This is a genomic window from Micromonospora sp. NPDC023966, from assembly GCF_040639095.1.
In the GTDB taxonomy this organism is placed as follows: Bacteria; Actinomycetota; Actinomycetes; order Mycobacteriales; family Micromonosporaceae; genus Micromonospora.
The window spans coordinates 1-112,649 of sequence record NZ_JBEZZJ010000009.1 but is presented as its reverse complement, the minus strand read 5'-3'; the positions used below and the strand labels follow the sequence as shown (position 1 = coordinate 112,649).

Here is a 112,649-nt window from a genome sequence, read left to right as displayed (position 1 = left end):
CCGCCGGGTCGCCGGCCCCGCCGCCGGTCGCGGCCCTCGGCACGGCACGCGGGGCCGCCGCGCTCGCCGGGGGCGGCGCCGACCGGCCGGTACGCGGCGCGGACGCCGCACCGCCGGAGGGCGACCGGTACACCACGTCGGAGCAGGAGTAGTAGGTGTCCTGGGTGTTGGAGTTCTGCCAGATCGTGTAGATGATGTGCCGCCCGGTGCGCCCGGCCGGTAGCCGCCCCGGCATCTGGTAGGCGCCGTCCCGGATCGGCGGGTCGGTGACCGTGAGGAACGGCTTCTCCTCCAGGTCGGCCCAGGTCAGCGGCCGGGTCGGGGCGTACGAGCCGGTGGTGGCGTAGAACCGGAACGTGCCCTTGTGCGGGATCGTGGTGCGGTAGCGGAAGGTGTACCGGGCGCCGGCCGTGAGCGTGGTGGCCGGCCAGTCGGTCCGGGGCAGGTCCAACCCCCGGTACGCCGACAGCCCGCCGTCGCACAGTTCCCCGTCGGGGATGCGTCCCCGGTCCCGCCCGTCGATGCGGGCCACCCGGATGTTGTCCCACTCCCGCACGGCGGCCCCGGCGGCGATCGCGGCCCGGCAGGCCGGCGTGTCCGCCCGGCCACCCTCCGGACCGCAGGCCGCGGCCCGGCTCAACGGGCTGGTGGGGGCACCGTGCGCGTTCGCCGGCACGCCGGTGAGCAGCAGGGTCGCGGCGACGGCGGCGAGCGCGGCGAGCGTTCGGCGTACGGCCATGTCATCGACCTCCCGGGCACTGGTACGGGCGCGGGGCGGCAAAGGTTCGATCGGCGCGTCGGTGCGCCGCCCTCCACGGCCGGCTCCGCGTGCTGACTGAACGGACGGTCGGGGCGGCGGCGGACCGGGGTCGGGCCCTACAGTGGCGGCACCCCGTATCAAGGAGCGTGCGTGTCCGAGCCGCCAGAGACGCCAGATTCACCCCGACCCGCCCCGGCGGCCGGGGACGGTCCGACCGACTTCCCGCCGCACCTGCTCGTGATGCCCGACGTGGCGGGCGCGCCGCCCGCGGTGCCCTGGCCCGGCCCCGAAGGGCAGCCCGCCTGGGCGATCCCGGTGGTCGTGCCGCCCGGCACCCGCGGCTACGCGCTGTTCGTGCCGCTGGTGCCGGTGGCCGAGGGACAGCCCGCGGCGGTCCCCGCGCAGCCTGCCGCGCCGCGGCTGATGGTCCCCGCGCCGGGCGTGCCCGCCCAGGCCACCCCGCCGGCCGTCGAGAGCCCCGGCGCGACCGATCCGGCCGCCGGCGCGACCGGGCCGACGACCGCAGCCCCCGCAACGGGCGCGGTCGTTGAAGCCACGGTGCCCGGCCGGGCGCGAGCGGGTGAGGAACCGCCGGTGGCGCCCGCGTCCGATGACGGCGAGACCGGCACGGTGACCGACGGCGCCACCACGCCGGCCGGGCCGCCCACCGCCGAGGCCGAGCCGGCACCGGCCGAACCGCAATCCGCTCCCACCCCGGCGCCGCCGGCCGCCGCGACCCGGGCCGCCGAGACGACGGCCACCGGCACGACCGCGCCCCCGCCCGCCGCAGGCCCGGTCCAGCCGCCCGCCGCAGGCCCGGTTCAGCCGCCCGCCGCGCGCCCTGCCCAGCCAGCCGCCACGGGCCCGGTCCAGCCGCCCGCCGCGGGCCCGGCGCCAGCCGTCGCTCCGCCGTATCCCGGTGCGGGGCACGGGATGCAGCCCTGGGGCGGCTACCCGCCCGCGCCCGGCTGGACGCCCCGGCCACGGACGCCCCGGACCTCGTTCCTCGGCGCGCGCTGGCCCGGGCCGAAGCAGGCCACCGGCCGGGCGGTCCCGCTCGCGGTGCTGGCCGGCGCGCTCGGCATCGCGTTCTTCGTGCCGCTGAGCCGGGTCGGCATCGGCTGGTTCCTGGGCTGGCTCACGCTGACCCTCGGCGTGCTGGTCGCCGTGCGCCGGCGTACCGCCGGACTGCCCCGCGCCGAGCGCCTGATCCGCGGCGGGTGGGCGGCGGCGGCACTGGTTCTGCTCGCCGTGCTGGCCTTCCGCAACGCCTGGTGGCTGGTGACGTTCTGCGTGCTCGGCGCGCTGGGCTGCGCCACCCTCGCGATCGTCGGCGGGCGGCTGGTGCGCTCGATCCTGTTCGGCCTGCTCGCCGCACCGTTCGCGGCGTTCCGCGGCCTGCCCTGGGTGCGGCGGCACGTCACCGCCTCCCCCGAGGCCGGGACGGTCCGCAAGGTCACCGGCTCGGTGGTCGCCACCGTGCTGGTGCTGTTGGTCTTCGGCAGCCTGCTCTCCTCGGCCGACGCGGCCTTCTCCGAGGTGCTGAACGCCGTCGTGCCCGAGATCAACGTCGGTACGGTGTTCCGCTGGATCTTCCTGGCCGCGGTCGGCGGGCTGATCGCCGTCGCGGCGGTCTACACCCTGGCCGCTCCGCCCGACCTGTCCACCGTGGACCGGCCGAGCACCCGCCGGCTCGGCGTGCTGGAGTGGGCGCCGGCCATCGGGGCGCTGACGCTGCTGTTCGCCGGCTTCGTGATCGTGCAGTTCACCGTGCTCTTCGGCGGCCAGCGGCACGTGCAGAAGGTCGCAGGGCTGAGCTACTCCGAGTACGCCCGCAGCGGTTTCTGGCAGCTCCTCTTCGTCACCCTGCTGACCCTGGCCGTGCTGGGCGGGGTGAGCCGCTGGGCCAGCCGCGAGCGGCCGGTCGAGCGCATGCTGCTGCGCGTCCTGCTGGGCCTGCTCAGCGCGCTCAGCGTGGTGATCGTGGTGTCCGCGCTGTCCCGGATGTGGACCTACCAGAAGGTCTACAGCTTCACCGGCGAGCGGATCTTCGTGATGGCGTTCGAGCTGCTGCTCGGCGCGGTCTTCCTGATGATCCTGGCCGCCGGCGTGCGGTGGCAGGGCAAGTGGATCCCGGGCACCACGGTGGCGCTGGCCGTGGCGATGCTGCTCGGCCTGGCCGTGCTGAACCCCGAGGACTACGCGGCGAAGCGCAACATCCTCCGGTACGAGCAGACCGGCAAGATCGACGCCTGGTACCTGCGGGCGCTCTCGGCCGACGCCACGCCCGCTCTGACCGAGCTTCCCGACCCGGTACGCCGCTGCACGCTGAGCTGGATCGCCGACGACCTCGAGGAGTCCGACCCCTGGTATGCCTGGAACCTGGGCCGGCACCGGGCCCGCCAGGCCCTCGACCGGGTCGGGCCGGGCGCGATCGGCGGCCCGAAGGACTGCCGTCGGGCCGACCAGTTCGACCTGCCCAAGTCCCGCCGGTGATGCCGCCGGCCGGGCCGCGCAACGCCGTGGCCCGGCCGCCGGCACACCTTGCGCGTCCGCGAACGTTCACGGCCCCCTCACGTCAGGGCCACGACCGACACCGAACCCGCACCTACCCTCATGGCCGAGCGGGGCATGCGCCTGCCGAAGGCGTACCAGCCGCGCTGAGCCCCGGTGGAGGCGTCGGGGGCGGGCGCCTCCCCCGTCCGGCCCTGTCAGGCCGGGCCGCCCCCGAAGCCGATCTCGTTGCCGTCCGGGTCGCGGAAGATCGCCTTGCGGACCCCGTTGTCGTAGGTCTCGCGCTCGGCCGGCGTCAGGCCGCGCTCGGCGATCCGGGCGAGGCGGGCGTCGAGGTCGTCGACGAAGACGGTGTGCATGGCGTGCCCGGCGTGCTCGGGCCGCACCTCGATGAACAGGTACCGGTGCTCGGCGAGCTCCCACACCGCCTCGGTGTCGTTCGGCAGGAACGCCGGCGGGGCGCCGAGGAGTCGCTCGTACCAGGCCACCGCCGCGCGGTAGTCACGGACGGGCAGGCCCGCGAACAGATCTACGGTCATAAGGCCATGCTAGGGATGAGGCAGGGCCTCCACCGCACCCGCGAACTGGTGTAGAGAAGAGCCCGTGCCGCTGACGTTCCCCTCACACGCCGCGCTGCCGCTGCCGCTCAAGCTCTGGCGGCCCGGCTGGTTCGACGGGGTGGCCCTCGTCGTCGGCTCGGGCGCGCCGGACCTCGCGTACGCCCTCGACGGCTCGGGGCTGCCCGTGTTCCCGCTCTCCCACCAGCCAGCCGGGCTGGTGCTGTTCTGCCTGCCCGTGACGCTGCTCTGCGCGGCGCTCGTACGCCGGGCCGCGCCGGCCGTCGCCGCCCACCTGCCGTCCCGGCCCGCCGCGCTGGCCCTGCGCGACTACGGCCTGCTGGGCGTGTCCCGGCCCCGCCTGGCGGTCAGCGCTCTCTCGGCCGTGCTCGCGGCCGCGACCCACCAGGCGTGGGACCGCCTGACCGAGCACGCGCCGCTGTTCGACTGGGCCTCGACCGTGCTCGGCGCGCTGGCCGCGCTGGCCCTCGCCGGGCACATCGGGCGTCGCGGGCTGCTGCGGGCGTGGCACGGCGAGCCGCCGTCCGCTCCGGCGCGGCCCGGGCTGTTCTGGACCGTCGCGGTCGCGGTGACCGCCGCCGGGGCGGTGATCGCCGCGCGGCTACCGGGCGCGTTCCTGCGGCACACCACCGGGGCCCGGCTCATCGGGGCGCTGGCACTCGGCCTAATGGCCGGCGCTGCCGCGACCGGACTGCTCGGACGGCCGCGGCCGTCATCCGCCGTCAGGGCAGCTGCGGATCTGCCAGCAGCACCACCCGATCCGCTGCCACGTCGAACCCCAGCACCGGATGCGGGTAGTCGCCCTCGGGAGACATCAGGACCGGTTTTCCGAGCCGACGGCCGATGACGGCGAGGAACCCACACAGCAGGTCGAGCCGTTCCTGACCTTGCAACTCCCGCAGGTCGACGTCGAAGTCGATCTCGACCGCCGCGTACATGCGGAAGATCGCCAGGACTCCGGGGTCGGGCCACACCCGCAGGCTCGGGCACTCGGCCCCCGGCGGTCGGGCCAGCACGTCGGCTGCCGGCGGAAGCGGCAGGACCGTGTCACCCTCCGCGTATTCCCACGCCCAGCCCTGCGTATGGACAAGGTCGAACACCGCCTGCCAGTCCTCCACCGAAGCGCCTTCGACGCGCAGGTCCGGCAGGGAACCCATCAGGCCCGGGTCGAAGAAGTTCTTGACTTCCTCCCACACGAGGTCGGGCACCCCGTCATACTGCCGCGTTTCGGGCCGGCCGGTTGCCTACAGATGTGCTGAGACGATGGCAATCTAAGCGCAGGACCCTCGCCATCCCGTCTGCCATCGACCCGCCCTTCTGGGGAGCGGGCCGCCGCCCGGCCCGCCACGTCAAGCGGACCTTGACGTGACCCGCCGACGGAGCCCCGGCCATCCTGGAGCCGGAGCGCGCCCGCCGGAGGCGCATTGACCGCAACCCCGCGACTGCCGCTAGCTCGCCGACGCGGCCGGCGTGCGCTCCCCTACGCCGCGCGGGCTCGTGGCCGCGCGGCCCGGCCGGCTGCCGGCCAACACTCCACCAGTCCACGACCTGTCGTTCTGCGGCGGCCCCTTGGGCTCCTCGCTTCCGCGCCAGCCGCCGGGCGTGTTGCGTGGCCGGAGTCGGAGCGCCAGCGGAGCGACGGACGCGCGCCCAGGCGGCGGCGCGTGCGGCCCGTCAAGGGCCGCCTTGAAGACGTACAGAAACGTTGAACAACTTCGCCGGCAGCCGTTGTCCGGTCTCGGAACCTGCGTGACACATCGGTATCAGGACCTGCGTGACACTCCGCCGAGTGTTAGGTGGAGATGGCGTGATGGAACAGCAGTACCAGGCCGTCCGAGACGTGCTGGCCCGCCATCGCCTACCGGGCCTCGCTTCAGCTCGCCGCAATCCTCATTCGTCGGCGAGGCTGACGAAGGGAAGGTGGGTATCAGTCGTAGAAGAACCGCTCGAGATCCTCGATGGACCCCGGTCCGGTCAGGAACCCCTCGGCCTTGGCGATCTCATCCTCGGGTGGCGGCCTACCCCCTCGAAGGAGCTGCTTCATCCACTGCTCTCCCTGCTCGCCGACCGCATAGATGCCGGACAGCAGCTCGGCCATGCCCGCAGGACGCGGCGGCCGCTGCCCGACGACGGGCTGGAGTTCCCACCCACCAGCGCGGGCAGCCAACCGGATCACCCCGGCCCAGTTGGCGATCCGCCCAATACGCACGTGCCACAGGTCCTCGGTGAACGGGGCCAGCCGCCCACCGTGCAGTGCGTTGGTGGCGGCCCTGATGTCCTCAATTACCTGCCGCTCCAAGGCATCGCGGACCCAGCGCCCTTCCTGGGCTTCTTCGATAGCGACGGAAAGCCACTCCCAAGCGCCGTCGAACCGGTCCCCGCATGCATCCACGCCTACAGGCTGCCATCCGCGGCGTTGTCGTCCCTCAAAGGGAGCCGTCTAGAGGAAGCCGAGCTGACGCGCCGCATCCTGGTGAACCGACACGAGTTCAGCAAGCCGGATCGGCTTGCGCGACACCGCCGAGAGATCCTTGCCCTCCCTGGTCCACGGCGGCGGCCAGGCGCTGATCCCCTGATCCAGAGCAACGCTGGCCACCTCGGCTTCCCACCCCGCCCACCGCAAGCCCTCATAGAACTGAGTCATGGCGCCGGCGAGCATCGCCTCCAGCCAGTCGCCATAGCCAAGCTCGAGATCCTGCCAAGCCAGGTCCTCCGGGCCGAAGTAGTGCACAGTCGGCCTTACACCCGGCTCCGCCTGCGACCACACGAACTGGCCGCCCATCACATCGAAAGCGACGACCAGACGACCAGCCCCGGGAACCATCTCGGCCGCCACATCCGGCAGCCCGTCGTGCCCGCCCCCGAGCACCCGAAGCCAACCGTGATCGACCACCAGCCCCCCACTGTTGGCAACCACCGCCCCGAGCCACGACCTGGTCGTGATCTCCAAGGCCGCCAGGCAGGCTGCCGCCTGCTGAGGATCGGCAGGCAGCACCTCCACCGGATACGGGGCCGCCGCCGCCAACGCCGAAATCTCGGACCACGCAGACTGTTCCACCCCCTCAGCCTCGCAGGAGGATCAACCCATGCGACTCTGAGGGCCTGCCGCAAACAACAAGATTGTCTAGCCGGACGTGTCACCCACCTCCCGAGACTGATCTGTCACGCAGGTCCTGAAACCCGACATCGCCGGCAGCCGGTGGCCTGTAGGCGTCCCAGCGGGGCTTTCGAAGGTCCCGTCGTGGTTTAGTGTCGCGCCCGTGGATGGAAAGCGGGCCCGACGGTGGGCGCTGGCGGTGCTCGTCCCTCTGGTCCTGGTGGCGTCCGGCGTCTTCGTGCTGCGGTGGCTGTCGGTGCCCGACGCGCCGAAGCTGCCCGAGCCGTTCCGGGAGCAGCTGGCAGCGCGCGTGGTGGACATAATCGAGCACGACTCGACCTTCGACGGGGGGCACGATCCCGATGCGCGGCCGGTCTGCGCCGCCTCGGTGTTCGGGGTGGCGCCGGACTCGGCTGACACCGTCGACGAGGTCCGCACGATTTACACGCTGGCGTTCTGCCAGTACCTCCCCAAGGCCGACATCGGGAAGGGACCTGGCATCGACCTCGGCTTGCTCAGCGGCGTGTCGATGCCGATCGCCCTGCACCTGGGACCGCCGGTCACCCATCAGGAGCCGGAAGAGGGAGAAGGGGTGTACGCGGACAGCATCCGGCGGATCTTTCCGAAACCCCTACAGGAGGCTGCATTCAACGCCGCACCCGACCCGGCAATGAACAACGCGGTCGACGACCGCATCATGCGCCTGCTGTCCTCGCCGATGCCCTCGCCCTCCCACTCCTGACACCCAACGTCCGGCATCAGTCCGTCACGCATCAAGTGGAGCCCGACATCACCGACGGCCGGCCGGTTCGTACGTGCGTTCGACTAGGCTGGTGCGGGTGGAGGTACGCGGGCGGTGGTGGAACGGCGCTTGGGGTCGCATGGCCCGGCGCGACATCTGGTTTGTCTCTGACGGCCGGCTCTGGCGAGTCCGTGGCCGCCTCGGTGGCGACGGCGGGCAGGAGGTCTCACACGACTTCGAGGATGAGGCATCCGCTCGCTCGATGGTCGATCGGATGATGAAGACCTCGGCCGGCACCTGGCGGGATCTCACGGAGGCGGTCCGGCAGGAGGCAAGCCGCCGGCAGATCCACTAGCTCCGGCGGCGGGCGCGCCGTTAGAGGCCGTGCACGCGCAGGTGCTCCAGGAAGGATCTGGTGAGCTTTCCAACGCTGCCTTGCCCTTCTCACGGGTGCCAAGTGATGGACGCCCAATGACTCCGCTGGTGGTGTAAGCGCCCATGCCTAGCGTCAACAGGTGCGGCCGGTCATCCGCTAGCCAGTCCGCGGTTTCGTTGCCGTCGCGAACGAGGTGCGGTGCGACGTGAAGCAGCAGGGAGGTCTCCAATTCACCACCGTGCATGTCCTCGTGGTTGCCGGTCTCCATGCCTGAGTCTCGGCGGGCCTTGATCCAGTCATGGGGCTGGGGATACAGGCTCATCGTCGGCCCGTTGGCCGCCGCGGACACGTGGCGACACTTGCCGTGCGTCTCGGAGCGCCGCCGTGCTGAGTCCGATCGCGCGGTCGAATCTCCTGCCGAAGGTTCGCCTCCACGACCTGCGGCACACGGCCGCCACGCTGCTGCTCGCCCAGGGTGTACCGGCCCGAGTGCTCATGGAACTCCTTGGTCACTCCCAGATCGGCGTCACCATGAACATCTACAGCCACGTCATGCCCACGCAACTCGTACAGGCGGCGGGAGCGATGGAGGACGCGCTGTGGGGCGAGGGGAACTAGCCTTGCCTACTCGGTTGCCTACTTCCGGCTCTGAATACGACGAAGGGCGTCCGTCATCGCTGACGAACGCCCTGATCGCTAAGGGTGGAGCCGAGGGGACTCGAACCCCTGACCCCCACACTGCCAGTGTGGTGCGCTACCAGCTGCGCCACGGCCCCTTGCGGTCGTCCCCGGTCGCCCGGGCACGGAGAGAACTATACACACGCCGGTCGGCATGGTCATCTCGCGGGTCCCCCCGGCCGGTGCCTCAGTTCAGGGCCACATCCGGCGGGAAGTGGGCGACCGCCGCCATCATGCCGCCCTGCCGGCGCAGCACCATCGGCCAGAGGTCGTCCGGGCGGTCGACGAACGCGTCGCCGGGGAGGGCGTCGAGCACGAACCAGGACCCGTCCTCGATCTCCCGCTCCAGCTGCCCGGCGCCCCAGCCGGAGTAGCCGGCGAAGACCCGGATCCCGCCGACGGCGTCGCGCAGCTTCTCCGGGTCGACCGAGAGGTCGACGGTGCCGACCGCGCCGGAGACCCGGTGGAAGCCCTTCACCGGCTTGATCGGGTGGCGCATCCGGGCCAGGCAGATCGCCGAGTCGGGCTGCACCGGGCCGCCCTCGAAGAGCACCGCGGGGTGTCGGGCCAGGTCGCTCCAGTCGCCCAGGACGTCGGCCACCGGGACCTCGGTGGCCCGGTTCAGCACCACGCCGAGGGCCCCGCCGGCCTCGTGCGCGACCAGCAGCACGACCGTGCGGTCGAAGTTCGGGTCCTTCAGCGCAGGCGTCGCGACCAGCAGCCGCCCGGTCATGGAATCCATGGCTCGGCCACCGATCGCCTGTCCCTCACCCTGCATGTCCGACACCCGTCAGCCGTACGCAGCGACCAGCCGCGCTGTCAACGCCATGCAAGGCACCATAGCCTGCGGTCCGCCCGCTGGCTAAGGTCTGACCGGCGGGTGATCGCGACGGATCGAGGGAGGGCCGAATGGCGGCTACGGCCGAACTGGCGGTGATCGGCGGGTCAGGTCTCTACGCCCTGCTCGACGGGGCCACCGAGCACGTGCTGGAGACGCCGTACGGCGCGCCGTCGGACCCGGTCACCATCGCCGAGGTGGGCGGCCGGCGGGTGGCGTTTCTGCCCCGGCACGGGCGCGACCACCGCTACCCGCCGCACCTGATCCCCTACCGGGCCAACCTCTGGGCGCTGCGCTCCCTGGGCGTACGCCAGGTGCTGGCGCCGTGCGCGGTCGGCGGGCTCCGGCCCGAGCTGGGCCCGGGCACGTTCGTGGTGCCAGACCAGCTCATCGACCGCACCAGCGGGCGGGCCCAGACCTACTACGACCACGGCGCGGTGCACGTGTCGTTCGCCGACCCGTACTGCCCGGCCGGGCGGCGGACGCTGCTCGACGCGGCGGCGGGGCGGGGCGTGCCGGCGGTGGACGGCGGGACGGTCGTGGTGGTCGAGGGGCCACGCTTTTCCACCCGCGCGGAGTCGCGCTGGTTCGCCTCGATCGGCGGCACGGTGGTCAACATGACCGGCCACCCCGAGGCGGTGCTCGCCCGCGAGCTGGCCCTCTGTTACACCTCGATCGCCCTGGTCACCGACCTGGACGCGGGCGTCGAGGCGGGCGGGTCGGTCACCCAGGAGGAGGTCTTCCGGGTCTTCGCGGAGAACACCGACCGGCTGCGCGGCGTGCTCCTGGACGCGGTCGCGGCGCTGCCCACCGAGCGGGATTGCCCGTGCGGGCAGGCGCTGGACGGGATCAAGCTCCCGTTTCCCCTGCCCTGAGCGCCGGGAAGCGCCCGAAAAGTCGACCTCGGCCCGATAGATTCGGCTGGTCGGGGAACTGATCACCGGGCCGTCTCCGGCAGGTGCGGGGGACGGGAGGCAGCCGGCCATGGCAACGGTCCGCGACACGACCTACGACCTGCTCCGCGCGCTGGGCCTGACCACCGTCTTCGGTAATCCCGGCTCCACCGAGGAGCCTTTCCTCCAGGACTTCCCGGCCGACTTCCGCTATGTGCACGCGCTGCAGGAGGCCTCGGCGATGGCCATGGCCGACGGCTACGCGCAGGCCACCGGCCGTCCCGCGCACGTGAACCTGCACACCGCCCCGGGCACCGGCAACGGCATGGGCAACCTGGTCACCGCCTGGCACAACAAGACGCCGCTGATCGTCACCGCCGGCCAGCAGAGCCGGGAGATGCTGCTGATCGAGCCCCGGCTGGCCAGCCCCCGGGCCGTCGAGCTGACCCAGCCGTACGTGAAGTGGGCGCACGAGCCGACCCGCGCGCAGGACATCCCGGCGGCCTTCATGCGGGCGTACGCCTCGGCGGTGCAGCCCCCGGCCGGGCCGGTCTTCCTCTCCCTGCCCATGGACGACTGGGACCGGCCGGCCGACCCACCGCCGCAGGTGCGGACGGTGGCCACCCGAATCGCGCCGGACCCGGACCGGCTGCGCGGCTTCGCCGCCACCCTGGCCGCCGCCCGCGCCCCGGCGCTGGTGCTCGGCGCCGCGGTGGACCGGGCCGACGCCTGGCCGGCCGCCGTGGCGCTGGCCGAACGGCTGGCCGCCCCGGTCTGGGCCGCGCCGGCGCCGGAACGAGCCGTCTTCCCCGAGGACCACCCGCAGTTCCGGGGCGTCCTGCCGTACGCGATCGGCCCGCTGGCCGAGACGTTGGGCGGCCACGACACGGTGCTGGTGGTGGGCGCTCCGGTTTTCCGCTACTACCCGTACGTTCCGGGCGACTACCTGCCCGCCGACGCCCGGCTGCTGCACGTCACCGACGACCCGGACGAGGCGGCCCGGGCCCCGGTCGGCGAGAGCCTGCTCGGTGACCCCGGGCTGGCCATGAACGGGCTGGTGGAGCTGCTGCCGCCGACGGACCGGTCCGCACCGCCGGCCCGGGACGACCCGGCGCCGGCCCAGCCGGCCGACCCGCCGAGCGCGGACGCCGTCTTCGCCGCGCTGGCCGCGTGGTGGCCGGCCGACGGGGTGCTGGTGCAGGAGTCACCGTCGAACCTGGCCGCGCTGCGCCGCCGGCTGCGCGTCAGCCGGCCCCGGTCGTACTTCACGATGGCCAGCGGCGGTCTGGGCTTCGGCCTGCCGGCGGCGGTGGGCATCGCGCTGGCCGAACGGGACACCGGGCGCGGCCGGCCGGTGGTCGCGGTGGTCGGCGACGGCTCGTTCCACTACTCGGTGCAGGCGTTGTGGACCGCCGCGCGGCTCGGCCTACCGCTCCCCGTCGTGGTCCCGGTCAACCAGCAGTACGCGATCCTCAAGGCGTTCGCGGACCTGAAGCACACGCCCGGGGTGCCGGCGCTGGACCTGCCCGGGCTGGACCTCGCCGCGGTGGCGCGCGGCTACGGCTGCGCGGCCGAGGTGGTGGAGTCGCCGGACCGGCTCGGCCCGGCGCTGGACGCGGCGCTCGCCGCCGACCGGCCGACCGTGCTGCCGGTGCCGATCAGCACCGACGTGCCGCGGATCCTGTAGCGGTCAGCGGCGCACGACGAGCGGGGTACCGCTGATCACGTCGAGCACCGTCCGGTTGCCCAGAGGCGCCTTCAGCGTGACGCTCACCGGCTTCATCACCAGCTGCATCGTGCACGGACCGGTCGAGCGGACCACCCCGGCGCCGAGGACCACCACGTCGTCCCGCTCCAGCACCAGCGGGGTCGGTTCCCCGTCGCAGGCACCCGTGCCGACCCGGTAGTCGACCCGGTTGCCGGTCACCGCCCCCAGGTCCAGGGCCGCCACGAAACCGTCGTCCACCGGGCGGCTCGGCGCGGCCCCCTCCGGAGCGGTCCCGATCGCGCTCGGCGCGACGGCGAGGCGGGCCACCGGCACCCGGAGCCCCTCCACCGTGAAGAGCCAGGCCGGCACGGTGGCCTCGCCCCGGCTGGTCCGCACCGGAGCGCTGCCGAGCGTCACTCCGGTGACCGTCAGCGGCACGCACGGGGTGGCCGCCTGGGTGGCGACCGGCTCGTCCGGGCCGGGCTCGATGGTGGGGCCACCCTTGGGCCGCGGCGCCGGCGCCATCGGCCGCCCGTCGCACGGCGGCGGGTCGCCCTGGTCCAGCTGGGCGTACGCCTCGGCGGCGCTGACCAGCGGGACGCGCAGCGTGCCGTCCGGGAAGCGGATCGTCCCGTCGGCGGGGCGGGCGGCCGGCAGCTCGACCTGGTCCCGGTACCACCCGTTGAGGAAGGCCTGCTTCGTCTCGTCGGTGAAGCCGGGGTCGCCGGCCAGCACGGTGGCCTCGCCGAGCGGGACGTACCCGCTGCGCCAGGCAGGGCCGGGGCGCCACGCGTCGGCCACCTCGGTGGCCCGCCGGCCGAACGCCTCCCAGCGGTGGTCGGGGCCGGACACCGCCGGACCGCTCGGGTCGGCGGCCGGCGGGCCGGCCGGGTCGGCGCCGGGCGCGGCGCAGCCGGCCAGGACCAGGAGCGGCAGCCCGAGCAGGGCGAGAAAGCGACGCATGCCGGTTGGACGCGACGCCTCCCCGGCCGGTTCCCCGGTCAGTCCTCCCCGCCCAGGTCGGCCTGGTACGCCTCCCAGAGCAGGTCCGCGCCGCGCTGCCGGTGCCGGTCGAGCGCCCGGAGCAGGTGCCGAGCCTGCTCCCGCAACTCCTCGGCGGGCACCGCGGGGAGCCGCGCCGCGTGCTGGAGCGCGGCGATCGCCGCCGCGATGGCGGCGTGCTCGCCGGCCAGCAGGCGTACGCCCCGGTCCAGGCGGGGCGCCTGGTGGAGCAGTTCGGCGTAGAGGCCGGCCGGGCCCTCGGTGGCCCGGACGTGCTCGGCGAAGCCGTGGCCGAGTGGGCCGAGCCGGCCGATCAGGTGCTCCCGCCAACGCGGCTCGGCCGGCACCGAGGTGAGCGCCCGGGCGAGGGCGCGCAGGTCGCCGGGGAGGGCGGGCCGGGGCCGGGGCACGGCGGTGACGGTGGACGGCTGCTGAATCGGCCTGGTGACCATGGGCACCTCCCGCACTGCTGCGCTACCGCGTACAGCGATGGTGAACCCGGGTTCCCGACCTGTCCAGAAGGGGCGGGCGCCTCATCTGCCGCAGCGGCCCCTGCTGTCCCAGCAGCCCCTAGAGCCCCAGCGGATTGCCCGCCATGGTGCGCCGTTGACCCGCGAGGGCGTGCGCGTCCGCGTCCCGGCCCTGGTCCGGCCGGCCCGCGGTGATCGCGTCGGCGAGCGCCCGCAGCTCGTACGGGGGCAGGTTGCCCAGCCCGGGGCCCTGCAACGGGATGGTGACCCGCCGGCCGCTGTCCCGGTCCCGCGCGATCAGCGTCGGCACCCGCACCACCCCGTCGTCCCCGACCCGCTGGGCGAACGCGCCGCCGCGCAGCTCGGCGGTGGCCAGGTCGACGGTGCGGGTGCCGAGTGCGCCACGGACCGAGGCCCGGGTCCCGTCCAGCCAGGCGGCCGTGCGCAGCACCCGCAGCACGAGGTAGAGCCCGAGCAGCAGGAACGGCAGCCCGCAGAGTCCGGCGTAGCGCAGCGGAGCGGGCGCGGCCGCGGCGCCGTCGTGCAGGTCGGGCGGGAGCAGCTCGGGCGGCAGGTCCCGGACGTCCTCGTACGAGGGGACCGGGTCGCCGAAGCCGGTGACCCGGCGCAGCAGACCGTCGGCGACCACCGGCAGCAGCACGAAGGCCGCGCCGAAGGCGCTCAGCAGGACACCCACCACGGCGGCCACGGCGCGCTGGCCGGACGCCGCGCCGACGGAGAGTCGGATCCGCGCGTTGGTCACAGGCGGCAGCCTAGAGCGCCGGCACAACGGGCCCGGACACGACTGTGCGCCCCGGTCCGGGTGGACCGGGGCGCACAGGTCAGGTGGTGGAGGTGCCGGGAATCGAACCCGGGTCCTTCGCCGCCTTGTCAGGGCTTCTCCGAGCGCAGCTCGCTGTGCCTCTACTCGGCCCCACCGATCATGCGAGCGAGTCGGTGTGACGGGCCCAGTCGCTGATTAATCTCGCCGCACGGACCCCGCGACCGGGTCCGGTTGGCCAGCCTTCTAGCTGATGCCGGCTAACTGGGTCGAAGGCGCTCCCAGGCCGACAGACTTGCTACTCGCCTCAGGCGGCGAGAGCGAAGTCAGCGCGATTGTTCTTGGCGCTTATTGGTTTCCGACGAACGATTCTCGAGACGACGTCGGCTTCCTCGGCTCGCTTCCCCTGCCGCAACGTACGAAGTCGAAACCAGTCACCCCCTCGACGGGCTGCCCCTGTCGGCAGCATCACCAAGCCTAACGCCTGGCGCAACCGGATTCATTCCGAGGCCCGCCCCAAGGCGGAACCCGGACAAACCGGAAGTTTCACTCAGTCATGCCCTTGCCGCGCCGGCCCACCACCCGGGCGATCTCCCGGTCGGCGTCCCGCTTGGCCAGGTCCTGACGCTTGTCGTACGACTTCTTACCCCGGGCGAGGCCGATCTCCACCTTCGCCCAGCCGTCGGAGAAGTAGACCTGCAACGGCACCATGGTGAGCCCGCTCTCCTTGGTCTTGCCGATCAGCCGGTCGATCTCCAGCCGCTTGAGCAGCAGCTTCCGGGTCCGCCGGGGCTCGTGGTTGGTCCAGGTGCCCTGGGTGTACTCCGGGATGTGCATGCCGTGCAAGTAGAGCTCGCCGTCACGTTCCTGGGCGAACGCGTCGACCAGCGACGCCCGCCCGGCCCGCAGCGACTTGACCTCGGTACCGGTCAGCGACATGCCTGCCTCGTACGTGTCGAGGATGGCGTAGTCGTGCCGCGCCTTCTTGTTGGAGGCGACCACCTTGCGACCCTTTTCCCGTGGCATCGGCGCCACCTCCTTCCCGTTCCGTCCACGGCCGCCCACCGGCCGCGGAGCGAGATCATGCTACCCAATGACAAGGACCCTCCCGCGCCGATTATTTCCGGCGCGGGAGGGCCCTCGGAGAGCCGTACGGCGAGAACTAGACCCGCAGGTAGAAGCGGAGCGTGACCCAGGCGGTGACGGCGCTGACCAGGCCACCGACGGCGGCCATCAGCGGGAACGTCAGGAAGATCTCGGACCAGGAGATCGGGGTGATCAGGCCCTCCAGGGCCGCCATCGAACTTCCCGCCGCGAGTGTCTTCAAGGCGATCAACGCGACCAGGCCGAGGAGCGAGCCGATCAGACCGGCGACCACCGCCTCCAGCACGAACGGCGCCTGGATGAACCAGTTGGAGGCGCCGACCAGCTTCATGACCGCGACCTCACGCCGCTTGCTGTACGCGGCCACCTGGATGGTGTTGGCGACCAGCAGCAGGGCGGCGATCGCCATCACGATCGCGACGGCGAGCGCGCCGTTCTGGAAGCCGGTGAGCACGCCGAAGACCTTGTCGAGCAGCTTGCTCTGGTCGACGATCGTGTCGATTCCCTCGGAGGTCTTGTACTCGTCGTAGATCTTCTTGTACTGCTCCGGGTTGTTCAGCGTGAGCCGGAAGGACTCCGGGAGCTGGTCCGGCTTGACCGCGTTCACCAGGTCCGGCGCGTCGGCGTACATCTGCTGGAAGCGCTTGTACGCCTCGTCCTTGTTGACGTACGTGACTTCCTTGACCATCGGGTCGGCCTTGAGCTTGGTCTCGAGGTCGGTCCGCTGCTGTTCGTTGACGTCGGTCTTGAGGAAGATCGAGACCTGGACGTTCTCGTAGTAGAGGTCCTTCATGTCGCCGACCTTCTGGTACAGAAGGCCACTGCCGCCCAGCATGAACAGCGACACCGCCATGGTGATGATCATGGCGAGGGTCATGGTGACGTTGCGCCACAGTCCGACCAGTACCTCGGACAGGACGTACTTCATCCGCATCGGGATATTCCTCCGGCTCTCCGGCGTGAGGTGTTCGTCGTCAGGGTCTGCGAGTCGTCAGCGGCTCAGCCGTAGACGCCGCGGGCCTGGTCGCGCACGATGCGGCCGCTCTCGATCTCTACGACGCGGCGGCGCATCTGGTTCACGATGTTGGAGTCGTGCGTGACCATCACGACGGTCGTGCCGGTGCGGTTGATCCGGTCCAGCAGGCGCATGATCTCGATCGAGGTGTCCGGGTCCAGGTTTCCGGTGGGCTCGTCCGCCAGCAGGATCAGCGGCCGGTTCACGAACGCCCGGGCCACCGCGACCCGCTGCTGCTCACCACCGGACAGCTCGTGGGGGTAGCGGTGCTCCTTCCCACCGAGACCGACCAGCTCCAGCACCTCGGGGACGACCCGGCGGGCGACCGCCTTGGTCTTGCCGATCACCTCCAGCGCGAAGGCCACGTTCTCGTAGGCCGTGCGGTTCGGCAGGAGACGGAAGTCCTGGAAGACGCAGCCGATGGAACGCCGGAAGTGGGGTCGCTTCCAGGAACGCATCGACGTGACGTCCTTGCCGTTGACGACGACCCGCCCCTTGTTGGGGGTGACCTCGTGCAGCAGCAGTTTGATGATCGTGGACTTGCCGGAGCCGGATGGACCGATGAAGAAGACGAACTCGCCCTTCTCGATCGAGACGGACACGTTGTCGAGCGAAGGCCGGGACGCCTTCGGGTACGTCTTCGTCACTTGCTCAAGCTGAATCACGGGTCGAGAGTCTACGCGGTGTAACCGGAGAGCCAAGCCCCCAGGCCCTTGGAAGCGCTTCGCGTCGTCGATTCAGCCGGTCAGACAGAGATCGATGACGCACTGCGTCCGAGGTCGATCACGCACCGTCAGCGATGAGCTGCTGCTGCTTCCGCCAGCGGATACCCGCCTCGATGAAGCTGTCCAGCTCGCCGTCGAAGACCGCGGACGGATTGCCCGTCTCCTGCTCGGTCCGGAGATCCTTCACCATCTGATAAGGGTGCAGAACGTACGAGCGCATCTGGTCGCCCCAGGAGCCCGCGGCGTCGGTCTTCAGGCCCTGGAGCTTGGCCTGCTCCTCCTGCCGCTTGCGCTCCAGCAGCCGGGCCTGGAGCACCCGCAGCGCCGAGGCCTTGTTCTGCAGCTGGGACTTCTCGTTCTGGCAGGTGACCACGATGCCGGTCGGGATGTGGGTGATCCGTACCGCGGAGTCGGTGGTGTTGACGCTCTGCCCGCCCGGGCCGGAGGAGCGGTAGACGTCGATCCGCATCTCGTTCTCGGGGATCTCGATGTGGTCGGTCTGCTCCACCACCGGCAGCACCTCGACGCCGGCGAAGCTGGTCTGCCGGCGGCCCTGGTTGTCGAACGGGCTGATCCGGACCAGCCGGTGGGTGCCGGACTCGACGCTGAGCGTGCCGAAGGCGTAGGGCACCTTGACCGTGAAGGTGGCCGACTTGAGGCCCGCCTCCTCGGCGTACGAGGTCTCGTAGACCTCGGTCGGGTAGCCGTGCCGCTCGGCCCAGCGCAGGTACATCCGGAGCAGCATCTCGGCGAAGTCCGCCGCGTCCACGCCGCCGGCGCCGGCCCGGATGGCGACCAGCGCCTCCCGGGAGTCGTACTCGCCGGAGAGCAGGGTGCGGACCTCCATCTCCTGGATGGCCTTGGTCAGCCCGGTGATCTCCGACTCGACCTCGGAGAGCGTGCCGGAGTCGGACTCGGCCTGGGCCAGCTCCAGGAGCACCCCGGCGTCGTCGAGCCGGGAGCGGAGGGTGCCGAGCTTGGAGATCTCGCCGTTGACGTACGACAGCTGCGAGGTCACCTGCTGCGCCTTGGCCTGGTCGTCCCACAGGTCCGGCGCGGAGGCCTCCTGCTCCAGGCGCGCCTTCTGCTCGCGCAGCTTGTCGAGGTCGAGCACGGCTTCGATGTTGCGCAGGGTGGCGTCGAGTTCCTTGAGCTGTTCGGCGTAATCGGCAGCGGTCACGACAGACAAGCCTACTGCGCGGGTGACGAGTGGGCTTGCGAGCCCCGCGGTCACGCGCGAAAAGTCAGCACCGCCTGTGCCGGCCGGGCCGGCGCGGGTGGTCAGCCGACGGGGGCGCCCTTGAGCCAGGACAGCGCGGCCCGGTGGTAGGCGACGGCGAACTCGAGCGCGCTGGCGTCGTAGTTGTCGCCTTCCTTCTTGGCGTTCTTGACCTGCTCACGCACCGCCGCCAGGGCCTCGGTGTGGTACTCGTTCGCCGAGGCGTACAGGTTCTTGAGCTGGCTCGCCGAGTGCAGGTTGCCGAAGGCGATCCGTAGCGCGATCGGGTTACGGATGGTGTCCCGGCCGGGGTTCTCGGCCAGCCAGCGGGAGAATGTCCGTTTTCCGGCCGCCGTGATCGCGTACGGCTGGCTCAACCGCGGCCCGGGCTTACCGAGCCGCACCATACCCTTCTCGGCCAGGACGGGTAGCTCCCGGTAGACCTGGCTGCGGGTCATCGACCAGTACGGCGCCAGCCGGCGCTCGGCGGCGGCCATCAGCTGGCCGCCTGTCATCGGGCCGTCGTGCAGCAGGCCCAGCAGGGCCGCCGCCGTCGGGTTGACTCCGGATTCCGCCATGCCCTCTAAGCTGCCACTTTGTCGGAGCTGGCGTCCAGGATTTGCCGTTTTCGCCACCCGTTGGGTCGTCCGATGTGCACTGTCGGCCGACGACAGTCCGCCGGGGACTTCCGGAGCCTCCCCCGGCCGGCCGGTCGCCGGTGACGCAGGGTGCGCCACCGGCGACCGAAAAGCAGGTCAGCCCATGTGCGGGTAGCCGTGGTCGGTCGGCGGGACGAAGGTCTCCTTGATCGTCCGCGGCGACATCCAGCGGACCAGATTGTGCCAGGAGCCGGCCTTGTCGTTGGTGCCGCTGGCCCGGGCGCCGCCGAACGGCTGCTGCCCGACCACCGCGCCGGTCGGCTTGTCGTTGATGTAGAAGTTGCCGGCCGCGTACCGCATCTTCTCCGCCACCTGGTCGACCACCCGGCGGTCGGTCGCGAAGATCGACCCGGTCAGCGCGTACGGCGCGATCGACTCGGCCTGGTGGACCACCTCGTCGAAGCGGGCGTCGTCGAAGACGTGCACGCCGAGGATCGGGCCGAAGTATTCGGTGGTGAAGGTCTCGTGCGCGGCGTCCGAGCACTCGAAGAGGGTCGGCCGGACGAAGTAGCCGACCGAGTCGTCGGCGGTGCCGCCGGCCAGGATCTTGCAGGTGTCGTCACCCTTGATCAGCTCCAGCGCGGCGGTGTGCCGGCCGAACGCCTTGTCGTCGATCACCGCGCCGCCGAAGTTGCTGAAGTCGGTGACGTCGCCGTAGGTGAGCGAGTCGGCGGTGGCGGCCAGCCGGTCGCGCAGCCCACCCTCCCAGATCGACCGCGGGATGTACGCCCGCGAGGCGGCCGAGCACTTCTGGCCCTGGTACTCGTAGGCGCCCCGGATCAGCGCGGTGTGCAGGGCGTCCACGTCGGCGCTGGTGTGCGCGACCACGAAGTCCTTGCCGCCGGTCTCGCCGACCAGCCGCGGGTAGCCCCGGTAGCGGGCGATGTTGTCGCCGACCGTCTTCCACAGGTGCTGGAAGACCTTCGTGGAGCCGGTGAAGTGGATGCCGGCCAGGTCCGGGTCGGCGAGCACGACGTCGGAGACTTCCTCGCCGCGCCCGGTGACCATGTTGATCACACCGGGCGGCAGGCCGGCCGCCTCGAACAGCCGCATGGTGAAGTGGGCGGCGAACTGCTGGGTCGGGCCCGGCTTCCAGACCACGGTGTTGCCGAGCAGGGCCGGCGCCGACGGCAGGTTGCCGGCGATCGCGGTGAAGTTGAACGGGGTGACCGCGTAGACGAAGCCCTCCAGGGGCCGGTGGTCGAAGCGGTTCCACACGCCCGGCGAGGACAGCGGCTGCTCGGCCAGGAGCTTGCGGGCGAAGTAGACGTTGAACCGAAGGAAGTCGATCAGCTCGCAGGCCGAGTCGATCTCGGCCTGGACCACGGTCTTGGACTGGCCGAGCATGGTGGCCGCGTTGAGGGTGTCCCGCCAGGGACCGGCGAGCAGGTCGGCGGCGCGCAGGAAGATCGCGGCGCGCTCCTCGAACGGCAGCGCCCGCCACATCGGCGCGGCGTCCTTGGCGGCCTGGACCGCGGCGCGGGCGTCGTCGTGGGTGGCGTGGCCGGTCACGCCGAGCACGTGGGCGTGCTTGTGCGGCTGGACCACGTTGATCGGGTCGCCGGCGGCCATCCGCTGCTCGCCGGCGATGGTCATCGGCAGCTCGATCCGCTCGGCGGCCAGTTCGGCCAGTCGCCGCTGGAGCCGCTCCCGGTCGGCGCTGCCCGGCTCGTAGGTGTGGACCGGCTCGTTGCGCGGCTCGGGTACGGAGAACACGGCGTCCATCACAGGCTCCTGTGCGATCTCGACGGCGGTGGCGAAATCGGACCCGCGGGCACCGGCCGGGTGGCCGGGTGCCGGGCACCGCGCGGCGGACCGGTCGCGGCGGCGGGACCTCGGCCAATTCTTCCATGCGAGGGGCCCGGCCCCACCTCCACCGCCCCTGTTCCGGCCGCGCACGCCGGCGCACCCGGACGCACCGCCGCACACCGGACCGTAGGCGACAAGCCGCCCCCGCCCGACGAATCTCTGGACCGGGCCGTCCCCCACCTGCGATCCGTCGCCGGCCGATCACCACGAGGACCGGCCGAGCAGAGCTGGACCGGCCCGGCCCGCCGGCTCCGGAGCGGGACCGGGCGGGCCGCGTACCCTGGATGGCCGGTGACCTGCCCGGCCCGTCGCGGCCGATCCGGCGTCCGTCGAGAGGGAGACGATGAGCAAGCAGCCCGGCAGCTCCACGGCCGCGGAACCGGACCAGCCCGCCGCCGGACAGGCGGTCGAGGCGCCGGTCGAGTCCCCCGCGGAGGAGACCGTCGAGGCCGCGCCCGCCGGGGGCCGGCTCCCGTACGCGCCCGGCGCCCTCGTGCTGGCCGTGCTGTCGGTCGGCTGGCTGGCCGCCATGCTCTGGTCCACCCGGGCCGCGATCACCTCGGCTGCGGCCGGGGTCACCGCGATCAGCCTCTCCGCGTACGCCCTGCCTGGCGTGATCACCGCCGCGCTGGCGGCCGGCGCCGCGGTCGCCCTGGCGGCGACCAACCGGCTGGGCCGGGCCACCCTGCGCTTCCTCGCCGCCGTCGGCGCCGGCCTGCTGGTGGGGCTCGCTGCCGCGGTGGCGGTCAACCTGACGTACGCCGACAACGCGACCACCAACACCATCGCCGGCACCACGGCCGCGGCGGCGATCATCGGTGGGGCGATGGCCGGGGCGCGCAACGCCCGGGCGGTCGGCGCCCTCGCCGCCGCCACGCTGGCCGCGCAGATCTTCGTGGTGCTGTTCAGCCGCGCCCGGGACCCGCTCTCCGACCTGTTCGGCGCCGGGGAGACCCAGCAGTCGATGCTCGACGCCGCGAAGTGGGTGTCCCGGACGGAGTCCCTGCTCGCCGGGCTCATCGCCGGCCTGGTGGCGTACCTCTACCTGGCCTGGGCCCGGCGTCGCGACGAGCGGCGGGACGGGGTCGCCGCGGAGGTGCGCTGGCCGGCGTACCTGGTGGCCGGGGCCGGCGCGGGCCTGCTCCTGCTGCTCACCGAGGTGATCATCCGGGTCGGCGGGCGCGGGCTGCTCGACCTGGCCGCCGCGCTCAGTGAGGCCGACCAGGTGGCGCAGACGGCGCTCGGCACCTCGCGGGTGGACAACGCCATCTGGGTGCTCTTCGTGGGGGCGCTCACCGCGCTGATCCTGTTCGGCCGCACCCTCGGCCCGCGCGCCGCGGACGACGAGGACGAGTCCGACTCCTGACCCCCGCGGGTGTCAGGAGACCTGGCGCAGCAGCAGGTCCAGCTCGGTCACGTCGTACCACTCCAGCTCGTGGTCCTCGGCCCCGTCGACGGTGAACTGGGCGTCGGGGTCGCCGGCCTGCGCCTCGGCCACCACCTCGGCGGCGGCGGCCACGTCGTCGACCGCGTCCGCGCCGTCCACGTGGATCGCGGCGACGGACTTCACCGGCACCGGCCCGGCGAGCCGGACCACGCTCGACCCCAGCTCGCCGCCGATCCGGCCGACCGCGCTGGCCGGCAGGTCCACCGAGACGACGACCCGCCGCCGGGGCGCGCCCGGATCGGCCCGGAGCAGCAGCAGCGCTTCCTGGGCGGCCCGGGTGAAGGCAACGTACTCCAGCTCCTCCTCGTCGCCCTCGGCGTACCACTCCCGCAGCTCCGGGGTGACCGCGTGCGCCCCCTCGCCGGCCAGGCCCTCCTCGCGCAGCCGGGCCAGCATGGGGACGGTCGCCGGCACGTACACCCGGACAAGCTCGTCGATCACCGGTCTCTCCCCGCCGTCAGGCCCGGCCGGCGAACGCCGGCTCCGGGCGCCGATCATGCCGTACGCCGTGACCGTCATACACCCCGCACCCGCCGCGGAGAAGTTCCACGCCGGTGTGTCCCCCGGTCGGATTCGCCGTGCCGGGCCTGGGGCGATCCGGCTCGTGGTGGCAAACTGAGGCAAACGAAGCCAACCCCGGGAGTCACCGTGGAGCCGAGGTTCCTGCTGCTGTCCGACGTGGCCGCCGAGCTGAACGTCTCGGACTCGCAGGTCTACCACATGGTGCGCAGCGGCGAGCTGCCCGCCATCAAGATCGGTGGCCGGGGCCAGTGGCGGGTGGAGCGCGCCCGACTGGAGGAGTACATCGAGCGCAAGTACGCCGAGACCGCCGAGTGGGTACGCGGCAACCCGCTCACCGACCGCGACATGGAGTGACCGCCAGGTGGCGCACGGGCATTGACGGTCGGCATTGTCTGCCCGAGAATGAGAGCCTGTCGGAGGCAAACGAAGGCAAACGCAAGGAACTGGGGTTGAGGATGGTCGACACCCGCCGCCCGCTGGCACCGCGTCCCCCGGTCCGGCTCCGGCCGGCCCCGCCGCTCGACCCGCCCTGCACCGACCAGGACCCGCCCTGGGGCGACGCCTGGGGCAGCGTCGACCAGCTCGCTTTCGACCTCTTCGAGCCGCCCGGCCGGGACCCCGACCGCCCCGCCGGCCGGGCCGCCGATCGCCCCACCCGCCGCGCCACCGGGTGGGCCGGTGACGTCCGGCCGGCGCCCACCGGGCCGGGGCGTGCCGCCGGGCCTCCACCGGCCGCCCTGGTGACCGCGACCCCCGAGGCCGCCCGCGCAGCGCACCGCTTCGTCCGCACCTTCCTGGAGATCGCCAACGGCTACCGCCCACCCGGGCAGCTCCGGCCGCTTTGCCTCCCCGAGGCCGCCACCCGGGTGACCGCCGAGCTGACCCGCGCCGCCCGCCGGGTCGGTCCGGTACGCCGCCGCACCGCCCGACCGGTCCTCCAGCTGCGCCGGCTGCGGGTCTGCGAGCCACGGGCGGGCGCGGTCGAGGCCGCCGCCGTGCTGGCCGGCGCCGGCGGGGTGAGCTGGGCGATCGCGCTGCGCCTGGAACACCGCCGCGGCACCTGGCTCTGCACCGTCCTCGACGTCCTCTGAGCCCCGTCCCCACCCGCCCTTTCGGCGATCTTGCGGTTCGAGCCCGCACAATGCCACTTTTGTGGTTTTCGCCGGGGCACCAACTGCAAGATCGCGGAAGTGTCCGGGGTGGGACAGGGACGGGCCCCGGCCGGTGGCCGGGGCCCGTCGTGCCTGCTGGGGCGGGGTGGGTCAGTTGCCGCCGTTGGGGGCGCCGTGGCAGCGCTTGTACTTGCGGCCGGAGCCGCACGGGCAGGGCGCGTTGCGGGACGGGCCCTCACCCGCGCCGTCGATCTGGCCGGGGGCGGCCCGCCGGGCGGTGCTCGCCGCGACCGCCTGGCCGCTCATCCCGGCCGTCGACCGGCGCGGGGTGGCGGCGGCGGGACGCTCCGACGTCTCGGGGCGGCCGATGCCGAGCGCCGGCGCCTGCTCCTCGGCGCGCTCGAGGACCGGCGCGCCGCGACCGGCCTCGCCGTCGACGGCGGGCGCCGAGTATTGCAGGCCCTGCTGCTGCGGCGTGCGGTTGAGACCCTTGGCCCGGATCTCCACCGGCTTCTCCAGCAGCTGGACCTCCTCGGCCTCCGGCTCGGGCTCCTCGACCTGCACGTCCAGGTTGTAGAGGAAGCCGACCGTCTCCTCCTTGATGCCGTCCATCATAGTGGCGAACATGTCGAAGCCCTCGCGCTGGTACTCGATGACCGGGTCGCGCTGGGCGTACGCCCGGAGGCTGATGCCCTCCTGGAGGTAGTCCATCTCGTAGAGGTGCTCGCGCCACTTGCGGTCGATCACCTGGAGCAGGACCATCCGCTCGAGCTGGCGTACCGCCTCCTCGCCGAGCTGCTCCTCGCGCTTGTCGTACGCGGCGTGCGCGTCCTCCTTGAGGCGGGCGAGCAGGAAGTCCTGGTCGAGGCCGGCCCGGGAGCCCACCTCCTCCTCCAGCTCCTCGATGGTGATGCCCACCGGGTAGAGCTGCTTGAGGTTGGACCAGAGCTGCTCGAGATCCCAGTCCTCGGCGTAGCCGTCGCTCGTGGCGCCCACCACGTACGCGCCGACCACGTCGTCGATCATGTTGCGGACCTGCTCGGAGAGGTCCTCGCCGTTCAGCACCCGGAGGCGCTCGGCGTAGATCACCTGGCGCTGCTTGTTGAGCACCTCGTCGTACTTCAGCACGTTCTTCCGGATCTCGGCGTTCTGGCCCTCGATCTGGGCCTGGGCGCTCTTGATCTGGCGGGTGACCATCTTCGACTCGATGGGCACGTCCTCCGGGATGTTGAAGCGCTCCATCACCGCCTCGACGGCACCGGCCCGGAAGCGCTTCATCAGGTCGTCCTGGAGGGAGAGGTAGAAGCGGGACTCGCCGGGGTCGCCCTGCCGGCCGGCGCGGCCGCGCAGCTGGTTGTCGATCCGGCGCGACTCGTGCCGCTCGGTGCCCAGCACGTAGAGGCCACCGGCGGCGGCCACCTCCTCCGCCTCGGCGTCGCAGGCCTGCTTCCAGGTGGGCAGGACCTCCTCCATCGCCTTGGCGTACTCCTCCGGCTGCTCGACCGGGTCGAGGCCGCGCTGGCGCAGCTCGTTGGCGGCGAGGAACTCGGGGTTGCCACCGAGCAGGATGTCCGTGCCGCGGCCGGCCATGTTGGTGGCGACGGTGACCGCGCCCTTGCGCCCGGCCTGGGCGACGATCTCCGCCTCCTTGGCGTGGAACTTCGCGTTCAGCACGGAGTGCGGGATGCCCCGGCGGCGCAGCATGTGGGAGAGGATCTCGGAGTTCTCCACCGAGACCGTGCCGACCAGCACCGGCTGGCCCTGCTCGTGCCGCTCGGCGATGTCCTCGACCACGGCGTTGAACTTGGCCTTCTCGGTCTTGTAGATGACGTCCGCCCGGTCGAGGCGGACCATCGGCCGGTGCGTCGGGATGGTCACGACGCCGACCTTGTAGACCTTGTTGAACTCGCTCGCCTCGGTCTGGGCGGTGCCGGTCATGCCGGAGAGCTTCTCGTAGAGGCGGAAGTAGTTCTGGAGGGTGATCGTGGCCAGGGTCTGGTTCTCCTGCTTGATCTCCACCCCCTCCTTGGCCTCGATCGCCTGGTGCATACCCTCGTTGTAGCGGCGGCCGTGCAGGATGCGGCCGGTGAACTCGTCGACGATGAGGACCTCGCCGTCGCTGACGATGTAGTCCTTGTCGCGCTTGTAGAGCTCCTTGGCCTTGATCGCGTTGTTCATGTAGCCGACGAGCGGGGTGTTGACCGACTCGTAGAGGTTGTCGATGCCGAGCCGGTCCTCGATCTTGGCGACACCGCGCTCGGTGATGGCGATCGTGCGCTTGGCGTGGTCGACCTCGTAGTCGCCCTCGCCGTCGGTGCCCGGCTGGAGGCGGGCCACCACGGCGGCGAACTCCTGGTACCAGCGGGCGGAGTGCTCGGCCGGGCCGGAGATGATCAACGGGGTCCGCGCCTCGTCGATGAGGATCGAGTCGACCTCGTCGACCACCGCGAAGAAGTGGCCGCGCTGGACCAGCTCGTCCCGCGACCAGGCCATGTTGTCGCGCAGGTAGTCGAAGCCGAACTCGTTGTTGGTGCCGTAGGTGATGTCGCACTCGTAGGCCGCGCGGTGCTCGCTGGCCGGCCGGTTGGGCAGCACCACGCCCACGGTGAGGCCGAGGAACTCGTGCACCCGGCCCATCCAGGCGGCGTCGCGCTCGGCCAGGTAGTCGTTCACCGTGATCACGTGCACGCCCTTGCCGGCGAGCGCGTTCAGGTAGACCGGCATGACCGAGGTGAGGGTCTTGCCCTCACCGGTCTTCATCTCGGCGATGTTGCCGAAGTGCAGGGCCGCGCCGCCCATCACCTGGACGTCGTAGGGCCGCTGGCCGAGCACCCGGGCGGCGGCCTCCCGGCACACCGCGAACGCCTCGGGCAACAGGTCGTCGAGCGTCTCACCGTCGGCGAGCCGCTCCCTGAACTGGTCCGTCATGTCCCGCAGCTCGTCGTCGCTGAGGTTGACGTAGTCGTCCTCGATCGAGTTGACGGCGGCCGCGATGGCCTTGAGCCGGCGCACCATACGGCCCGCGCCCGCGCTAAGGACCTTTTCCAGAATCGACACGGATCAACGCTCCCCTAGACAGTCTCGAACCATCGTAGGCGCTCCGACGCGGCGATGGTCACTGGTGGCGGCGGTCCGGAGCCGCGAACCCGACATAACGCCGAGCGGGCGCGCTGACCGGCGGTAATCGGGTTACGCCGTACGCGAACGATCCGGCACGATGGCTCGGGTGGAGCCTGTGGAGATCATCGAGGACGGCCTGCTGCTGCGAGCCTGGCGAGCGGAGGACGCCGACGCGGTGTACCGCGCCTGCCAGGATCCGGACATCCAGCGCTGGACCACCGTACCTCGCCCGTACCTGCCCGAACACGCCCTCGGATTCGTGACCGAGATCAGCGCGACCGCCTGGGCGGAGGGCACCGGCGCGCCCTTCGCGGTCTGCGACACGGCCACCGGCGAGCTGCTCGCCTCCTGCGGGCTGGTCGCGATCAACCGGGGCCTCGACTCGGCCGAGATCGGCTACTGGACCGCACCTTGGGCCCGGGGACGGGGCGTCGCAGTGCGGGCCACCCGGGCGGTCGCCCGCTGGGCGTTCGACGCACTCAAGCTGCGCCGGTTGATCTGGCAGGCGGAGGTGGGCAACCACGCCTCCCGGTTGGTCGCGCTCCGGGCCGGCTTCCGGGTCGAGGGCGAGCTGCGCCTCGCCCACCCCGCGGTCGGCGGCCGCCCGGAGGGCTGGATCGGCTCCCTCCTCCCGGCCGAGCTGGCCGCGCCGGGCGAGCCCGTCCCGTACCCCCCGGACACCCTCCAGGCCCGGCGGGCGGCGGTCTTCGGCCGGCCCCAGCCGGTCCTGTTCGCCACCGCCGGTGCCACCGAGCTGCGACTCCGCCCCTTCGAGGAGGGGGACATCGACGCGCTCGTGACCACCTGCCGCGACGAGGAGACCATCCGCTGGACCACCGTGCCCCACCCCTACCAGCGCGAGCACGCCGAAGGCTTCCTGCGGGACGTCGCGGAGGCGGCCTGGGCCCGGGGCACCGGCGCCTCCTACGCGGTCGCCGACGCCGAGGACCGGTACGTCGCCTCGATCGACCTGCGCATCTCCCCCACCAGCCCGCTCGTCGCCGACGTGGGCTTCATGACCGCGCCGCACGCGCGGGGGCGGGGCTACCTGCCGGCCGCGCTGACCGCGCTCTGCGCCTGGGGCTTCACCACGCTCGGGCTGGCCCGGGTCGAGTGGCGGGCCAACGTGGGCAACACCGCCTCCCGCCGGGCCGCCGAGAAGGCCGGCTTCACCGTCGAGGGCACCCTCCGCGGCGGCGTCCAGCACCGCGGGGAACGGCAGGACGTCTGGATCGGCGGGCTGCTCCCGCAGGACCTGCGGTGACACCGGAGACCATCGAGGCGTACGGGGTGCGGTTGCGGCCGGACCGCCTCACCGACGTGACGGACATGGCCGCCGCCTGCGCCGACCCGCTCACCCAGCGGTTCCTGCCCGGCCTGCCCGACCCGTACACCGAGGAGAGCGCCCGGTGGTGGATCACCGAGGGCGCACCGGCGGCCTGGGCCACCGGCGGCGCGGCGTACACGATCGCCGACCCGGCCACCGACCGGCTGATCGGCGCGGCCGGCCTCAGCCACCCTGTGGCGGAGCGCGGGCAGGCGGAGATCGGCTACTGGGTCGCGCCGTGGGCGCGCGGCCGGGGCGTCGCCACGGCCGCCACCCGCGCGCTGGCCGAGGCGGCCTTCGCCGCCGGAACCGTTCGGCTCGAACTGCTCAGCCAGGAGGAGAACGCGGCCAGCCAGCGGGTGGCGCTGGCCGCCGGGTTCCGGCACGAGGGGGTCCGCCGATCGGTCGGTCAGGGTCGGGACGGTCGGCACGACCTGGCCGTCTGGGTACGCCTCGCCGACGACCCGCCCGGGCCGACCGCGCGGCTGCTGCCGGACCTGCCCGAGGGCCGGCTCACCGACGGCGTGGTGACGCTGCGCCGGCTCGGGCCGGCGGACGCCGAGGCGCTGTACCGGCTGCACACGCTGCCGGAGGTGGTGGCGAACCGGGTCCCGCCGGTGGCGCCGGACCGGGAGTCGATCGAGCGGCGCTGCCGCCTGGCGGAGAGCCACTGGCTGGCCGGCCGCTCGGCCGACCTCGCGATCCTCGACGCCGCGACCGGCGCGGTGGCCGGCGGCTGCGCCCTCGTGTACGACGAGCCCGCCACCGGGCAGGGCATGCTCGGCTACAGCCTGCTGCCCGAGGCGCGCGGCCGCGGGCTGGCCGCCCGGGCGGTGGGCCTGGTGGCCGCCTGGGCGTTCGACGTCGGGCTGGCCCGGCTCTGGGCCGGCACCCGGCCGGAGAACGCCGCCTCGCAGCGGGTGCTGGCGAAGGCGGGGTTCCGCCGGGAAGGGCTGCTGCGCGGCCGGCTCCCCGGCCCGGACGGCACCCGCACCGACTCGGTGGTCTTCGGCCTGCTGTCGACCGACCGCACCCGCTGACGACGGAGGCCGTGGTGGTCGCCCACCACGGCCTCCGGCCGATGTGTCCCTGCGAGGGGTGGTCAGGGGTCAGGTGTCGAGCGAGATGATCCCGTAGTCGTAGGCGTGCCGGCGGTAGACCACGCTCGGGCGGCCCGACTCCTTGTCCTGGAACAGGTAGAAGTCGTGGCCGACCAGCTCCATCTGGAACAGCGCGTCGTCGACCGTCATCGGCTCGGCGGGGTGCACCTTCGCCCGCGCGATGTGCCACGGCTGGTCGTCGGGCTCCTCGTAGCCGAGCTCGTCGGGCCGTTCGGCGACGGCGGTGGCCGTCCCGTGCCCGTTCAGCGTCGCCAGGCCGGGCCCGTCCAGATCGGCCACCGGCAGGTCGGCGGTGGCGGCGGCGACGGAGAGCGGCGCGTGCCGGCCGCGGTGCACCCGGCGGCGGTCGGCCGCCCGGCGGAAACGCGTGTCCAGCTTGGCTATGGCGGCGTCCAGCGCACTGTAGAAATCGTGCGTGCAGGCCTCGGCCCGGATCACCGGACCACGCGTCACGCAGGTGATTTCCACCCGCTGGCAATGATCGGCCTGGCGCGGATTGCGCTCGTGGAACAACTCGACGTCCACGCGAATGAGTTTGTGATCGTAGCGTTCGATCTTCGCTAGCTTCTCGGCTACGTGTACCCGGTAATGGTCCGGCACTTCGACGTTACGGCCCTTGACCACGATGTCCACGTGACCTCCCTTGTTCGGACGGTCGTTCGGTCCGGATCTTCCGGTCGACAGCACCCAGGGAGAGCCCCGCTCGGCGTCGACCGGTACGTACGGCTACGCCTCCTTCCAGGCCGGGGGAAGGTTGGCAACCCTCCTACCCCCGACACGAAAACGCTAACGCCTGTTCGGCCACCAGTCACCCCCAGTTGCCGGGAGAGGCCGCGAAATTTAACAGCTCATACACCATGGGGTGAAACGGAAACACGAAGCGTCACCAATGGTGCCGCTTTTGCGTTGCGGCGAGCACGGCCGCGACCTTTGGCGACATTCCCGCTGCGTGCAGGATGCGGCTCACCGCCGCCAGGGTCGCCCCCGTGGTGACGATGTCGTCCAGCAGCACCACGGGCCCGGTCGCCCCACCGGCCCGGCGCAACCGGAAGGCCGCCTCGGCCGCCGCGGCCCGGCCGGCGCTGTCCAGCGCCACCGAGTCCGGCCGGGGCAGCGCGCGCAACGGCCGGAGCACGCGCACCGGCCAACCGGCCGCGCGCAGCCGGACCGCCGCATGTCGGGTGAGCCGGTCCAGGTGGTCGCCGTACCGGGCGCGGGCCGCCAGCGCGGTGTCCGGCACCGCCACCAGGGTCACCGGGCGCCGCGAACCCACCGCCGCGGCGACCACCTCGGCCAGCAGCGAACCCAGCGGCCGAGCGAGCCCGTGCCGGCCCCGCTCCTTGTACGCCAGCAGCCCGCTCCGCAGCGCGCCCGCGTACGGGCCGAGGGCCACGCAGGGCGGCAGGCCGGCCGGGGCCGGATCGGGGCGGGTCGGCGCGGGAGTCAGCGCTTCCAGGTCACCCACGCAGCGTGGGCAGAAGCCCTGGCGCAGGCCGGGGATGCGCTCGCCGCATCCGGCGCACCCGGCCGGCAGCACCAGGTCGGTCAGGTCCGACCAGAGCCCACCCAGGTCCGGCACCGGCGGCTCAGTAGAGGAAGAAGGGGGCGGTCGGGTTGGTCGCCCGGCTACCCGCCGGCACGTCCAGCACCTGTTCCCGCTTGATGATGTCGAACGGGTTGTTCCGGAAGGCTGCCCGGTTCGCCTCGTACATGTACGACAGCGACGGCAGCCCGCCGACGGCGCCGCCCGGATAGGCCGCCAACTGGGTCACCTCGGCGCCGATGTTCGTCTTGAGGGGGATCTCCTGGGCGCCGTCGACGGTCAGCTGGTGGATCGCCGGCCGGTCCGCCTCGTTGCCGGCCAGGACCAGCTCGTTCTCCGCGACCCAGTCGACCGCGGTGACCGCGGTGAGCAGGCTGACCAGAGGGCGCGGCTGTCCCACGCTGATCACGCCGCCGTCGACGCTGACCGCGGCGACAAACAGGTTGCCCCCGCTGACCAGGGCGATCCGGTGTCCGTCCAGGGACCCGGCGACCGCCACGACCGGGCCGGGGACGGCCAGCGGGACCTGGTTCATCGCGGCCGCATCGTCGAACCGGTAGAGCTTGCCGTCGGCCGCCACCAGGCCGGCCGGGTGGCCCTTGTCCAGGGAGCGGAGCCAGGTGGGTCGGCCGATCGTGCCGAACGTCCGGCTGTTGGTGTTGAACACCGTCACCGGGTCCGGGCCGGAGCCGACCCGGAGCCGCTGCCGGCCGTCCGCCCCGGCCACCACCAGCGCGGCCAGCACCTGGTCGTCGGCGCGGGCGACCGCCGCGGAGACCACGTTCTTGTTGGCGTCGGGCGCCAGCGGTACGCCGACTCTCGGTTCGTTGCCGATGGCCAGCGGGCGGACGGCGCCGTCGTAGACGCTGAACCGCGCCGGGACAGCCCTGGCCGGGTACGCGACGTGCGCCGTCCGCTCCTGCTCGAGGTCAACGCTGAGCCGCTTCTGGTTCTGGATCTTCAGGTCGAGCTGACCGCTCAGCTCGGGCAGCGACCAGGCGAGCTGGGTGGCGAGCCGGGCGAGCCGCTTGTCGTCGGCCGCCGGCATGGCCAGGTCGACCTCCCAGTGCCCGTCCGAGCCGGTGGCGTTGTTGATCGGCCGGGTGCCGTCGGGCAGCCTCGTCACACCCTTGGCCAGCCAGTCCGAGGGGCCACCGGTCAGCCACTTCACCACCTCGGTGACCCGCCGCTCAGTCGGCACCGACGAGGGCAGGTAGCGCAGGTCGGGCACCAGCCGCGACTGGTCCGAGTTCCAGAAGTAGATGGTGCGCGAGCGGTAGTACTCGTGCAGCGCCTTGTCGCTGATCAACAGGTCGTTCGGCACGTCGGTGAGGAGCAGCGCCGCGCCGGCCGGCTCGGCCCGGCGCAGCTGAAACACGTACTCGGTCTCGTTGGCCCCCGGCGGGGCCAGGGTGCCATCGGCGCGCAGCACACCGACCTGCTGCACCTTGACCGTGACCTTGCTGGTGCCCTGGTTGTTCGGCGGTGTGACCTCAGGCTTCTCCCGGAGCCGGACCACGGTCAGCTGGATCTCGCTGCTCTGCTTCTCCGTCAGCCGGCCCCGCGCCTCCGGCGCGACGAAGTCCTTGACTCGGCTGTAAGCCTGCTCGCGCTCCCCGGCCGCGGCCGCCCGCAGGTAGTTCTCGATGAACGCGCCGGGCTCGGCGCTGTCGGTCGGGGTGGGCGGCCGGGCGGGGCTGCCGTTGAGCGCGCCGGCCTCGGCGGCCGGGCCCGAGCCGTCGACCTGAACCTCGGTCTGGTCCGGGATGCCGCAGCCGGCCAGCCCTGCGGGTAGCAGCGCGCCCGCTAGCAGCGCGGTCACCAGCCGCCGCCTCAGGACCGGCTCACTCCTCGCGCTCACGATGTCACCTGGGCCCGGTCCGCGCCATCGGCCGGCCCGACGGCCAGCGCCCCGGCGTCGCTGCCCGGCCCGATGGCGAGCAGTCCGCCGTCGCGCGGACCGCCGAACGGCAGGGTGGCGTCGGCCGGCACCAGCCGCAGCGGTGAGGTCGTCAGCCGGTCGCCGGCGCGGGCCGGCAGGGTCAGCCGGAACTGGGCACCCTGCCCGGGCGCGCCCCACGCCTCCAGCCAGCCGCCGTGCAACCGGGCGTCCTCCAGGCTGATCGACAGGCCCAGCCCGGTGCCGCCGGTCTGCCGGGCCCGGGACGGGTCGGCCCGCCAGAACCGGTTGAAGACCAGCTTCTCCTCGCCCGGCTTGAGCCCGACGCCGTGGTCCCGCACGGTGATCGCCACCGCGCTCTGGTCCATGCCGAGGGTGATCCGCACCGGCTTGGCCTCGCCGTGCTCGACCGCGTTGCCGACCAGGTTGCGCAGCACCCGCTCGACCCGGCGCGGGTCCACCTCGGCGATCACCGGGCTGTCCGGCAGGTTCAGCTCGATGGCCACCCCGACCCGTTCGGCCAGCCCGGACAGCCGCTCGGCCACGCGGTGCACCACCGGCACCAGGTCGGTCGGCTCGCTGTCGAGCATGGCGAAGCCGGCGTCGAAGCGGCTGATCTCCAGCAGGTCGGTGAGCAGCTCCTCGAACCGGTCCAGCTCGGCCTGGAGCAGCTCGGCGCTGCGCGCCACGGCCGGGTCGAACTCGTCCCGCTCGGCGAAGATCAGGTCGGCGGCCATCCGGACCGTGGTCAGCGGCGTCCGCAGCTCGTGCGAGACGTCGGAGGTGAACCGGCGTTGCAGCCGGGACATCTCCTCCAAGCGGAGGATCTGCCGTTGCAGGTTGGTCGCCATCTGGTTGAACGAGGCGGCGAGCAGGGCAAGGTCGTCCTCGCCGTTGACCACCATCCGCTGGTCGAGCAGGCCGGCGGAGAGCCGCTGCGCGGTCCGGGCGGCCACCCGCACGGGGGTCACCACCAGGCGGGTGACCAGGGCGGCCAGCAGGCCGAGCAGGAGCACCAGGGCCGCGCCGGTGGCGACGACGGTGGCCCGGGCGTCGGCCGCCGTGGCGTCCTGCCGGGCCAGGGGGACGAGGTAGTAGAGCTCCAGCTGCCCAAACCGGGTCGGCACCGGGGAGCCGTAGACGAGGTATTTGGTGCGCTGGCCGCCGAGCGTCCCGGTGCGGATCTGGTGGGCGACATTGCCGGCGGCCACCGAGGCCCGCAGCTCCCGGCTGATCAGCGGGCGGACCTGCACGTCCGGGGAGGTACGCGGCTCGATGTTGGTGAAATTGTCCGCGGTGATCGCCACCACCACGCCGCTGGTCTGCGCCGGGTCACCGCCGGCCAGGTAGTTGACCGTGCCGTCGATGGTGTCCTGGAGCTGGGCCTCCTGCGGCTGGCTGTAGAGGTTGAACTGCTTCGAGGCGTAGTCGCTGCCGTTGCGCAGCCGCAACAGGACGTCGGTCTCGGCGTTCTCCAGCAGGATGTTGGTGAGCTTGTCGGCGATCAGGTACGCGAACCCGCCCACCAGCAGGCTGGACGCCACGAGTGTGATGGTCACCACACGAACCTGGAGCGACCGCCGCCAGGTCTGGTGCATGCCGGCGGCCAGCCGGGCCGTACGGCCGGCCAGGACGCGCCACAGCGCCCGCGCGGCGCGGAGCCGGCGGGACGCGGTGGTCGGCGAGTCGGGGGGCGGGGAGGTCACCACAGTGCTGACCAGGCTATCCGGTGCCCGCCTTGTAACCCACGCCCCGAACGGTGAGGATGATTTCGGGTCGCTCCGGATCCGGCTCGATCTTGGCGCGCAGCCGTTGCACGTGCACGTTGACCAGGCGGGTGTCGGCGGCGTGCCGGTAGCCCCAGACCTGCTCCAGCAGCACCTCGCGGGTGAAGACCTGGCGCGGCTTGCGGGCGAGCGCGACCAGCAGGTCGAACTCCAGCGGCGTGAGCTTGACCTCCTCGCCGTCCCGGCTGACCGTGTGCGCGGGCACGTCGATGGTGATCTGGTTGCCGGGCGGGCCGATGGTGAGCAGCTCCGGCGCCACGTCCTCGCCGCGGCGCAGCCGGGCCCGCATCCGGGCCACCAGCTCCTTGGGCTTGAACGGCTTGACCACGTAGTCGTCGGCCCCGGACTCCAGCCCGAGCACCACGTCGACCGTGTCGCTCTTGGCGGTCAGCATCACGATCGGCACGCCGGACTCGCCCCGGATGGCCCGGGCCACGTCGATGCCGCTCATGCCGGGGAGCATCAGGTCGAGCAGGACGATGTCGGGCCGGCTGTCACGGAACGCGGCCAGTGCCCGTTCTCCGTCCGCGACGAAGGAGGGCACGAAGCCCTCGCTGCGCAGGACGATGCCGAGCATCTCGGCGAGTGCGGGGTCGTCGTCGACCACCAGTACCCGGGCTCTCATGGGGTTTATCGTTCCATCCCCGTTCGCTAGGAGGGTGCGCCGTCTTCACGGCACGGTAGCGCCGAGGGCGGTCCGGCACCACAGCTGACGGCGTGGCCGCCCGCGTGGCGCGCCGCGGCGGACGGGTCCACCGGACGCGGACGCGCCGTGCAACCATGATCCCTCGGGCGTGTCGCCGCCCGCCACCTCCACCCGCTCGCCAGGAGTACCCGTGCCCGACGCCGGCCCGACCGCGGTGCTCCCGCGCCGCCCGCTGACGGTCGGCGAACTGCTCGACTCGGCCGTCCTGCTGCTGCGCGACCAGGCCCGGGTGCTCGTCCCGCTGGCCGTCCTGCTGGCCCTCGGCGAGCAGGCCCTGCTGCACCCGCTGCGGGTGCTGGCCGACGCCCGGCCGCCCGAGTGGTGGGTCGGCCCGGACCGGCTGGGCTGGTACTGGCTGCTGCTCGCGCTCGGCGCCGGGACCGAAGCGATGATCATCGCGCTGCTCGGCAATCCGGCCGCCCGCGGCGCCGGGGCCGGGCTGCTGGGCCGCCGCACCGGGCCCCGCGAGCTGCTGCGCGGCGCCCGCTGGGGAGCCACCCTGCTGTTCGGAGCCGCGGTCGGGTTGACCGTGCTGCTCGCCGGGCTGGCCGGGCCGGCCTGGTTCGTCGCGTACGGGCTGCTCGGCGCGGTGGTGCCGGTGCTCGTGGTGGACCGGGTGCCGGCGTACCGGGCGCCGGGGCGGGCCCTGCGGCTGGCGGTCCGGGTCGGCGGGCGGGCCGCCGCCATCCGGCTGCTCGGTTACCTGGGCTGGTGGCTGATCCGGCTCGGCATCGGGCTGGGCGTCTACCACGGCCTCGGGCTGCTGGGCCTGTTCGACGTCGCCGCCTGGGCGCTGCCGGTCGCCACCGTGGCCTGGGTGGCGGTGAACGCGGTCGCGTACCCGGCGCTGGCCTGCCTGGACGCGGTGCTGCACCTGGAGACCCGGATGCGCACCGAGGGTCTGGACATCCGGCTCTCCCGCGCCCCGGCCGGCACCCCGGAACCCGTCCTGCTGGCGGTGCCGCGGTGAGCCGCTGGTGGACCGAGGCGGTCGCCGCGCTGGGGGACGCCGTACCGCTGCCGCTGGCCGCCCTGCTCCTGCTGGCCGGGGCGCTGCTGGTCGCGCTGGCCTGGTACTTCTTCCCGGCCTGGGTGCCCCGCCGGCTGCCCCGGGTCGGCCGCCCGCGGCTCCCCCGGCTCCGGCTGCCCCGGCTGCGCCTGCCTCGACTGCGCCTTCCCCGACTGCGGCTGCCCCGACTGCGGCGGCCGAAGCTGCGGCGGCGCCCGGCCCGGCCGGACGCGCCGGCGCTGCCGGTGCCCGCGCCCCGGGCGCCCGAGCCGGCGCCGGCCGCCCACGCCGGCCTCGCCGACCGGCTCGCCGCCGAGGGCCGGTACGCCGAGGCGGTCCGGGAACGGCTGCGCGAGATGGTCCGCCTCCTGGTGGCGCGGCAGCTCGTGGAGCCCCGCCCCGGGCTGACCGTCACCGAGCTGACCGCGGCCGTGGCGCGGGTCCGGCCCGGGGTGCGGCCCACCCTGCACGCCGCCGGCGCGATCTTCTCCGACCTCTGGTACGCCCAGCGTCCCGCCACCGCCGCACACGACCACCGGATGCGTGACCTCGCGGCCGACCTGAGCCGGGAGTTGGCCGCGGAGGGGGAACGCCGGTGACCGCGACGCTCGACCCGGCCCGCCCGGCGGCCCCGCCAGCGCCCCGCCGTCGGTGGCACCGGGTGCTGGTCCCGCTCGGGCTGGCCGTGCTGCTGATCGTGGCCACCCTGGTCCTGCACGCCGTGGACCAGCCCGACCCGACCGACCGGGGGTTCCTCTCGCCGCTCGGCACCGGCGACGACGGGGGCAGCCGGCTGGCCGAGGCGCTGCGCGCGCAGGGGGTGCCGATCCGCCGGGAGACCGACCCACGGCAGGCGCTGCGGGCCGCCGGAGCCGGCCCGAGCACCCTCTTCGTGCCCGCTCCCGAGCTGGTGCACCCGAGCACCCTGGCCGCCCTGAGCGTGCTGCCCGCCGGCAGCCGGCTGGTCCTGGTCGAGCCGTCCCGCCGGGTGCTGACCGGCCTGGCCGTGCCGCTGGAGCCGACCGACCGCCGGTGGGCCACCCGGGCCGTGCCGCCGGACGCCGACGGCACGGCGTGCCGGCTGCCCGAGGCGCTCCGCGCCGGCACCGCCGCCGTCGACCACCAGCGGTACGCGGGGCCGCCCGGCGCCGACCGGTGCTACGCGGGCGCGCTGCAGCGGATCTCCTGGGGCGCCGAGGTCGTGGTGATCGGGGCCAGCGACCCGTTCCGCAACGACCGGATCGACGAGTGGGGCAACCGGGCCCTCGCCACCGGTCTGCTCGGCGGTGACCGCCCGCTGGTCTGGCTCGACCTGCCCGGCCCCGAGGCGGGCCCGACCGGGCCGAGCTGGTCGCCGACCCCGGACGGTGAGAGCCCGCTGCCCCGGCCCACCGGTCGCTCGGATGACCGGGCGGACCCGCCACCGAACTGGCACAACCCGCTCTGGGACGCCTTCCCGCCCTGGTTCTGGGCCGTGCTGGCGCAACTCGCCGTGGCCGGGCTGCTGCTGGTGCTCTGGCGGGCCCGCCGGCTCGGCCCGCCCGTGCCGGAGCCGCTGCCGGTGACCGTCCGCTCCGCCGAGACGGTGCTCGGCCGGGCCCGGCTCTACCGCCGGGCCGGCGCCCGCAACACCGCCGCCGGGACACTGCGCGCCGCCGCGCTGGACCGGCTGCTGCTCCGGCTCAACCTGCCCCCGGACGCGCCGCCCGACGAGGTGGCCGCCCGGGTCGCCGCCCACGCCGGGGCCGACCCGGAGCGGGTGGCCGAGCTGCTGCACGGCGCCGCCCCGGAGGACGACCGGGAGCTGCTGGAGCTGGCCCGCGACCTGGACGCCCTGACCCGTACCCTGGCCCCCCACCCGACCGAAGGAGATCCCCGGTGACCGGACCCGTCATCGCCGCCGCGTCGCCCACCGCGCAGCCCGACGCCCACGCCGCCCTGCACCGGCTGCGCGCCGAGGTGGCCAAGGCCGTCGTCGGGCAGGACGCCGTGGTCACCGGCCTGGTCATCGCGCTGCTCTGCCGGGGGCACGTGCTGCTGGAGGGCGTGCCCGGGGTGGCCAAGACCCTGCTGGTGCGGACCGTGGCCGGCGCGCTGGACCTGGAGTCCAAGCGGGTGCAGTTCACCCCCGACCTGATGCCCGGCGACGTCACCGGGTCGCTGATCTTCGACCCGCGCACCGCCGCCTTCACCTTCCGGGAGGGGCCGGTCTTCACCAACCTGCTCCTCGCCGACGAGATCAACCGCACGCCGCCGAAGACGCAGTCGGCGCTGCTCGAGGTGATGGAGGAGCGGCAGGTCTCCGTCGAGGGCGAGCGCCGCCCGCTGCCCGACCCGTTCATCGTGGCGGCCACCCAGAACCCCGTCGAGTACGAGGGCACCTACCCGCTGCCCGAGGCGCAGCTGGACCGCTTCCTGCTCAAGCTGACCGTGCCGCTGCCCGGCCGGGACGAGGAGCTGGGCGTGCTCCGCGCCCACCACGCCGGCTTCGACCCGCGCGATCTGCGCGCCGCCGGCGTACGCCCGGTGGCCACCGCGGCCGACCTGGCCGCCGCCCGGGCGGCGGTGCACGCGGTGCACGTGGCCGAGCCGGTGCTCGGCTACATCGTGGACCTGTGCCGGGCCACCCGGGTCGCCCCGGCGCTGGAGCTGGGCGCCTCGCCCCGGGGCGCCACCGCCCTGCTGGCCACCGCCAAGGCGTGGTCCTGGCTGGCCGGCCGGGACCACGTCACCCCGGACGACGTGAAGGCCGTCGCCCGGCCCACCCTGCGGCACCGGCTCCGGCTGCGCCCGGAGGTGGAGCTGGAGGGCGTGACCGTGGACGCCGTGCTGGACGCGGTGCTGGCCACCGTGCCGACGCCGCGATGACCTGGCGGGCGGGTCTCCTGCTCGCGGCGAGCGCGGCGACCCTGCCGGCCTGGCCGGCGCCCTTCGTCGGCGTCGCCGTGCTGACCGCGGCGGTGCTGCTGCTGGTCGCCCTCGACTGGACCCTCGCGGCGCCCCTGCACGGGCTCACCGCCACCCGCGCCGGCGACCGGGCGGTCCGGCTGGGCGGCACCGCCACGGTCACCCTGCACCTGACCAACGCCTCCACCCGGCCGCTGCGCGCCCAGGTACGCGACGCCTGGGTACCGTCGGCCGGGGCGCGGCCCGACGTCCCCGCCGGGCGGGTGCTCACCGTCGCACCGGGCGGCGCCGCCACGCTGCCGGTCCGGCTCACCCCGGCCCGGCGCGGCGACCGGCCCGCGGTGGCGCTGACCGTACGCTCGCTCGGGCCGATGAAGCTGGCGTTCCGGCAGCGCGCCGGCCACCCGGTCACGCCACCGTGGACGCTGCGCGTGCTGCCCCGCTTCGACTCCCGCCGGCACCTGCCCGAGAAGCTGGCCCGGCTACGGGTCATCGACGGCGTACAGGTCACCCGGGGGCGCGGCCACGGCACCGAGTTCGACACCCTCCGCGAGTACGTGGTCGGCGACGATGTGCGCTCGATCGACTGGCGGGCCAGCGCCCGCCGCTCCGACGTGCTGGTGCGCACCTGGCGGCCGGAGCGGGACCGGCGGCTGGTCTGCGTGCTGGATACCGGCCGCACCTCGGCGGTCCGGCTCGGCGACGAGCCCCGGCTGGACACCGCGATCGACGCGGCGCTGCTGCTCACCGCGCTGGCCGCCCGGGCCGGCGACCGGGTCGACCTGCTCGCCGCCGACACCGCGATCCGGGCCCGGGTGACCGGCAGCGGCCGGCCCGCGCTGCTGACCCGGCTGGTGGACGCGGTCGCCCCGCTGGAGCCGGCGCTGGTGGAGACCGACTTCGAGCTGATCGCCGGGGAGGTGCTGCGCCGGGAACGGCAGCGCAGCCTCGTGGTGCTCTTCACCGCCCTGGAGGCCGGCGCGCTCGGCGAGGGGCTGCTGCCGGTGCTGCCCCGGCTGGCCGCCCGGCACCGGGTGGTGCTCGCGGCCGCCCACGACCCGGTGCTGGCCCGGCTCACCACCGCTCCGCCGACCGGCCCGGACGACCCGTACGCCGCCGCGGCGGCCTGGCGGGCCCTGGCCGAGCGGGACCGGGTCCGGGCCGCCCTGTCCCGGCACGGGGTGACCGTGGTGGACGCCCCGGCCGACCGGCTCGCCCCGGCGGTCGCCGACACCTACCTGCGGCTCAAGTCCCTCGGCCAGCTCTAGCCGCCTTGCGGCCGAGGAGCAAGGCGTACGCCAGGAAGGCCAGCCAGACCGCGGCGCCGATCGCGACCCGGACGGCGGCCGGCAGCGGCGCCGGGGTCACGAACGCCTCCAGCAACGCGGAGACCGCGAACAGCCCGACCAGGCCGGCGGCGACCACGATGGCCGAGCGACCCGCCTCGGCGACCGCGCGGCCCCGGCTGAGCTGCGCCGGCGGCGCGATCCAGGCCCACGCGGTCCGCAGCCCGACCCCGGCCGCCACGTAGATGCCGGTCAGCTCCAGCAGACCGTGCGGGGTGATCATGCCGAAGAACACGTCCGCCCGGCCGTAGGCGATCATCACTCCGCCGACCACGCCGATGTTCAGCGCGTTCTGCCAGAGCAGCCAGAACACCGGCACCACCAGCACCCCGGCGGCCAGGCACTGCGCGGCCAGCCAGGCGTTGTGCGTCCACAGGTGGAACGCGAAGGTCGGCGCGGTGAACTCGGTGTAGTAGCCGGCGAAGCCGGAGTCGACGAGCTGCCGGGCCGCCTCGGCGCCGATGAACGCGGCGGCGGTGTCCGGGTGGCCGGCGACGAACCAGATGAGGAAGGCGGTCAGCGCGCTGAACCCGGTCGCCACCGCGCACCACCAGGGCCAGGCCCGGTAGAGGGCGGCCGGCAGGTCGGCGGCGAGGAATCGGCCCACCGCCGCCCAGGAGGGGCGGGGACGGCCGGTGATCCGGGCCCGGGCCGCGAGCACCAGGTGGGAGAGGCGGCCGACCAGGACCGGTTCGGGGGCCCGGCTGCGCAGCGCGGAGAGGTGGGTGGCGGCGCGCTGGTAGAGCGCCACCAGCTCGTCGACCTCGGCCGCGTCCAGCCTGCGCCGACCGGTCAACTGCTCCAGCCGCCGCCACTCGGCCCCGTGCTCGGCCACGTACGCGTCGAGATCCACTCGTCCTCCCCCGTCCGGCGCCCATAGTGTTCACTGTGCGAGTGCGCGCGCAACCACCCCCACCGGCACCGTGGGCCGACGCCGGTCTGATCAGCGGCGAGGCGGTGGAGCTGGACGTCCGGGCGGCCCGGCTGGGCTCCCGGGTGCTCGCCCTCCTGATCGACCTGGTGGCCCAGCTCGTGGTGGCGCTGCTGCTCGGCGCGGGCCTGTCGGTGCTGGTGGTCAGCCTGCCGCGCGACCTCATGGACGCCGCGCTGGCCGGCGCGTTGCAGCTCGTGCTGCTGGTGCTGGTGCTGGTCGGCTACCCGGTGCTGATGGAGCGCTTCGCCGGTGGCCGGACGCTGGGCAAGCTGGCCGTGGGGCTGCGGGTGGTCCGCGACGACGGCGGCCCGGTCGGGGTCGGCCAGTCGCTGACCCGGGCGCTGGTGGGCGTGGCCGTGGAGTGGCCCGGGCTGGTGCTGCCGCTGCTGAGCTGGGCCGCGAGCGTGACGGTGATGCTGACCGACCCGCGCGGGCGGCGGCTCGGCGACCTGGTCGCCGGCACGCTGGTGGTGCACACCCGGGGCGCCGGGGCGTGGCGTGCGGCCCCGCCGCCGGTGCCGCCGCTGCTCGGCTGGGCGGCCACCCTCGACCTGAGCCGGGTGGACGACGGGCTGGCGCTGGCCGTCCGGCAGTACGTGGGCCGGTTGCACCAGCTCGCCGCGCCGGACCGGACCCGGCTGGGACGGGAGCTGTGGGCGGAGGTCGCGGCGGTCACCTCGCCGCCCCCGCCGTGGGCCGCGCCCGAGTGGGCGTACCTGGCCGCCGTGCTGGCCGAGCGGGGCCGCCGGGCCGCGTACCGGCTGGGACGGGCCCGCGCGGTCACCGCCACGCTCTGGCCCGAGCTGGCGCCCGCGCCAGCCACGTCGCTCCCGGCGCCGGCGCCGACCACGCTGCGGCCCGCCGCGCCGGCCCGCGCCGTCCCCACCCAGCCCGATCCGGTACGCGGACAGCCCACCTCGGTCCGGGCGGAGCGCTGACTTCTCAGGAGAAGAGCGCCCGGCCCCACCAGTCGGCGGCGTCACGGACGCCGGGCGGGCAGGCGAACAGGCCGCTGGAGACGTGCCGCAGGTATTCGTTCATGGCGTCGTTGCGGGCCAGCCGGGTCTGGATCGGCACGAACTGCTTGCGCGGGTCCCGCTGGTAGGCGATGAAGAAGAGCCCGGCGTCGAGCCGGCCGAGCCCATCCGAGCCGTCCACGAAGTTGTAGCCGCGGCGCAGCAGGCGCGCGCCGTCGTTCTGGTCCGGGTGGGCGAGCCGGACGTGCGCGGTCTCGGCGATCACCGGCTCGCCGTCGTCGCCCTTGGCGGCGAAGTCCGGCTCGTCGAACTCGGCACGCCGGCCGAGCGGCGCACCACTGCCCTTGGTCCGCCCGACGATCATCTCCTGCTCGGCCAGCGGGCTGCGGTCCCACGTCTCGACCAGCATCCGGATCTTGCGGGTGACCAGGTAGGACCCGCCGGTCATCCAGTCCTGGCCGTCGCCGGGCTGGGCCCAGAGCTGCTCGCGGAGCAGGTCGGCGTCCTCCGCCTTGAGGTTGGCGGTGCCGTCCTTGAATCCGAACAGGTTGCGCGGGGTGGCCTGTCCCCGCGACGTCGACGACGTACGCCCGAAGCCCAGCTGCGACCAGCGCACGCTGACCACGCCCATCCCGATCCGGGCCAGGTTGCGGATGGCGTGCACCGCCACCTGCGGGTCGTTGGCGCAGGCCTGGACGCAGATGTCGCCGCCGGAGAGTTCCGGCTTGAGCGCGTCCCCGGCGAAGTGCGGCAGGTCGGCCAGGGCGGCGGGCCGCTTGTCGGCGATGCCGAACCGGTCCCGGCCCTGGACGTCGCGGAACAGCGTCGGGCCGAAGCCGACCGTGATGGTGAGCTGCGACGGTGGCAGCCCGAGCGCCTCGCCGGTGTCGTCCGGCGGGGCCTCCGGCACGCCGTCGACCGCGCCGATCAGACCGGCGTCCTTGCCGGCGGTCATCCGGGCCGCGGCGGCGCTCCACTCCTGGAGCAGCGCGACGAGCCGGGCCCGGTCCTTGGTGATCACGTCGAACGCGACGAAGTGCAGCCGGTCCTGGGCCGGGGTGACGATGCCGGCCTGGTGCTCGCCGTGGAACGGGACCGCGCCGGCCGCCGTCTCGGTGGCCGACGCCTGGTCGCCGCCGCCGAACAGCGCGCCCGCGCCGACCGCCACCCCGGCGACGCCGGCCACGCCGGCCCCGGCCAGGGTGATGGCCCGGCGCCGGGACACCCCGGTCCCGCGGGTCGCTTCGTCGATGCTCGGCTCGCTCATCACGTCACCTCCGGGAAGGGGTCGTCAGCGGGCGACGACCGCGGCAACCTTGCTGATCGGCTCGGCCAGGGCGTTGATGCTGTCCGACAGCTCCTTGAGCTCGGCCTTGCTGAGCTGGGTGTGCAGCTTCCAGCCGTCACCGGCCCGGTGCTTGCCGAGGGCGGCCTCGACGTTGGCGAACTCGGTGTCGAGCTGCTTGACCAGGTCGGGCGAGCGCTGCTCCAGGGCGGGGCGCAGCGCGGCGATGGCCGCCTTCGAGCCCTCCAGGTTGGCGTTGAAGTCCCAGAGGTCGGTGTGCGAGTAGCGCTCCTCCTCGCCGGTGATCTTGCCGCTGGCGACCTCGTCGAGGAGCGCCTTGGCGCCGTTGGCGAGCTGGAGCGGGGTGAGCTTCTCGGCGTTGGCCTTGGCCACGATCGCCTTGACGTCGACGAGGAGCTGGTCGGCGATGGCGCCGTCCTTGCTGACGTCGCCGGTGGTCCACAGGTCCTTCTCGATCCGGTGGAAGCCGGTGAACGGCATGCCCTCCTCGACGACCTCCTCGCGGCCGTCGATCTTCGGGTCGAGGTCGCCGAAGCTCTCCGCGACCGGCTCGATCCGCTCCCAGTAGGTGCGCGCCACCGGGTACAGCTCCTTGGCCTTGGCCACGTCGTTGGCCTTGACCGCGGCCACAAACTCCTCGGTCTTGGTGAGCAGCGCGGCGGTCTGGCTCTGCACGTAGCGCTGGTAGCTGGCGGTGGCCTGGCCGAGCGCGGCGTCGGGCGCGACGGTCGCGACGGTGCCGCTGACCTTCAGCGCGCCCCGGATGCCGCGGCCGCTCATGCCGGGCTTGCAGGCGGTCTCGTAGGTGCCGGCGGGCAGTTCGACGCGGAGTTCCCGGCTCAGCCCGGGGGCGATGTTCTCCACCTCGCCCATCACCCGGTCACCGGCGGCGTAGACGTAGAACTCGTTGACCTTGGACCCGGAGTTGGTCACCTTGAAGGTCACCTGCCCGGCCTCGATCTCGGTGCTGCCGACCTCGCAGGCGCTGTCGGTGGCCTTGACCGCGATCGGCCCGTCGGCCTTGGCGTCCTTGTCGTCGCCGCCCCCGCAGCCGGCCAGGCCGGCCACGGCGAGCATCCCGGCGGCGGCGGGCACGACGAATCGAGTGGTACGCATCGGTGGTGTGTCTCCTCGGGAACGGGCGGGTCAGGCGCGCTGGGGCGCGCTGCTGGTGGAAGCGTCGGTGGCGGCCGGCTCGGCCGGCGTGGTCGCGGCGTCGGCGGCCGGGGCCGGCGGGGCGGCGGGCGCGGCGGGCTTGGCCGGGGCGGCCGGCTTGCGCAGGAAGAGGACGAGCACCGGGACCGCGTAGGCCACCCAGGCGATCGTCTCCAGCACCGTCGGGGCGGCGGTGATGTTGAACATGCCGGCGAGCAGCGCGCCGTACCAGGCGTTCGGGTCGAGCGTCGAGGAGATGTCGAAGGCCTGGTTGTTCAGGCCGGGCAGCACGCCGGCCTCCTGGAAGTCGTGCACGCCGTACTTGAGGATGCCGGCGGCGACCAGGATCAGCAGCGCGCCGGTCCAGGTGAAGAACTTGCTCAGGTTGATCTTCAGGGCGCTGCGGTAGAGCAGGAAACCGATCACCACGGCGGTCGCCACGCCGCCGGCCAGCGAGAGCAGCGCGCCCGCGCCGGTGCCGCCGGCCGCGCTCTGCGCGGCGGAGTAGAAGATCAGCGCGGTCTCCAGGCCCTCCCGGATCACCGCGAGGAAGGCCATGCCGGCGACCGCGAGGGAGCCGACGGCGAGCGCCTCGGTGAGCTTGCCGCGCAGTTCACCGGCGATCGTCCGGGCGGCCGTGCGCATCCAGAAGATCATCCAGGTCACGAAGACCACGGCGGCCACCGAGGTGACGGCCTCGAACAGCTCGCGGTCCTCGGAGCGGGCCAGCAGCGAGGTCGAGGTGTACTCGATCAGCCAGCCGAAGACGACCGAGAGCACGACGGCCAGGCCGACGCCGGCCCAGACCTGCGGCAGGCGGTCACGCCGCTGCGACTTCACCAGGAAGGCGACCAGGATGCTGACCACCAGGGTCGCTTCCAGGCCCTCCCGCAGGCCGATCAGGTACGTGGCGAACATCGTTGCTCCGTGGTTCGGTAAGGCACGCCTCAGTTAACTTAGGGCAGCCATACCTTCCTCCTGATCCGGCCGGTCGTCAAGTCGTTCATGGGCACGTCACCCGAACCGTCGTCAGCCCGACATGCGCAGATCACCGCGGCTTTCCCCCGCGTACGCGAAGGGGACCGGGACGGCCGCGCGGCGGCCGGCCCCGGTCCCCTCCGGGTGGAACTCAGTAGCGGTAGTGCTCCGGCTTGAACGGCCCCTCCTGGGACACGCCCAGGTAGGCGGCCTGCTCCTTGGTGAGGGTGGACAGCTTGGCGCCGAGCGCGTCCAGGTGCAGCCGGGCGACCTTCTCGTCCAGGTGCTTGGGGAGCACGTAGACGCCGACGGGGTATTCGTCGGTCTTCGTGTAGAGCTCGATCTGCGCGATGGTCTGGTTGCTGAACGAGTTCGACATCACGAAGCTCGGGTGACCGGTGGCGTTGCCCAGGTTCAGCAGGCGGCCCTCGGAGAGCACGATGATGGCGTGGCCGTCCTCGAAGCGCCACACGTCGACCTGCGGCTTGATGTTCTCCCGGGTCACGTCGGAACGCTTCGCCAGGCCGGCCATGTCGATCTCGTTGTCGAAGTGGCCGATGTTGCCGACGATGGCCTGGTGCTTCATCCGGGCCATGTGCTCGTGGGTGATGACGCTGAAGCAGCCGGTCGCCGTGATGAAGATGTCGGCCTGCTCGACCACGTCGTCCAGGGTGGCCACCTGGTAGCCGTCCATCGCCGCCTGGAGGGCGCAGATCGGGTCGACCTCGGTCACCACGACCCGGGCGCCCTGGCCGCGCAGCGACTCGGCGCAGCCCTTGCCCACGTCGCCGTAGCCCATGACGACGGCCATCTTGCCGCCGATCAGCACGTCGGTGGCGCGGTTGATGCCGTCGATCAGCGAGTGGCGGCAGCCGTACTTGTTGTCGAACTTGCTCTTGGTCACCGAGTCGTTGACGTTGATGGCCGGGAAGAGCAGGGTGCCGGCGCGGTGCATCTCGTAGAGCCGGTGCACGCCGGTGGTGGTCTCCTCGGTCACGCCCTTGATGCCGGCGGCGATCCGGGTCCAGCGCTGGCCGTCCTCGGCGAGCGAGCGGTGCAGCAGCTGGAGGATGACCGCGTACTCCTCGGAGTCGGCGGACTCGACCGGCGGCACGACGCCGGCCTTCTCGAACTCGGCGCCCTTGTGCACGAGCAGCGTGGCGTCGCCGCCGTCGTCGAGGATCATGTTCGGGCCCTGCCCGTCGGGCCAGGTGAGCACCTGCTCGGTGCACCACCAGTACTCCTCCAGGCTCTCGCCCTTCCAGGCGTAGACCGGGACGCCGGCCGGGGCCTCGGGAGTGCCCTCCGGGCCGACGACGATCGCGGCCGCGGCGTGGTCCTGGGTGGAGAAGATGTTGCAGGACGCCCAGCGGACCTGCGCGCCGAGCGCGACCAGGGTCTCGATCAGGACGGCGGTCTGGATGGTCATGTGCAGCGAGCCGGTGATGCGGGCGCCGGCGAGCGGCTGGGCCTCGGCGAACTCGCGCCGGATCGACATCAGGCCGGGCATCTCGTGCTCGGCGAGCCGGATCTCCTTACGCCCGAACGCGGCGAGCGACAGATCCGCCACCTTGTAGTCGCCCTCGGCGAGGGTGCTCGGCCGGGCTCCGGACGACGCGCCACTGGGGGCCGCCGGGAGGGTGCTGGTCATGGAAGCTCCTGTCGAACGAAGACTGCGCAGCCTTCCACCTTACGCGCGTGGATTTCTCCTCCCCTGCCCGGTTGGCCGACGGGAGGGTGGCCCGGTCGGCGGACAGCGCACGGGGCGGTCGGTCGTGAACGGACTTTCCGCTCACGGCCCGGCCGCCCCGTGCATCCCCCCGGTTTGGTTCCCCGCGCGTTACCGGACCTTCGTCGCGACAACGCTGCGTACCCATAGCGTCACACCAGGCCTACAGCCAGTCAAGCTATTTCGGGAAAGTCGGACTTGCGCATGTCGCAGCGGCGGGCGCTGAGCCGCCGCACAGCGCTTCGGTCAGCGCAGGCCGGACGTGGCGACGAACGCCACGCCGTCCCCGCCGATCACCAGCGGGCCCCCGGCGGCCGTGCCGATCGCCGCCTGGCCGGCCACCAGGGTGACCGTCCCCACCCCGTCCTCCACGGTGAGCGTGCCGGCGCGGCACAGCACCACCCGCGGGCCGGGCAGCGCCAGCCGCGCCGGCGGACCGGCGGAGGTCACCTCGACCCGGTGCAGGGCGAAGTCGTCCACCGGCACCAGCCAGGTCACCACCCCGGGCGCCACCGGCTCCGGCCGGACCACCGGCTCGTCGAGCACCTCGAAGCGCAGCACCCGCAGCAACTCGTCCACGTCCACCCGCTTCGGGGTGAGCCCGCCGCGCAGCACGTTGTCGCTGGCCGCCATGATCTCCACGCCGGTGCCCCGCAGGTAGGCGTGCAGGTTGCCGGCCGGCATCCAGATCGCCTCGCCCGGCGCCAGCCGGACGTGGTGCAGCAGCAGCGCCACCACCACGCCCGGGTCGGCCGGGTAGTCGACGGCCAGGGCCCGCGCCAGCTCGGCGTCCGGCCCGGCCACCTGCGCGGCCAGCACGTCCGCCACCAGCCCGGCGCGCTCCGCCACCGGCCAGCTCAACAGCAGGCGTACGGCCTCCCGCAGCCCCGCCGGCCCGGTGCGCAGCGCCGCCACCATCGGCTCCAGCGCGGGTACGCCGAACGCCGCGATCGCCGTCGCCGACTCGGCCGGGTCCCGGAACCCGCAGAGCGCCTCGAACTTCGACAGCGCGACCAGCAACTCCGGCTTGTGGTACGGGTCGACGTAGTTGACCCGGTCGGTGTCGGCGGCGTACCCGGCCCGGGCCTGCTCGGCGTCGGGGTGGGCCTGGAGGCTCAGCGGGGCGTCCGCCGCCAGCACCTTCAACAGGAACGGCAGCCGGGTGCCGAACCGGCCGACCAGGCGCTCGCCCAGCCAGTGGGCCGGCTCGGCGACCAGCAGCTCGGTGAGGCTGACCGGGTTGCCGTCCCGGTCCACCGTGGCCGGGGCGCCCGGGTGGGCGCCCAGCCACAGCTCGGCCTCCGGCCCGGCGCTCGGCACCGGTCGCCCCTGCAACTCGGCGATCGCGGTGCGGGAGCCCCAGGCGTAGTCCCGGATCCGGCCCTGCAACAGCTCCACGGTCAGCTCCCGGGCCGTCCGGCGACCTCGTCGCTGCCGGCGTCGACGTCCGGCTGCGGCACGGCGGTGTGCGCCGCCTGCCCCGTGCCCGCCCGGTCCGCCGCCGCGCTGTAGACGTCGGGCTCCAGGTAGATGACCCGGGCGATCGGCACCGCGGCGCGGATCCGCGCCTCGACGGCGTTGATGCCCCGGGCCACTTCCTCGGCGGTCTCGCAGGCCCCCACCCCGATCTTCGCGGCCACCATCAGCTCCTCCGGGCCCAGGTAGAGCGTCTTCATGTGGATGATCCGCTCGACCTCGGGCCCCTCGGTCACGGCCCGCTCGATCTTCGCCAGGTCGTGGCGCTCCGCGCCCTCACCGAGCAGCAGGCTCTTGGTCTCGATGGCCAGGGTGATCGCAATGATCACCAGCAGCACGCCGATCATCGCGGTGCCGGCCGCGTCCCACATGCCGTTCCCGGTGATCAGCGTCATCCCGACGCCGAACAGCGCGAAGACCAGACCGATCAGCGCCCCGAAGTCCTCCAGCAGCACCACCGGCAGCTCCGGCGCCTTGGCCCGGCGGATGAACCGCACCCAGGACTGGTTGCCGCGGATGTGGTTGGACTCCTGGATGGCGGTCCGGAACGAGAAGCTCTCCATGCCGATCGCGATCACCAGGACGGTCACCGGAACCCACTGCCACTCGGTGATCGGCTCCGGATGCTGCGCCTTGTGGTACGCCTCGTAGAGCGCGAAGAGGCCGCCGACGCTGAACAGCACGATCGCCACGATGAACGCGTAGATGTAGCGCTCCCGGCCGTAGCCGAACGGATGTTCGGGGGTGGCCTCGCGCTTGGCCCGTCGGCCGCCGAGCAGCAGCAGGCCCTGGTTGCCGGAGTCGGCCACCGAGTGGATCGACTCGGCCAGCATCGACGAGGAGCCGGTCAGCAGGAACGCGATGAACTTGGTGACGGCGATGCCGATGTTGGCCGCCAGGGCGGCCACGATCGCCCTCGTCCCGCCGTTGGCGCTCACGCCGCCGCCTCGCTTCGCTCAGCGGCGGCGCGAGGCGCCGCGCTGCTGAGCTCGATGGTTCGCTCGCTCCGCTCGCTCACGCTTCTCCCCGCCCGATGCCGCACGTGCTCACTGGTTCGACAGCTCCTTCATCTCGGTGATGGCCGGCACGGCCATCGGGTCCAGTCCGTGTGCCAGGGCGAGGTAGACCGAGGCGAAATCCGGGACCGCCATCAGCGAGGCGAGCCGCTCCAGCGCGGACCCGCCCTCGGCGGTGACCACGTCGCAGCGCACCCCGCGCCGCTCGGCGAGCGTCTGCACCGCGTCCGCGCGGCGCTCCTCCACCGCCAGCGGCTCGTCGGTGTCGTCCTCGGCGTTGAGGCCGCCGTCGCGCAGCAGCACCAGCCGCAGCCGGGTGGCGTCGCTGCCGGTCTCGTTCGGATCGGCGAAGATATCCCGCTCCCCCTCGACCAGGCCGCCGAAGACGCCGTCGAGCAGGCCGACCCGGCCCCGGCCCGCCTCGCCCAGCGCCCCGGTGACCACCGGGTAGCGGGCGTTGGCGGAGAGCGTGTCACCGAACCGGCGGGCCGCCACGGTGGCCAGCGGCGACGAGCCCCAGACGATCGGGATCGACCCGGACAGGCCCAGAGCCAGCGACTTCGCCGGGTTGACGAAGGACTCGGCGGTGGGCCGGCAGCGGTCGGCGTCGGCGTCCAGCCGGGCCGCGGTCTCGGCCAGGTCCGCCTCGTTGACCTTCACCAGGCCGAGCGTACGGGCGGCGAGCAGGACCGGCACGGTGAGCGCCCAGAGGCTGGCCCGGGCCGGGGCGCGCCGGGGCACCGGGATGAACGGCGCGCGGGCCCGCTCGGCCACCGACTGGAGCTGCGAGTCCGGGGCGCCGACGGCGACCAGGCGGGCGCCCCGTCGGTGCGCGGCCTCGGCGGCGCCCAGCGCCTCGGGGCTGCGGCCGGAGGCGCTCACCGCGATGACCACGTCCGCCGCACCCACCCAGCCCGGCACGCCGGCGCTGCGGTGCGGGATCACCGGCACCGGGCAGCGCGGCCCGGCCACCGTGGCCAGCAGGTCCCCGGTCCGCCCGGCGGTGCCGATGCCCGCGATGACGACCGCGCGCGGGCGGCCATCGTCGGCGAGCACGGTCAGGTTCGCCTCGGCGGCCAGCGCCGCCGACTCCCGGACCTGGGCGCCGGCGGAGGCGGTGAACCGGAGCATGCCGCCCGGGTCCTGCTCGGCCAGTCGGTCCGGATTGTCCAGCAATGACTCGTCGGCGTGCCGGTGCCCGCTGACCCCGGCCGTACCCTCCATCATCGCGGCGACGCGGAGCCGCCGCGCGCGTCGTCCGCCGCGGGGCCGCCCCGCGCCTCGTCGAGCAGCAGCACCGGGACGTCGTCGCGGACCTCGAAGATCCGGCCGCACTCGGTGCAGGTCAGCGTCTGGGCCTGCGGGTCGTAGTCGAGCGGTGCGTGGTGCGTGTCCGGACAGGCGAGGATCTCGAGCAACTGCGGGTCCAGGGCCACGGCGCGGCTCCTTCCACGTATGCGGTCTCACCGGTCGGCGGTGCCGTCCGGCGCACGCGATCTTATCGGCGAACCGGTGCGGGCACCCTGCCACATCTCGCACCCGACGGCCGTGCGCGGCGACCCGGTCAGGTCGCCGTCACCCACCGTCACCGTAACCCCAGCGACCGGCCGGGGCCGGACTCAGCGGGGCACGCGGGGCAGCACGGTGGTGGCGTCGCCGCCCGCGGCGGCCGGCGGCTCGCCGTCCGGCCCGTCGGCCGTGGCCGCGGAGGCGCCGTAGACGCTCCCGCTCGGGCGGGGCGTCGGGGCGGCGGCCTGCTGCCCGTACACCTGGCCGGCCGGCGCGCCCGAGCGGTAGGTCGTGCTGCTGCGCGGCAGCGGGACCGGCGGCTGACCGACGCCCGGCTGCCCGTCCGTCTTCTCCGCGCGGCTGCGGCGGACCAGCAGCACGATCAGCGCGACGCCGACGAGCACCAGTGCGATGCCGAACCACATGATCGGGGAACCTCCGGAGGACGAGTCGTCGGCCGCGGCGCCGGCGGCCGGATCGAGCGCGGCGGCCACCGCGGTGGTGTCGGCCTCGGCCGGCGTGGTCGCGACGGCGCTCGGGGTGGGAGTCGGCGAGGGCTTGCGAGACGGCGTCGGGCTGGGGCTCGCGGTCCGCTGGGCACCCACCACCCGGGCCGCGGTGGCGGACCGGCCGAGCACCCGGCCGTTCGCGGCGCTCGCCTCGCCGGCCACGGCCAGCCGCCCGCCGATCGTGCCGGCCAGGAAGGCCACCCGGTAGCGGACCGTGATCCCCTTGCCCTTGCACAGGGCCGCGTTGGCGGGCGAAGTCTGCGCCGTGGCGACCGCGCCGCCACCGCCGGACACCGGCACTGCCACCCACCGGCCGCCGGTGGCCACCTGCACCCGGACCTGGTCCGCCCGCAGGCCGTCGAGGCGCAGCCCCAGCGCGGTGCGGAGCAGCACGCAGCCGTCGGTGCGCTTGCGCACCTCGACCGCCACCGTGCCCGCCGAGCCACCGGCCGTGAAGCTGCTCGCCGAGCGAACCTCCACCCGGTCGTCGGCGGCCAGCGCCGGGGACGCCGCGCCGACCACGAGGCCGCCCAGCATCGCGCCGACCGTGGCCCACCGCGCCGCGTGCCGCCTCACCGACATCTCCACCTCACCGTTTCCGCCCCGGACGGGATCCGCCGGTCAGGGTACTACCGGCCCGGAGGGGCACCCGCCCATCGAGCACTCCGCATGTGCGCCGCGACACCCCGCGGCACCCGCTCCATCCTCGATGCGGCCGGGCCCGCTCGCATGATCATTTCCGACTCTTCGTGGCCCGGTCGCCGCGGGCCGGCGCAACCTGGGCCGCGCGCCGGGCGGTCGGACAAAGGCGGCCGGTCAGCCGGGCTCGGCCGGTCAGGTGGGGGCGGCCGCGAGGGCCCGGCGGGAGAGCCGGTCGGCCGTCCGGGTGGTCTCCGGTAGCCGGTACCGGGGCGTCAACGCCAGCACCCGGTCCACCGCGTTGTCCAGGCTCATCCGGTGCCCGACGCTGACGAAGACCGGTTTCACCCCGTCCCGGGTCCGCAGCACCCGGCCCACCACCTCACCGCCGTCGCGCAGCGGCGTCCAGGCGCCCCGCTGCGGCGCCGGCTCGTCCCAGACGCCGACCAGCGGCGTCTTCCCCACCCCGATCGCGGGCCGTCCGGTCACCAGCCCGAGATGGCTGGCCAGCCCGAACCGGCGGGGGTGCGCCAGCCCGTGCCCGTCGCAAACCAGCAGGTCGGGCCGGACGGTCAACCGCTCCAGGGCCGCCAGCAGCGCCGGCAGCTCACGGAAGGCGAACAGCCCCGGCACGTAGTCGAACGCCGGGCGGCCCACGCTCACCGCCTCGTCCACCACGGCGAGGGTGGCCGCGTCCAGCACCGTGACGGCCGCCGCGAGCCGGTCACCGCTCTCCGCGTAGGCGACGTCCAGCCCGGCCACCGTCGCGGGCGCGGTCGGCCCCGGCCCGACCAGGTCGACCCGGGACCGCAACTCCTCCTGTACGCGCAGCGCCTCCGCCACGTCGGCCGGCGGGCGGTACGGCACTCCACCGCCCGTCACGGCCGGCCGTCCCCCCGGTCGGCGTCGCGACGGCCGGCCGACCCGGCGCCCCGACCCGGATTCGGCCGGCCGGACCGGCGGGAAGACCGGTCGGCATCGGCCTCGGCGCCCGTCATCGCCCCACCGTAGCCAACCCTTTCCGGGTCACTGGCCCACGCGGCCGTCGATCAGCTCGCGCAGCAGGTCGGCGTGGCCGTTGTGCCGGGCGTACTCCTCGATCATGTGCACCAGCAGCTCCCGCAGCGAGATCTCCCCGTCACCGTGCCGCCCCTTGACGTCCAGGTTCGGGGCCGAGGCGACGAACCGCTCCGCGTACGCGACCTCCTCCCGCCAGGCCGCCCAGGCCTCCTCGACCACGGCCGGGTCACCCACCGCCCCGTGGAAGTCGGCGTCCCGGTCCGCCTGGTGCCGCCAGATCCGCGGTGCGTCCTCGCCCGCCATGGTGCGGCGGAACCAGCCCCGCTCCACCTCCGCCATATGTCGGACCAACCCCAGCAGCGACATGGGCGACGGGGGGACCGACCGCCGGGCCAACTGCTCGGCGTCGAGGCCCGCGCACTTGAGTTCCAGGGTGAGGCGCTGGTCCCGCAGGTAGTTGACCAGGACGCTCAACTCGTCGTCGAACCCGCCCTCCGAACGGGGGTCGTCCTCCGGCTTGACGAACATGTTCGACCACGCGAACTGAGGAGTGGGTCGGTCGGTATCGGTACCCGCGTCAGACATGCCCGGACCTTCTCGCCCTGGGACGGCGGCCGGCAAGGCATTTTGCCGGCGGGGTCAGGGCGCGGCGGTGGCGATGGTGGGGTCGGCGCCGGGATCACCGGGCTGCTGAAGCTGCTCCTCGGACATCACAAACGTCCGCCGCCAGACCCTCGCTGGTGCTGGAGGTAGTCCTGGTAGCGACGTCGGTCGAGGCCTTTTCGGTCGGCCGCGAGTCGTGCGGCCCGTTCCCGTGACGTCATCCCACGCGGCGGCAGCGGGTCGAAGGGGCCGGAAAGTGGCCGGGGATCCGATGCCGGACGCTGCGGGGCTAGCGCTTCCAGCAGCGGAAATCGGGGATGCGGGGCAGGTCGGGCATTCGACCCGTTGGTCGGCGCTCCCGTTTCCGGGCTGGCGGCTTGGGTGTCCTGGGGATGCGCCGGGGGAGCAGGCAGCGGTCCGGCCTGCCCCGGCACGGCGCCCACCGGCGTGTGGTTCGGCGGCATCGACACCGGCCCCTGCGACTGCGACTGCGACTGCGGGGAAATGGTGGCAGGGGGCTCACCACGATCTGCGCGGCAGCCGCCTGCACAGGTGCCGCCTGGCTCGACGTGCCCATGTCGGGCAGCACAGGGGCCTTGGCCGGACCGGACGTCGGCCGGGCGGTGTCGGGGACGGGCATGCCCGTAACGGGCGCCTCGACAGTCACCGACGAGAGTGTCGGGCTCGCTGTGGCTTCCAGCCGCGCTGTGCGCGTCGCCACATCAGCGCTCGGAGGGCTCGTCGTCACCTCCGCGTCCACCCGGTGAGGTGGCGGAGCAGCCACGCCCGCCGCGGCATGCTCCATGCCGACGGACGGGAGGTGCACCGAAGCTGGCCCGTCACCGACGAGTGACGAAGGCGGATTCGACGCCGCGGGGGAATCCGCCGTACCCGGGTGAAGCACCGGTACGGGGCCGGGATTTCCGACAATCGGGGCCGCGTCCGGTATTCGCTGGGAGGGGATGGGGCCGGCAGCATCGCCGGATCGTGGGAGCCCCAGGTCCACCGGCTGCGTGGGAAGACCGGCCAGCTTCTCGTCGAGCCGGTGGTGCAGGGCGCTGTCGGCCTGACCGGTGGCGGAGCCGCTGGCGCCGGAGGCGGCGGTCCGGGCCAGGTCCTCCAGCGACAGGTCCTGACCGGTGGCGAGCCCCGCCGCGCTCTCCGCCAGGGTTTCGCCGGCCATCTCCCGCCCGAAGCGCTCACCGACCTGCGCGAACCACCCGTGTGCGTGCCGCCCGAGGCCGGCCAGCGGCGCCGCCGCGCCGCCGACGAAGCCACCGAGCCCCGACATGCCCACGTCGCTCAGGTCCAGGCCGTCCCGGCGGCCGGTGGAGTTCTGGTACGCCTGGGTCGCCAGGCTGGTGCCGGCCTCCTGTCCCGCCTCGACCAGTCCGCCGAGCGCGGCGCGGCGGGCGAGCCCGCGGGCACCGCTCTTGACGACCTCCTTGGCGGCCCGTTCGCCGGCCTCCTTCAACCCTTCCTTGACGGCCTTGCGGGCCAGCTGGGCCACCAGCCGCTTGAAGATCTGCTGCACGGCGACCCGGCTGGCCGTGATCGCGGCGCCGGCCGCCGGCGAGGCGGCGCCCATGGTCAGCACGGTGGCCGCCGCGAGCGAGAGCAGCTCGACGACCAGGATGCCCAGCTCGATCCAGGCCTCCAGCTTGGCGCCCTCGATGTCGCAGCCGCACGAGTCGACCAGCTTGCCCAGTTCGCCGGTGGCCGCCACCAGGACGTGCAGCGGTGTGTCCTCGCCCTCGGCGACCTTGCCCCAGGCGATGTCGAACGCCTGCGCCACCAGGCCGACCCCGCCGTAGCCGCTGCGGACCTCGCCGGCGGCGGTGGTGGCGTCGTTCCGCGGGCCGGCCAGGACGTCGCCGACGCCATACCACTGGTCGGCCAGGTCCCAGACGGCCCGCTCGTTGCCCTCCGGCCACTCGACGCCGACGACCCAGTCCAGCGCCTCGTAGATCCAGCCGGGCACATCCCAGGGGCAGTAGTCGAGCGGGTGTGGGATCGGGCTGGGCAGCATGCTCACGCACGGATCCTCCGGTGGTCAGCGCCAGGGCCGGTGCGGGTTGTGCTACTGGTGCGGAATCTCGCCGAGCTGGCGGGCGTTGGTCAGGTCGGTCTCCACCGTGGCGACGACGGAACGCACCACGTCGGCGGCCAGCCCCTCGATCGAACGGCCGAGGAGCTCCCAGGCCCGCAGCAGGGTCTCCGCATAGCCCTGGTAGTGCTTGTCGAAGGCGGCGCCGATGTCGTCCCGCCCCCACGGCCGCTGCGCACTCGCCGCCGCGATCGGGCCGCCCGCCTCCCGTCGGGAGGTGGTGACCACCTCCCCGACCAGGGCCAGATCGGCGCCGCCGCGCCGGGCCCGGTCAGGGTCCAGCCAGAGCTGTCCGTCGGCCACCGCCGTCACTCTCCACGTGACAGGACGGCATCAGCCCGGCCCAGCAAGGCGCCGAAATCATGCGTACGCAGGAACTCCACCGACGGCGAGCCGGGCGGGAGGAATCCGGCGACCAGCTCGCGGGTCGCCGTGACCGCGGTCGCCGACGCCCGCAGCACGGTTTCGGTGATCTTCCGGCCCAGCGCCCTGGCGTCCCGGTCGTGGAACACCGACGGGGCGACCTCGACGCTGATCAGTTCGCCGCGGGCCCCAACGACGGCGGTCACCTGGCCGTCGTCGGAGCGCTCGGTCACCCGCAGCTCGGCGAGCCTGGACTGGAGTTCGTCCAAACCGGACCGAAGTCGCTGGTACTGGCCGTACACCTCGTCGAACCGCGCACGCAGCGCGCGGTTCGCCTCCCGGTCCGCACTCTCGGCCACCGCCACTCCCCTTCCGTCACCGTCAGTAGGGCCGACCATACCGGGCGCCACGGAGTCCGTGGGGTCCGGTAACTTCAGCAGTCGATAAGGCGGGAACCCCGGCCGTTCACGGCCGGGAGGGAACACCGTTACGGCCGCTACGTTGGCCGCTTCTGGTGTTCGATGTACTCCTTGACCATTCCGAGGGGCGCGCCGCCACAGGAGCCGGCGAAGTACGACGGCGACCACAGGTGGTTGCCGCACAGGTAGCGGCTGAGGTGCGCGCCGTGTTCCTGCCGCAGGTAGCGGGCCGACACGCCTTTGAGGCTGTTGACCAGTTTCGACAGCGCGACGGTGGGCGGGTAGTGCACGAGCAGGTGCACGTGGTCGGTTTCGCCGTTGAACTCGCGCAGCTCGGCGCCGAAGTCGGCGCACACGTCACGCATGACCTGTTCGCACCGGGCGAGGATCGGATCGGTGAGCGCTCCCCGCCGATACTTCGTGGTGAAGACCAAATGCACGTGCAGGTTGTAGACAACGCTGCGTCCACGCCGAACATCCGGGTCCGGGGTCCATCTAGGTGACATGGACCAAATGCTACGGTGGTCCGGTGAAGTTGGTGGTGCAGGCCAAGCTCCTGCCGACACCCGAACAGGCGGCGGCACTGGAGGCGACTGTTCGGGCGTGCAACGCCGCCGCGTCCGAGGTGGCGATGGTGGCCCGCGAGAGGGCGGTCTACCGCAACTACGACCTGCGCAAGCACACCTACGCGGGCATCAAGGCCGACTACGGCCTGGGCGCTCAGGCCGCCCAGCACGTGATCAAGAAGGTCGCCGACGCCTACACCGTGCTGAAGGCGAACATCAAGGCTGGCCGCCTCGGGAAGCCTGGCTCGAAGCGCCGTCGGCGAGCTGAGGGGGCCCCGATCGCTTTCCGGCCGAACGCTGCCCAGCCCTACGACGCCCGGATGCTGTCCTGGCAGGCAGACGCCCGTACCGTGTCCATCTGGACCACTCGAGGCCGGCTCAAGGGCGTCGCCTACACCGGCTCGCCCGACCAGCTCAAGGCCCTGGCCACCAGCAAGACCGGAGAGTCGGACCTGGTCCACCGTTGACGGCATGTGGTTCCTGTACGCGACGGTCGAGGTAGCCGAGGCGGACCCGTACGATCCGGACGGCTTCCTCGGCGTGGACATGGGCATCGCCAACATCGCCTACGACTCCGACGGAACCCGCTATGCCGGGACCCGGCTCAACGGCTACCGCCGACGACAAGCCCGGCTGCGGGCCAGGCTGCAACAGAAGGGGACCAAGTCAGCCAAACGGCTGCTGGCCCGGCGTAACAAGAAGGAAGCGCGGCACGCCGCGAACGTCAACCACTGCATCGCCAAGGCCATCGTGACCAAGGCTGCACGCACCGGCCGCGGCATCGCCGTCGAAAAGCTGACGGGAATCCGCGACCGGGTCCGGCTGAGGAAGCCTCAACGGGTCACACTCTCCTCGTGGTCATTCCACCAACTCGGCTCGCTCCTGGCCTACAAGGCCCGCCGGGCGGGCGTACCGCTGGTCGAAGTCGACCCCCGGTACACATCCCAGACCTGCAACGGCTGCAAACACCGCGACAAGCGGAACCGGCCAAACCAGGAAACCTTCCTCTGTCGGTCGTGCGGGGTCGTTGCCCACGCCGACCACAATGCAGCCCTCAACATCGCAGAACGCGGTGCCGAGGACTGGGGCGCAGTCAATCGCCCGCACGCGGCATCACTCTGCAACCAGTAGAGGCGCTGATCCGCAAGCCAACCCATTCATGGGCGGGCAGTTGACGCTGTGATCGAACGACAGCACGCCGAGCAACTCGCCGCCGTCTGGGCCCGACGGGACTCCGAGCGCCTGGGATTCCCGTGCGCGTCGCTGGTCGAGGAGTTCGAGCTGGGCTACATGGACACGTTCACTGTGTCCCTTGATGCCCGAGCCTTCCCCGGCGACCTGCCGACCATGCGGTCATCGACAAGGAGACCGGCGAGGTGTCGACCGCCGCCGTCGAGTAGATGTTCCGGCAGCGCCGACCGGCCGAGCCGCGCGCCGCGTACCGTCGACCTGGCCAGCCAGTTGCTCCGGGAGATCACCCGGACGCCCACGCCCGGCGCCGCGGCGCACACTCGACGGCCGGATGCACATCGCGCAGGGCGCCAAGGGCGATGTCGAAATGCACCACCATCCACTGGTCAGTCCTATCTAGACGGACTGCAACCCGGCCACCTGGTGCGGGGCGGCGAGCGGCACGTCGAGATGATCGTCGTCTCGGACGTCGTGCACGACCAGGACCGCCAACGCGAAGTTGGGAGCCGCCCGACGCTGACGTTCGATGAGACCCGCGCGTTCCTCGGCACCGGCCGGATCGAGGTCTTCCGGATCCGGGAACCAGGGGATCCCACAGGTGAACCGGCGGGCCTTCCCTGCGACTTGTGCATCAACTTTCTGGTGCGTTTCAACGCCCTCGCGTCGTCCGACCTGGCATACATGGAAGAGTGGCGCCCCGAGCCGCGACAGATCATCCAGCCCGGCCGATTCCCGGATGTGATCGCGCACGAGCTCATGGATGCGGGCTGGCAGATCAGCATGTTCAACGAGGCGCTGGCGATGGGCGCAATCGCCGAAACGCGCGAAGTCGTTGGACGGCACCATCGGCATGAGAAGTTCCCGGCCGCCGAACAGGCGCTCACCGCCTTTCCAGCGATCCTCAGCCGCAGGCGGGGCCGGGCCAGGGGGTCTGGATAAGCCCGTTCACCATGAATCCGTTGCGCGGCGCCCATAGCGCCGACACCCTCGCCGATTTCGGCGCCGTTCTCGGCCTCCGGCTCTTCCCGTTCGTTACTGAGGGTCAGGAGAGCGTCATCGCCGTCGACGAGCGCGGCCGGATCTTCGCGCTCGATCAGGCCGGCGAGTGGTTCCTCGGCCCCGACATCGACGCCGCCCTCATCACCCTGCTGCTCGGCCGCGCCCCGCCCGGGTCGGCGACGACGGCACCTGGTGAAACCACCTCCGGACCGGCCCGGTCAGGAGCCGAACTGTCGTGCGGCGTCCTGGTAGAACGACACCGCCTCGGTGAGCGACACCGCCTTCCGGGACACCACGGAGAGGTCCTTGCCCTCCTTGGTGAACGGTGGTGGCCAGGCGCTGAACCCTTGGTCGGGGGCGAGGGCGGCGACTTCCGCCTGCCAACCGGGCCAGCGCAGGGTGTCGTAGAAGCGGGTCAGCGAGCCGGCGAGGACGGCGTACAGCCAGTCGGCGTAGCCCTGCTCGAGGTCGAGCCAGCCCAGGTCGTCGGGGCCGAAGTAGTGGATGGTCGGCCTGGCCCCCGGTTGCGGTGGCGACCAGACGAACTGGCCGCCCAGCACGTCGTAGCCAACGACCACCACGCCGCGCGCGGGGTCGGATTCGCCGGGCACGTCCGGCAGGCCGCCGTGGCCGCTGCCGAGCACCCGCAGCCAGCCGTGGTCGATCAGTAGGCCGCCGGTGTTGGCGACCACCGCACCGAGCCAGGACCGGGTGGTGATCTCCAGGTCTGCCAGGCACGCGGACGCCCGCGCCGGGTCGGCCGGCAACACCTCGACGGGGTACGGCGCGGCCTCGACGGCCTCGGCCACCTCGGGACACGCTGACTGGTCCACCTGCTCAGCCTGTCACGGAGACCGGAGCGCTACAGCTTCACCCCGGTCAGCACCATGACGCGCTGCTCGGTGTAGTCGTCCATGGCGCTGCGCAGCCCTTCCCGCCCGACACCCGACCCCTTCACCCCGCCGTACGGCATCTGGTCGGCCCGGTACGACGGCACGTCGCCGATGATCACCCCGCCGACCTCGAGCGTCCGGGACGCGAGGAAGGCGGTCTGCAGGTTGTGGGTGAACACGCCGGCCTGCAGCCCGTACGCGGAGTCGTTGACCGCGGCGAACGCGGCCTGGGCGTCGGTGACCGGGGCGACCACCAGCACCGGCCCGAACACCTCCTCGGTGCAGACCTTGGCCGACGACGGCACCCGGCTGAGCACGGTCGGCGGATAGGTGGCGCCGTCGCGCCGCCCGCCGACCTCGATGCTGGCTCCGGCGGCGACCGCCTCGTCGACCCACGTCTCGACGCGTTCGGCCGCCTCGACGGACACCATCGGCCCCACGTCGGTCAGCTCGGAGGCCGGGTCGCCGGTGCGCAACTCGTCGACGGCCGCGATGAGGCGGGGCAGGAAGCCGTCGTAGAGCCATTCGTGCACGTACACCCGTTGCACGGCGATGCACGACTGCCCGGCCTGGTAGTTGGAGAACGTGGCGATGCGGTGCGCGGCGAAGGTCAGGTCCCCGTCCGACGACCAGTCCTCGCAGATGACCGCCGCGGCGTTGCCGCCGAGTTCCAGGGTGACGTGCTTGTCGGGGGCGGCCCGGCGGATGGCCGCGCCGACCGGCCCGGAGCCGGTGAACGACACCACCGGCAGCCGTGGGTCGGCGACGAGTTCGGCGGCGCGCTCGTTGGGCAGCGGCAGCACCGAGAACATCCCCTCGGGCAGTTCGGTCTCGGCCAGGATCTCGCCGAGCAGCAGCGCGGAGAGCGGGGTGGCCGGGGCCGGCTTGACCACGATGGGGGCGCCGACGGCGATGGCCGGGGCGACCTTGTGCGCGACCAGGTTCAGCGGGAAGTTGAACGGTGCGATCCCCAGGACGGGGCCGCGAGGCACCCGCCGGACCAGCGCGATGCGCCCGGTGGCCGCCGGGTCGGTGTCCAGGCGTTGCAGCTCACCGGAGAAGCGTCGGGCCTCCTCGGCGGCCCAGCGGAAGGTGGAGACCGCACGGCCCACCTCGGCCTTCGCCCACTTCACCGGCTTGCCGTTCTCGGCGGTGATCAGGGCGGCGACCTCGTCGGCCCGTTCGGCCAGCCGGCGGGAGACGTGGTCGAGGGCCGCCGCGCGGGCGTGCGCGGGCAGGGCCGCGGCCGCCGCGGCCACCCCGGCGGCTGCCACGACGGCGGCTTCGACCTGGTCGGGCGTGGCGAGGGTGGTACGGCCCACCGTCCGGCCGTCGTACGGGTGGGTGACGGTCAGCTCACCCTCGCCGTGGGCGGGGCGGCCGGCGACATAGAAGGCTCTCGGCTCCACGCTCGGCAGCGTAGACCACGCAGGCCCTAGCGGAAACAGTTGCCCAAACCCTTGTCTGCCTCGGATTCAGTAGCGAAGATGGCAGTCAGATTGCGATAACCTCCGCTGACCTTCCCCTCGGCCACCCCCTCGGAGACTTCTGATGAGCGATCAGCAGCAGCTGCGCAACTTCGTCAACGGCGAGTACGTCGACCCGGTGGACGGCGGGTACGCCGACCTGATCGACCCGTGCACCGGCGAGGTCTTCGCCCAGGCGCCGGTCTCCGGGGCGGCGGACGTGGACGCGGCGATGAAGGCGGCCGCCGCCGCGTTCGAGACCTGGCGGGACGCCACCCCGGGCGAGCGGCAGAAGGCGCTGCTCAAGCTCGCGGACGCGGTGGAGGCCCGGGCGGCCGAACTGGTCGACGCCGAGGTCCGCAACACCGGCAAGCCGCGCCAGCTCACCGCGGACGAGGAGCTGCCGCCGGCGGTGGACCAGTTCCGGTTCTTCGCCGGTGCCGCACGCCTGCTGGAGGGGCGCTCGGCCGGGGAGTACATGGCCGGGCACACCTCGTACGTGCGGCGCGAGCCGATCGGCGTCTGCGCCCAGGTGACGCCCTGGAACTACCCGCTCATGATGGCGGTCTGGAAGATCGCCCCGGCCCTGGCGGCCGGCAACACGGTGGTGCTGAAGCCGTCCGACACCACTCCGGTGTCGACGTTGCTGCTGGCCGAGATCGCCTCCGAGTTCCTCCCGCCGGGCGTGTTCAACGTGGTCTGCGGCGACCGGGACACCGGCCGGGCGCTGGTCTCCCACCCGACCCCGCAGTTCGTGTCGATCACCGGCTCGACGCGGGCCGGCATGGAGGTCGCCGCGGCGGCCGCGCCGGACCTCAAGCGGACCCACCTGGAGCTGGGCGGCAAGGCCCCGGTGGTGATCTTCGACGACGCGGACGTGGCGGCGGCGGCCGAGGCGATCGCGGTGGGCGGCTACTTCAACGCCGGCCAGGACTGCACCGCCGCGACCCGGGTGCTGGCCGGCCCGGGCATCCACGACGACTTCGTGGCCGCCCTCGCCGAGCAGGCCCGCAACACGAAGACCGGTGCGCCGGACGACGAGGACGTGCTCTACGGCCCGCTGAACAACGCCAACCAGCTCAGCCGGGTACGCGGCTTCGTGGACCGGCTGCCGGACCACGCGAACCTGGAGACCGGCGGCTCCCAGCTCGGCGAGCGCGGCTACTTCTACGCCCCGACGGTGGTCTCCGGGGTCCGCCAGGCCGACGAGATCATCCAGGACGAGGTGTTCGGCCCGGTCATCACCGTGCAGCGCTTCTCCGACGAGGACGAGGCGGTGCGCTGGGCCAACGGCGTCGACTACGGCCTCTCCGCCTCGGTGTGGACGAAGGACCACGGCCGGGCCATGCGGATGACCCGCCGGCTGGACTTCGGCTGCGTCTGGGTGAACACCCACATCCCGTTCGTCTCGGAGATGCCGCACGGCGGCTTCAAGCACTCCGGGCACGGCAAGGACCTCTCGGTCTACAGCCTGGAGGACTACACCCGGATCAAGCACGTCATGCACAACATCGAGGGCTGACCGATGTCGAGCGAGGAACTGCACAAGCGCCGCGGGGCGGCCGTCGCCCGCGGCGTCGGCAGCACGATCACCTCCTACGTCGACCGGGCGGGCGGTGGGACGATCACCGACGTCGACGGGCGGGAGTGGATCGACTTCGCGGCGGGCATCGCGGTCGCCAACGTGGGAAACGCCGCCCCGAGGGTGGTCGAGGCGGTACGCGCGCAGGTCGAGCGCTTCACCCACACCTGCTTCATGGTCGCGCCCTACGAGTCGTACGTGGCGGTCTGCGAGCAGCTCAACGCGCTGACCCCGGGCGACTTCGACAAGCGCTCCGCGCTGTTCAACTCCGGCGCGGAGGCGGTGGAGAACGCCGTTAAGATCGCCCGGCACGCCACCGGGCGGCCGGCCGTGGTGGTCTTCGACCACGCGTACCACGGCCGGACCAACCTGACCATGGCGCTGACCGCGAAGAACATGCCGTACAAGCACCGGTTCGGGCCGTTCGCCGGGGAGGTCTACCGGGTGCCGATGTCGTACCCGCTGCGCGACGGCGGCCTCGACGGGGCGACCGCCGCGGCGCGGGCCGTCGAGATGATCGAGAAGCAGGTGGGCGCCGAGAACGTGGCGGCGCTGCTGATCGAGCCGATCCAGGGCGAGGGCGGTTTCGTGGTGCCGGCCGAGGGGTTCCTGCCGGCGCTGCGCGAGTGGGCGACCGCCGCCGGGGTGGTGTTCGTCGCCGACGAGATCCAGACCGGCTTCTGCCGCACCGGCGACTGGTTCGCCTGTCAGCACGAGGGCGTCGAGCCGGACCTGGTCACCCTGGCCAAGGGCATCGCGGGCGGGCTGCCCCTCGCGGCGGTGACGGGCCGGGCCGAGTTGATGGACGCGGTGCACGTCGGCGGCCTCGGCGGGACCTACGGCGGCAACCCGATCGCCTGCGCGGCCGCGCTGGCGGCCATCGAGACCATGCACGAGCTGGACCTGGCCGCCGCCGCCCGGCGGATCGGCGCGGTCATGGTCGAGCGGCTGCGCGCCATCGCCGCCCGCGACCCGCGCGTCGCCGAGGTGCGCGGCCGCGGCGCGATGCTCGCCGTGGAGATCGTCCAGCCCGGCACGCTGACCCCGGACCCGGCCGCCACGGCGGCGATCTCGGCGGCCTGCCACGCAGCCGGGCTGCTGACCCTCACCTGCGGCACCTACGGAAACGTGCTGCGCTTCCTGCCTCCGCTCGTCATCTCCGACGACGAGCTGGCCCGGGGCCTGGACATCCTGGACGCGGCCTTCGGCTGACCGGCGGTCAGCCGGTGTACGTGGAACACCATGGGTCTCGATCCCCCCAGGAGCGACCCATGGTATTCCACCCCAGCCGCCCATCCACTCCTCGACGGTCCGCCACACCGCGACGACACCGTCGATCCGCTCCTCCTGCAGCGCCGCGACCTCGCTGACGAACGCCGGCACGGCGTCCCTCCGACACGTCCAATCCTCCACAGGGCTCCCCGCCACCCCCATCCTGTTCTATAGTCCTACTGTCGTAGGACAATAGAAGGGCGTCGCGTGATCGAGTTCGTACTGGACGGCCGGTCCAAGGTGAACACCTATGTGCAGCTGATCCAGCAGGTCAAACAGGCCCTGCGGGTGGGGCTGCTGACGCCTGGCGACCAGTTGCCGAAGGTCCGCGACGTCGCGCAGTCGCTGGCCATCAACCCGAACACGGTGCTGAAGGCGTACCGCGAGCTGGAGATCGAAGGCCTGGTCGAGGGACGCCCCGGCGTCGGCACCTTCGTCCGTCGGACCCTCGCCGGCTCGTCGCTGGCCGATCAGGCCGAGCTTCGTGCGGAGCTGGTGGCCTGGCTGCACCGCGCCCGCGCCGCCGGGCTAACCCCGGAAGACGTCACCGCCCTGGTCGAGACCACCATGCGGGCCGGCACGACGCGCGCCGAACCCGCCTCAGCAGGATGAGAGGACAGCCGATGGAGATCGCGCTGGAGGCCGAGCAGCTCGGCAAACGGTACGGAAGAACCTGGGCGCTGCGCGACTGCTCGCTGCGCCTGCCCGCCGGGCGGATCGCCGCCCTCGTCGGCCCCAACGGGGCCGGCAAGAGCACCCTGCTGCACCTCGCGGTCGGCCTGCTGCGGCCGGACGCCGGCACGGTGCGGATCTTCGGCGAAGCGCCGTACGCCCACCCGTCGGTGCTGCCGGAGATCGGCTTCGTCGCCCAGGACACCCCGCTCTACCGGGACTTCACCGCCGCCGAGCTGGTGGAGCTGGGCCGCCGGATGAACAAGCGCTGGGACGGGGCGCTCGCCCGCAACCGGCTGGCCCAGCTCGGCATCCCGCCGAAGCTGCCCGTCGGCAAGCTGTCCGGTGGCCAGCGGGCGCAGGTCGCGCTGGCGCTCGCACTCGCGAAGCGGCCCCGGCTGCTGCTCCTCGACGAACCGGTCGCCAGCCTCGATCCGCTGGCGCGCCGGGAGTTCCTGCAGTCGCTGATGGGCAGCGTCGCCGACTCCGAGACGACCGTGCTGCTCTCCTCGCACCTGCTGGCCGACTTGGAACGGGTCTGCGACTACCTGGTCGTGCTGCAGGCCGCCCGGGTGCACCTGGTGGGCGCGGTCGACGACCTGGTCGCCGCACACCGGCAGCTGGTCGGGCCCCGGCACGGCGGCGAACCGATCGAGGGGGTCGACGCCGTGGTCCGGGCGAGCCACACCGCCCGGCAGTCAACGCTGCTGGTCCGTACGAACGGCGGTGCCCTTTCTCCGGAGTGGACGGTGCACGACGTGACGCTGGAGGACCTCGTGCTGGCGCACCTCGCCGAGGGCGAGACCACCACGAGCCACGCGGCCTGGGAGGTGCCGGCATGATCTGGCTGGCCTGGCGGCAGCACCGCAAGCAGTTGCTCTTCACCCTCCTCGGCTTCGCCGCGCTGGCGGCCCTGATGGTCCCGATCGGCCTGTCGATGCGGCACAGCTTCACCGAGCTCGGGCTGCCCGACTGCGTCAGTCAGCTGGCGCGTTCGGACGTCGACCAGGCCACCGCGCACGGCTGTGAGTCGGGGTTCCACCAGTTCACCAACCGGTACGCCAGCTTGAACCTGGTGGCGGTCCTGCTCGTCGTCCTGCCGGTGATCGTCGGCCTGTTCTGGGGCGCCCCGCTGGTCGCCCGGGAGGTGGAGCAGGGCACGCACCGGTTCGCCTGGACGCAGGGCGTCGGCCGGACACGGTGGGCCCTGGTGAAGTTCGGCCTGGCTGTCGTGGTCACGGTGACCCTGGCAATCGGCTACGGACTGGGCATGGCCTGGTGGGTCAGCCCGCTGACCCAGGCCGCGCATGAGGGCCGCCTCGGCTTCATCGTCTTCGACCTGCAGGGCATCGCCCCGATCGGCTACACCCTCTTCGCGGTGGCGCTCGGAATCTTCGCCGGCACCCTGTGGCGCCGGATGCTGCCCGCCATGGGCGTCACCCTGGCCGCGTTCATCGGGGTCCGGGCGGCGGTGGCGATCCTGGCCAGACCGCACTACCAGCCCGCCCGCACCCTCACCTTCCCGATCGAGGGGGCCGATCCGCTGCAGGAGGACCGGGGCAACTGGGTCCTCTCCAGCGGTGTGCGCGACGCCGACGGGAAGATGCTGGCGGCCGACACCCGGATCATGTGTCCGCAGGGCGGCCAGGCACCGGATGGCGGTCGATGCGGGGCTGATATCGGCGCCGGACCCGGCGCCTACAACTGGGAGCTCTACCAGCCGGCGGACCGGTTCTGGCTGTTCCAGTGGATCGAGACCGGCATCTTCGTCGCCCTCGCCGCCCTCCTGCTCTACCTCGCCGTACGCCGGATCCGCCGGATCGCCTGAGCGGCCCGGCCCTGCCCGGTGGAACGCCATGGCGCACCCGCCCTGGCGTTCCACCGGGCACCGGTCAGCGCAGCAGTTCGACGGTGTTGCGCCGGACCAGGTTCTTGCCGGGCTCCCGGATCAGGTCCATCGCCGCGGCGTTGAGCAGCACGCAACTGCCCGACGGGCCGGTCACCGTCACGGTCGCCGCCTTGCCGTTGTCCAGGTTGGTCACCCGCAGCCGGGTACCCACCGGAAACTGTCCGCTCGTGGCGGCCGGCGCCCCGCCCTCGGCCGAGAACGTGATCGCCCCGGCGCATGCGCTGCCGACGGGCGCGCCGCCGGGCTGGGCGTTGCCCGGCCGGGCCTCACCCGCCGGGGCGCCGCCACCCGGCCGGGCCGCGCCGGGCGCCGGGGCTCCGCCGTCCAGGCGTTCCACCACGTTGCGCCGGATCACGTTCTTGCCCGGCTCCCGAACAAGGTCCATCGCCGCGGCGTTGAGCAGCACGCAACTGCCCGACGGGCCGGTCACCGTCACCGTGGCGACCTTGCCGTTGTCCAGGTTGGTCACCCGCAGCCGGGTGCCCACCGGGAACCGGTCGCTGGTCGCCGCCGGCGCCCCGCCCTCCGCCGAGAAGGTCACCGACCCCGCACAGGGCGACTGCCCGGCGGGGGTGGTCTCCGCGAACCCCATCCCCGTGCCCACCGCGACGACCGCCGAGGCGGCCAGTGTCACGGTCGCCGCCAGCACGTGCTTGCGCTGCACCTTCACGTTGTCTCTCCCGTCGTCCGGTGGTCTCGTACGACGCCTGGTACGGACGGAAGGGCCGGACCGTTCAGCCGGGGCGGCAGATCACAACGGACCGTAACGGGTGTGCGGCGCTCCGGTGAGCAGCGCCCAGTACCGGTCGCCGTAGGACCAGTGCCACCACTCGGTCGGATAGTTCACGAGCCCCGCCCCGCTCAGCGCGGCCACCAGGACCTGCCGGTTCCGCCAGGCGCTCACCGGGATGTGCCGGGCCGCCGTGAAGCAGGCGTCGGCGCTCTCCTCGGGGGTGGCGTCGAGGGCGGTGCCCATCTCCAACTCGACCCCATCGGCGTCACAGAGGGTGAGGTCGACCGCGCCACCGGTGCTGTGCGGCGCCACCTCGACCGGCGAGACGAACTTGGTGGTCTCCCGGTGCAGCCGCTCCGCCGACCAGTCCGGGTAGCGCCGGCGCAGCTCGTCCCGGTAGCCGGTGAAGATGTCGAGCTGCGCCCGGTACGGCCGGTACCCCTCCACGACCAGCAGGCGCAGGCCGGCCGGCAGCGCGCGCTGCGCGGCCAGCAACCGGTCCGCGACCCCGCGCCGCACCCGGGCGTACGCCCCGGCGGGGTCGGCGGCCTGGCTGTCCAGCCGCAGCTCCGGCAGTTCCCGCAGGTCGACCAGCGGTTCGCCGTCGTCCCGGCTGGACACCGCCGCGACCCGGGGATCGGAGAGCAGGATCACGCCGCACCGCCTCGGGGCCGGGCCGCGTGCCGGGTGAAGGCGAGCGCGACCAGCCGGTCCACCACCTCGGGGTAGTCGACGCCGGACTCGGCCCACACCTTCGGATACATCGAGTGCGCGGTGAAGCCGGGCAGGGTGTTCAGCTCGTTGACGAACAGGTCGCCGGTCGTCTCGTCGTAGAGGAAGTCGACCCGGGCCAGCCCCCAGCCGCCGATCGCCGTGAAGGCCCGGACGGACAGCTCCCGGATCCGCTCGGTGACCTCGTCGGGCAGCGGCGCCGGCACGATCATCGGATCCGCGTCGCCGAAGTACTTCTGCCGGTAGTCGAACCAGCCGCCCGCGACCCGGACCTCGCCGACCGCCGACGCCTCCGGCCGCCAGCCACCGAGCACGCCGCACTCCAGCTCCCGGCCGGTCACCCCCTGCTCGACCAGCACCACGTGATCGTGCCGGAGCGCCTCCTCGACCGCCGCCGCCAGGTCGTCGCCCTCGGCCACCCGGGAGATGCCGATGGAGGAGCCCATCCGGGCCGGCTTGACGAACAGCGGCCGGCGCAGCCCGACGACCAGCTTCTCCGGGTCCTCCGCGGCCCGCCAGGCCGGCGCGTCGAACCAGACGTGCGGAGTGGTCGGGACCCCCTCGGCCCGCAGCGCCCGCTTCATCGCCACCTTGTCCATCCCGACGGCGGAGGCGAGGATGCCGCACCCGACGTACGGCACCCCGAGCGATTCGAGCAGCCCCTGCACCACGCCGTCCTCGCCGTACGGGCCGTGCAGCACCGGGAAGACCACGTCCAGCTCGGCGTGCATCGCCCCGGGCGCGTCGGCCGCGGTGACCGCGACCGTGCCGGCGCGCGCCCCGGCCCGCAGCTCCACGGCCGGGCCGGTCACCGGCAGCCGGTCGTCGATGGCCCGCCCGGCGCCCACGCTCCCGCAGCGCTCGGCCAGCACCGACTCCGGCACCAGCCGCATCCCGCCGGTGCGGGTGATCCCGAGCGCCACCACCTGGTGGCCCCGCTGGACCAGGGCCCGGGCGACGCCGAGCCCCGAGGCGCAGGAGACCTCGTGCTCCGCCGACGGGCCACCGAACAGGACTCCGATCCGAACCGCAGCGCTCACGCCGCCACCCCTTCCATCCGTGCCGGGTCGGCGACGGGTCCGGTCGCCAACCGGGCGACCAGATCCGCCTCGACATTGCCGCCGGTCAGCACCACGCCGACCGTCCGGTACCGCCCCCGCTCCCCGCCGTCGGGGTCGCCCGGGTGGGCCGCCAGCCGCAGCGCGCCGGCCAGCCCGGCCGCCCCGGACGGCTCGACGAGCACCTTCAGCTCCAGCAGGAGCAGCCGGAACGCCTCGGCGATCGCCTCGTCGTCGACCCGGACGACGCCCCGGACGGCGTCCCGCGCCACCGCGAACGGCAGGTCGCCCACGCAGCCCGGGCGGAGCCCGTCGGCGATGGTGGGCGCCGGGACGACCGGCGTCGGCCGGCCGGCGGCGAGACTGCGGGCCAGCGAGTCGCAGCCGACCGGCTCGACCCCGTACACCGCGATCGGGGTGCCGTGTGCGGCCAGGCAGGCTCCCGCCACGCCGCCGCCCCCGCCCACCGGCACCACGAGTGCGTCCAGCGGGGTGCCGGCGCGCTCCGCCTCCTCGATCAGCTCCAGGCTGGCGCTGCCCTGCCCGGCCACCACGTCCGGGTGGTCGTACGCGTCGACCAGGGGGTGACCGTCGGCGGCGGCGAACTGCCGGGCGGCGGCCAGCCGCTCCTCGACGGTGCTGCCGGCGAGGACCACCCGCGCCCCCGCCGCCCGGGCCCGGGCCACCTTGACCGGCGCGGCGTCGACCGGCAGCACCACGGTCGCGGCCAGCCCGTGCCGGCGGGCCGCCAGCGCCACCGCCACCGCGTGGTTGCCGGTGCTCTGCGCGACCACCCCGGTGTGGCCGGCCGCGGCGAGTCGGCCCACGGCCAGCATCGCGCCGCGCATCTTGTACGAGCCGCCGGTCTGGAGGTTCTCCGCCTTCAGCAGGATCCGGGCGCCGGCCAGCCGGTCGATCGCCGGGCTGTTCAGCACGGGGGTACGCACCACCCGGCCGGACAACCACCGGGCGGCCTCCTCGACGCTGGCCCGGTCCGGCAGGGCCGGGGCGTGGCTGGGGGACATGGTCTCTCCTTCTCGGTTGTGGTCGGTGCCGGCGCGGCGCGGCAGGTCGAACAGCCAACGCGCGCCGGCCGCCGTGAGCCCGCGGTGGACGGCCAGGCTGAGCGCCAGCACCACCGCGGTGAGCAGGACCGGGTAGGCGGCCATCAGCAGCGCCCGCCACGGTCGGTTCAGGTCGGCGACCGGGCCGGCCAGGAAGCCGTGCAGCAGCGCCAGCACCGGCATGTGGATCACGTAGATCGGCAGCGTCCGGCGGCCGAGCCGGGCGAGCGCCCCGCCGACCGCCCCGAGCCGGGCCATCCGGGCCGCGGCGGTGACCCCGAACGCCACCGCGACGACCGACACCAGCAGCCGGACGCCGGGCCGGCCTTCGGCCCCGGCCGTCGCCATGGCGGCCAGCGCGACGGCGTACGCGGTCCCGGTCGCGGCCAGGCGGCGGGTGGTCGCGCCCTCCGCCCAGCGCTGGAGGTACGGCCGCAGGTGCACGCCGGCCAGGAAGAACACCAGGTTCTGGTAGACCTGCCCCCGGTTGCCCGGGCTGTCCAGCAGGCCGGTGGCCGCCACGGCAGAGAGCGCGCCCGACGCCGCGAGCAGCACCGCCGGGTGGACCCGGCGCAGCGCCTTGGCCAGCGCGAAGTAGAGCGCCAGCGCGTACAGGTACCAGAGGTTGGAGGGTGTGACGGTGAGCTGGGCCAGCAGGCCGCCGAGGCTGGTGGCCCGGTCGGTTGGGAAGTCCGGTACGAGGGCCAGCAGGGCGGTGTGGATCAGCAGCCAGGTCGCGTAGAGGTAGAGGTTCCGGGCGATCCGGGGACGGCCGGCCACCCGCCAGGGCCGGGCGACGGCGTTCGCCGCGAAGATCCCGGAGAGGGTGAAGAAGAGCGGCATCCGCAGCGGGAGCAGTTGCTCGCCGAGCAGCCCCCAGGCGCCCGGCACGGGCAGGTCGATCCGCCAGTCGATCCGCAGGTAGTGCTTGACGATCACGTGCCAGAGCACCACGAGGATGATGCAGGCGCCCTTGGCCACGTCGGCCCAGACCACCCGGCCGGCCGGCGGCGCGGCCTGATCGGTACGGGTCGGCACGGGGTCTCCTCTCCGGCGGCGCACGCCGTCGGTCGCTTTCGGGCAGGTGGTATCGCGGGATGCCGCGAGGGCGGCTCCCGAAGGTCTGCGAGGGGTGGGTCAGCGCAGGGCGGGTAGCTGGACGTCGACCCGCAGGCCGCCGTCCTCGCCGGGGCGGGCGGCGATGATGCCGTCGTGCGCCTGGGTGATCGAGCGGGCGATGGCCAGGCCGAGTCCGGCCCCGCCGCCCTGGTTGGTCCGGTCGCGGGCCAGGCGCCGGAAGGGTTCGAAGAGACCGGCGACCGCCTCGCCCGGGACGGTCTGGCCGGTGTTGGTGACGGTCAGCGCCGGGTCCCCGCCGACGGTGACGGTGAGCCGGCCGCCCGGCCGGTTGTACTTGATTCCGTTCTCCACCAGGTTGCCGATCAGGCGTTCCAGCAGCACCCGCTCGCCCGGCACGATCCGGGGCGCGAGCCGGCTCTCCACCGTCACGCCGGCCTCGGCCGCCCGGTCCCCGTACGCGGCCAGCACGGTGGTGACGATCTCGTCGAGGCGTTGCGGGGTGGAGGAGCGCAGCCCTTGGTCGCTCTCGCTGAGCGCGAGCAGGCCCTCGATGAGCCGCTCGTTGCGCTCGTTGGTGGCCAGCAGCTGGGCGGTGAGCAGGTCGAGCTGCTCGCCGGTGAGCGACTGGGCCATGCCGACCTCGATCAGCGTCCGCTGCACCGCCAGCGGCGTACGCAGCTCGTGCGAGGCGTTGGCGGCGAACCGACGCTGCCCCTCGTAGCCGGCCGTGACCCGGTCCATCATGTCGTCGATGGCGCGGGCGAGCCGGGCCAGCTCGTCGCGGCCGCCCCGGCGGATCCGGTGACCCAGGTTCTGCGGCCCGAGGTCGGCGATCGGGTCGGCGAGGTCGCGCACCGGGCGCAGGCACCAGCGGGCCGCGCCCCAGAGCGCGAGCACACCGAGCAGGAGGAGCAGGAGTTCGGCCAGCTGGGGAAACACGGGGATGAGCGGGCGAGCCGGCTCGCAGATCACCACGCCGACCGCCCGAAGGTCGCAGAACTCCTCGGCCCGCCACCACAGCTGGCCGAGCAGCCCCTTGCCGAGGCCGGACGAGACGTAGCCGCCGAGCAGGGCCAGCACCCCGACCAGCAGGACGCGGCGGCGGGGGCTCACGCCGGCTCGCCGATCCGGTAACCGGCCTTCGGCACGGTGTGGATGACGGACGGCTGGCCGAGCTTCTTGCGCAGCGTCATCACGGTGACCCGGACCGCGTTGGTGAACGGGTCGGCGAACTCGTCCCAGGCCTGTTCCAGCAGTTCCTCGGCGCTGACCACGCCGCCCCCGGCGCGCATGAGCACGTGCAGGACGGCGAACTCCTTGGGGCTCAGGCCGAGCTGCCGCCCGTCCCGGGTGACCGTGTGCCGCGCCACGTCGAGTACCACCCCGTGCCGCTGCAGCACCGGCGGCACCGCCGGTACGGACCGTCGGCCCAGCGCCTGCACCCGGGCCACCAACTCGGCGAAGGCGAACGGCTTGGTCAGGTAGTCGTCGGCGCCCAGCCCGAGGCCGGCCACCCGGTCCCGGATCCCGGCGGCGGCGGTGAGCAGCAGCACCCGGGTGCCGGCGTCGGACCCGGCGAGGCTGCGGCACACCTCGTCGCCGGTGGCGCCGGGCATGTCCCGGTCCAGCACGGCCACGTCGTACCGGTTGACGCCGATCCGCTCCAACGCACCGTCGCCGTCGTAACAGACGTCGACCGCCATCGAGAACCGACGCAGCCCCTGGGCGACCGTGTCCGCCAGCAACCGCTCGTCGTCCGCCACCAACACCCGCACCGCTACCCGCTCCCCGTGCTTCCTCATCCGTCCCGCATACGGTCCCAGGCAGGAGTTAAGGGTTCCGTAAGCGCCGCCGGAGCAATCCTCCACGTCTGCGGATAGGCACAGATCCCGGTGGTGCCGTCTGGGCCTTTCGTCCCGTCCGGAGCGGCCGACGGCGGTCGAGGAGTGGGCCGGATCACCCGCGGCCAGTTCGTCGGTCCGCCGCTCCACCTCGTCGCGGAGCCGGTGGCCGCCCTCGAACTTGTCATTGACAAATTTGAAGGTGCCTTGGCGTTCGGCGGTGACCTGGGTCACCATGGGCGCGAGGAGGTCGCCGATGGCTGACCCGTGGCTCGCCCTGGAATTCGGTGCCGATCCGGCGGAGCGGATCGCGCAGGTCGGCGCCGCCCACGAAGCGTTCCTCACCGCCGGCGCCACCACCGGCCGGGTCCGCGACGTGGTCCGCCGGTCGTGGGAGCGGTCCGCGCTGCTCGACCCGGAGGCCACCGCCCCGGTCGACCTCACCGACGACGCGCTGGCGAGCTACCGGGCCGCCCACCCGCTGGCCCGTGTGCTCCCCCTCTTCCGCGACCTGCTCGGCGGGATCGCGCATGACGGTGCGCACCTGATGGCCGTCTGCGACGCGGACGGGCGGCTGCTCTGGGTGGAGGGACATCCGGGGGTGCTCCGGCACGCCGAGCGGATGAACTTCGTGCCCGGCGCCCGCTGGGACGAGGCCCACGCCGGCACCAACGCGCCCGGCACCGCCCTCGCCGTCGACCACAGCGTGCAGATCTTCGCCACCGAGCACTTCGTCCGGCCGGTGCAGCGCTGGACCTGCGCCGCCGCCCCGATCCACGACCCGGTCACCGGCCGGCTGCTCGGCGCCGTCGACATCACCGGCGGCGACCACCTGGCCACCCCGCAGAGCCTGGCCCTGGTCCGGGCCACCGCCCGGGCCGCCGAGGCGTTCCTGGCCGGCGCCACCCCCGCCGAACCCGGCGTGCTGCACGTCGCCGCCCTCGGCCGGGACGAGGCGGAGCTGCGTGTCGGCGGCCGGCGGATCCGGCTCGGCCGGCGGCACAGCGAGCTGCTGGTGCTGCTCCTCGACCACCCAGAGGGGCGCACCGGCGAACAGCTCGGCCTCGACCTCTACGGCGACGACCGGCTGCACCCGGTCACCCTGCGCGCCGAACTGTCCCGGCTGCGCCGGGCGCTCGGCGAGGAACTGCTCGACTCCCGCCCGTACCGGCTGCGGCCGACCGTCCGCGCCGACTTCCGTACAGTCACCGAACTGCTGGAACATGGCGATCCGGCCGGGGCGCTGCGGGCGTACCCCGGGCCCCTGCTGCCCGGGTCGGACGCGCCGGGAGTGGCGCGACTGCGCCGGCTGGTCGACGGCCAGCTCCGCGCGGCCGTGCTGGCCGCCGCGGACCCGGTGCTGCTCACCGCCTGGACCGCGACCCCCGCCGGGGCCGACGACCTCACCGCCTGGCAGGCCTTGGCGCGGGCGTTGCCGGCGGGCGCGCCGCGCCGGCCGCTCGCCCTCGCCCGGGCCCGCCAGCTCGCCGAGGAGTACGACCTGCCGCGCGCAACGTTGCTGCAACGTCGCGGAAACTAACGTCCTCCGCCATCCACCCCTGACGGACGGCGGAGGTACCCATGACGCGCTACGACGCCCCCACCCACTGGCAGTCCCGCTACGACCACTTCATCGGCGGCGAGTACGTGAAGCCGCACGGCGGCCGGTACTTCGAGAACCCCACCCCGGTGACCGGGCAGACCTTCTGCGAGGTGGCCCGGGGCACCGCCGAGGACGTGGAGCGGGCGCTCGACGCCGCGCACGGCGCCGCCGACGCCTGGGGCCGCGCCTCGGTGGCCGAGCGGTCGCTCATCCTCAACAAGATCGCCGACCGGATGCAGGACAACCTGGAATCCCTCGCCGTCGCCGAGACCTGGGAGAACGGCAAGCCGGTACGCGAGACGCTGGCCGCCGACATCCCCCTCGCCATCGACCACTTCCGCTACTTCTCCGGAGCGGTCCGGGCCCAGGAGGGCTCGCTCGGGGAGATCGACGACGACACCGTGGCGTACCACTTCCACGAGCCGCTCGGCGTGGTCGGGCAGATCATCCCGTGGAACTTTCCGATCCTCATGGCGGTCTGGAAGCTCGCCCCGGCGCTCGCCGCCGGCAACGCCGTGGTGCTCAAGCCGGCCGAGCAGACCCCGGCCTCGATCCACTACCTGCTCTCGCTGGTCGCCGACCTGCTCCCGCCCGGCGTGGTCAACGTGGTCAACGGCTTCGGCGTCGAGGCGGGCAAGCCGCTCGCCTCCTCGCCGCGGGTGGCGAAGGTGGCGTTCACCGGCGAGACCACCACCGGGCGGCTGATCATGCAGTACGCCAGCGAGAACATCAAACCCGTCACCCTCGAGCTGGGCGGCAAGAGCCCGAACATCTTCTTCGACGACGTCAGCGCTGCTTCCGACGACTTCCGGGACAAGGCCCTCGAAGGCTTCACGATGTTCGCCCTCAACCAGGGCGAGGTCTGCACCTGCCCGTCCCGGGCGCTGATCCAGCAAGGCCACTACTCCGACTTCCTCGCCGCCGCAGTCTCGCGGACGCAGCAGGTCAAGCAGGGGCACCCGCTGGACACCGACACGATGATCGGGGCGCAGGCCTCCAACGACCAGCTGGAGAAGATCCTCTCCTACCTGGACATCGGCCGGCAGGAGGGCGCTCGCGTCCTCACCGGCGGCTCACGGGCGGACCTCGGCGGCGAGCTGTCCGGCGGCTACTACGTCGAGCCGACGATCTTCGAGGGTGACAACTCGATGCGGATCTTCCAGGAGGAGATCTTCGGTCCGGTGGTCTCGGTGACCTCCTTCGCCGACCTGGACGACGCCGTGAAGATCGCCAACGACACCCTGTACGGTCTCGGCGCCGGTGTCTGGACCCGGGACATCAACACCGCGTACCGGGCCGGGCGGGCGATCCAGGCCGGCCGGGTCTGGACCAACTGCTACCACGCCTACCCGGCGCACGCCGCGTTCGGCGGCTACAAGCAGTCGGGCATCGGCCGGGAGAACCACAAGATGATGCTGGAGCACTACCAGCAGACCAAGAACCTGCTGGTCAGCTACTCCCCCAAGAAGCTGGGCTTCTTCTGATGGGTGACCCGGTCACCCTGACGCCCGCGGCGGCCGGCCTTATCCGGTCGCTGCGGGCGGCCCACGGCCCGATCATGTTCCACCAGTCCGGCGGCTGCTGCGACGGCAGCGCCCCGATGTGCTACCCGGCCGGCGAGTTCCGCACCGGCGGCTCCGACGTGCTGCTCGCCTCGCTAGAGGTGGAGGGCGTGCCCGAGCCGGTCGAGTTCTGGATGTCCACAGCCCAGTGGGAGCTGTGGAAACACACCCGGCTCACGGTCGACGTGGTGCCCGGCCGGGGCAGCGGCTTCTCCCTGGAGGCCCCCGAGGGCGTCCGCTTCCTCATCCGCTCCCACCTCGCCCGCTGACTGTCCGAGATCTTCCAGCTCGCCGGCGCCGCGCGGGTGGGATGCTGACGCCGGTCCACATCGGAGCAGCATCCCCACCACCGCCAGACAGGAGTCCGCGCATGCGCCCGGTCAGACACCCCGTGCTCGGCGGTGGCCTCGCCACGCTCGCCACCGCCGCCACGCTCGGCCTCGCGCCGGGCGCCGCCGACGCCGCCCCGGACCCGAGGATCTCCGTCAGCTGGTTCGGATCCGCCGACGTCCGCGCGCACACCGCCACGATCGGCGGCCGGTACGACTGCGGCGCCGAGCGGGGGCTGGCGTACATCGAGGTGCACCTCGGTCAGCGGGTCCGACGCGCCTCGGTCACCGGCTTCGGTTTCGGCATGATCGGCGCGTGCACCGACGACCGCACCGCCGGGACCTGGACGGCCACCATCCCGGCCGACACGGGCGCCTTCCGCGCCGGCCCGTCCACCGCCACCGCCCGCCTCGTCGTTGAGCCGAACTCGCTCACCGAGACCACCGAACCGCTCCGCCTCGTCACCCGCTGCGCCCGGCGGTAGCGGTCAGCGGGCGACAGGCCGAGAGGGGAAGGCTCCCCGACCCGGGAGGCTCTGTCGGGCCGCCCTCGCTCAGGCGATCTGACGAAGGTCGTCGCCGTAGTCGAAGATGATGCGCAGCCTCGCGCCGAGTGCGTTCGCGTAGCGGCTCAAGGTCGCCACCTCGTTCACATCGAGGTCACCGTTCTCGATCTGGCTGACCCGGCCCGGCGTGACCCCCATGAGCTCGGCGACCTGCCGCTGGGTGAGCCCCAACCGCTTGCGCTCCTCGGCCAGGTGGAAGGCGCTCACCCACGCCTCGGTCCGAGCCCGCTCCGCCTCGTAAGCCGCGTCGTCGCCGCCCAGTTCGGCACGGACCTCGTCCCAGTCGTAGAACTCCGTCACGACTCCCCCCTTCGCTCGCGCTCATTGTCGAGCCAAGCCTTGTATGCAACCTCCGCCACCGGGATGTTCTGCTGATACCACCGGCTCCAGTTGCCCGCCTTGTTACCCGCGATGAGGAGCACCGCCTGCGACCACGGGTCGAAGACGAACAACACCCGGATCGCCACCTCGCGGCCGGATCGGGGGCGAAGCTCCTTGAGGTTGCTGATGCTGCTGCCGCGCAGCGTGTCCACGAGAGGCCGGCCCAGGCCGGGGCCGACCTCGGCCAGCCGGTCCACGGCGACCCGGACGCTCTCGTACGAGGCGGGATCACTCCGCCGCAGGTCACGCAGCCACTGGCGGACCTCGCCGGTCACCCGGACCGCCCACCGTCCCCCATCAGCGCCCATGACTCAACTATAGCCTGAGCTAAACATGAGGGAAGGGTCAGCGGGCGTCGAGGAGGGGTTGGGTCGGGTTCCAGGGGGTGCCGCCGGCGGCGTCGCGGCGGCGGCGGGCGATCGCCGACAGCGCCTCCAGCACCACCCGGTTGCCGAGGTACGCGGTGATGTCGGCGTGGTCGTAGGGCGGGGCGACCTCGACCACGTCCACCCCGACCACCGGCAGTTCGTAGCAGACCCGGCGGACCGCGTCGAGGAGTTGCCGGGAGGTGAAGCCGCCCGGCTCGGGGGTGCCGGTGCCGGGGGCCATGCCGGGATCGACCACGTCCACGTCGACGGAAAGGAACACCCCCTCGCACTCGTCGGTGGCGATTCCGAACGCCTCGGTGAGGCAGTCGTCGAGCCCGCGCGCCACCACCTCGGTCATCTCGTAGGAGCGCATCCGCTGCTCGGCCATCCACGTCAGGGTTTCCGGCCCCGGCCAGTAGCCGCGCAGGCCGATCTGGAGGAAGCGGTCGCCGCGTACCGCGCCGGACTCGATGAGCCGGCGCATCGGCTGGCCGTGCCCGTGCAGCGAGCCGAACTCGATGTCCCCGGTGTCGGCGTGCGCGTCGAAGTGCACCAGGGACACCCGGCCCAGCCCGTGGTGCCGGGCCACTCCGGTGGCGTCCGGCAGGGCGATCGAGTGGTCGCCGCCGAGCACGATCGGGATCGCCCCGGCGGCGGCGACCGCGTGCGCGGCGGTCTCCAGCGAGGCCAGCGAGCGCTCGATGTCGCCGGAGAACATCTCGACGTCGCCCGCGTCGTAGACGCAGAGGTCCTGCAACGCGTCCACCCGTAGGGCCAGGGAGGGGCGGGAGCCGTCGTGCGGCAGGTAGCAGGCCTGGCGGATGGCGGACGGACCGAACCGGGTGCCCGGCCGGTGCGAGGTGCCGCCGTCGAAGGGCGCGCCGACGATCACCACGTCGGCGTCGGCGTACGTCACCGGCTCCTCGATCGTGCACGGCGGCACGCCGAGGAACGTGACGTCGGGGCCGAACATCGGGCCGTAGCGGGTCACCGCTCCTCCATTCCCCAGGGCGAGCCGTAGGCGCTGAGCAGGTCGAGGAAGGGTACCGGGGGCAGCGCCTCCGGGCCGAGCACGCCGGTGCCGGACCAGGCGCCGCCGGCCAGCAGTTCCAGGGCGACGACCGGGTTGACGGCGGTCTGCCAGACCACCGCCTGGTGGCCGTACTCGGCCATCGACCACTCGTTGTCGACCACGTGGTAGAGGTAGACCCTGCGCGGCCGGCCGTCCACCCCGGTGCCCGTCACGTACGTGCCCGCGCAGGTCTTGCCGCGCATCCGCTCACCCAGGGTGGCCGGGTCGGGCAGGCAGGCGGCCACCACGTCGCGGGGCGAAACCGAAACGCCGCCCACCCGCACGGGCACCGTCGAGTCGAGGCCGAGCTTGTGCAGGCTCTTCAGCACCTCGATGAACTCGTCGCCGAGGCCGTACTTGAAGGTGACCCGCTTCGCCTTGACCCAGCGCGGGATGAGCAGCACCTCCTCGTGCTCCACGTTGACGCACTCGACCGGGCCGATGCCCTCGGGGAACTCGAACACCTCGGGCTCGGAGAACGACGGGGTCGTGAACCACCCACGGTCGGCCTCCCAGACCACGGGCGGGTTCAGGCACTCCTCGATGGTGGTCCAGATGGAGAACGAGGGGGCGAAGTCGTAGCCGTCGACGGTGAGGTTCGCGCCGTCGCGTACCCCGATCTCGTCGATCTCGGAGAACAGTTCGTCGGCGGCGTAGCGGGCGAAGACGTCGGAGAGGCCGGGTTCGACGCCGATGCCGCAGAGCGCCAGCCGGCCGGCCTCGGCCCAGGCGGAGGCCGCCGCGAACTGCTCGTCGCCGAGCTTCACCCCGGTCTCGGCGTGCGGCGCGTCCGGGTGCGGCCGGGACAGCGACATCGCCATGTCCAGGTAGTCGGCCCCGGCGGCGAACGCGCCGTCGAAGATCGGCATGACGAAGCGCGGGTCGACCGCGTTCAAGACGTGGGTGATCCGGTGTTCCCGGCAGAGCGCGGCGACCGCCTCGGCGGAGGAGGCGTCGACCGTCGCGGCGACGAACCGGTCACCGTGGCCGGCTACCGCCCGGGCGGCGCGGGCGGGGTCGTGGTCGGCGACCACCATCGTCTCGAAGAAGGAACGGCGGGCGGCGATGGATACGGCGGCGGAGCCGACGCCACCGGCGCCGACGAGGAGGATACGCATCAGGAGTCGAACCCCAGTCCAAGACGATCGAGAGTACGGAGCCAGAGGTTGCGCCGCCCCTCCCGCGCGTCCGCGCGGGCGAGCGACCAGCGGGTGAGGTTGATGCCGGTGGCCCGGATCGGCTCGGGCGGGAACGGCAGCGGCTTGCGGCGGACCAGGTCGAGCCGGGTCAGCGGGGTGTCCTCCCCGCCGAGCAGGTCGAGCATCACCCGGGCGCCGAACCGGGTCGCCCCGACGCCGAGCCCGGTGTACCCGGCCGCGTACGCCAGCCGCCCCTCGTAGGCGGTGCCGAAGAAGGCGCAGAACCGGGTGCAGGTGTCGATGACGCCACCCCAGCGGTGGCTGAACCGCAGCCCTTCTAGCTGCGGGAAGGTCGTGAAGAAGTGGGACGCCAGGGCGGTGAAGGTCGCCTCGCGCTGCTCCAGCTCGGGGGCCATCCGGTTGCCGTAGTGGTAGATCGCGTCGTAACCGCCGAACAGGATCCGGCCGTCGGCGGTGATCCGGTAGTAGTGGAACTGGTTGCCGGTGTCGGCGAGCCCCTGCCGGTTGCGCCAGCCGATGGCGTCCCGCTGCGCGGGCGTGAGCGGCTCGGTCATCAGCGCGTAGTCGTAGACCGGCACCAGCCAGGCGCGCAGCCGGCGCAGCAGCGGTGGGAACGCGTTGCTGGCGAGCACCACCTGCCGGGCCCGGACCGCGCCGGGCGCGGCGTCCGGGCCGCCGGCCGTGACCGCGCGCAGCGCGCCGCCGTCCCGGGCCAGCCCGGTGACCCGGGTGTGCTCGTGGATCCGGACGCCCAGGTCGAGCGCGGCGCGGCGCAGCCCCCAGGCCAGCCGCGCCGGGTCGAGCAGGGCCACCCGGTCCCGGTCCCACATCCCGCCCAGGTACGTCGGCGAGGCCACCTCGGTGCGCACCTCGTCCCGGTCCAGCAGCCGCACGTCGTGGCCGTGGCGGCGGGCCAGCTCGGCGTCCTCCGCGAGCCCATCGAGCTGGTACGGCTCGACGGCCACCGCCAGTTCCCCGGTGCGCTCGAAGTCGCAGTCGATGCCGTGCTTCGCCACGGTGGCGGCGATGGCGTCCAGGTTCTCCCGGCCGAGCCGTTCCAGCTCGTCGATCTCGTCGGGCCACCGCTCGGCGCCGTTGGCGAGCCCGTGGGTGAGCGAGGCGGCGCAGAACCCGCCGTTGCGCCCGGACGCCGCCCAGCCGCAGGTGCCCGCATCGACCAGGAGCACGTCCCGGTCCGGGTCGGCCTCCTTGGCCAGCAGCGCGGTCCAGAGGCCGGAGTATCCGCCGCCGATCACCAGCAGGTCGGCGTCGTGGGCGCCGGTCAGCCGCGGTAGCGGGTCCGGGCGGTCCGGGCGGTCGAGCCAGTACGGGACGGGCGCGGCGTCGGCCAGCGCCCGGCCGGTATGCGGGAGTTTCATGACGCGCTCTTCGGGGCCCCGACGGCGGCGACGGGAGCCGCGAGAGCGGCACGGCGGGCGCGGCGGCCGCGCAGCGAGCCGGCCCCGACCAGCAGCAGCGCGATCGCGAACATCGCCGTGCCGATGACGTTGACCTGCGGCGGGATGCCCCGCTGGGCGGCGCCCCAGACGTACATCGGGAAGGTGACCGTGGTGCCGGCGTTGAAGTTCGTGATGATGAAGTCGTCGAAGCTGAGCGAGAAGGCCAGCAGCGCGGCGGCCACGATGCCGGGCAGCACCAGGGGCAGGGTGATCCGCCGGAAGGTCTGCCACTCGCTGGCGTAGAGGTCCATGGCGGCCTCCTCCAGCCGCCGGTCCATGCCGGCGAGCCGGGCCTTCACGGTGACCACCACGAACGACACGCAGAACATGACGTGCGCGATGACGATCGTCCAGAAGCCCTGCGGCACCCCCGCGGCGACGAAGAGGGCCAGCAGCGAGGTGCCCATCACCAGCTCCGGGGTGGCCATCGGCAGGAAGATCAGGCCGTTGATCCCTGACCGCCCGCGGAAGCCGTGCCGGACCAGGGCGAACGCCATCAGCGTGCCGAGGATGGTGGAGACCACCGTGGCGATCAGGCCGATCTCCATGCTGCGCACCACCGCGTCGCACATGTCGGAGGTGGCGCAGGGGTGGGTCCAGTTGTCGAGGGTGAACTCGTTGAAGTCGTAGGACAGCCGGCTTGAGGGCCGGTTGAAGGAGAGCCCGGCGACCACCAGGATCGGCAGCGAGAGGTAGCCGAGGACGAGCAGCGCCGCGCCCATCACCCAGCGGTCGGCGATCCAGCGCCGCATCAGAGCACCTCCTCCGTGCCGGCCTTCCGCAGGTAGGTGAAGACGATCACGAGGATCGCCGCCATCAGCAGGAACGACAGCGCCGCGCCCTGCGGGTAGTCCAGCCGGACCAGGAAGGCCGAGTCGATGACGTTGCCGATCATGTATTCGTTCGGGGTGCCGAGCAGCTCGGCGTTGATGTAGTCGCCGGTGGCCGGGATGAAGAAGAGCAGCGTGCCGGCGATCAGCCCGGGCATGGACAGCGGCAGGGTCACCTTGCGGAAGGCGCGCAGCGGGCTCGCGTACAGGTCGCTCGCCGCCTCCAGCAGCCGCGGGTCGAGCCGCTCCAGGCTCGCGTACAGCGGCAGCACCAGGAAGGGCAGGAAGTTGTACGTCAGGCCGAGCACCACCGCGAACGGGGTGGCCAGCAGCCGGCCGTCCGCTCCGAGCAGGTGCGCGTCGCGCAGCAGCCCGACCACCCAGCCGTTGTCGGACAGGATGGTCTTCCAGGCCAGGGTGCGGACCAGGAAGCTGGTGAACATCGGCGCGACCACGGCCACCAGCAGCAGGTTCTTCCACCGGCCGGCCTTCTGCGCGATCGCGTACGCCAGCGGGTAGCCCATCAGCAGGGCCAGCACCAGCGCGATGGCCGAATAGACGAAGGACCGGGCGAACTGCGGCCAGTACGCCTGCAACGCGTCCCAGTAGTTGCCGACCTCCCCGGTCATCGCGTAGCCGGTCGAGAGCGATCCGCTCGGGTCGTAGAGGCTGGCCGCGGCGAGCTGGAGCAGCGGCAGGACGAAGAAGACCAGCAGCCAGGCGGCACCGGGCAGCAGCAGCAGGTACGGCAGGAGCCTGCTGCGTCCCCGCCGGGGTCCCGGCGGCGCCGCCGGCTGCCCCGCCGAGGTCGGTACGTGGGCCAGCGCGCTCATGACAGCGCACCCACCGGCGGCTCGTCGAGCAGCGGGCTGGTCTGGTCGTCCTCGCCGGCGGCCCGGGGCAGCAGGAAGGCGTGCCGTGGGTCCCAGTGCGCGGTCACCGGGGTGCCGACGGGCAACCGCCCGCCCACCCCGCTGTTCGCGGCGAACGCGGACAGCTCACTGCCCCACGCCGTGCGCACCAGGTACTGGGTGCTCACCCCGACGTACGAGGCGTCGGTGACCACCCCACCGAGGTGCTGGTGGCCGGCGGGCACCTCGTCGGGGCCGCTGACCAGGTGCAGCTTCTCGGGACGTACGCCGAGGAAGACTGTCCCGTGGTCGGCCCGGGCCCGGTCGGCGGGCACCGAGAAACGCGCGCCGTGCGCGGTGACCAGCACCTCGTCGCCGCTGTGGCCGGCGGCCTCGCCAGCCAGCAGGTTGGACTGGCCGAGGAAGTTCGCCACGAACGCGGTGGCCGGGTACTCGTAGATGTCGGCGGGGGCGCCGAGCTGCTCGATCCGGCCGGCGTTCATCACCGCGACCGTGTCGGCCATCGTCATGGCCTCCTCCTGGTCGTGGGTGACGTGCACGAAGGTGATGCCGACCTCGGTCTGGATCCGCTTCAGCTCGATCTGCATCTGCCGGCGCAGCTTCAGGTCGAGCGCGCCGAGCGGCTCGTCCAGCAGCAGCACCTGCGGGTGGTTGATGAGCGCCCGGGCCAGCGCCACGCGCTGCTGCTGGCCGCCGGAGAGCTGAGCCGGCCTGCGCCGGCCGTAGCCTTCGAGCTGCACCAGCGCCAGCATCCGCTCGACCTGGTCGGTCACCTTGCGGATGCCGCGCCGGCGCAGCCCGAAGGCCACGTTCTCGTGGATGTCGAGGTGCGGGAAGAGCGCGTAACTCTGGAACACGGTGTTCACCGGCCGCTTGTACGGCCGCAGCCCGGCGATGTCCCGGTCGCCCAGGAGCACCTGCCCGCCGGTCGGTTCCTCCAACCCGGCGATCATCCGCAGGGTGGTGGTCTTGCCGCAGCCGGAGGCCCCGAGCAGGGCGAAGAACGAACCCTGCGGGATGGTGAGGCTGAGGTCGTCCACCGCGGTGAAGACGCCGAACCGCTTGGTCAGGTTGGCCAGCCGCAGATCGCCGGCCGGTGTCTCGTGTCCCATTGTTCTCACGCCCCGATGACCTGCTGGAACTTGGTCTCGTACTCCTTCTCCCGCTTCTCGTCCAGGGCCATGAAGACCTTGGACTTCGACAGCATCGCGTCGTCCGGGAAGATGAGGGTGTTGCTGGCCAGATCCGGGTCGATCTTCTCCATCTCGGCCTGTGCGCCCTTGACCGGGCAGATGTAGTTGACGTAGGCGGCGAGCTGCGCGGCGACCGCCGGGTCGTAGTAGTAGTTGATCAGCTCTTCGGCGTTCGCCTTGTGGGTGGCCTTGTTCGGCACCAGCATGTTGTCCGACCAGAGCATCACGCCCGACTCGGGCACCACGAACTTGATCTTCTCGTCCTCGAAGCCGAGCTGGATCACGTCGCCGGACCAGCCGATGCACGCGGCGATGTCGCCCTTGGCCAGGTCGGGGGCGTAGTCGTTGCCGGTGAACTTGCGGATCTGCTTGGAGTCCACGGCCTTCTTCAGCTTGTTCAGCGCGTCGTCGAACTGCGCCGTGGTGAAGTTCGCCGGGTCGTGCCCGTTGGACTGGAGCAGCAGACCCATGGTGTCCCGCATCTCCGACAGCGCGGTCACCTTGCCCTTCAGGTCGGGGCGGGTGAGCAGCTCGTCGACGGTCCGGATCTCCTTGGCCACCTTGGCGTTGTACGCCAGCCCGGCCAGGCCGGACTGCCAGGGGATGGCGAGCTGGTTGTCGCTGTCGAAGGAGCGGTTGCGCAGCGAGGGCAGCAGGTTCGCCTCGACGTTGGGCAGCTTCGCCTTGTCCAGCTTCTGGATCCAACCGAGCCGGATCATCCGGGCCGCCATCCAGTCGGTGAGGACCACGATGTCCCGCCCGGTGGTCTGGCAGCCGGCGAGCTGGTTCTGCACCTTGCCGAAGAACTCGTTGTTGTCGTTGACGTCCTCGGTGTACGTCACCTGGATCCCGGACTTCTTGACGAACGCGTCCAGGCTGGGTCGCTTGGACTCGTCCTTCTCGTCCACGTCCATGTACTGCGGCCAGTTCGAGAAGGCCAGCTTCTTTTCGGTGGCGGAGAGGTCGTCGCTCTTGCAACCGGCCTCGGTCTGCTGTGCGCCCTTGGTGCCGCAGCCGGCCAGCGTGCCCGCCGTGGCGAGCAGGGTGGCCGAGCCGAGGGTCCCGGTGAGCAGACCACGCCGGGTGAGGTGCCGGTGGGGACTACGCATGTGACGACTCCTAGGGGGGTCATCGTCGGCGGCGGGACGGGGGTGGCTCGCCGGCGGGAGGGTCAATGGCGATGGACGACTGATCCTGACATGGGGTGACCTTCCTTACAAGGGATTCCGTTGCGGGATTAGCGATCGACCACGAAATACGCCAGACTGCGCCGGGGCACTACGCTCGGCACGAGGATTCGGACATGGGGAGCGGATGATGGCCAACCGGCAACTGGAGAACGGCAACGGCAGCCGTCGGGTGACCGTGCGCGAAGGCGCCAGTCACGCTCTGCTCGATGACGTGGCCAAGCAGATCATCGAGCAGCTCCAGGAGGACGGGCGGCGCCCGTACGCGACCATCGGCAAGGCGGTCGGCCTCTCCGAGGCGGCGGTGCGGCAGCGGGTGCAGCGCCTGCTCGACGCCGGGGTCATGCAGATCGTGGCGGTGACCGATCCGCTCCAGCTCGGCTTCCCCCGCCAGGCCATGATCGGCCTGCGCACCGACGGTGACCTGGAGAGCGTGGCCGACCGGCTCGCCGAGTTCGAGGAGATCGACTACGTGGTGATCACCGCCGGGTCGTTCGACCTGCTGGCCGAGGTGGTCTGCCGCAACGACGAGCACCTGCTGGAGATCCTCCAGAAGCTGCGCGGGGTGCCGGGCGTGGTCTCGACCGAGGCGTTCGTCTACCTCAAGCTGCGCAAGCAGACCTACAGCTGGGGCACGGCCTGATACGGATTCCGTTGCGGTGACAAACGCCGCTCGCTGAATCCGTTGTCATTCGCCCCAGACACTTGCGTTATCAACATCGCTTGTGCGATAACCGTGGGCAGAGCGGCCGGTGTCACCCCTGACCGGCCCGAGACCCGATGGGGCTGACATGGCCAACGCCACCGACCACCTCTGGATGCACTTCACCCGGATGGCCAGCTACTCCGCCGGCGAGGTACCGACGATTGTGCGTGGCGAGGGCGCGTACGTCTGGGACTCGCAGGGCCGCCGCTACCTGGACGGACTCGCCGGGCTCTTCGTCGTCAACGCCGGCCACGGCCGCACCGAACTCGCCGAGGCGGCCGCCAAGCAGGCCGGCGAGCTGGCCTACTTCCCACTGTGGTCGTACGCCCACCCCAAGGCCGTCGAGCTGGCCGAGAAGGTCGCCTCGCTCGCCCCCGGCGACCTGAACCGGGTCTTCTTCACCACCGGCGGCTCGGAGGCCGTCGAGGCGGCGTGGAAGCTGGCCCGGGCCTACTTCAAGCGCACCGGCCAGCCGAACAAGTACAAGGTGGTCAGCCGCTACATCGCCTACCACGGCACCTCGATGGGCGCGCTGTCGATCACCGGCCTGCCCGGCATCAAGAGCGACTTCGAGCCGCTGGTCCCCGGCGGCATCAAGGTGCCGAACACCAACTTCTACCGGGCCCCCGAGCACGGCGACGACCCCGAGGCGTTCGGCCGCTGGGCCGCCGAGGAGATCGGCCGGGCCATCGAGCGGGAGGGGCCGGACACCGTCGCCGCGGTCTTCCTGGAGCCGGTGCAGAACTCCGGCGGCTGCTTCCCGCCGCCGCCCGGCTACTTCGAGCGGGTCCGGGAGATCTGCGACGCGTACGACGTGCTGCTGGTCAGCGACGAGGTGATCTGCTCCTGGGGTCGGCTCGGCGAATATTTCGGCGCCACCCGCTACGGCTACCAGCCGGACATCATCACCACGGCCAAGGGCATCACCTCCGGCTACGCCCCGCTCGGCGCGATGATCGCCAGCGAGCGGCTGATGGAGCCGTTCCTCACCGAGACCGGCATGTTCGCCCACGGGGTGACCTTCGGCGGCCACCCGGTCTCCTGCGCGGTGGCCCTGGCCAACCTGGAGGTCTTCGCCCGCGAGGACCTGATCGGGCACGTCCGGGCCAACGAGGGGGCCTTCCGGTCCACCCTGGAGAAGCTCAACGACCTGCCGATCGTCGGCGACGTCCGGGGCGACGGCTACTTCTACGGCATCGAACTGGTCAAGGACAAGACCACCCGGGAGACCTTCGACGAGGCCGAGTCCGAGCGGCTGCTGCGCGGCTTTCTCTCCACCGCCCTCTTCCAGGCCGGGCTCTACTGCCGCGCCGACGACCGGGGCGACCCCGTCGTGCAGCTCGCCCCGCCGCTGATCGCCCAGCAGCAGCAGTTCGACGAGATCGAGCAGATCCTGCGCGCCGTGCTGACCGAGGCATGGTCGCGCCTCTGACCGGCGGCCCGGACGGGGCCGGTTCCCGGGACACCGGGGGCCGGCCCCGCGCCGTCGGGCCGGGTGCCGCCGCCGTCGGGGGCACCGACCGGACCCGGGTACGCCGGCTGCCCGACCTGGCCGTCCACGACCGGGCGACGCTGCACGCCGTGCTCGACGCCGGCCGGGTCGCCCACCTGGCCGTCGGCGACGGCGACCAGCCGTACGCGCTGCCGGTGGCGTACGCGCGGGACGGTGATCGGGTGCTGATGCACGGCTCCACCGGCAGCCGGCTGTTCCGGCACCTCGCCACCGGTGCGCCGGCCTGCCTCACCGTCACCCTGCTCGACGGCCTGGTGCTGGCCCGCAGCGCCTTCGAGTCCTCGATGAACTACCGCTGCGCCATGGTGCTCGGCACCCTCACCGCGCTGGCCGGCGAGGAGAAGCTGGCCGCGTTGCACCGGCTCTCCGAGCATCTGCTCCCCGGCCGCTGGGCGGAGATCCGGCCGCCCTCGGCGAAGGAGTTGGCGGCCACGCTGGTGCTCGCCCTGCCGCTGGACGAGTGCTCGGTGAAGGTCAGCGCCGGCCCGCCCGACGATCCGGACGACGACCTCGACCGGCCGGTCTGGGCCGGGGTGGTGCCGATCGTCGAGACGTACGGGATTCCGCAGCCCGACCCGCGGCTGCGCCACGACCTGCCCCCACCGGAGTGGTGATGCGCTACCAGGACCTGTCGTACTGGCTGTCCAGCCTGGACCAGCCGCTGACCCCGCGCCCCGGCCTGCCCGGCGACACCGACGCCGACGTGGTGATCGTGGGCGCCGGCTACACCGGGCTGTGGACCGCCTACTACCTCGCCGCGGCCGACCCGACCCTGCGGATCGTCGTGCTGGAGAAGGAGATCGCCGGGTACGGCGCCTCCGGCCGCAACGGCGGCTGGTGCTCCGCGCTCTTCCCCACCTCGCTGCCGGCGCTGGCCCGCCGGCACGGCCGGGACCGGGCGCTCGCCATGCAGCGGGCCATGCAGGAGACCGTCCGCGAGGTCGGTCGGGTGGTCGCCGCCGAGGGCATCGACTGCGACTGGCGGGCCGGGGGCACGGTGGTGCTGGCCCGCACCGAGGTGCAGCTCGGCCGGGCCCGGGCCGCCGTCGCCGAGGCCCGCGAGCACGGGCTCGCCGACGCCGACCTGATGCTGCTCGACGCCGACGAGGCCGCCGCCCGCTGCCACGCCGAGGGGGTACGCGGCGGCACGTACACCCCGCACTGCGCCGCCGTGCACCCGGCGAAGCTGGTCCGCGGCCTGGCCGCGGCGGTGGAGCGCCGGGGCGTACGCGTCTTCGAGCGGACCCCGGTGACCGCGCTGCGGCCCGGGGCGGCGGTGACCCCGGCCGGGGTGGTCCGCGCCCCGGTGGTGGTCCGGGCGACCGAGGGCTTCACCCCCGCGCTGCCCGGCCAGCGGCGGGCCGTGGCGCCGGTCTACTCGCTGATGGTGGCCACCGAACCGCTGCCCGAGGCGACCTGGGCGGAGATCGGGCTGGCTGAACGGGAGACCTTCTCCGACTACCGGCACGTCATCATCTACGGCCAGCGCACTGCCGACGGCCGGCTCGCCTTCGGCGGGCGGGGCGCCCCCTACCACTACGGCTCGCGGGTCCGCCCCGACTTCGACCGGGAGCCCCGGGTCTTCGCGGCGCTGCGCCGGGTGCTCGGCGAACTGTTCCCGGTGCTCGGGCCCGAGGTGCCGGTGACGCACACCTGGGGCGGGCCGCTGGGTGTGGCCCGGGACTGGGCGGCCTCGGTGGGGCTGGACCGGTCGACCGGCCTGGCCTGGGCCGGCGGCTACGTCGGCGACGGCGTCGGCACCAGCAACCTGGCCGGCCGTACGCTGGCCGACCTGATCCGCGGCGAGCGGACCGACCTGACCGCGCTCCCCTGGGTCAACCACCGCTCGCCGCGATGGGAGCCTGAGCCCCTACGCTGGCTCGCCGTCAACGCCGGCCTCAAGGTCATGTTCTCCGCCGACGAGGCCGAGTCCCGCACCGGCCGCCCCTCCCGCCGAGCCGCCGCCTTCTCCCACCTCCTGGGCCACTGACCCCCGCCCCGCCGGCCCCCACCCGCACCGCGTTGATCATGAGGTTGACGGCACCCAGGGAGATCAAGACCGCCGCCAACCTCATGATCATCGACGGCAGACAACCCTGGATGCAGCCGGTTGGCGAGCTGGACTCGAGGCCGGGGCCCGGTGGGTCAGTGGTTGGGGGGGATTACGCGGAGGTGGCCGCGGCGGCCCTGTTGGGGGGTGTGGGGGGCGGGGTGGTCGTCGTCCGCCGGGGGGCGCGGCGGTGCGGGGCGGGCGGCCTCGCGGACGGCTTCGGCCAGGGCGACCAGGTCGTCGGTGGTGGGCGGCGGCGGCTCGAACTCGCCCTCGTGGCGCACCACGTCCCAGCCGCGCGGGGCGGTCAGGCTGCGGGCGTGCGGCTCGCACAGGTCGTACGTGTGCGGTTCGGCGAACGCGGCCAGGGGGCCCACCACGGCTGTGGACTCGTTGTAGACATAGGTCAATGTGGCGACCGCTTGCCGGGGGCAGCCGTTACGGGAGCAGCGCCGTGGTGACCTCACGGCGGCAGGGTATCCCCATTACCGGGTGCGGCGCACCGCTTCGCGTTGCGACACGCCCGTCATGGTGATCACATTCGTCCGATCGGCGGCTCGGCACGCCGGGCCGGCGGCACGACGGCGGGCGGCCCGGACGCGGGGGATACCCTGTGCGTCATGACGAGCCCGGAAAACCGCCGCCCCGGCTCCGGCCGGCGCACCCACCGCGACCGCCACGGGCGGGGGCTGCGGGGGCGGCTGGTGCCGGCCACCGTGCCGCTGGCCCGGACCAAGGCGGAGGTCTTCGACGACCTGGTGCTGGACACGGTGGAGACGCTCGAACGCCGGTTCGCCAAGGAGTTGGCCGGGGTCGAGTTCGCCGTCGAGGACGTCCCGCCGGACTTGAACGTCTACGACTCGGACGTGCTGGAGGACGGCGAGGTGCCGCTTGCCCGGCTGCTGCCGGGGCGCCCGGGCCGGCAGGAGGTGCCGCCGCGGATCGTGCTCTACCGGCGGCCGCTGGAGTTCCGTGCCATGGATCGCGAGGACCTCGCGGATCTGGTGCACGACGTGATCATCGAGCAGGTGGCGAACCTGCTCGGGGTCGATCCCGACGAACTGGCCTGAGCCGCCGTCGGACGACCGCCGCGTCCCGGCCGGCCCCCGCCGGCCGGGTCGCCGGCCCCGGACCCCGGGTGGCCCCCACCACCTCCCGGTCCGGTACGCGCGTCAGGCGGCGACCCGCCGCTTGAGCTTGCGCCGCTCCCGCTCGGAGAGCCCACCCCAGATCCCGAACCGCTCGTCGTGGCCGAGCGCGTATTCGAGACACTCCGTCTTCACTTCACACCGCGAGCAGATGCGCTTCGCCTCGCGGGTCGAGCCGCCCTTCTCGGGAAAGAACGCCTCCGGGTCGGTCTGCGAGCAGAGCGCCCGCTCCTGCCACTCCGGCGCGTTTCCGAGCAGGTCGGCCACCTCGAGCTGGCCGTCCATCCATTGCCTCCTTGTCGCGCACCGGCGTCATCGCCGCTGCAACCCCCCACGCGAAAGGCGTGCTTGTTCGTCCGGTCACAATTTGTTGCGTTCCGCGCGAACAACCCCATTCAAATTACACGCGTGTAATGCGTGCGCCGTCAAGCCGAACTTGATAATGGAGTCGCCCTCCCGACACGTTCCGGACGACCGTCGCAGCCGCCCGACCCTCGCAACCTGCCCTATCGATTCAGACCCCGGACGAGTAACGCCCTCCCCGGCGAGTTGCCCGAAGTTTTCTGCCGTGGCGCACCGGTGTGGACACCGCCGGCGGCCCCCGGTGGAGGCTCCGGCGGGCCACCCCCGAGCGGCCGTGTTGACACCGTCCAAGATCAGCATTGGTGGGGCCCCAGGTTAACCCGGCCCGAGCGGTACCGCCCCTCGAGGCGGCAGACGCCGACCGCGCCCCGCCCAACATGTGGACGAGGCGCGACGGTGCTGGACTGTGCGGTCAGCCCGCTCCCGGCGGTGAGCTGGCCGGCCAGACGAATTCGGCGATCGCCCCGCCGGTGACGGAAATCGCTCCGGCGGGGGTTCGATCGTCCCACCAGACGGTATAGAGGCCCGCGGGCAGGTCCGGGTAGACGGCACTGTGGAAGACCCCGTCGCGGACGTGCCGCTCGCGTACGGCGGAGTGGGTGCGGGGCCCGTCCCGGTCGGCGCGGCTGATCTCGATCTCCCGGCCGTGCAGGTCCCGTCCGGTATGGATGATCAGCGCGCCGCAGTCGCCACCGAGGTCGAGCACGACACTGCCGCTCTCCGAGGGGCCGAGGGTGTGCTGGTGGTGCACGTGGCCTCCCCGCTCAGGACTTCGCCGCCGGCGGGTTGCCGAACCCGTCGTACGGAGTGCCGAGGAACGGGAAGTCGCCGAGGAAGGGCGCCGTCACGTCGGCGGCGCTCAGCCCCGGGGTGACCGTGGCCGCCGCCGCGTCCGGCTTGAACGTCCTGTCCACCAGCGGCACGGTGACCCCCGCGATCGCCCGCAGCGCGATGCTCACCACGTCGTCGCCGACCCGCCGGCCGTTCGGGAAGCCCGCCAGGTCACCGCCGAGCACCCCGAAGGGGTCCGGCTTCCGGCTGGGCCGGATCGCCGTGTTCAGCCGCAGCATGTCGGCCTGCACGTCGCCGGTCGTGTTGGCGAAGCCGTCGATCAGTCCGGCCGGCACCCCGGTGAGCAGGATCGCCACCAGGTCGGCCCTCGGCTTCTTCGACTTGTTCAACGCGTCCAGGCTGGGGAACACGCCCGGGTAGAGCGCCGGCAGCAGCGCGGCCAGCTCGGGATGCTCGACGAACTGGGCGAAGCGTTTGTCCTCGGCGGGCGGCAGGGTGTTCCACAGGTCCTTCTTGGACATGGGTACGACGACCTCGTTGAACAGCGGATTGCCCAGCCGGGAGACCTGGGTGAAGGGGCCGGCGGCGGTGTCCGCGGCCACTCGGTCGCCGAGCACCCGGACCTGCTGGCGGGACGCGGTCGTCCAGACGCCGATGGTCGAGGCGCGGTCGGCGTAGCCGTACCGGCCGGCCCGGCGGCGGACCTTGCCGAGCGGCACCTGCACGGCGAGGCTGTGCACGTTCAGCCGATCCAGCGCGTTGACCGGCTCGCCCTCGGTCTTGAACAGCTTCTTGCCGGCCACGTGCAACTGCTGGAAGGGGCGCAGCGTGCCGAGGTCGAAGACGGCGCCCAGGTCGACGAAGAAACCGTCGGCCCGCTGGCCGGCGAAGACCTTCTCCCCGGTCGACAGCCGGAACGTCGCCTGCCGCACCAGGTCGGCGTACTTGGGGGTGGACAGCGGTCCCACGTTGCACGGCGGGCAGGGCAGCTTGTGGGCCAGCACGTGCTCCCGGCCGTCGGCCACCCGGGTCAGCCGGTAGAACTGCCGCCGATTCCAGTTCTTGCTGTCCAGCGACTCGATCGGGCCGGTGTTGTAAAGAAAACTGTTCGGATTGGTGATCTCGGTGGTGAATTCGAAGCGATAGGTGACGTCGGGATAACCGTCTCCATCGTTGTCAACGTGAATCTCGTACCGGACGTCGTCGCCGAACTCGAAGAAGTTGGGGCCGCCGGAGGGGAGCTGCACCGGCACGTAGTTGGCGATCAACGTGACCGTGTCGGGCTGGCTCGGGTTGACGAACGCGTACAGGTCGGAGCTGTCGGCGACCGGATCCTTGGCGATCTCCGGGGCCTCGCGGTGAGAGGACATGGCGGACCACACCTTCGTCGGGGGGAGCGGAAGTCGGGACCGGCGCCGAGAGCCCGCGCCGGAAGGGGTCGCGCCGGTGCGGCGCGCGGAGGGTCAGCGCCTCCCGGCGGCGCGGACCAGGCGCTCGGCCAGGCCGCGGTCGCGTACCTGGATCCGGGTCGTGCCGACGAAGACGTCCAGCGCGCCGGAGGCCGCGTCGCGGAGGTGGACCACGATCGGCTCGTCGCGCCGGCCCGCGGAGGGGGCGTTCTGCGCGGCGGACAGGCCCGGCACGGTGAGTGCGGCGGCGCCCAGGGTGGCGCTGGCGGCGGCGGTCAACGTCTGCCGGCGGGTCAGTCGCGGCCAGGGCCGCCGCTTCGGCTCATCAGTGGTCATGGGCAACCTTTCCGGGCCGGCGCCGCAGCGCCCACGGTGGACCGGGGCCCGGACTCCGCCGGGTGCCCCGGGCTGGGGCGCCGGCGGCGGTCCTCGCCGCGACCGCCGCCGGCATCCACTGGTACGGCCGTCGGCGGGTAAAGGTTCGACGCTAGGCGCCGGCGTGACCGTACGCGGTCGTGCGCTTGCGGACCGGTCGGCTCGCCGCCGCCGCGATCCCCCGGAGCTGCTCCTCGGTCCGGGCCGAGCCGTTGCCGGAGCCGGCCATCCGGGAGATGGTCTCCTCCATCAGGGTGCCGCCCAGGTCGTTGCAGCCACCCTGGAGCATCGCCACCGTGCCGGCGTCACCGAGCTTCACCCAGGAGCACTGGATGTTGGGGATCCGGCCGTGCAGCAGCAGCCGCGCCATCGCGTGCACGACCCGGTTCTCGCGCCAGGTCGGGCCGGGCCGGGCGATGCCGGCCAGGTAGATCGGCGCGTTGGTGTGCACGAAGGGCAGCGCCACGAACTCGGTGAACCCGCCCGTGCGGTCCTGCACGCCGGCCAGCACCCGGAAGTGGGCCAGCCACTGGCCCGGGTGGTCGACGTGGCCGTACATCATCGTGGAGCTGGACCGGATGCCCAGCTCGTGGGCCGCGCTGACCACCTCGACCCAGGCGGCGGCCGGCAGCTTGCCCTTGGTGAGCACCCAGCGCACGTCGTCGTCGAGGATCTCCGCGGCGGTGCCCGGAATGGTGTCCAGGCCGGCCTCCCGGAGCTGGAGCAACCACTCCTTCACCGGCACGCCCGCCTTCGCCGCGGCCGTGACGATCTCCATCGGGGAGAAGGCGTGGACGTGCATCCCCGGCACCCGGGCCTTGATCGCCCGGACGATGTCGGCGTAGCCGGTGACCGGCAGCTTCGGGTCGATGCCGCCCTGGAGGCAGACCTCGGTGGCGCCGGCTGCCCACGCCTCCTCGGCCCGGTCGGCGACCTGCCCGAGGGAGAGCCGGAACGCGTCGGCGTCGCTCTCGCGCTGCGCGAAGGCGCAGAACCGGCAGCCCACGTAGCAGACGTTGGTGAAGTTGATGTTGCGGTTGACCACGTACGTGACGTCGTCGCCGACCGCGTCCCGGCGGACGTCGTCGGCGATCCGGCACAGCTCGTCCAGGGCCGGGCCGTCCGCGCCGAACAGCGCCAGCGCCTTCGCCTCGTGCCCCGGTTCGAGCAGCGCGGCCGGATCGTCGGCCGCCAGTCGCAGACCGGCGCGCAGATCGGGGTCGCTCACCACGGCGGTCGGTACGGTGACCTTCGCGGCCACCTCGGACCAGTCGCCGTAGACGTCGTCGAAGTCGCCCCGCCGGTCCCCGGTCCGCCCGGTGGTGTCGATGGTGACGTGCAGGTCGGTCCGCCCGCCGAACACCTCCTCCGGCTCCTGCCACGGCCGGCCCACCGGGCGGGCCGCCTCGACGGCGAGCCCGGTCTCCGGGTCGGCCAGGGCCGTGACGTGCGGCAGCAGGCGCGGGTCCAGCCACGGGTCGCCGGCCCGGACGTACTCCGGGTAGACGGTCAGCCGCTCGCGCAGGGTGAAGCCGGTCTGCCCGGTACGCCGGGCCAGCTCGTCCAGGTGCGGCCAGGGCCGCTCCGGGTTGACGTGGTCCGGGGTGACCGGCGAGACGCCGCCCCAGTCGTCGATGCCGGCGCGCAGCAGCAGGTCGTACTCGCCCTCGATGAGGTTCGGCGGGGCCTGGACGCGCGCCTTCGGGCCGAGCAGCACCCGGGCCACCGCCACGGTGGCGGCCAGGTCGTGCAGCTCCGCGTCCGGCATGCCGCGCATCGCGGTGTCCGGCTTGGCGCGGAAGTTCTGCACGATCACCTCCTGGAGGTGGCCGTACTCCCGGTGCGCCCGGCGGATCGCGAAGAGGGCGTCGACCCGCTCGGCCAGGGTCTCCCCGATGCCGATCAGCAGGCCGGTGGTGAACGGCACGCCGACCCGGCCGGCGTCGTCGAGCACCCGCAGCCGCACCGCGGGCTCCTTGTCCGGCGAGCCGTAGTGCGGGCCGCCCGGCTCGGACCAGAGCCGGGTCGCGGTGGTCTCCAGCATCATGCCCATGCTCGGCGCGACCGGCTTGAGCCGTTGCAGCTCCGACCAGGACAGCACGCCCGGGTTGAGGTGCGGCAGCAGGCCGGTCTCCTCCAGCACCGCCACGGCACAGGCGCGCAGGTAGTCGAGGGTGGAGTCGTAGCCCCGCTCGTCCAGCCACCGCCGGGCGGCCGGCCAGCGCTGCTCGGGGCGGTCGCCGAGGGTGAACAGCGCCTCCTTGCAGCCCTGCGCGGCGCCCTCCCGGGCGATGGCGAGCACCTCGTCCTTCTCCAGGTACGCGGCGGGCAGCCGGTGCGGCACCGTGGCGAAGGTGCAGTAGTGGCAGCGGTCCCGGCAGAGCCGGGTCAGCGGGATGAACACCTTCTTGGAGAAGGTGACGACCCCCGGGCGGCCGGCCTCCCGAAGCCCGGCGTCGCGGATCTCGCCGGCGATCCGGAGCAGCTCGTCCAACGCCGTGCCGCGCGCGGTGAGCAGCGCGCTCGCCTCGGCCACGTCCAGCGCCCGGCCGGTGGCGGCCCGGCCCAGGGCCCGCCGGACGCTCGCCTCGGTCGGGGCGGGATCGCTGCGATCAACCATCCGCCCAGCCTATGCGCTGCCCGGCGCCGGGCCGCCCGCCCCCGGTCAAGGAGGCGGGCGGCGCCCGGAGGTTCAGCGCGGGTGGTTCGGGTCCTCCCGGTCGAAGCGCTGCGTGCGATCGCCGTCCGGCGGGGCAGGCTGGCCGGGGTCGACCGGCTGGCGCGGGATGGCCTGGGTCGGGTCGGCCGACGGCGGCTGGCCGAACGGCGGCGCCGGGTGCGGCGCACCGCCGTACGGGGGCGCGGACTGCGGGCCACCGAACGGCGGGCTCGACTGTGGGGCGCCGAACGGCGGGCTCGACTGCGGGGCGTGCGGCGGGGCGGTGTTGAACGGCGGCGCGGACTGCGGGCCGTACGGGCCGGGCTGCGGGTAGCCGCCCGGCTGCTGCGGCACGCCGGCCTGCGGGTAGCCGCCCGGGGCGGGATAACCGCCGGGCTGAGCGGGGCCGGGCTGCTGCGGCCAGCCGGGCTGCGCCTGGCCGTAGACACCGGGCTGCGGCTTGGGCTTCGGGACGTAGTAGAGGGTGCGCCAGATCTTGAACACCACGAACGCGGCGACCCCGAAGACGGCCAGCCAGGCCACCCGCGTGAGCAGGCCGAGGAAGGCGTCCAGCACCTCGCCGTCGGCGAGCCGGCCGACCAGCCAGATCAGGAGGGTCAGCGCGCCGAACGCGGCGCCGACGGCGTACTCGACCAGCGCCACCTGGGTGATCAGCTTCGCCTTCGGCAGCACCGGGCGGACGTGGCTGGCGAGCAGCACGGCCAGCACCGGCAGGACGGTGGACTCCAGGCCCACGAAGGAGAAGAAGCTGCTCCCGGCCCGGCCGCTGAACGTGCTGTAGTCGTCGACGGGGACCAGCAGCCGCAGCAGGCCGACGAAGAGGAGCACGGCGTTCGCGCCGAGCAGGACGAGCGCGGCCAGTTCGCGCAACGGCTTGGTCAACTGGCTGGCCTGCGTGGTGTCGCCGGACGCGGGCTCGGCGGGGCTGGTCACGGACTCCCCCTGGGGACGAAAACGGACAGTTGCCGACGTGAGCGTAGTCTGCTTCCTACTGGTTGCTCATTGTCGAGCGGTTCGGATGTTTCGCTCTCCGCTCTGCTACTGCAGCGCTGGAGTCCTGGACCGGCAGTCTGGTCCGGTGGCGATCGGTCCTGTTCCGCAGGATCTGCTTCACCGCATGGTGCGGGGTGTGCAGGGCGATGTCGGGGTCGCCGGCTCGCTGCAGAATGTTGATCGCGGCGTTCACGTCGGCCTGCAACACCACCCTGCACCAGGTGCAGTGAAACCGATCCCCGCTACGGCGACCAAAGCCGGCGCAGCGGTGACAGGTTTGCGAGGTGTAGGCGGCGTTGACATGCACGAGCGCAGAACCTCTGCGCTCCGACACGTTGGTGAGGGCCTCGGCGGTGACTCCCTTGGTCCAGCCAGCGAGGCGTCGGATGACGTTCTTGCCAAGCGATTTGCGCCCAGCGAAGCTCTTGGTGAGGTCCTCAGCGACCACGGCAGCCGCCTTGTCCACGACCCGATGCACAGCGGCGAAGACCTCGTTACGCACCCTCGCTCGGTGCCGCGCGGCCTGGCGATCCCGCTTGATCGTCCCGAGATTGTTGACCGTGATCCGACGGGCTTTCGCATAATTCCCGCGCAGGGCGGCGGTATTTGCGATCGAGCGCAGCTTCGCCCGCCGCCGGTTACGTTCCTTTACCCGGTCCGACTCCGTTGTCAGCAACTTACCCAGGCCGCAACCGTGGCGGTCGCCGTCGGAGTCTGTGAGGGCTTCGGTGTAGCCCTTGTCCACGCCGATGGTCCGGTCGCCGCACGGACGCCGCGACGAGTGCATCTGGGCCGCGTCGATCTGGTAGTGCACCTCGACTCGACCACCCCGAAGGATCAGCCGCAGGGTGCCCGACGGGGCCACGGTCGTGGACAACGGGATCCTGACCAGTTGGCGGCGTCGCAGACTGGGAACCGCCAGCCACAACCGGCCTCGCCTGTCGACGACAGCGTTGTATGCGTCGGCGCGCACCACAATCTGATCGTGCGTGCGGTTGCGGCCCCGCTTCCAGTGCTTGCGCATCTGGCGAGACAGGAATGGGTCACCAGCCCACCGGTCCGCCTTCAACGCGTACAGCATCCGCTTGCGCTCCACCGGATCCTGGCTGCGCCGATGGATTGCCCGCCGGACCTCGACCTTCGCCGCTGCCAGGTTCGCTGCGATGTCGGCCATCGCGTCGCGGACGGTTTCCTTCCAGGCGTTCGCCAGCACACCGAACTGTATGTGTGTGCCGTCGGCCAACCACTGGTCCCGCACTTGCCGGTCCGTCAGCCCGGACCCGACCCCGAAGATCGAACCGTACCGCTGCCACACCTCGCTACGCGCCCGGCCCAACCGACGCGCCTGCTCCCGCAACGCCGCGTACTTGCCCGCGTTCAGGCCGGTCGAGTAAGCGATGCGGGTGACCTTCATCGGCGACGAGCCCCGGTCAAGTCCGCCCGGTCGAATTCCTCCTGGAAGGGCCGGAGCCCGTCCAACCTCCACGAGAAGGCAAGCTCACCGATTCGGTAGACGCCACACACAACAAGCAACCATAGACAGGTGTAGGGAGAATTGCACCGCCCCCCCACTCCACCGCCATCCTGGCAGGCAACTGGTAAGCGCCATGGGTGCTAGACCACCCGTCGGGCATGTCCGAAACCACATCGTCAAGCATTTGGTGGGACTCGTCACAGTCACAGTTCCCCGGCCACCGGACGATCGACGGCGGCGCGTGCGGAAGGATGGACGCCATGCGCATCGTGGTTCTGACCGGCGGCATCGGGGGCGCCCGGTTCCTGCTCGGCGTCCGGGCGTACGCCCGGGAGGTGGGAGCCGAGGTGACCGCCGTGGTCAACGTCGGCGACGATCTGCTGCTGCACGGGCTGAAGGTCTGCCCCGACCTGGACAGCGTGATGTACACGCTGGGCGGCGGCGCCGACCCGGAGCGGGGCTGGGGCCGGGTGGGCGAGACCTGGACGGTCAAGTCCGAACTGGCCGCGTACGGCGCCGAGCCGGCCTGGTTCGGGCTGGGCGACAAGGACCTCGCCACCCACCTGGTACGCACCACCATGCTCAACGCCGGCTATCCGCTGTCCCAGGTCACCGACGCGCTGGCCACCCGCTGGCAGCCGGGCGTACGCCTGCTGCCGGCTACGGACGACCGGCTGGAGACGCACGTCGTGGTCGATCTGGAGGGCGGCCAGCGGGCGATCCACTTCCAGGAGTGGTGGGTACGCCACCGGGCGGATCTCCCGACGCACCGGTTCGTCTTCGTCGGCGCGGAGACGGCCAAGCCGGCGGCCGGGGTGCTGGAGGCGATCCGCGCCGCGGACGTGGTGCTGGTCGCGCCGAGCAACCCGGTGGTGAGCATCGCCCCGATCCTGGCCGTGCCGGGCCTGCGCGACGCTGTCGCCGACGGGCCGGCCCCGGTGATCGGGGTGTCCCCGATCATCGGCGGCGCCCCGGTCCGCGGCATGGCCGACCGCTGCCTGTCCGTGCTCGGCGTCGAGTGCAGCGCGGCCGGGGTGGGCGGCCTCTACGGCGCCCGGTCGACCGGCGGCCTGCTCGACGCCTGGCTGGTCGCGCCCGAGGACGAGGGCACCGAAGTGCCGGACGTGACCGTGCGTCCGGCGCCGCTGCGGATGACCGACGAGGCGGCGACGGTGGCGATGGTCCGGGCCGCGTTGGAGCTGATGTGAGGCTGGAGATCCTGCCGGTGCTGGGCATCGGCGACGTGACCGAGGGCGACGACCTGGCGGCGATGATCGCCACCGCCGCGCCCTGGCTGCGCGACGGCGACGTGCTGGTGGTGACCAGCAAGATCGTGTCCAAGGCGGAGGGCCGGCTGGTCGACGTGCCGGCCGACGGGCCCGAGCGGCTCGCCGCCCGGGACGAGGTGCTGGCCGGGGAGACCGCCCGGGTGGTGGCCACCCGCGGGGCGACCCGGATCGTGCAGACCCACCACGGGTTCGTGATGGCCTCCGCCGGCATCGACGCGTCCAACGTGGACAAGACCCGGCTGGTGCTGCTGCCCGAGGATCCGGACGGCTCCGCCCGCGCGCTCCGCGCCACGCTGCGCGAACGGTACGACCTCGACGTCGCGGTCATCGTCAGCGACACCATGGGCCGGCCGTGGCGCAACGGGCTCACCGACGTGGCGCTCGGGGTGGCCGGCATGCCGGCGATCCGCGACCACCGGGGCGAGATCGACCCCTACGGCAACGAGCTCCAGCTCACCGAGATGGCCGTGGTGGACGAGCTCGCCGGTGCCGGCGAGCTGATCAAGGGCAAGTGCGACCAGGTGCCGGTCGCGGTGATCCGCGGCTACCTGGGCGAGACCCGGGACGACGACGAGGGTGCCCGGACGCTGGTCCGGGACGCCGCACTGGACCTCTTCTCCCTGGGCACCGCCGAGGCGCGCGCCGCCGGCCTGCGGGAGGCGGCCACCCTGGCGGACGGCCCGGGTCCGACCCCGGCCGACCCGGCCGCCGTCGACCGGGCCATCGCCGCCGTCGCCCAGGTGGTCGCGCCCGGCACCGTCTTCACCCACGTCACCGACGAGGAGGTACGCGCCGGACTGGTCGCCACCGTGCCCGGCTGGCCGGCGCAGGCCACCGGCCTGGTCCTCGGCGCGCCACCGGCCCCGCTCGACCCGGCGGACCTGGTCCGGTTCGGCGCCGACCTGCAACGGCTGCGCATCGCGCTGGCTGCCGAGGGCGTCTCGTCGGCCCTGCTCCCCCCGCCGCCCGGCAGCACCGCCAGCGCCAGCCTCGCCCTCTGACCTCTGGCGGTGGGCCGGCCGGAGGTCAGGCGTCGAGGACGGCGCGGCCGAGGGTGGTCAGGGTGTGCAGGACGGTGTTGCGGTCGCGGTGGCTGACCAGCAGCCCGGCGTTGCGCAGCACGGTGGTGTGCTGGCTGGCCGCGGCGGCGGAGATGCGCAGCCGGCGGGCCACCTCGCCGGTGGTGCAGCCCTCGTCGGCGGCCTCCAGCACGGCCGCCCGGGTCCGGCCGAGCAGGGCGGCCAGCGCCTCCCGCTGCGCGGCGTCGGCGTCCCCACGGGCGCCGCTGCCCGGCTCCAGCATGAGGCCGCCGAGCCGGTCGACGGGATAGACCAGCACCGGCGGCAGGCTGGGGTCGAGGAGCGCGACCGGGGTGCGCGCGCAGAAGAACGAGGGGACCAGCAGCAGCCCCCGGCCGTCGAGGTGCAGTTCCCGGCTGTCCGGGTAGTCGAGGACCTCCAGCACCCCGTCGGCCCAGCGCATGCTCGGCCGGAGGCTGGCCAGCAGCCCTTCCGCGCCGCCGTCGAGCATGGCCCGGGCGCGGCGGGCCCGGTCCGCCTCCACGGCGGCCTGGATCCGCGACCAGTACGGGGTGACCGCCAGCGACTGGTACCGGACCATCGAGTCGGTCAGGTGGCGCAGCACCTCGGGCTCCCCGCGGGCCAGCGCGGTCGCCGACGAGGGCAGCAGGTTCTCCTCGCCGAGCAGGGTCAGGTCCCGGCGGAGCAGGTCGACCGGCGTGCCCCGGACCGCCTCCAGCCCGGCCTCCAGGCCGTCCTTGCTGGCGTACGGGGTGAGGAAGTCGGGGAAGTAGCCGCGGGGCGGGTTGAGCGCCAGCAGCAGGCGGTAGCGTTCGGCGGCGCTGTCCGTCCGCAGCCCGTCGGCCACGGTGCGTCGCCACTCGGTCAACAGCGGGTCACGCCCGCGGCCCTGGAGCAGGTGCAGGCTGAGGACCAGTTCCCAGACGGGATCCGCGGCAGGGGCCACCCTGGTCCGCAGGATGTCCTCGCGGGAGAAAATGACCTTCAGCATGGAGCTCTCCCGGGCGGACAGAGGGAGTGCCCGCCACCTTGAGCACTGTACCCGCCGGCACTTATCTCCATCTTTAAGCGTGGAATGAAAAACCTCGACGGTGCCCGACCGGGTTGGGCACACTTCCCTTGCCCGCCGATGCCGGAGCACGGCGGCCGACGACCAGCTCGTCGGTCAGCGGGCACACCGGTCGGCCGGGCGGCACCACGAGGGTCTGCGGCTGTTCTCCGTGGAGGTGTCGTCCGGCGACCGCTCATCCGAGCCAGAGCGCCACCCGGTGGTCCTCGTCGGTGACGTAGTAGCAGCGCCCGTCGAGCTCGGCCAGCCCCTCCACGTGGTGGAACGGCGCCAGCTCGGCCACCAGCTTCCCCGCCACCCGGGCGTCCGGGCCGACGTCGTGCCGGAACCGGACGTGCCGCGACGTCACCGCGCCGCCGTGCGGATGGTCGTCCAGCAGCACCGAGCCCTTGCCGACCGCGTCGATCGAGCCGATCACCGCCGCGTAGCCACCGTCCGGCGTCGGCGTGACGGCCCGGAAGCCGGTCAGCGCGCCCGCCGGGGTCACCCCGGTCAGGGCGTACGCCCCGACGGCCCGCGGCCAGCCCGGCGGCTCGCCGAACATGTCCGCCACCCCGGCCAGCTCGACCAGGATCGGCTCGCCCTCGGCGGTCACCGGGAAGCGCAGCCCGAGCAGCACCGTCCCGGCCGGGGTGAAGGCCGCCGCCTCGACGTTGAGCGGCAGGTCGTCCTCGGCCAGCCGGCTCACCCAACTCTTGCCCCGGGCGGTGCCCCGGGCCAGGGTCTCCACGATGAACCGCTGCCGGACCCGGTCCCCCGGCGGCAGCGGCGCCAGCGGCGCGGCGGCGAGCGCGTCGTTGATCGCCCGGTGCAGCCGGAACCGGTTGCGCACCACGTGCAGCGGCAGCGTCCCGCGCGCGGCGTCGTCCTCCCGGAACCGGGCCACGAACGCCCGGCGGGGGCGCAGCGGGCCGGCCTTGGAGCCGAAGTGCGAGCCGAAGACGTACACCCAGCCGTCGTGGTGGGCGAGCGCCTCGCCGTCCTCGGTGCGGCCGTTCTCCGGGCCGGCGTCGGCGGCCACGTGGTGCGCCACCCACTCGCCGTCCGCCTGCTCCAGCAGCAGGGCGAGGCACTGTTCCACCGGGCCCTCGTCGAGGACGGTCCAGAACCCGCGCCGGGCGCCGTGGGCGCGCAGCAGGGCCGGGGAGCGTACCGGCAGCAGGTCGCTGGCCTCGTTGCCGGCCACGACGAACTCCACGAGTCGCAGGGTCACCCGGCCAGGGTACGGACGCGCCCGTAGAGTGGCGGGGTGCCGGACACCGAGACGTACGCCGACCTGCACGCCGACGCCACCGCGGTGCTGAGCCGCTGGACGGCGACCAGCGCGGCGGCCGCCGCGAACCGCGACCGCACCCTGGCGCTGCTGGCCGCCGGGCCGGTGGCGATGAGCCGGGCGCACCGGCCCGGGCACGTCACCGCGAGCGCGCTGGTGCTCGACCCGACCGGCGCCCGGGTGCTGCTCTGCCTGCACGGCAAGTTCCGCAAGTGGGTGCAGCTCGGCGGGCACTGCGAGCCCGGCGACCGGACCCTGGCGGCCGCCGCGCTGCGCGAGGCCACCGAGGAGTCCGGCATCGCCGGCCTGGTGGTCGACCCGGTGCCGATCGACGTGGACGTCCACCCGGTGGCCTGCCAGGGCGGCTCCCTGCACTACGACGTCCGGTTCGCCGTGCTCGCCCCGGCCGGGGCGACCGAGCGGGTCAGCGCCGAGTCCGAGGCGCTGGGCTGGTTCCCGCCGGACCGGCTGCCCGCGCCGCTGGCCGACGGGACCGTCCAGCTGGTGGCGCCGGCGCTGGCCCGGCTTGCCGCCCGTTGACCCGGGACCCGGTCAGACCAGCCCCTCCTCGCCGCGCTCCTTGAGCTCGTCGACCACCTTCTTCACGTCCTGCGCCCGGTCGCGCGGGCAGACCAGCAGGGCGTCCGGGGTGTCCACCACGATCAGGTCGTGGACCCCGATCGCGGCCACCAGCCGGCCGGACTGCGGCACCACCACCACGCCGGTGCTGTCCCGCAGCAGCACACCCGGCTTGGCGTCGCCGCCCAGCACCACGTTGCCGGCGGCGTCGGCGGGGAGCACCTCGCCGAGAGTGTGGAAGTCGCCGACGTCGTTCCACCCGAAGTCGCCCGGGACGGTCGCCACCCGGCCGGCGGTCGCCGCGCCCTCCATCACCGCGTAGTCGACGGAGATCTTCGGCAGGGTCGGCCAGACCGTGCCGAGGACGTCGTCCTGCTCGGGGGTGCCCCAGGCTGCCGCGATCGCGGCGATCCCCGCGTGCAGGGCCGGCTGCTGCCGGGCGAGCTCGGCCAGGAAGACGTCCACCCGCCAGACGAACATGCTGGCGTTCCAGAGGTGCCGGCCGGAGCGCACGTAGCCCTCCGCCACGTCGGCGGCCGGCTTCTCCTTGAACTCGATCACGGGGCGCAGCGGGCCGTCACCCACCGGCTCACCCGTCTCCAGGTAGCCGTAGCCGGTCTCGGGCCGGGTCGGGGTAATGCCCACGGTCATCAGCGAACCCTGCTCGGCGCCGCGGATCGCCTGCCGGACCACCTCGGCCCAGCGCGCCGGGTCACCGATCAGGTGGTCGGCGGCGAAGGAGCCCATCACCGCCTCCGGCTCGCGTTCGGCGATCACCGCCGCGGCCAGCGCGATCGCCGCGCAGGAGTCCCGCGGCGAGGGCTCGACCAGGATGTTCTCCTCCGGCACGCCCGCCAGTTGCCGGGCCACCGCCGCGACGTGCGCGGCCCCGGTGACCACCAGCGTGCGTTCGGGCGCGGTCAACGGCGACAGTCGGTCCACCGTGGCCTGGAGCAGCGAGGCCGGGGTGCCGGTCAGCGGGTGGAGGAACTTGGGGTGGCCGGCACGGGACAGCGGCCACAACCTCGTGCCACTGCCACCCGCCGGGATGACGGCGTAGAACATCAGCACATCATGCCCGAACCGTCCCACTACGGGCCGGGGGTCGGACGTACCCGCAGGTGACACTCAGGCACGCGCCCGGCTCCACGCAGCGATGTGCACCTCCGCGCTGGACTCCCAGGTGAACTCCTTGGCCCGGTCGAAACCGGCCTTGGCCAGGGAGAGCCGACGCTGCTCGTCGTCGAGCAGCGCGGTCAGGTCGGTGGCGATCTGTTCCGGGTCCTCGCTGGTGTACGCCACGGCGTCGCCGCCCACCTCGGGCAGGGAGAGCCGCGGGGTGGTGAGCACCGGGGCCGCGCACGCCATCGCCTCCAGGATGGGCAGGCCGAAGCCCTCGCCGTAGGACGGGTAGGCGGCGACCAGCGCGCCACCGAGGAAGCCGGGCAGGTCGGCGTAGCGCAGGTAGCCCGGGCGGAGCAGCCGCAGGTGCGACGGCACCTCGGCCACCGCGCGGTCGATGTCGTCGTCGTGCCCCTGACCGCCGGCGATGACCAGCGCGGGCGGGTTCTCCCGGTCGGCCACCGCGCGGGCCCAGCCGCGGATCAGATTGGGTACGTTCTTGCGCGGCTCCTTGGCCCCGAGGAACGCGACGTAGCTGCTGCTGCCGAGCCCCAGGCGGGCGCGGACCCGCGCCTTCTCCTCCTCGCTCGGGGCGTGGAAGGCGGCCTGGTCGACCCCGTGATAGGCCACGTCGATCCGAGTCGGATCGGCGTCTAGCAGGCGGATCAGCTCGTCCCGGGTGGCCTTGCTCGGCACGATCACCCGGTTGGCGCGGCGCAGCGAGGTCTTGATCGCGCTGCGGAAGAAGGTGCGGCGCGACTTGTCGTAGTGCTCCGGCTCGGTGAAGAAGGTCGCGTCGTGCACGGTGACCGTGACCGGGCAACCGGCCCGCAGCGGGCAGGTGTAGAAGGGCGAGTGCAGCACCTCGGCGCCCACCTGCTGGGCCAGCAGCGGCAGGCCGGTCTGCTCCCAGGCGAGCCGGGCGGGGCGGTGCGCGACGGCCGCCGGGGCGGGGATCACCTCGGCGCCGGGCAGCATCCGGGTGTAGCGCTCCAGGTCGGTGCGGAGGCTCACCACGGCCAGGTCGACGCCGGAGCCGCAGACCCGGCCGAGGGCACCGAGCAGGCCGTCGACGTATCTACCGACGCCGCCGCGATCGGCGGGGACACTCGTGGCGTCGATGAGCACGCGGGGCGGGCGACCGGCGGTCACGGGGCGACTCCTCAGGCTGGCGCGTCTGTGGGGAACAACACTGTCGGCAAGCCTACGCCGGGCCGGGTGCCCGACGCTGACTGCGACCCGACGGTACGCCGACTTGTCGTTGTCATCGAGTACGCGTCCCGGGCGCGTATCGTTCGCGCCGATGGCCGACAACATTGCCCGGGTGTTCGCCGACGCGATCGCGACCGACCCCGCCCGCCCGCTGCTGACCTGGTACGACGACGCCACCGGCGAGCGCACCGAACTTTCCGGCGCGACGCTGGCGAACTGGGTGGCCAAGACGGCCAACCTGCTGGTCGACGAGGTCGCCCTCGCCCCCGGCGACAGGGCCGCCGTGCTGCTGCCGCCGCACTGGCAGACCGCCGCCGTGCTGCTCGGCTGCTGGTCGGCGAAGCTGACCGTGGCCGAGACCCCGGGCGACGTGGACGTGCTCTTCGCCGCCGGCGGCGGGGTCGACGAGGCGGGCGCCTGGTCGGCGGGCGAGCGCTACGCGCTGGCCCTCGACCCGTTCGCGATGCCGATGCGGGAGGTGCCGGCCGGCTTCGCCGACTTCGTGTCGGCGGTACGCGGCCACGGTGACCACTTCAGCCCGTACCCGGGGGGTGGCGCCGGGGACGAAGCGCTGCTGGCCCGCGCGGAGGCCCGGGCCACGGAGCTCTGCCTCACTCCCGGCGACCGGCTGCTGATCGACGTGACCCGGCACCCCGACCCGGTCGACTGGCTGCTGGCCCCGCTCACGGCCGGCGCCACCCTGGTCGCCTGCGCCAACCTGGACCCGACCCGCCTCGACGCCCGCACGGCAACGGAAAAGGTCACCCGCGCCCTGACCTGAGCCGAGCCCCGCCCCTCCCCCTCGCGATCTTGCAGTTGCGGCCCCCGGTCCGGGGGATTCACCCCTGTCGTCGGGGCCGAGAGTGCAAGATCACCGAGGCGGGGAGGGCAGGGGGAGGGTCAGGCGCGGGTGGGGTGGTCGGACTCGGCGCGGCGCTGGGCGAAGGCGGCGAAGGCGGTCAGCGACTCCGGGTTGGCCAGGGCGCCCCTGGCCGCGGCGTTGTCCACCGGGGTGCCGGTGAGGATCTTCTTGACCGGCACCTCCAGCTTCTTGGCGGAGAGGGTTCGCGGGACGGCCCGGACCTGGTGGATCTCGTCGGGGACGTGCCGCGGCGACAGCGCGGTACGCAGCTCCCGGCAGATCTTTTTCCGCAGCTCGTCGTCCAGCTCCAGGCCCTCGGCCAGCACCACGAAGAGCAGCAGCTCGCCGGCCCCGCCCTCGTCGTCCTCGAGGTGCACCACGACGGAGTCGACCACCTCGTCCAGCCCCTCGACCACCGAGTAGAACTCGGCCGTGCCGAGCCGGACGCCGCCCCGGTTGAGGGTGGCGTCGGAGCGGCCGGTGATCACGCAGCCGCCGCGATCGTTGACGGTGATCCAGTCTCCGTGCCGCCAGACCCCGGGGTAGAGCTCGAAGTACGCCTCCCGGTAGCGGGAGCCGTCGGCGTCGTTCCAGAAGCCGACCGGCATGCTCGGCATCGGCTCGGTGATCACCAACTCGCCGAGCTGGCCGATCACCGGCGTGCCGTCGGCCGAGCGGGCCTCCACCTTCGCGCCGAGCGCCCGGCAGGTGATCTCGCCGGCGTGCACCGGCAGCAGCGGCACGCCGCCGACGAAGCCGGTGCAGACGTCCGTGCCGCCGGAGAGCGACTGGAGCTGGAGGCGGTCGCCGACGTTCTCGTAGACCCAGGTGAAGCCCTCGGCGGGGAGCGGGGCGCCGGTCGAGCCGACCCCGCGCAGCGCGGACAGGTCGGCGATCTCCTTCGGGACCAACCCGGCCTTGCGGCAGGCCAGCAGGAACGGCGCCGAGGTGCCGAAGTAGGTGGTGCCGGTCTCCGCCGCCAGCCGCCAGAGCGCGCCCAGGTCGGGATGGCCCGGGTTGCCGTCGAAGAGCACGATCGCCGCGCCCACCGCCGGCCCGGAGACCAGGAAGTTCCACATCATCCAGCCGGTGGTGGTGAACCAGAAGAACCGGTCGGCCGGGCCCAGGTCGTGGTGCAGGGCCAGCATCTTCAGGTGCTCCAGCAGGATGCCGCCGTGGCCGTGCACGATCGGCTTGGGCAGCCCCGTGGTGCCGGAGGAGTAGAGCACGTAGAGCGGGTGGTCGACGGGCACCGGCGTGAAGGACAGCGCCTCGTCGGTCTCCGCCGCCAACTCCGCCCAGGAGAGCGCGCCCTCCGGCGGCGCCCCGGCCGGATCGAGGTAGGCGATGCCGACGGTGTGCCGCAGGGACGGCAGGGCGGCCCGGATGGCGGCCACCTCGGCGCGCCGGTCGACCGGCTTGTCGCCGTAGCGGTAGCCGTCGACCGCCACGAGCACCGTGGGCTCGATCTGCTGCCAGCGGTCGGTGACGCTGCGGGTGCCGAACTCGGGCGCGCAGGAGGAGAAGATCGCGCCGAGGCTGGCGGTGGCGAGCAGCAGGACGTAGGTCTCCGGGATGTTCGGCGCGTACGCCGCCACCCGGTCGCCCTGCCCCACACCGAGCCGGCGCAGGCCGGCCGCCACCCGGCGGACCCGGTCGCGCAACTGCGCGGCGGTCAGCGTCTCCGGTGCGCGGGTCTGCCCGTGCGCGATCACCACCGGGTCGTCGTCGCCCCGGCCGGGCATCCGCAGCACGTTCTCGGCGTAGTTGAGCGTGGCGCCGGGAAACCAGCGGGTGCCCGGCATGGTCCGGTCGGTGAGCGTGGCGGTCGGCGGGGTGTGCGCGACCACCTCGAAGTAGTCCCAGATCGACTGCCAGAAGCCGGCCAGGTCGGTCACCGACCACTGCCACAGCGCGTCGTAGTCGGCGAACTCCAGCCCCCGGTGCTCGGTCAGCCAGCGCAGGTAGTCGCCGATCCGGGACCGCTCACGCACGTCGGCCGGCGGCGTCCACAGCACGTCACCCACTGTTCCACCCTCCCTGAGGCCCCCTCACGACACTGTGCATGGGCCGTGGCGCCATCTTGCCCTACCTCGCCAGGCCATTCTCCGCACCGGGTGCCGGTGACGGGGCGTGGCCGGCCCACACGCCCGGGCCACAGGGTGTGTGGGCCAACCGCCGTCAGCCGGCCCGGTGGGCCTGGATCGCCCGGCGGCGGGCCAGCCGGTGGGCCCGGCGGATCTCCGCCTCCCGGTAGCGCCGCTCGTCCTCCGGGGTCTCCGGCAGCACCGGCCGGATCGATCGCGGCGCGCCGCCCACGTCCACCCCCACGAAGACCAGGTACGCCGTGGCGACCCGGACGGGCTCGTCCTCGGCCGAGTCCCAGCGCTCGGCGACCACCTTCACCCCGATCTCCATCGAGGTGTTGCCGGTCCAGTTGACCTGGGCGTGCGCGTGCACCAGGTCGCCCACCCGGACCGGCTCGGAGAAGACGATCTCGTCGATCGAGGCGGTGACCGCGGTGCCCCCGCTGTGCCGGGCCGCCGCCGCCCCGGCGACGTCGTCGACGAACTTCATCAGTACCCCACCGTGCACGGTCCCGTACAGATTGACATCGACAGCGGTCATAATGCGACTCAGCGTGACCCGCGAGTACGAGGTCGGCTTGCCCTGCGGGGCGGAGGGGTGATCTGTCATGCCGGAAACGGTACGGTGCGCGGATGCGACATCTCTGGAGCTTCCTCGCCGGGTTGGTGGTGGCGCCCGTCACCTGGGTGCTCGTCACGCTCGGTCAGGACGGATCTGGGCGCACCGTGCACCGATGGGTGGAGATCGGTACGTACAGCACGCCCAACCTGATCGAGCCGGCCGTCTACCTGGGCGTCGCCGGCATCCTGCTCGGCCTGCTCGGCACGCTGCGCTTCTCACCACTCGGTCCGGCCGTGGCCGGGCTGCTGCTCGTGGTCCCCTACCTCGGGCTGTTCGTCGCGCCCTTCACCGTCCGGAACCGGATCCCCGAGGACTGGAAGATGCTCGGGGACCCGTTGCCGCTGCGCCAGCCATTGGAGAACGGCACGCTGTTCCTGGTCGGCGTGCTGCTGCTGATGGCCGTGTTCAGCGGCCAGCGCTGGCGGCAGCGGGCGGTCGGGCCGCCGGCCGAGGCGGAGCTGACCTCGGCCGACAAGCCGGTCGAGCACAACCCCTCGCTCGGCGACTGGCCACCGGCCGACCCGAAGAAGGACGGCGATCCGGCCCCGCTCACGCTGGCCTATCCCGACAACCCCACCGAACCCCTGCCCCGCCGCACCGGCGGCGAGTCGCCGTGGTCCGCGCCCCCGCGCGCGACCACCCGGCCGGAGGGCACCACCGAGATCCGTTGACGACCGCGGGCGGGCCGGTCACCCGGCCCGGGCCCGCGCCAGCAGGTTGCGGGAGAGGCAGCCGAGGACCCGGTCCCCGGAGGCGGTCACCGCGATCAACGCCTCGCGGTGCAGGGCCGCGGCG

The 112,649-nt window shown here is 73.0% G+C and carries 107 protein-coding genes, 1 tRNA gene, 1 other RNA gene and 4 pseudogenes (1 of these 113 running past the window's edge); 41 read left to right on the top strand and 72 right to left on the bottom strand.

Going from position 1 to position 112,649, the window contains the following annotated elements:
* On the top strand, positions 1 to 152 hold the 3' portion of the coding sequence (locus AB0F68_RS15130) for a hypothetical protein (RefSeq protein WP_357337546.1). Its footprint begins 157 nt before the window's first position; the window shows 152 of its 309 coding nt (coding positions 158-309); the start codon falls outside the window, past its left edge; it ends in the stop codon at positions 150 to 152.
* A 41-nt stretch (positions 153 to 193) separates the two neighbouring features.
* Here AB0F68_RS15130 and AB0F68_RS15125 read toward each other — a convergent pair.
* Positions 194 to 739: pseudogene (locus AB0F68_RS15125) on the bottom strand (lytic polysaccharide monooxygenase); the annotation flags it as partial.
* A 171-nt stretch (positions 740 to 910) separates the two neighbouring features.
* On the opposite strand from AB0F68_RS15125, the gene AB0F68_RS15120 reads away from it, so the two are divergent.
* Positions 911 to 3,256 carry a DUF4153 domain-containing protein gene (locus AB0F68_RS15120; RefSeq protein WP_357337543.1) on the top strand — a complete coding sequence of 782 codons (2,346 nt, stop codon included), beginning with the start codon at positions 911 to 913 and terminating at the stop codon, positions 3,254 to 3,256.
* 215 nt (positions 3,257 to 3,471) lie between these two features.
* On the opposite strand, the gene AB0F68_RS15115 is transcribed toward AB0F68_RS15120, so the two are convergent.
* A complete protein-coding gene (locus AB0F68_RS15115; protein WP_357337540.1) occupies positions 3,472 to 3,813 on the bottom strand; it encodes a VOC family protein in 342 nt (113 codons plus the stop codon).
* A 64-nt stretch (positions 3,814 to 3,877) separates the two neighbouring features.
* Here AB0F68_RS15115 and AB0F68_RS15110 point away from each other — a divergent pair.
* Positions 3,878 to 4,249: pseudogene (locus AB0F68_RS15110) on the top strand (DUF4184 family protein); the annotation flags it as partial.
* A 325-nt stretch (positions 4,250 to 4,574) separates the two neighbouring features.
* Here the strand turns inward: AB0F68_RS15110 and AB0F68_RS15105 are convergent.
* From AB0F68_RS15105 to AB0F68_RS15095, 3 genes are all read right to left on the bottom strand, one after another.
* Entirely contained in the window at positions 4,575 to 5,060 is a 486-nt protein-coding gene (locus tag AB0F68_RS15105) for a hypothetical protein (protein ID WP_357337537.1), read from the bottom strand.
* A gap of 719 nt (positions 5,061 to 5,779) precedes the next feature.
* Positions 5,780 to 6,244, bottom strand: a complete 465-nt coding sequence (locus AB0F68_RS15100; protein WP_357337534.1) for a hypothetical protein — start codon at positions 6,242 to 6,244, stop codon at positions 5,780 to 5,782.
* Between the two features lie 48 nt (positions 6,245 to 6,292).
* Complete coding sequence (locus AB0F68_RS15095) at positions 6,293 to 6,910, bottom strand: DUF2625 family protein (RefSeq protein WP_357337531.1); 618 nt, start codon at positions 6,908 to 6,910, stop codon at positions 6,293 to 6,295.
* Between the two features lie 202 nt (positions 6,911 to 7,112).
* Here AB0F68_RS15095 and AB0F68_RS15090 point away from each other — a divergent pair, with 202 nt between their 5' ends.
* A complete protein-coding gene (locus AB0F68_RS15090; RefSeq protein ID WP_357337528.1) occupies positions 7,113 to 7,691 on the top strand; it encodes a hypothetical protein in 579 nt (192 codons plus the stop codon).
* 479 nt (positions 7,692 to 8,170) lie between these two features.
* Here AB0F68_RS15090 and AB0F68_RS15085 read toward each other — a convergent pair.
* A pseudogene (locus AB0F68_RS15085) lies at positions 8,171 to 8,335 on the bottom strand (creatininase family protein); the annotation flags it as partial.
* 116 nt (positions 8,336 to 8,451) lie between these two features.
* Here AB0F68_RS15085 and AB0F68_RS15080 point away from each other — a divergent pair.
* Complete coding sequence (locus AB0F68_RS15080; RefSeq protein ID WP_357337526.1) at positions 8,452 to 8,685, top strand: tyrosine-type recombinase/integrase; 234 nt, start codon at positions 8,452 to 8,454, stop codon at positions 8,683 to 8,685.
* Between the two features lie 85 nt (positions 8,686 to 8,770).
* Here the strand turns inward: AB0F68_RS15080 and AB0F68_RS15075 are convergent.
* Positions 8,771 to 8,843, bottom strand: a tRNA-Ala gene (locus tag AB0F68_RS15075).
* Positions 8,844 to 8,932: 89 nt separating this feature from the next.
* The gene (locus AB0F68_RS15070) at positions 8,933 to 9,523 is read right to left on the bottom strand and encodes a YqgE/AlgH family protein (protein WP_357337517.1); all 591 of its coding nucleotides are present in this window, start codon (positions 9,521 to 9,523) and stop codon (positions 8,933 to 8,935) included.
* 131 nt (positions 9,524 to 9,654) lie between these two features.
* Here AB0F68_RS15070 and AB0F68_RS15065 point away from each other — a divergent pair, with 131 nt between their 5' ends.
* Together AB0F68_RS15065 and mdlC are read left to right on the top strand one after the other, a co-directional pair.
* Positions 9,655 to 10,458: an S-methyl-5'-thioadenosine phosphorylase gene (locus AB0F68_RS15065; protein WP_357337515.1), complete on the top strand. Its 804-nt coding sequence runs from the start codon at positions 9,655 to 9,657 to the stop codon at positions 10,456 to 10,458.
* Positions 10,459 to 10,567: 109 nt separating this feature from the next.
* A complete protein-coding gene (gene mdlC, locus AB0F68_RS15060; RefSeq protein WP_357337513.1) occupies positions 10,568 to 12,163 on the top strand; it encodes a benzoylformate decarboxylase in 1,596 nt (531 codons plus the stop codon).
* 3 nt (positions 12,164 to 12,166) lie between these two features.
* Here mdlC and AB0F68_RS15055 read toward each other — a convergent pair whose 3' ends face one another.
* The 10 genes from AB0F68_RS15055 to pruA form a co-directional block, all read right to left on the bottom strand.
* Entirely contained in the window at positions 12,167 to 13,147 is a 981-nt protein-coding gene (locus tag AB0F68_RS15055; protein ID WP_357337500.1) for a hypothetical protein, read from the bottom strand.
* 38 nt (positions 13,148 to 13,185) lie between these two features.
* Positions 13,186 to 13,638 (bottom strand): hypothetical protein, encoded by a 453-nt coding sequence (locus AB0F68_RS15050; RefSeq protein ID WP_357337497.1) that lies wholly within the window; start codon positions 13,636 to 13,638, stop codon positions 13,186 to 13,188.
* 118 nt (positions 13,639 to 13,756) lie between these two features.
* Complete coding sequence (locus tag AB0F68_RS15045; RefSeq protein ID WP_357337495.1) at positions 13,757 to 14,419, bottom strand: hypothetical protein; 663 nt, start codon at positions 14,417 to 14,419, stop codon at positions 13,757 to 13,759.
* A gap of 84 nt (positions 14,420 to 14,503) precedes the next feature.
* Positions 14,504 to 14,879, bottom strand: a transfer-messenger RNA (tmRNA) gene (gene ssrA / locus AB0F68_RS15040).
* 104 nt (positions 14,880 to 14,983) lie between these two features.
* The gene (smpB, locus tag AB0F68_RS15035; protein WP_357192782.1) at positions 14,984 to 15,463 is read right to left on the bottom strand and encodes an SsrA-binding protein SmpB; all 480 of its coding nucleotides are present in this window, start codon (positions 15,461 to 15,463) and stop codon (positions 14,984 to 14,986) included.
* A 136-nt stretch (positions 15,464 to 15,599) separates the two neighbouring features.
* Complete coding sequence (ftsX, locus tag AB0F68_RS15030) at positions 15,600 to 16,475, bottom strand: permease-like cell division protein FtsX (protein WP_357337489.1); 876 nt, start codon at positions 16,473 to 16,475, stop codon at positions 15,600 to 15,602.
* Between the two features lie 65 nt (positions 16,476 to 16,540).
* Positions 16,541 to 17,221: a cell division ATP-binding protein FtsE gene (gene ftsE, locus AB0F68_RS15025; protein ID WP_262286553.1), complete on the bottom strand. Its 681-nt coding sequence runs from the start codon at positions 17,219 to 17,221 to the stop codon at positions 16,541 to 16,543.
* Positions 17,222 to 17,339: 118 nt separating this feature from the next.
* Positions 17,340 to 18,461, bottom strand: coding sequence for a peptide chain release factor 2 (gene prfB, locus AB0F68_RS15020; RefSeq protein ID WP_357337484.1), 1,122 nt, complete (start codon positions 18,459 to 18,461; stop codon positions 17,340 to 17,342).
* A gap of 101 nt (positions 18,462 to 18,562) precedes the next feature.
* Entirely contained in the window at positions 18,563 to 19,078 is a 516-nt protein-coding gene (locus AB0F68_RS15015; protein ID WP_357337481.1) for a PadR family transcriptional regulator, read from the bottom strand.
* 177 nt (positions 19,079 to 19,255) lie between these two features.
* On the bottom strand, positions 19,256 to 20,884 hold the full coding sequence (gene pruA / locus AB0F68_RS15010) for an L-glutamate gamma-semialdehyde dehydrogenase (RefSeq protein ID WP_357337478.1): 1,629 nt from the start codon (positions 20,882 to 20,884) through the stop codon (positions 19,256 to 19,258).
* Positions 20,885 to 21,311: 427 nt separating this feature from the next.
* Between pruA and AB0F68_RS15005 the strand changes: the two genes are divergently transcribed.
* Complete coding sequence (locus AB0F68_RS15005) at positions 21,312 to 22,334, top strand: hypothetical protein (RefSeq protein ID WP_357337475.1); 1,023 nt, start codon at positions 21,312 to 21,314, stop codon at positions 22,332 to 22,334.
* A 12-nt stretch (positions 22,335 to 22,346) separates the two neighbouring features.
* Here the strand turns inward: AB0F68_RS15005 and AB0F68_RS15000 are convergent, their stop codons facing one another.
* On the bottom strand, positions 22,347 to 22,856 hold the full coding sequence (locus tag AB0F68_RS15000) for a hypothetical protein (protein WP_357337473.1): 510 nt from the start codon (positions 22,854 to 22,856) through the stop codon (positions 22,347 to 22,349).
* A gap of 207 nt (positions 22,857 to 23,063) precedes the next feature.
* Here AB0F68_RS15000 and AB0F68_RS14995 point away from each other — a divergent pair, with 207 nt between their 5' ends.
* Positions 23,064 to 23,291 carry a helix-turn-helix domain-containing protein gene (locus AB0F68_RS14995; RefSeq protein WP_357337470.1) on the top strand — a complete coding sequence of 76 codons (228 nt, stop codon included), beginning with the start codon at positions 23,064 to 23,066 and terminating at the stop codon, positions 23,289 to 23,291.
* Positions 23,292 to 23,392: 101 nt separating this feature from the next.
* A complete protein-coding gene (locus AB0F68_RS14990; protein WP_357337795.1) occupies positions 23,393 to 24,028 on the top strand; it encodes an Rv3235 family protein in 636 nt (211 codons plus the stop codon).
* Positions 24,029 to 24,199: 171 nt separating this feature from the next.
* On the opposite strand, the gene secA is transcribed toward AB0F68_RS14990, so the two are convergent.
* Positions 24,200 to 27,106, bottom strand: coding sequence for a preprotein translocase subunit SecA (gene secA, locus AB0F68_RS14985; protein WP_357337468.1), 2,907 nt, complete (start codon positions 27,104 to 27,106; stop codon positions 24,200 to 24,202).
* Positions 27,107 to 27,266: 160 nt separating this feature from the next.
* Between secA and AB0F68_RS14980 the strand changes: the two genes are divergently transcribed.
* Together AB0F68_RS14980 and AB0F68_RS14975 are read left to right on the top strand one after the other, a co-directional pair.
* Positions 27,267 to 28,433: a GNAT family N-acetyltransferase gene (locus AB0F68_RS14980; protein WP_357337459.1), complete on the top strand. Its 1,167-nt coding sequence runs from the start codon at positions 27,267 to 27,269 to the stop codon at positions 28,431 to 28,433.
* Entirely contained in the window at positions 28,430 to 29,536 is a 1,107-nt protein-coding gene (locus AB0F68_RS14975) for a GNAT family N-acetyltransferase (RefSeq protein ID WP_357337457.1), read from the top strand. Before AB0F68_RS14980 ends, AB0F68_RS14975 begins: the two co-directional genes overlap by 4 nt.
* A 69-nt stretch (positions 29,537 to 29,605) precedes the next feature.
* On the opposite strand, the gene raiA is transcribed toward AB0F68_RS14975, so the two are convergent.
* The 5 genes from raiA to mtrA all read right to left on the bottom strand — a co-directional run bounded on the left by raiA (position 29,606) and on the right by mtrA (position 35,472).
* Positions 29,606 to 30,250 carry a ribosome-associated translation inhibitor RaiA gene (gene raiA, locus AB0F68_RS14970; RefSeq protein WP_357337455.1) on the bottom strand — a complete coding sequence of 215 codons (645 nt, stop codon included), beginning with the start codon at positions 30,248 to 30,250 and terminating at the stop codon, positions 29,606 to 29,608.
* Positions 30,251 to 30,500: 250 nt separating this feature from the next.
* A complete protein-coding gene (locus AB0F68_RS14965; protein WP_357337793.1) occupies positions 30,501 to 31,154 on the bottom strand; it encodes a ComF family protein in 654 nt (217 codons plus the stop codon).
* 49 nt (positions 31,155 to 31,203) lie between these two features.
* Positions 31,204 to 32,997, bottom strand: coding sequence for an LpqB family beta-propeller domain-containing protein (locus AB0F68_RS14960; protein WP_357337790.1), 1,794 nt, complete (start codon positions 32,995 to 32,997; stop codon positions 31,204 to 31,206).
* 20 nt (positions 32,998 to 33,017) lie between these two features.
* Positions 33,018 to 34,658 (bottom strand): MtrAB system histidine kinase MtrB, encoded by a 1,641-nt coding sequence (gene mtrB / locus AB0F68_RS14955; RefSeq protein ID WP_357337788.1) that lies wholly within the window; start codon positions 34,656 to 34,658, stop codon positions 33,018 to 33,020.
* 124 nt (positions 34,659 to 34,782) lie between these two features.
* On the bottom strand, positions 34,783 to 35,472 hold the full coding sequence (gene mtrA, locus AB0F68_RS14950) for an MtrAB system response regulator MtrA (RefSeq protein WP_046564340.1): 690 nt from the start codon (positions 35,470 to 35,472) through the stop codon (positions 34,783 to 34,785).
* A 211-nt stretch (positions 35,473 to 35,683) separates the two neighbouring features.
* On the opposite strand from mtrA, the gene AB0F68_RS14945 reads away from it, so the two are divergent.
* The 5 genes from AB0F68_RS14945 to AB0F68_RS14925 are packed head-to-tail and all read left to right on the top strand — an operon-like array spanning position 35,684 to position 40,737.
* Positions 35,684 to 36,523 (top strand): hypothetical protein, encoded by an 840-nt coding sequence (locus AB0F68_RS14945; RefSeq protein WP_357337428.1) that lies wholly within the window; start codon positions 35,684 to 35,686, stop codon positions 36,521 to 36,523.
* Positions 36,520 to 37,161, top strand: a complete 642-nt coding sequence (locus AB0F68_RS14940) for a DUF4129 domain-containing protein (RefSeq protein ID WP_357337422.1) — start codon at positions 36,520 to 36,522, stop codon at positions 37,159 to 37,161. The genes AB0F68_RS14945 and AB0F68_RS14940 overlap by 4 nt, the downstream gene beginning before the upstream one ends.
* Positions 37,158 to 38,444: a DUF4350 domain-containing protein gene (locus AB0F68_RS14935; RefSeq protein WP_357337417.1), complete on the top strand. Its 1,287-nt coding sequence runs from the start codon at positions 37,158 to 37,160 to the stop codon at positions 38,442 to 38,444. The genes AB0F68_RS14940 and AB0F68_RS14935 overlap by 4 nt, the downstream gene beginning before the upstream one ends.
* Positions 38,441 to 39,430 (top strand): MoxR family ATPase, encoded by a 990-nt coding sequence (locus tag AB0F68_RS14930; RefSeq protein WP_357337414.1) that lies wholly within the window; start codon positions 38,441 to 38,443, stop codon positions 39,428 to 39,430. The genes AB0F68_RS14935 and AB0F68_RS14930 overlap by 4 nt, the downstream gene beginning before the upstream one ends.
* Complete coding sequence (locus AB0F68_RS14925; protein WP_357337411.1) at positions 39,427 to 40,737, top strand: DUF58 domain-containing protein; 1,311 nt, start codon at positions 39,427 to 39,429, stop codon at positions 40,735 to 40,737. The genes AB0F68_RS14930 and AB0F68_RS14925 overlap by 4 nt, the downstream gene beginning before the upstream one ends.
* Here the strand turns inward: AB0F68_RS14925 and AB0F68_RS14920 are convergent.
* Positions 40,715 to 41,668, bottom strand: a complete 954-nt coding sequence (locus AB0F68_RS14920) for a stage II sporulation protein M (RefSeq protein ID WP_357337409.1) — start codon at positions 41,666 to 41,668, stop codon at positions 40,715 to 40,717. The two genes, AB0F68_RS14925 and AB0F68_RS14920, sit on opposite strands and share 23 nt — an antisense overlap.
* 41 nt (positions 41,669 to 41,709) lie before the next feature.
* Between AB0F68_RS14920 and AB0F68_RS14915 the strand changes: the two genes are divergently transcribed.
* Positions 41,710 to 42,687 carry an RDD family protein gene (locus AB0F68_RS14915; protein WP_357337406.1) on the top strand — a complete coding sequence of 326 codons (978 nt, stop codon included), beginning with the start codon at positions 41,710 to 41,712 and terminating at the stop codon, positions 42,685 to 42,687.
* Positions 42,688 to 42,691: 4 nt separating this feature from the next.
* On the opposite strand, the gene efeB is transcribed toward AB0F68_RS14915, so the two are convergent.
* The 15 genes from efeB to tnpA form a co-directional block, all read right to left on the bottom strand.
* Complete coding sequence (efeB, locus tag AB0F68_RS14910; RefSeq protein WP_357337403.1) at positions 42,692 to 43,993, bottom strand: iron uptake transporter deferrochelatase/peroxidase subunit; 1,302 nt, start codon at positions 43,991 to 43,993, stop codon at positions 42,692 to 42,694.
* Between the two features lie 24 nt (positions 43,994 to 44,017).
* Complete coding sequence (gene efeO, locus AB0F68_RS14905) at positions 44,018 to 45,148, bottom strand: iron uptake system protein EfeO (protein WP_357337400.1); 1,131 nt, start codon at positions 45,146 to 45,148, stop codon at positions 44,018 to 44,020.
* 30 nt (positions 45,149 to 45,178) lie between these two features.
* The gene (gene efeU / locus AB0F68_RS14900) at positions 45,179 to 46,105 is read right to left on the bottom strand and encodes an iron uptake transporter permease EfeU (RefSeq protein WP_357337377.1); all 927 of its coding nucleotides are present in this window, start codon (positions 46,103 to 46,105) and stop codon (positions 45,179 to 45,181) included.
* Positions 46,106 to 46,316: 211 nt separating this feature from the next.
* Positions 46,317 to 47,816 (bottom strand): adenosylhomocysteinase, encoded by a 1,500-nt coding sequence (gene ahcY / locus AB0F68_RS14895; RefSeq protein WP_357337374.1) that lies wholly within the window; start codon positions 47,814 to 47,816, stop codon positions 46,317 to 46,319.
* 324 nt (positions 47,817 to 48,140) lie between these two features.
* Positions 48,141 to 49,292, bottom strand: coding sequence for a mannose-6-phosphate isomerase, class I (gene manA / locus AB0F68_RS14890; protein ID WP_357337372.1), 1,152 nt, complete (start codon positions 49,290 to 49,292; stop codon positions 48,141 to 48,143).
* Between the two features lie 2 nt (positions 49,293 to 49,294).
* Positions 49,295 to 50,308, bottom strand: a complete 1,014-nt coding sequence (locus AB0F68_RS14885) for a cation diffusion facilitator family transporter (protein ID WP_357337370.1) — start codon at positions 50,306 to 50,308, stop codon at positions 49,295 to 49,297.
* A gap of 108 nt (positions 50,309 to 50,416) precedes the next feature.
* Positions 50,417 to 51,613: an SIS domain-containing protein gene (locus tag AB0F68_RS14880; RefSeq protein ID WP_357337367.1), complete on the bottom strand. Its 1,197-nt coding sequence runs from the start codon at positions 51,611 to 51,613 to the stop codon at positions 50,417 to 50,419.
* Positions 51,610 to 51,822 carry a Trm112 family protein gene (locus AB0F68_RS14875; protein ID WP_151465048.1) on the bottom strand — a complete coding sequence of 71 codons (213 nt, stop codon included), beginning with the start codon at positions 51,820 to 51,822 and terminating at the stop codon, positions 51,610 to 51,612. The genes AB0F68_RS14880 and AB0F68_RS14875 overlap by 4 nt, the downstream gene beginning before the upstream one ends.
* Before the next feature lie 183 nt (positions 51,823 to 52,005).
* Positions 52,006 to 52,986, bottom strand: a complete 981-nt coding sequence (locus tag AB0F68_RS14870) for a hypothetical protein (RefSeq protein WP_357337355.1) — start codon at positions 52,984 to 52,986, stop codon at positions 52,006 to 52,008.
* Positions 52,987 to 53,238: 252 nt separating this feature from the next.
* Positions 53,239 to 53,925: a deoxyribonuclease V gene (gene nfi, locus AB0F68_RS14865; RefSeq protein ID WP_357337353.1), complete on the bottom strand. Its 687-nt coding sequence runs from the start codon at positions 53,923 to 53,925 to the stop codon at positions 53,239 to 53,241.
* Between the two features lie 144 nt (positions 53,926 to 54,069).
* Positions 54,070 to 54,648, bottom strand: coding sequence for a DinB family protein (locus AB0F68_RS14860; RefSeq protein ID WP_357337350.1), 579 nt, complete (start codon positions 54,646 to 54,648; stop codon positions 54,070 to 54,072).
* 307 nt (positions 54,649 to 54,955) lie between these two features.
* Positions 54,956 to 56,701: a hypothetical protein gene (locus AB0F68_RS14855; RefSeq protein WP_357337346.1), complete on the bottom strand. Its 1,746-nt coding sequence runs from the start codon at positions 56,699 to 56,701 to the stop codon at positions 54,956 to 54,958.
* Between the two features lie 45 nt (positions 56,702 to 56,746).
* Positions 56,747 to 57,076: a hypothetical protein gene (locus AB0F68_RS14850; protein WP_357337344.1), complete on the bottom strand. Its 330-nt coding sequence runs from the start codon at positions 57,074 to 57,076 to the stop codon at positions 56,747 to 56,749.
* Positions 57,077 to 57,081: 5 nt separating this feature from the next.
* Positions 57,082 to 57,495 carry a YbaB/EbfC family nucleoid-associated protein gene (locus tag AB0F68_RS14845; protein WP_357337341.1) on the bottom strand — a complete coding sequence of 138 codons (414 nt, stop codon included), beginning with the start codon at positions 57,493 to 57,495 and terminating at the stop codon, positions 57,082 to 57,084.
* 137 nt (positions 57,496 to 57,632) lie between these two features.
* Positions 57,633 to 58,061: an IS200/IS605 family transposase gene (gene tnpA / locus AB0F68_RS14840; protein WP_357337335.1), complete on the bottom strand. Its 429-nt coding sequence runs from the start codon at positions 58,059 to 58,061 to the stop codon at positions 57,633 to 57,635.
* A gap of 23 nt (positions 58,062 to 58,084) precedes the next feature.
* On the opposite strand from tnpA, the gene AB0F68_RS14835 reads away from it, so the two are divergent.
* The 3 genes and pseudogenes from AB0F68_RS14835 to AB0F68_RS14825 form a co-directional block, all read left to right on the top strand.
* Positions 58,085 to 58,588 carry a hypothetical protein gene (locus tag AB0F68_RS14835; protein ID WP_357337333.1) on the top strand — a complete coding sequence of 168 codons (504 nt, stop codon included), beginning with the start codon at positions 58,085 to 58,087 and terminating at the stop codon, positions 58,586 to 58,588.
* Positions 58,589 to 58,592: 4 nt separating this feature from the next.
* On the top strand, positions 58,593 to 59,252 hold the full coding sequence (locus AB0F68_RS14830; protein WP_357337330.1) for a transposase: 660 nt from the start codon (positions 58,593 to 58,595) through the stop codon (positions 59,250 to 59,252).
* A 159-nt stretch (positions 59,253 to 59,411) separates the two neighbouring features.
* Positions 59,412 to 60,409, top strand: a pseudogene (locus tag AB0F68_RS14825) (SUKH-3 domain-containing protein); the annotation flags it as partial.
* Positions 60,410 to 60,529: 120 nt separating this feature from the next.
* Here AB0F68_RS14825 and AB0F68_RS14820 read toward each other — a convergent pair.
* Positions 60,530 to 61,144 (bottom strand): DUF2625 family protein, encoded by a 615-nt coding sequence (locus AB0F68_RS14820; RefSeq protein ID WP_357337328.1) that lies wholly within the window; start codon positions 61,142 to 61,144, stop codon positions 60,530 to 60,532.
* A 29-nt stretch (positions 61,145 to 61,173) separates the two neighbouring features.
* Positions 61,174 to 62,613 (bottom strand): aldehyde dehydrogenase family protein, encoded by a 1,440-nt coding sequence (locus AB0F68_RS14815; RefSeq protein WP_357337326.1) that lies wholly within the window; start codon positions 62,611 to 62,613, stop codon positions 61,174 to 61,176.
* 142 nt (positions 62,614 to 62,755) lie between these two features.
* Here AB0F68_RS14815 and AB0F68_RS14810 point away from each other — a divergent pair, with 142 nt between their 5' ends.
* From AB0F68_RS14810 to AB0F68_RS14790, 5 genes are all read left to right on the top strand, one after another.
* Positions 62,756 to 64,192 carry a gamma-aminobutyraldehyde dehydrogenase gene (locus AB0F68_RS14810; protein WP_357337310.1) on the top strand — a complete coding sequence of 479 codons (1,437 nt, stop codon included), beginning with the start codon at positions 62,756 to 62,758 and terminating at the stop codon, positions 64,190 to 64,192.
* A gap of 3 nt (positions 64,193 to 64,195) precedes the next feature.
* On the top strand, positions 64,196 to 65,464 hold the full coding sequence (gene gabT / locus AB0F68_RS14805) for a 4-aminobutyrate--2-oxoglutarate transaminase (RefSeq protein WP_357337305.1): 1,269 nt from the start codon (positions 64,196 to 64,198) through the stop codon (positions 65,462 to 65,464).
* A 267-nt stretch (positions 65,465 to 65,731) separates the two neighbouring features.
* Positions 65,732 to 66,136, top strand: coding sequence for a GntR family transcriptional regulator (locus AB0F68_RS14800; RefSeq protein WP_357337303.1), 405 nt, complete (start codon positions 65,732 to 65,734; stop codon positions 66,134 to 66,136).
* A gap of 11 nt (positions 66,137 to 66,147) precedes the next feature.
* Entirely contained in the window at positions 66,148 to 67,038 is an 891-nt protein-coding gene (locus tag AB0F68_RS14795) for an ABC transporter ATP-binding protein (protein WP_357337297.1), read from the top strand.
* On the top strand, positions 67,035 to 68,024 hold the full coding sequence (locus AB0F68_RS14790) for a transporter (protein ID WP_357337281.1): 990 nt from the start codon (positions 67,035 to 67,037) through the stop codon (positions 68,022 to 68,024). The genes AB0F68_RS14795 and AB0F68_RS14790 overlap by 4 nt, the downstream gene beginning before the upstream one ends.
* A gap of 64 nt (positions 68,025 to 68,088) precedes the next feature.
* Here AB0F68_RS14790 and AB0F68_RS14785 read toward each other — a convergent pair whose 3' ends face one another.
* From AB0F68_RS14785 to AB0F68_RS14760, 6 genes are all read right to left on the bottom strand, one after another.
* The gene (locus tag AB0F68_RS14785) at positions 68,089 to 68,775 is read right to left on the bottom strand and encodes a hypothetical protein (protein WP_357337279.1); all 687 of its coding nucleotides are present in this window, start codon (positions 68,773 to 68,775) and stop codon (positions 68,089 to 68,091) included.
* Between the two features lie 81 nt (positions 68,776 to 68,856).
* Positions 68,857 to 69,492, bottom strand: a complete 636-nt coding sequence (locus tag AB0F68_RS14780) for a M15 family metallopeptidase (protein ID WP_357337277.1) — start codon at positions 69,490 to 69,492, stop codon at positions 68,857 to 68,859.
* Positions 69,489 to 70,610, bottom strand: coding sequence for a D-alanine--D-alanine ligase family protein (locus AB0F68_RS14775; protein WP_357337274.1), 1,122 nt, complete (start codon positions 70,608 to 70,610; stop codon positions 69,489 to 69,491). The genes AB0F68_RS14780 and AB0F68_RS14775 overlap by 4 nt, the downstream gene beginning before the upstream one ends.
* Positions 70,607 to 72,730 carry a pyridoxal-phosphate dependent enzyme gene (locus AB0F68_RS14770; protein ID WP_357337272.1) on the bottom strand — a complete coding sequence of 708 codons (2,124 nt, stop codon included), beginning with the start codon at positions 72,728 to 72,730 and terminating at the stop codon, positions 70,607 to 70,609. Before AB0F68_RS14770 ends, AB0F68_RS14775 begins: the two co-directional genes overlap by 4 nt.
* A gap of 99 nt (positions 72,731 to 72,829) precedes the next feature.
* Positions 72,830 to 73,885 carry a HAMP domain-containing sensor histidine kinase gene (locus AB0F68_RS14765; protein ID WP_357337270.1) on the bottom strand — a complete coding sequence of 352 codons (1,056 nt, stop codon included), beginning with the start codon at positions 73,883 to 73,885 and terminating at the stop codon, positions 72,830 to 72,832.
* Complete coding sequence (locus AB0F68_RS14760) at positions 73,882 to 74,547, bottom strand: response regulator transcription factor (RefSeq protein WP_357337786.1); 666 nt, start codon at positions 74,545 to 74,547, stop codon at positions 73,882 to 73,884. The genes AB0F68_RS14765 and AB0F68_RS14760 overlap by 4 nt, the downstream gene beginning before the upstream one ends.
* A gap of 171 nt (positions 74,548 to 74,718) precedes the next feature.
* Between AB0F68_RS14760 and AB0F68_RS14755 the strand changes: the two genes are divergently transcribed.
* From AB0F68_RS14755 to AB0F68_RS14735, 5 genes are all read left to right on the top strand, one after another.
* A complete protein-coding gene (locus AB0F68_RS14755) occupies positions 74,719 to 74,877 on the top strand; it encodes a hypothetical protein (protein ID WP_357337259.1) in 159 nt (52 codons plus the stop codon).
* Complete coding sequence (locus AB0F68_RS14750; protein ID WP_357337257.1) at positions 74,870 to 76,153, top strand: GAF domain-containing protein; 1,284 nt, start codon at positions 74,870 to 74,872, stop codon at positions 76,151 to 76,153. Before AB0F68_RS14755 ends, AB0F68_RS14750 begins: the two co-directional genes overlap by 8 nt.
* A gap of 41 nt (positions 76,154 to 76,194) precedes the next feature.
* On the top strand, positions 76,195 to 77,700 hold the full coding sequence (adh, locus tag AB0F68_RS14745) for an aldehyde dehydrogenase (protein WP_357337255.1): 1,506 nt from the start codon (positions 76,195 to 76,197) through the stop codon (positions 77,698 to 77,700).
* On the top strand, positions 77,700 to 78,047 hold the full coding sequence (locus tag AB0F68_RS14740) for a DUF779 domain-containing protein (RefSeq protein WP_357337223.1): 348 nt from the start codon (positions 77,700 to 77,702) through the stop codon (positions 78,045 to 78,047). The genes adh and AB0F68_RS14740 overlap by 1 nt, the downstream gene beginning before the upstream one ends.
* A gap of 101 nt (positions 78,048 to 78,148) precedes the next feature.
* Entirely contained in the window at positions 78,149 to 78,592 is a 444-nt protein-coding gene (locus AB0F68_RS14735; protein WP_357337221.1) for a hypothetical protein, read from the top strand.
* Between the two features lie 69 nt (positions 78,593 to 78,661).
* Here AB0F68_RS14735 and AB0F68_RS14730 read toward each other — a convergent pair whose 3' ends face one another.
* From AB0F68_RS14730 to AB0F68_RS14690, 9 genes are read right to left on the bottom strand one after another with little or no spacing between them, the layout of a single operon-like run.
* A complete protein-coding gene (locus AB0F68_RS14730; RefSeq protein WP_357337218.1) occupies positions 78,662 to 78,973 on the bottom strand; it encodes a helix-turn-helix domain-containing protein in 312 nt (103 codons plus the stop codon).
* Entirely contained in the window at positions 78,970 to 79,362 is a 393-nt protein-coding gene (locus tag AB0F68_RS14725; protein WP_357337200.1) for a type II toxin-antitoxin system RelE/ParE family toxin, read from the bottom strand. Before AB0F68_RS14725 ends, AB0F68_RS14730 begins: the two co-directional genes overlap by 4 nt.
* Before the next feature lie 37 nt (positions 79,363 to 79,399).
* Positions 79,400 to 80,413 carry an agmatinase gene (gene speB / locus AB0F68_RS14720; RefSeq protein WP_357337196.1) on the bottom strand — a complete coding sequence of 338 codons (1,014 nt, stop codon included), beginning with the start codon at positions 80,411 to 80,413 and terminating at the stop codon, positions 79,400 to 79,402.
* On the bottom strand, positions 80,410 to 81,612 hold the full coding sequence (locus AB0F68_RS14715; RefSeq protein WP_357337194.1) for a saccharopine dehydrogenase C-terminal domain-containing protein: 1,203 nt from the start codon (positions 81,610 to 81,612) through the stop codon (positions 80,410 to 80,412). Before AB0F68_RS14715 ends, speB begins: the two co-directional genes overlap by 4 nt.
* Complete coding sequence (locus AB0F68_RS14710) at positions 81,612 to 83,033, bottom strand: FAD-dependent oxidoreductase (RefSeq protein WP_357337185.1); 1,422 nt, start codon at positions 83,031 to 83,033, stop codon at positions 81,612 to 81,614. Before AB0F68_RS14710 ends, AB0F68_RS14715 begins: the two co-directional genes overlap by 1 nt.
* Positions 83,030 to 83,866, bottom strand: coding sequence for an ABC transporter permease (locus AB0F68_RS14705; protein WP_357337183.1), 837 nt, complete (start codon positions 83,864 to 83,866; stop codon positions 83,030 to 83,032). Before AB0F68_RS14705 ends, AB0F68_RS14710 begins: the two co-directional genes overlap by 4 nt.
* Positions 83,866 to 84,777, bottom strand: coding sequence for an ABC transporter permease (locus AB0F68_RS14700; RefSeq protein ID WP_357337181.1), 912 nt, complete (start codon positions 84,775 to 84,777; stop codon positions 83,866 to 83,868). Before AB0F68_RS14700 ends, AB0F68_RS14705 begins: the two co-directional genes overlap by 1 nt.
* Positions 84,774 to 85,928 carry an ABC transporter ATP-binding protein gene (locus AB0F68_RS14695; RefSeq protein WP_357337178.1) on the bottom strand — a complete coding sequence of 385 codons (1,155 nt, stop codon included), beginning with the start codon at positions 85,926 to 85,928 and terminating at the stop codon, positions 84,774 to 84,776. The genes AB0F68_RS14700 and AB0F68_RS14695 overlap by 4 nt, the downstream gene beginning before the upstream one ends.
* Positions 85,929 to 85,933: 5 nt before the next feature.
* Positions 85,934 to 87,118, bottom strand: a complete 1,185-nt coding sequence (locus AB0F68_RS14690) for a spermidine/putrescine ABC transporter substrate-binding protein (protein ID WP_357337176.1) — start codon at positions 87,116 to 87,118, stop codon at positions 85,934 to 85,936.
* A gap of 208 nt (positions 87,119 to 87,326) precedes the next feature.
* Here AB0F68_RS14690 and AB0F68_RS14685 point away from each other — a divergent pair, with 208 nt between their 5' ends.
* From AB0F68_RS14685 to AB0F68_RS14670, 4 genes are all read left to right on the top strand, one after another.
* A complete protein-coding gene (locus AB0F68_RS14685; RefSeq protein ID WP_151464013.1) occupies positions 87,327 to 87,839 on the top strand; it encodes an Lrp/AsnC family transcriptional regulator in 513 nt (170 codons plus the stop codon).
* Positions 87,840 to 87,987: 148 nt separating this feature from the next.
* Positions 87,988 to 89,334, top strand: a complete 1,347-nt coding sequence (locus tag AB0F68_RS14680) for an aspartate aminotransferase family protein (protein ID WP_357337156.1) — start codon at positions 87,988 to 87,990, stop codon at positions 89,332 to 89,334.
* Positions 89,319 to 90,029 carry a pyridoxamine 5'-phosphate oxidase family protein gene (locus tag AB0F68_RS14675; RefSeq protein ID WP_357337152.1) on the top strand — a complete coding sequence of 237 codons (711 nt, stop codon included), beginning with the start codon at positions 89,319 to 89,321 and terminating at the stop codon, positions 90,027 to 90,029. The genes AB0F68_RS14680 and AB0F68_RS14675 overlap by 16 nt, the downstream gene beginning before the upstream one ends.
* A complete protein-coding gene (locus AB0F68_RS14670) occupies positions 90,029 to 91,405 on the top strand; it encodes an FAD-dependent oxidoreductase (protein ID WP_357337150.1) in 1,377 nt (458 codons plus the stop codon). Before AB0F68_RS14675 ends, AB0F68_RS14670 begins: the two co-directional genes overlap by 1 nt.
* A 155-nt stretch (positions 91,406 to 91,560) precedes the next feature.
* On the opposite strand, the gene AB0F68_RS14665 is transcribed toward AB0F68_RS14670, so the two are convergent.
* Positions 91,561 to 91,932: a DUF3499 domain-containing protein gene (locus AB0F68_RS14665; RefSeq protein ID WP_357337132.1), complete on the bottom strand. Its 372-nt coding sequence runs from the start codon at positions 91,930 to 91,932 to the stop codon at positions 91,561 to 91,563.
* Positions 91,933 to 92,085: 153 nt separating this feature from the next.
* Here AB0F68_RS14665 and AB0F68_RS14660 point away from each other — a divergent pair, with 153 nt between their 5' ends.
* Positions 92,086 to 92,535 carry a metallopeptidase family protein gene (locus AB0F68_RS14660; RefSeq protein ID WP_091260118.1) on the top strand — a complete coding sequence of 150 codons (450 nt, stop codon included), beginning with the start codon at positions 92,086 to 92,088 and terminating at the stop codon, positions 92,533 to 92,535.
* A 102-nt stretch (positions 92,536 to 92,637) separates the two neighbouring features.
* Here the strand turns inward: AB0F68_RS14660 and AB0F68_RS14655 are convergent, their stop codons facing one another.
* From AB0F68_RS14655 to AB0F68_RS14625, 7 genes are all read right to left on the bottom strand, one after another.
* Positions 92,638 to 92,898: a WhiB family transcriptional regulator gene (locus AB0F68_RS14655; RefSeq protein WP_013284161.1), complete on the bottom strand. Its 261-nt coding sequence runs from the start codon at positions 92,896 to 92,898 to the stop codon at positions 92,638 to 92,640.
* 490 nt (positions 92,899 to 93,388) lie between these two features.
* Positions 93,389 to 93,727 (bottom strand): phospholipase, encoded by a 339-nt coding sequence (locus AB0F68_RS14650; protein ID WP_357337111.1) that lies wholly within the window; start codon positions 93,725 to 93,727, stop codon positions 93,389 to 93,391.
* 13 nt (positions 93,728 to 93,740) lie between these two features.
* The gene (locus AB0F68_RS14645) at positions 93,741 to 95,138 is read right to left on the bottom strand and encodes a DUF4331 domain-containing protein (RefSeq protein ID WP_357337108.1); all 1,398 of its coding nucleotides are present in this window, start codon (positions 95,136 to 95,138) and stop codon (positions 93,741 to 93,743) included.
* A 93-nt stretch (positions 95,139 to 95,231) separates the two neighbouring features.
* Positions 95,232 to 95,513 carry a hypothetical protein gene (locus tag AB0F68_RS14640; protein WP_357337098.1) on the bottom strand — a complete coding sequence of 94 codons (282 nt, stop codon included), beginning with the start codon at positions 95,511 to 95,513 and terminating at the stop codon, positions 95,232 to 95,234.
* A 151-nt stretch (positions 95,514 to 95,664) separates the two neighbouring features.
* Positions 95,665 to 98,172, bottom strand: a complete 2,508-nt coding sequence (locus AB0F68_RS14635; RefSeq protein WP_357337093.1) for a bifunctional FO biosynthesis protein CofGH — start codon at positions 98,170 to 98,172, stop codon at positions 95,665 to 95,667.
* Positions 98,173 to 98,244: 72 nt separating this feature from the next.
* Entirely contained in the window at positions 98,245 to 99,165 is a 921-nt protein-coding gene (locus AB0F68_RS14630) for a hypothetical protein (protein ID WP_357337082.1), read from the bottom strand.
* 55 nt (positions 99,166 to 99,220) lie between these two features.
* Positions 99,221 to 100,639, bottom strand: coding sequence for a transposase (locus tag AB0F68_RS14625; RefSeq protein WP_357337080.1), 1,419 nt, complete (start codon positions 100,637 to 100,639; stop codon positions 99,221 to 99,223).
* A 320-nt stretch (positions 100,640 to 100,959) separates the two neighbouring features.
* Here AB0F68_RS14625 and cofD point away from each other — a divergent pair, with 320 nt between their 5' ends.
* Complete coding sequence (cofD, locus tag AB0F68_RS14620; protein WP_357337078.1) at positions 100,960 to 101,907, top strand: 2-phospho-L-lactate transferase; 948 nt, start codon at positions 100,960 to 100,962, stop codon at positions 101,905 to 101,907.
* Positions 101,904 to 102,989: a coenzyme F420-0:L-glutamate ligase gene (locus tag AB0F68_RS14615; protein WP_357337076.1), complete on the top strand. Its 1,086-nt coding sequence runs from the start codon at positions 101,904 to 101,906 to the stop codon at positions 102,987 to 102,989. Before cofD ends, AB0F68_RS14615 begins: the two co-directional genes overlap by 4 nt.
* Positions 102,990 to 103,014: 25 nt before the next feature.
* On the opposite strand, the gene AB0F68_RS14610 is transcribed toward AB0F68_RS14615, so the two are convergent.
* Together AB0F68_RS14610 and AB0F68_RS14605 are read right to left on the bottom strand one after the other, a co-directional pair.
* Complete coding sequence (locus tag AB0F68_RS14610) at positions 103,015 to 104,019, bottom strand: winged helix-turn-helix domain-containing protein (RefSeq protein ID WP_357337072.1); 1,005 nt, start codon at positions 104,017 to 104,019, stop codon at positions 103,015 to 103,017.
* Between the two features lie 253 nt (positions 104,020 to 104,272).
* The gene (locus tag AB0F68_RS14605) at positions 104,273 to 105,310 is read right to left on the bottom strand and encodes a hypothetical protein (RefSeq protein WP_357337070.1); all 1,038 of its coding nucleotides are present in this window, start codon (positions 105,308 to 105,310) and stop codon (positions 104,273 to 104,275) included.
* A 36-nt stretch (positions 105,311 to 105,346) separates the two neighbouring features.
* On the opposite strand from AB0F68_RS14605, the gene AB0F68_RS14600 reads away from it, so the two are divergent.
* The gene (locus AB0F68_RS14600) at positions 105,347 to 105,910 is read left to right on the top strand and encodes an NUDIX hydrolase (RefSeq protein ID WP_357337068.1); all 564 of its coding nucleotides are present in this window, start codon (positions 105,347 to 105,349) and stop codon (positions 105,908 to 105,910) included.
* Positions 105,911 to 105,922: 12 nt separating this feature from the next.
* On the opposite strand, the gene AB0F68_RS14595 is transcribed toward AB0F68_RS14600, so the two are convergent.
* Both AB0F68_RS14595 and AB0F68_RS14590 read right to left on the bottom strand, forming a co-directional pair.
* The gene (locus AB0F68_RS14595; protein WP_357337038.1) at positions 105,923 to 107,014 is read right to left on the bottom strand and encodes a sugar phosphate nucleotidyltransferase; all 1,092 of its coding nucleotides are present in this window, start codon (positions 107,012 to 107,014) and stop codon (positions 105,923 to 105,925) included.
* 63 nt (positions 107,015 to 107,077) lie between these two features.
* Entirely contained in the window at positions 107,078 to 108,223 is a 1,146-nt protein-coding gene (locus tag AB0F68_RS14590) for a glycosyltransferase family 1 protein (RefSeq protein WP_357337033.1), read from the bottom strand.
* Between the two features lie 151 nt (positions 108,224 to 108,374).
* On the opposite strand from AB0F68_RS14590, the gene AB0F68_RS14585 reads away from it, so the two are divergent.
* Positions 108,375 to 109,064, top strand: a complete 690-nt coding sequence (locus tag AB0F68_RS14585) for a TIGR03089 family protein (RefSeq protein WP_357337028.1) — start codon at positions 108,375 to 108,377, stop codon at positions 109,062 to 109,064.
* 119 nt (positions 109,065 to 109,183) lie between these two features.
* Here the strand turns inward: AB0F68_RS14585 and AB0F68_RS14580 are convergent, their stop codons facing one another.
* Both AB0F68_RS14580 and AB0F68_RS14575 read right to left on the bottom strand, forming a co-directional pair.
* A complete protein-coding gene (locus tag AB0F68_RS14580; protein ID WP_357337025.1) occupies positions 109,184 to 111,172 on the bottom strand; it encodes an acetoacetate--CoA ligase in 1,989 nt (662 codons plus the stop codon).
* A 154-nt stretch (positions 111,173 to 111,326) separates the two neighbouring features.
* Positions 111,327 to 111,842 (bottom strand): acyl-CoA thioesterase, encoded by a 516-nt coding sequence (locus tag AB0F68_RS14575; protein WP_357337020.1) that lies wholly within the window; start codon positions 111,840 to 111,842, stop codon positions 111,327 to 111,329.
* 23 nt (positions 111,843 to 111,865) lie between these two features.
* Here AB0F68_RS14575 and AB0F68_RS14570 point away from each other — a divergent pair, with 23 nt between their 5' ends.
* The gene (locus AB0F68_RS14570) at positions 111,866 to 112,525 is read left to right on the top strand and encodes a hypothetical protein (protein WP_357337018.1); all 660 of its coding nucleotides are present in this window, start codon (positions 111,866 to 111,868) and stop codon (positions 112,523 to 112,525) included.
* The last annotated feature ends 124 nt before the right edge of the window (positions 112,526 to 112,649 follow it).

Excerpts from the sequence above, each read along its gene's own strand:
- AB0F68_RS15115 (WP_357337540.1), bottom strand. The coding sequence starts at position 3,813 with ATGACCGTAGATCTGTTCGCGGGCCTGCCCGTCCGTGACTACCGCGCG.
- AB0F68_RS15070 (WP_357337517.1), bottom strand. The coding sequence starts at position 9,523 with ATGCAGGGTGAGGGACAGGCGATCGGTGGCCGAGCCATGGATTCCATG.
- AB0F68_RS15065 (WP_357337515.1), top strand. The coding sequence starts at position 9,655 with ATGGCGGCTACGGCCGAACTGGCGGTGATCGGCGGGTCAGGTCTCTAC.
- mdlC (WP_357337513.1), top strand. The coding sequence starts at position 10,568 with ATGGCAACGGTCCGCGACACGACCTACGACCTGCTCCGCGCGCTGGGC.
- AB0F68_RS15055 (WP_357337500.1), bottom strand. The coding sequence starts at position 13,147 with ATGCGTCGCTTTCTCGCCCTGCTCGGGCTGCCGCTCCTGGTCCTGGCC.
- AB0F68_RS15050 (WP_357337497.1), bottom strand. The coding sequence starts at position 13,638 with ATGGTCACCAGGCCGATTCAGCAGCCGTCCACCGTCACCGCCGTGCCC.
- smpB (WP_357192782.1), bottom strand. The coding sequence starts at position 15,463 with ATGCCACGGGAAAAGGGTCGCAAGGTGGTCGCCTCCAACAAGAAGGCG.
- ftsX (WP_357337489.1), bottom strand. The coding sequence starts at position 16,475 with ATGCGGATGAAGTACGTCCTGTCCGAGGTACTGGTCGGACTGTGGCGC.
- AB0F68_RS15015 (WP_357337481.1), bottom strand. The coding sequence starts at position 19,078 with ATGGCGGAATCCGGAGTCAACCCGACGGCGGCGGCCCTGCTGGGCCTG.
- pruA (WP_357337478.1), bottom strand. The coding sequence starts at position 20,884 with ATGGACGCCGTGTTCTCCGTACCCGAGCCGCGCAACGAGCCGGTCCAC.
- AB0F68_RS15005 (WP_357337475.1), top strand. The coding sequence starts at position 21,312 with ATGAGCAAGCAGCCCGGCAGCTCCACGGCCGCGGAACCGGACCAGCCC.
- AB0F68_RS14990 (WP_357337795.1), top strand. The coding sequence starts at position 23,393 with ATGGTCGACACCCGCCGCCCGCTGGCACCGCGTCCCCCGGTCCGGCTC.
- AB0F68_RS14980 (WP_357337459.1), top strand. The coding sequence starts at position 27,267 with ATGGCTCGGGTGGAGCCTGTGGAGATCATCGAGGACGGCCTGCTGCTG.
- mtrB (WP_357337788.1), bottom strand. The coding sequence starts at position 34,658 with ATGCACCAGACCTGGCGGCGGTCGCTCCAGGTTCGTGTGGTGACCATC.
- mtrA (WP_046564340.1), bottom strand. The coding sequence starts at position 35,472 with ATGAGAGCCCGGGTACTGGTGGTCGACGACGACCCCGCACTCGCCGAG.
- AB0F68_RS14925 (WP_357337411.1), top strand. The coding sequence starts at position 39,427 with ATGACCTGGCGGGCGGGTCTCCTGCTCGCGGCGAGCGCGGCGACCCTG.
- efeB (WP_357337403.1), bottom strand. The coding sequence starts at position 43,993 with ATGAGCGAGCCGAGCATCGACGAAGCGACCCGCGGGACCGGGGTGTCC.
- efeO (WP_357337400.1), bottom strand. The coding sequence starts at position 45,148 with ATGCGTACCACTCGATTCGTCGTGCCCGCCGCCGCCGGGATGCTCGCC.
- efeU (WP_357337377.1), bottom strand. The coding sequence starts at position 46,105 with ATGTTCGCCACGTACCTGATCGGCCTGCGGGAGGGCCTGGAAGCGACC.
- ahcY (WP_357337374.1), bottom strand. The coding sequence starts at position 47,816 with ATGACCAGCACCCTCCCGGCGGCCCCCAGTGGCGCGTCGTCCGGAGCC.
- AB0F68_RS14880 (WP_357337367.1), bottom strand. The coding sequence starts at position 51,613 with ATGATGGAGGGTACGGCCGGGGTCAGCGGGCACCGGCACGCCGACGAG.
- AB0F68_RS14870 (WP_357337355.1), bottom strand. The coding sequence starts at position 52,986 with ATGTCGGTGAGGCGGCACGCGGCGCGGTGGGCCACGGTCGGCGCGATG.
- AB0F68_RS14860 (WP_357337350.1), bottom strand. The coding sequence starts at position 54,648 with ATGTCTGACGCGGGTACCGATACCGACCGACCCACTCCTCAGTTCGCG.
- tnpA (WP_357337335.1), bottom strand. The coding sequence starts at position 58,061 with ATGTCACCTAGATGGACCCCGGACCCGGATGTTCGGCGTGGACGCAGC.
- AB0F68_RS14830 (WP_357337330.1), top strand. The coding sequence starts at position 58,593 with ATGTGGTTCCTGTACGCGACGGTCGAGGTAGCCGAGGCGGACCCGTAC.
- AB0F68_RS14810 (WP_357337310.1), top strand. The coding sequence starts at position 62,756 with ATGAGCGATCAGCAGCAGCTGCGCAACTTCGTCAACGGCGAGTACGTC.
- gabT (WP_357337305.1), top strand. The coding sequence starts at position 64,196 with ATGTCGAGCGAGGAACTGCACAAGCGCCGCGGGGCGGCCGTCGCCCGC.
- AB0F68_RS14795 (WP_357337297.1), top strand. The coding sequence starts at position 66,148 with ATGGAGATCGCGCTGGAGGCCGAGCAGCTCGGCAAACGGTACGGAAGA.
- AB0F68_RS14790 (WP_357337281.1), top strand. The coding sequence starts at position 67,035 with ATGATCTGGCTGGCCTGGCGGCAGCACCGCAAGCAGTTGCTCTTCACC.
- AB0F68_RS14750 (WP_357337257.1), top strand. The coding sequence starts at position 74,870 with ATGGCTGACCCGTGGCTCGCCCTGGAATTCGGTGCCGATCCGGCGGAG.
- adh (WP_357337255.1), top strand. The coding sequence starts at position 76,195 with ATGACGCGCTACGACGCCCCCACCCACTGGCAGTCCCGCTACGACCAC.
- AB0F68_RS14740 (WP_357337223.1), top strand. The coding sequence starts at position 77,700 with ATGGGTGACCCGGTCACCCTGACGCCCGCGGCGGCCGGCCTTATCCGG.
- AB0F68_RS14735 (WP_357337221.1), top strand. The coding sequence starts at position 78,149 with ATGCGCCCGGTCAGACACCCCGTGCTCGGCGGTGGCCTCGCCACGCTC.
- AB0F68_RS14725 (WP_357337200.1), bottom strand. The coding sequence starts at position 79,362 with ATGGGCGCTGATGGGGGACGGTGGGCGGTCCGGGTGACCGGCGAGGTC.
- AB0F68_RS14715 (WP_357337194.1), bottom strand. The coding sequence starts at position 81,612 with ATGCGTATCCTCCTCGTCGGCGCCGGTGGCGTCGGCTCCGCCGCCGTA.
- AB0F68_RS14710 (WP_357337185.1), bottom strand. The coding sequence starts at position 83,033 with ATGAAACTCCCGCATACCGGCCGGGCGCTGGCCGACGCCGCGCCCGTC.
- AB0F68_RS14705 (WP_357337183.1), bottom strand. The coding sequence starts at position 83,866 with ATGCGGCGCTGGATCGCCGACCGCTGGGTGATGGGCGCGGCGCTGCTC.
- AB0F68_RS14700 (WP_357337181.1), bottom strand. The coding sequence starts at position 84,777 with ATGAGCGCGCTGGCCCACGTACCGACCTCGGCGGGGCAGCCGGCGGCG.
- AB0F68_RS14695 (WP_357337178.1), bottom strand. The coding sequence starts at position 85,928 with ATGGGACACGAGACACCGGCCGGCGATCTGCGGCTGGCCAACCTGACC.
- AB0F68_RS14690 (WP_357337176.1), bottom strand. The coding sequence starts at position 87,118 with ATGCGTAGTCCCCACCGGCACCTCACCCGGCGTGGTCTGCTCACCGGG.
- AB0F68_RS14685 (WP_151464013.1), top strand. The coding sequence starts at position 87,327 with ATGGCCAACCGGCAACTGGAGAACGGCAACGGCAGCCGTCGGGTGACC.
- AB0F68_RS14680 (WP_357337156.1), top strand. The coding sequence starts at position 87,988 with ATGGCCAACGCCACCGACCACCTCTGGATGCACTTCACCCGGATGGCC.
- AB0F68_RS14675 (WP_357337152.1), top strand. The coding sequence starts at position 89,319 with ATGGTCGCGCCTCTGACCGGCGGCCCGGACGGGGCCGGTTCCCGGGAC.
- AB0F68_RS14670 (WP_357337150.1), top strand. The coding sequence starts at position 90,029 with ATGCGCTACCAGGACCTGTCGTACTGGCTGTCCAGCCTGGACCAGCCG.
- AB0F68_RS14660 (WP_091260118.1), top strand. The coding sequence starts at position 92,086 with ATGACGAGCCCGGAAAACCGCCGCCCCGGCTCCGGCCGGCGCACCCAC.
- AB0F68_RS14655 (WP_013284161.1), bottom strand. The coding sequence starts at position 92,898 with ATGGACGGCCAGCTCGAGGTGGCCGACCTGCTCGGAAACGCGCCGGAG.
- AB0F68_RS14645 (WP_357337108.1), bottom strand. The coding sequence starts at position 95,138 with ATGTCCTCTCACCGCGAGGCCCCGGAGATCGCCAAGGATCCGGTCGCC.
- AB0F68_RS14640 (WP_357337098.1), bottom strand. The coding sequence starts at position 95,513 with ATGACCACTGATGAGCCGAAGCGGCGGCCCTGGCCGCGACTGACCCGC.
- AB0F68_RS14635 (WP_357337093.1), bottom strand. The coding sequence starts at position 98,172 with ATGGTTGATCGCAGCGATCCCGCCCCGACCGAGGCGAGCGTCCGGCGG.
- AB0F68_RS14625 (WP_357337080.1), bottom strand. The coding sequence starts at position 100,639 with ATGAAGGTCACCCGCATCGCTTACTCGACCGGCCTGAACGCGGGCAAG.
- cofD (WP_357337078.1), top strand. The coding sequence starts at position 100,960 with ATGCGCATCGTGGTTCTGACCGGCGGCATCGGGGGCGCCCGGTTCCTG.
- AB0F68_RS14610 (WP_357337072.1), bottom strand. The coding sequence starts at position 104,019 with ATGCTGAAGGTCATTTTCTCCCGCGAGGACATCCTGCGGACCAGGGTG.
- AB0F68_RS14595 (WP_357337038.1), bottom strand. The coding sequence starts at position 107,014 with ATGTTCTACGCCGTCATCCCGGCGGGTGGCAGTGGCACGAGGTTGTGG.
- AB0F68_RS14585 (WP_357337028.1), top strand. The coding sequence starts at position 108,375 with ATGGCCGACAACATTGCCCGGGTGTTCGCCGACGCGATCGCGACCGAC.
- AB0F68_RS14575 (WP_357337020.1), bottom strand. The coding sequence starts at position 111,842 with ATGACAGATCACCCCTCCGCCCCGCAGGGCAAGCCGACCTCGTACTCG.
- AB0F68_RS14570 (WP_357337018.1), top strand. The coding sequence starts at position 111,866 with ATGCGACATCTCTGGAGCTTCCTCGCCGGGTTGGTGGTGGCGCCCGTC.